This window comes from Pseudomonas azotoformans, assembly GCF_001579805.1.
Taxonomy (GTDB): Bacteria; Pseudomonadota; Gammaproteobacteria; order Pseudomonadales; family Pseudomonadaceae; genus Aquipseudomonas; species Aquipseudomonas azotoformans_A.
On sequence record NZ_CP014546.1, the window covers coordinates 3653547 to 3766557 of the forward strand.

Below are 113011 nucleotides of genomic sequence, written 5' to 3' on the forward strand. Positions count from 1 at the left end.
CATTCCAAATGCAGCTATCCATTTGAAGGGATTTTGCGGGGGTAGTGACTAAAGGAGTGTTCCCTTACTGTATTCAGTCAATGAATTGACTATGGTGCGGAGGTGGCATGCTAGACAGGTTAATGAGTCTTTTCTTCGGCATTTTATTGACGTTCCTTGTCTGAACACTCGGTCATCAGCTGTGTTTTTGAGTGTAGGAACAAATGTGAGATTTTTCCTGCTTAATGGAAAAACCTTTTTCGAAACGAGGTGGGAAAGGGGGACAGGCAGGGATTGGCAGGGCGCACTAAGTGCCCTGTCTGCGGGGCTTTCGTCTGCAGGGAAGTTGTCTGGAACAGTAACTATGAAATGATGCGGGTCACGGTAGAAGTTGCCCCGCGAGGCAGTGTCGGCAGTGTTGTAGTCGCGTGGCCATTCGCAGTTACCGCAGAGCATTGTATCCAGCACAATTTTTTGTCCGCTCCAGGGACACCGATTAATCTGCAGGCTTTTTCCGGTGGATGGCTTTGAGCATGATCGACCTTGCGACCCTGGCGGTATTTTCCGGTGCAGTGCTGTTGTTGTTGCTATCGCCGGGGCCGAACATGGCCTTTGTGATCAGCCATGGCGTGACCCACGGCTGGCGTGGTGGGATGGCGTCGGCCTTGGGCATCGGCGTCGCTGACCTGTTGCTGACGGCCTTGACGGCTACCGGGGTGACGGCGTTGGTTGCCAGTTGGCCGCCATCCTTTGACCTGATCCGGTATGCCGGGGTGGTCTACTTGCTGTGGTTGGTGTTCAAGACGTTGCAGAAAAATGCTGGAGGCGACGCTGTGCATGTCAGTCGTGTGCCCTTGGGGCGGGTGTTTCTGCAAGCCATGCTCAACAGTTTGCTCAATCCCAAGGCTTTGCTGTTTTTTCTGGTGTTCTTGCCGCAGTTTGTACGGCCGGAGGCGGGGTCTATTGCGGTGCAGTTGATGGTGCTGGGGGGCGTGCTGACCTTGATTGCAGCGGTGTTTCATGTGCTGCTGGGGGTGTTTGGTGGAGCGCTCAGCCGGTTTTTTGCCAGGCGCTCAAAGGGTGCCTGGTTGCAGAAGTGGGGGTTGGCGACGGTGCTGACGGTGCTGGCGGTGCGTTTGGCGGTGATGTCTCGGCCATCCTGAGTACATATCCGTTGTTTGGGTAACGGCGGGTATTGGTTCCGCCCTTACGGCGGGTCACTTTGGAAAAGCCGGAATGCCGGCTCAGCCCAAAGTAACCAAAGGGCTCTTGCCCCAACACTCGGTACCTCGCCTAGGCTCGGTATGCCCGTAATCCGACAGTGATTTGGGGGGCCGCCGCCACGCGCCATCCATGGCGCGGGGCGGCTAAACCGGCATCCCTGCCGGTTTACCCCCCAAATCCCTGCCGAATTCCGGCCAGCGTGTTTGACGGGGCGCCTAAGATCAAAATCAAAAGCACAGCGGCCTGACAGCCGGCTTGAGTGGTGTAGAGCAAACGCAAAGACAAACGCGGTCCTGTAGGAGCCGGCTTGCCGGCGATGGTCGTTAACGATGACGTGGGGTGTCTGGATGAACGCGGCGCTCTCACGTTTTTCGCCGGCAAGCCGGCTCCTACAAGGACCGCGTATCCACGATGCGAAGCGAGTCGCTCTTGATCTTGATCTGAGGCGCCCCGTCAAACACGCTGGCCGAACGCAGGCTTGAATCCGTGGGTAACCCGGCAGGACGCCGGGTTAGCCGCGCTGGGCCAGGGATGGCCCATCGCGGCGGCCCACGGATTCAAGCCGGAGTGAGGGCACACCGAGCCTAAGCGAGGTGCCGAGTGTTGGGGCAAGAGCCCTTTTGGTTACTTTTGGCTGGGCCGGCATTCCGGGCTCTTTTCCAAAAGTGACCCGCCGTAAGGGCGGAACCTATATCAGCCGTTACCCAAATAACGGATATGTCCCCCGCCCCGACCCAAACATCGCTTTTGCAGTATCCACAGGTGCTATGCCGAATCACCCCAACCGAGCCGCAGCCCGCGCAACGATCTCCCCACGCACCCTGCGCGATTCCGCCGTGCGCTTGTTGGCTTCCTCCAACACATGCTTGGGCGCCGTGTCCGGACGCCCGGAATCGAACGGCGGTGCCGGCGCATATTCAATCTGCAACTGCACCAGCTGCGCCGCCGCTTCGCTGTACAACTCGCCCGCCAACGTCAGGGCAAAGTCGATGCCAGCCGTAATGCCGCCACCGGTCAACAGGTTGCCGTCGCGCACCACGCGTTCTTGCACCGGGATCGCACCGAGCGGGGCGAGCAGGTCGTGATAGGCCCAGTGCGTCGTCGCCTTGCGCCCGCGCAACAAACCGGCGGCGCCGAGTACCAGCGAGCCGGTGCACACCGACGTCACATAGCGCGCGGTCTGGGCTTGTACCTTGAGGAAGTCCAACGTCAGCGGATCTTCCATCAGCGCCCCAACACCTGAGCCTCCGGGCACGCAAATCACATCCAGGCGCGGGCAATCGGCGTAGGTCATGGTCGGTGTGAACACCAGGCCGGTGCTGGAAGTGACCGGTTCCAGGTCTTTCCACACCAGGTGCAACTGCACATCCGGCAACGAACCCAACACGTCATAAGGACCGGTGAGGTCCAGTTGCTGGATGCCGGGGAACAACACAAAGCCAATCTGCAAGGTCATGAATAGCGCTCCGTCAAAGGGGTGGACGGCTTCACTCTAGAGGCCTAGGCTTTGGCGAATACGCCATTGAGCCCACGAATCACGCCAATCATGCCCAGAATCGTCCACGTACTCGCTTTCGATAACGCCCAGGTGCTCGATGTCACCGGGCCGTTGCAGGTGTTCGCCTCCACCAATGACCTGGCGCGTCAACGCGGCCTGCCGTTGCCCTACGCCGTGTCGGTGATCGCCGCGCAAGCGGAGCCGGTGATGACGTCGGCTGGCTTGGCACTGCTGGCCCAGCCGCTGCCCGCCCTCGATGCGCCGTGCGATACGTTGGTGATTGCCGGCGGCTGGGGCGTTTACGGCGCCGCCGAAGACCCGGCGCTGGTGGAGTGGGTGCGCGAGAAAGCCAGGCATACCCGGCGCATGACCTCGGTGTGTACCGGCGCGTTTTTGCTGGCCGCCAGCGGCATGCTCGATGGCTGTCGGGTGGCCACCCACTGGACGCGTTGTGAAGAACTGGCGCGCAAATTCCCGGCGTTGACGGTGGAGTCCAACCCGATCTTTATCCAGCAAGGCGCCGTCTGGACATCCGCCGGTGTCACTGCTGGCATCGACCTGTGCCTGGCGCTGGTGGAAGAAGACCTGGGCCGCGCCGTGGCCCTGGAAGTGGCGCGGCACCTGGTGGTGTTCCTCAAGCGTCCCGGCGGCCAGTCCCAATTCAGCGTGACCCTGTCCCTGCAAAAAGACGACAGCCGCTTCGCCGAACTCCACGCCTGGATCGCCGAACACCTCACCCTGGATTTGAGCATCTCGACTCTGGCCGCCCAAGCCGGCATGAGCGAACGCAGCTTTGTACGCCACTACCGCGCCGAAACCGGCCAGACCCCGGCACGCGCCGTCGAATTGATCCGCGTCGAAACCGCGCGCCGGCAGTTGGCTGACAGCGCAGTATCGATCAAACGCATCGCCGTGCAGTGTGGCTTTGGCAGCGAAGAGACCCTGCGTCGCAGCTTCCTGCGCGCCTTGTCGATCACACCCCAGGCTTACCGTGAACGCTTTTCGCCAAGCAGCTCCAGCAGCGCATCAAGCGTGGCTTGCGGTGCTTCCTGAGGAATGTTGTGGCCCACGCCGGGAAGTACCTGGCGTCGGTAAAACCCGCTGAAATGCTCGACATCATCATCCACTTCAGGCGGCGGGCCCACGCCATCATCGGCACCGCACAGCGAAATGCTCGGTACCGAAATCGGCGGCTGCAACGCCAGCGCCTGCTCGATGGCTTCCAGCGCCGGGTCACCGGGGGCATACATGAAACGGTGGCGATAGGAGTGAATCACCACCTCGACAAAATCCGGGTTATCGAACGACGGCGCCGTCTGGTCATACAGGCTCGGCCCCTCGGCCCAGGAGGGCGACCAAAGCGCCCACAGCAACTTGCACAGTTCGCCACGGTTGGCGGTCAACCCGTCTACGCCGCGTTGGGTATGGAAGTAGAACTGGTACCACAAGCGATGCTCCGTCACAGGCCCCCGTGGTTTGAGGGATTTGGCAATGTCCTGGATATTGTAGCCATCCCCGGTCACCAACCCGCGCACCCGCTCGGGCCACAATGCCGCAACGATACACGCGGCTCGCCCACCCCAGTCGTAGCCGGCGAGGGTGGCCTGCGGGATCGCCAATGCATCCATGAAATCCAGCAGATCCTTGCCCAACGCCGCCTGCTGCCCGGAACGCATCACCTGCTCGTTAATAAACCGCGTCGGGCCGTAACCGCGCAGGTACGGCACCAGTACCCGGTAGCCACGCTCGGCCAGTACCGGCGCCATCGCGTCATAGCCGCGCGGGTCATAGGGGAAACCATGCAGCAGGATCACCGGCTCACCGTCGAGAGGGCCGTGGGCTTCGTAAGCAATATCGAGCATGGGCGTACGCACGTAGAGCAGCGGAGCGGTAATGGTCATGGTCATGGTGAGCGTTCATCGGCTGGCCAGAGAGACTGGAACTCTAGCCGAAAGCCGTGACGGGTAGGGGTGGGATTTGCGGCAGTGGGCTTACTTGTCTAGACCGAGCTGGCGCAACCCGATGCAATTGCCCCACGGATCGCGCACCTGGCAAATCCGATCCCCTCCTTCAATCGCCATTGGTCCGCGATACAGGATTGCCCCCAGTTTCTCCAGCCGTTGCACTGTTTGTGGCAAGTCTTCTACCCGCCAATACACAACCGACCCGGCGGCTCCGCAGGCGACCTTGCTATCGGCGTTGACGATTTCGATAGCCACGCCCTCTACATCCAGATGGCCAAAATCATCCGGCTGGTGGTAGATGCGTGTCGCCAGTGGAAAGGCCACGCAGTACCACTGTGTGGCTACGCGCCAGTCCGGGACATGTATGAGCACGGAGACAATAGGTTTCAACCGAACAACACCTGCTGCCAATGGGTTTCGCTGATGATTGCGATGGGCACACCGCTGTTTCGCAATTCCACGGCTTTTTTGATTTTGGTCCCGTAGGAGCTGTGCAGCCATTGCTCATTACCGATGCTGCCCACCACCAGAAAGTGCACCTTTTTGCTGACCGAATTACCGATCAGGCCGCCGCGTTCGGTGACGAGCGATTCGCAGTCTTTCCGAGGCCCGTAAGCCATGACCCCTGTAAACAGAAACACCCTATCGAGCCAGTCGAGTTCGGGAACCGGATCATTCAGCGGTAGGCTGCTGGCGTTTGCAGTGCGTTGAGGCGCCCCCACGGGAAGCCCTGCAAACTGATGCAGTATTTCCAACAATTCGACTGACTCATCTTCATCCAACACTCCATCGCTCAACATGTCAGCGAGGCGTTGGTACAGAATATTCACCACGGGATCTTCCAGATGTACCAGGTGGGTTTCTATCCAGCTCTTGAGAAACTCGGCCTCCAACTGATTGATTTTTCCATCGGCGGTCAAACCGGCGGTAATACCAATCAGTGCATCGACAGAGCGTCGATCAATACGTGCCTGATGGAAGAACACGCTTTTTTCGAATTCCTGATGAAGATCGACCATGCGTCCTTGCTCCTTAATTCTTCAGTTTCTATCGTCTGATTGATGTACTTGGCTTTGTCGGGAGTGAATGTGAGGTTCAACAGCATGGCGGATGCGTGAGGTCATATTCTTTCCTTGAATACCGAATGGAATGTGCGCTTCAGATACCGCTATATACCTTGCTTTTTCATGTCCGACCATTCCCGCGCCAGCAGCCCCAGCACCTCAAGGTCATGCCGCTCGCCGTTCCAGAATCCGGCTTCTCGCAGTTTTCCTTCGACTTTGAAGCCCAGACGCTCCAGCAACGCGCGGGACGCGTGGTTGTGTGGATGAACCAGCGCTTCGACACGGTGCAAGTGCATCTGCATGAAACCCCATTCCAGTGTTCCACGCAGGGCTTCGCTCATCAGGCCTTGCCCTCGGAAGTCGGGTGCAAGCTCGCAGGCCAGCGCGCAACTGTTCCATCCACGGTTCCACTTGAATAAGCCACAACTGCCGATCAGTCTGCCCTCGAACTCCAGCCCCCAGCGAGTGCCCGGGTTAGGCTGGGTACGCCATTGAGTAAAGGTCTCGATCAGGGCTTGTGCCTGGCTGATTTCGGTCATCGGGTCAGCGCCGAACCAGCGCATGCTGTCGGTATCGCGGTAGATGGCGAACAGCGCCTGGGCATCTTGAGCCACTAATTCCCGCAACTGCAGGCGTGGCGTGCGCAGGGTAGGGAAGGGGGTCATAAGGTGGCAGCGACCTGGTCCCGATCAATCACTTGCCCAAAATGATGCCGCCACAGATCCACCCCCAACTGCCCCGACCGATCCAGCGACGAACCCACCGTCAGATCGCTGATCAAGGTCGGCTGCAATCCTGCGTCAAACAGCGCAAACCCGGCCGCCAGCACGCAGGTGTCGGTCTGGATACCACACACCAGCACGCGTTGCGGCGCGAGGCTTTTGAGGTAGGCGACGGTCTCGGGTGTTGGCGCATAGCCGTGTTTGATAAAGATGCGGTCGGCGGCCACCAGGCTCTGGTCGTTCGGCGCCGGTTGCCAGCCGAGTTGCCGGGCGAAGGGCGTGACGCTCTCGTCGTGGCGCTCCACGGTGGCGACTGACGGCATGCGCCCCAGCAGGGCATTGATGCCGTCCACCAGCCACGCGGGCGGGTTGAAGGAGGGTTGCACATCGATGATCAGCAGTACCTGGCGCATGGCGTTCCTGTCCGTGGTCGAGGGGCTGCCCATTGTGCACAGGCCACTTCAGGGTTGCCAGGTGGTTTTCTCCCCGCTGAGCTTGCGGTCCAGGAACGTCGCCGCGCTGATCAACGCCAGGTGACTCAAGGCCTGGGGCGTGTTACCCAGGTGACGGGCCTGATTGTCGAATTCTTCGGCGTACAAACCCAGGGGGTTGGCATAGCGCAGCAGTTGCTCGAATTCCAGGTGGGCCTTTTCCACTTGTCCGGCGCGGGCCAGGCATTCGACATACCAGAACGAGCAGGCCGCAAATGCGCCTTCGATGCCTTGCAGGCCGTCGATCTGGCTGTCGTCGTTGCGGTAGCGGTAGACCATGCCGTCGCGCACCAGGCTTTTCTGGATGGCTTCCAGGGTCGAGAGCCAGCGCGGGTCGGTGGCCGCGACAAACCTCACCAACGGCATCAATAGCATCGAACCGTCGAGCGCGGTGGTGCCGGTATGCTGCACGAAATGCCCGCGCTCTTCGTTCCAGAAGTTGCTCCAGATGTCGGCGTAGATCGCTTGGCGGGTCTGGTCCCAGCGTGCGAACGGCGCCGGCAGCGAACGTTTGGAAGCCAAACGGATGGCGCGATCCAGCGCTACCCAACACATCAGTCGTGAGTGCAGGAAGTGATGCTGCTCGCCGCGCATTTCCCAGATGCCCACGTCTTTGGTGTTCCAGATTTCACAGACTTGATCAGCCACCTCCACGGTGTGTTTCCAGCCTTCATGGGAGATGGCCTCGCCGTATTTGTTGACCAGGTACACCGCGTCCATCAGCTCGCCATAGATGTCCAGCTGGATCTGGTCGAAGGCTTCGTTGCCGATGCGTACCGGCTTGGCGCCGCCATGGCCGCTGAAGTGTTCCAACTCGGCTTCCGGCAGTTCCTGACGCCCGTCGATGCCATAAAGAATATTGATCTTGGTCGGCTGGCCACAGCAGTCACTTACGCGGCCTTTGAGCCAGCGCATATAGGCGTTGGCTTCCTCGACAAACCCCAGGCGCATGAAGGCATAGACGGTGAAGGATGCGTCGCGGATCCAGGTGTAGCGGTAGTCCCAGTTGCGTTCACCGCCGGGGGTTTCCGGCAGGCCGAAGGTGGCGGCGGCGATGATCGCGCCGTGTTTGCGCGACGTCAGAAGCTTAAGCGCCAGGGCCGAGCGGTTGACCATTTCGCGCCAGCGCCCACGGTAGTTCGATTGCGCGATCCAGCCGCGCCAGAACTTCAAGGTGTGGGCCAACGCCAGGTCCGTGCAGCTGCTGTCCACCCGTTCATCCTCCTGGCCGCCGAGGACGAATTCGGCACCTTCTTCCTGCTCCAGGGTAAAGCTGGTCACGGCGGCACCGTCTTTGATCTGCAGTGGATGGCTACTGGACAAACGCAGGCCGGGCTGACCGTCGGCGCTGAAGCACACTGTGCCGTTGTCACGGGTGGTCTGGGTGGGCGTGCGCGCATAGTCATGGCGCACCGCGCAGCGCAGATGGATATCGGCCTTGCCGCTGACCACCCGCACCCGGCGGATCAACAGCGGCAAGTCGTCGATCTCTTCGCTGATGGCCAACAGGTCGGTGATCTCTACCACGGCCTCGTCGCTGAGCCAGCGGGTTTGCAGCACGTTGGTGTCGGGCAGGTAGATCTGTTCGCGGCGCGCGTTGGGCAGGTCCGGGGTAAGTTGGAAAATGCCGGCGTCGGGGCTGTCCAGCAGCGAGCAGAAGATCGAGGGGCTGTCGAATTCCGGCCAGCAGAAGAAGTCGATACTGCCTTTGTCGTTCACCAATGCGGCACTGCGCATATCGCCAATGATGCCGTGGGCATCGATGGCGCTTTGTGGTTCGTTCAAATCAACCATTGCCACGGAACTCCGGATACAGGCTCATGCCGCCGTCAATAAAGAGTGTGCTGCCGACCACATAATCGGATGCATCGCTGGCCAGCCACACCACCGCGTTGGCGACGTCTTCCACGTCGCCGATCCGCCCGTAGGGAATCAACTTGAGCAGCTCTTGTGCTGCCGCGCCTTCGGTGGCGGCTCGGTTGATCGCGGTGCGAATCGCCCCCGGCGCAATGCCGTTGATGCGGATGCGTTGCTCACTGACTTCCTGGGCGAGGGTGCGCATCAACATCTCCACGCCACCCTTGGACGCTGCGTAGTTCACGTGCCCGGCCCAGGGGATCAGTTGGTGCACCGAACTCATGTGGATGATTTTGCCCGCCGCCCGCGACACGCCTTCGCGCACGCCCTGGTGGTTGAAGATGCGCACCGCCGCACGGGCACACAGGAATTGGCCGGTGAGGTTGACGCCGATCACCGCATTCCAGTCATCCAGGCTCATGTCCACCAGGTTGGCGTCCTTCTGCATGCCGGAATTGGCCACCAGGATGTCCAAGTGGCCGAAGGCATCGAGGGCCTGGGCAAAAAGCCGTTCTACCTCTTCTTCTTTAGCCACGTTGGCGCCGATGGCAATCGCCCGACCACCCTCGGCGTTGATCTGTTCTGCCAGTGCCTCGGCCGGCGCGGCCTGGCTGTTGTAATTCAGCACCACCGCCGCTCCGGCTTGCGCCAGAGCCTTGGCCGCGCCGGCACCGATTCCGGAACTGGCACCGGTCACCAGCGCCACTTGTTGCTCCAACGAGATACGCATTGCTCACCGACCTTAAATTCGCGAGTTCAAGTAGCTGACTGATCGCGCGCAAGGGAAGTTCACCCGTGTGAAATTAGCGACTACAACCATGGTGAAAAATGGAATAACAGAACTATAAAAAATAACCATAAGATACTAAAAAACCGCTCAAAAGCGTTTGACAGGCTTTTTCGCCGCGTGTCTTATAGGCACACATCAACCCGCTCCGTTGGTAGTTCGGAAGTCATCGCGGGGCCACCTATAAGAGATTTCTATGTGCCTTTCGGCCGATATAGGGGAACTACCAGTTCAGGTAAAAGCAGCGGCCTTAGTTGGCGTGCCTAAGTTAGTTATCTTCGATTGCGACGGTGTTCTGGTCCAAAGTGAAGAAATAACCCTGTCTGTATTGATCTCCATGCTTAATGCCCTGGCTCAGGGCGACACGCTGCTTGATGTCACACGTTTTATCGAACACTTTCGTGGGCGCAAGATTGCTGAGTGTTTGCGCGAAGCTGAGGAATTATTAAATGTCAGTGTGGACGACGCGTTTGAACAGCGTTTTCGTGAGCGGGCGCTGCATGCACTGACACTCAGTTTAAAAGCCACGGATGGAATGCTGGAAGTCCTGGAAAGTTTGGACGTGCCTTACTGCGTTGCCTCGAGTGCGCCGCGTAACAAGATCGAGCATTGCTTGCGCCTGGCGGGACTGTTTTCTTATTTCGAAGGGCGAATATTCAGTTGTTATGAATTGGGTAGTTGGAAACCTGATCCCTTGGTGTTCCTGACGGCCTGCCGGACTTACAGCATTGATGTGAGTGATGCGCTGGTGGTGGAAGACAGTGTGACGGGTATCCAGGCTGCGGTAGCGGCCAATATAAAAGTGTTGGGCTTTGGTCCTGCGCATCGGCACTCGCAGTTGGCCGCGGCAGGGGCATTGCCGATTGCCGACATACGCGAAGTATTGACCATTTTTAATTGACTCAGGGAGGAGGCGTCGTGAACACACTTGGTTACCTGGAACGGCTCAAACGCAACGATCAATCTTCGCAAGTGTGGTGGGATTCATCGCCTGCCGTATACCTGCCGTATAAACAACACCTGCTGGAAAAGTACCCGGCGGCCGCGACCTATATACAAGCGTTGATGCCGGATGAGTTCTCCCAGCCCTGGGGCTTGTGCAGTGCGACCACCAACCCTCGGTTGGTGACGGCCGTCATCCTCGAAAAGCGCGAGTATTGGTCTTCACGTTTCAACCTGGCCAAGCTGTCGCCTAATGAGTTGCGCAAGCAGCTGTACAACGAAGTCATCGTCGAAGGGGCTGCCACGCTCAAGTCGCGGTGGGTTCAATCGGCACAGGCCGAAGGTTGGATTTCCGCCCAGGTTGACCCGGTGGACGTGCGTTGCACCGAGCGTATGACCACCCGGGGGTTGGAACTGCAGCGCCTGGCGCCGAACGTGATGGTCAAGGTGCCGGGCAGCCTGGAAGGGATGGCCACCGTCGAGCAACTGGTGGCTCAGGGCGCCTCGATCAATATCACTTTTTGCTTCACGGTTGCCCAGTTCCAGGCCGGTATCCAGGCCATCGAGCGTGGCAGGGAGACGGCGCGCAGCAACGGTATCGACACCAGCCGCTGCAAGTACGTGATCACTTTCATGATTGGGCGTTTCGCCTGCCAGCCCGAGTTCACCCTGCAGGCTGCCGAGCGTGGCCTTGTCTTGAGCGCCGATGATCTGCGTTGGGCCGAGTTGATGATCTACGAACAGATCCAGGCGCTGGTGGCAGCCTCGAAGGTGCCGGTCAAGACCCTGCTTTCCAGCATAAAGATCGATGTGGACGAACGTGGCAACAAGCATTGCTGGCACTTGGAAAAGACCGGGCAAACCGCGACCTGCTACACACTGACGCCGGACGTAGTGGAATTCCTGATTGAGCGCGAAAGCCACGGCAAACCGGTCGTACCCGCGCAGGAACCCCAGAAACCCCCGGCCTCGACCTTCGCGAAGCTGATCCGTATCCCGTATTTCTACGAAGCCTACTTTGTCGATAGCATCGAACCGTACGACTTCGGCAACCACGAAGCCTTTATCAACGCCTGCAATGAAGCCAACAGCGCGCACCGGCGTCTGGCGGATTACTGCGTTCGGCTCTGCCCCGTGACGACACCGTTCAAGCGCGCATTCAACGCATTGCTCGCCGCTGAATTTGGGGTGATCGCATGAACCGGATGATCGGGTTGTGGGCCCACCCACGTTCGCGCTCCACGGTGCTCGAACGCGTGTTTATCGAGCGGGGCGATTTCGAGGTCTTCCATGAGCCTTTTGCGCACATGGCCTTTTCCGAGGACTCGGCGATTCCTTCGGATGAGTGGGATCACAGTTTGCCCACGACTTACCCAGGTATAAAAGAGCATCTACTGAGTGCCCGTGAGCGTGCAAACGTCTTCCATAAAGACATGTGTTATCACTGTTTGGACGATTTGAAAGTTGATGTTGGCTTTCTCGCGCAGCAGGACAATATCTTTCTGATTCGTGAACCTGCCAGCAGTATTATTTCCCATCATCGGGTGCATCCCGACATGCCCTTGCAGGCCATTGGGCATAAAGCACTGTATGACATATTTTGTGTGGTCACCAAACTGACCGGCAAAGTGCCCTATGTGATCAATGCGGATGATCTGGCCGCAGAGCCAGAACGAGTGATCCGTAAACTCTGTGATCATTTGAATATAGAGTTTCTGCCACACGCCATGACATGGAAGCGTGAGTGTCCTCAACAATGGAAAACGTGGCGTAGTTGGCATGCCGACGCGGAAAACAGTGAGCGGATTGTTTCTCCAAGTAATCCGAACGTTGATATCACGCTATTTGATCAATATCCGAATTTAAAGGCGATGTACGAATATCACCGTACGTATTACGCGCGCATGAATGAATTTTGCCAATAGGGATTGTTGTATGAAAAAGTTGATTGTGACCGGAGCGGCCAACGGAATTGGCCGGGCTACTGTGGAACTGGCGATTCAACAGGGTTATTTCGTTATCGGTGCGGACAAGGATGCCGAGGGTTTGAAAGTGCTGCAAGGTGTCTATGGCGCTGACGTGTTTGAAGCGCATATCGCTGACTTTTCGGAAATGGCAGTTATCAAGGGTTTTATTCCAAAACTGTATGAGCGGCATGCAAGTATTTACGGCCTGGTCAATAACGCCGGGATTTATCACGGCAAAAGTGTCTACGCCTACTCCGATGAGCAGATCGACGAGATCCTCACCGTCAACCTCAAGGCGCTGGTCTACCTCTCCAAAGACTTTGCCGAACGGGAAATGAAGCACGAAGCCCCGCGCAGCATCGTCAACATCGCTTCGGTGGCTGGAGAAGTGGGCAGCTGCGACGCACTCTACGGCGCCACCAAGGCCGCGGTGATCGGCCTGACCAAGGCCAACGCCTGGAACTTCGCGCCGTTCGTGCGGGTGAACGTGGTGTCCCCGGCGCTGATCCATGACACCGCGATCTACGGCACCATCCCCGAATACCGACGCGCCGAGTACGCCCGCCAGGAAGTCCTCAAGGACCCGATCCTGCCCAGTGGGGTGGCTGAGGTCATCCTTCTGCTGGCCGGAGATGCCATGCGTCACATCACGGGCAGGGTGATTCCGGTCGACAACGGAGCCTACCCACGATGAACCTTCCGGTGCGCAAGAAAAAGCTGCTGCTGGTAGGCGCCGGCAACCTATGCCTGCAGATCCTGAAGATTCTGGGGCCGAAAAACGCGTTCGACTTTGTGGTGTTGGGGCGCAATGAAGAAGCCACGATCCGCTTGTGCAACCTGGTGACGTTGTCGTGTGCGCAGTTGGGCCAGTTTATCGACATCAAGCCCGTGGTTGCCGACCTGACGGATATCGGCAGGGTCACGCAGCTGCTACGTGAAGAAGCCCCGGATATGCTGGTGAACTGCGCGTCGCTGCAGTCCTGGCGGGTGATCACCGGACTGCCCAAGCTGTCGTTCGAGAAGCTCGACCAGGCCCAGTTCGGCCCCTGGCTGCCCATGCACCTGACGTTGATGCATTGCCTGATGCGGGCGGTGAAAGCCTCCGGCATCACCACTAAAACCGTGAATGCGGCGTTCCCGGATGCGGTCAACCCGATCTTGGCGCGCATCGGCCTGGCGCCGGATATTGGCGTGGGTAATGTGGCCAACCTGATTCCAGCGGTGCGTTTCTCCATCGCACGGTTGCTCGAATGTGCGCCTGCGGATGTGCAAGTGCAGCTGTATGCCCAGCATTACTTCAGCCACTACGTGCCGCGCGGTGGGTTACCTGCGCGGGCCAGCTACCGTCTGTTGTATGAAGTGCGTGACCGGCCAGAGGTGGTGCGTCTGCCAGCCGAGGCGATTTTCTCGACGGTGAAATCCGAGTTCCGTCGCCTGGGCGGAGTGGACGGGCAGTTCCTCACCGCATGCTCTGCCGTCACGGTCATCGAAGGGCTGTTCTCGCCCGTGCCGGTTCTGGTCCATGCGCCGGGGCCTCTCGGGCTTCCGGGTGGGTATCCGGTGTGGCTGCACGATGGGCAGATCCAGGTGCAGTTCTCCGACGCCTGCCCACAGGACGAGGCGGTGCGCATCAACAGCATCTGCCAGAGCCAGGATGGCATCGACGAAATCCATTGTGATGGTTCGGTGACTTACAACCCGCAGTGCATGGCTGTCATGCAATCGATGCTGGGGTATTCCAAGAACACCATGTCCATCGAGCAGTCCGCCGAGTTTGCCCGCGAGCTGGCGAGCAAGTACCTGTCCTTCAAGAATTCAACCTGGTAGGTGTGTGATGAATCAGATATCGGGGCGCAAGCACAACGACGTCGCCAGTTATGCCAAGCAGTACTCGGAGGATTTCGTCGAGCGCTGGGATGAATTGATCGATTGGGAAAAACGCAAAGCGGGGGAGGACGGGTTCTTCGAAAACCTGCTGCGCAGCCACGGCGTGCGGTCGGTGATCGACGTGTCGACGGGCAGCGGCTTCCATGCCGTCCAGCTCAAGCAGGCGGGCTTTGAGGTGGTGGCCACGGACGGCAGCAGCACCATGCTGACCAAGGCGCGGGCGAACTTTCGCAAGCATGGCTTGGACATTCAGTCCCACTATCGCGACTGGCACTCACTTGATCCCCAAGAGCTTGGCCAGTTCGATGCGGTGGTGTGCCTGGGCAGTTCGTTGTGCCATGTCTTCGCTGCCCACGATCGGTTGCGGGTACTGGCGAAGTTCAGGGCTTTGCTCAAGCCGGGCGGCTTGCTGATCGTGGACCAACGCAATTTTTTCGCCATTCGTGCCGGCAACTACAAGGCCAGCGGCAATTACTATTACTGCGGTACGAATGCTTCGGTCAGCTTGGGAGAGGTCGATGAGCACCTGTGTGAGTTCATCTATTCCTTTGATGACGCGGAACAATACCGGCTGCAGGTGTATCCCCTGTTGCCGGGCGAGTTGAAGGGGGAAGTGCTCAAGTCCGGGTTTACCGACCATGAGAGTTACGGCGACTTCGAACGTGACTACGACATGATGGATTGCGACTTCGTCATCCACACCGCGCGCGCCGAATAAGGAGGGTTTGATGAGTACACTCGTACAGAGCAATGCCCGGCCACTGGACAGCGTCGTGCTGGCGGTGGTTCTCACGGGGTTCGTGGCCAGCACCTATGGCTTTGGCGTCTACCTGTTCGCCAACCTGGTGGTCGACATGCGCCGCGACATCGGTTTTGACTACACCACGGTGGGCTTGATCACTGGCGGCGCGCAGATTGGCTTCCTGCTGTTTTCATCGGTGACCAGTTATATCAGCCGGTTTTTCGAAGGGTGGAAGATCAGCCTGGTGTCGACGGTGATGACGTCCCTGGCGCTGCTGGGGTTGAGTGTCAGCAACAGCATCTGGTTGTCGGGGGCGCTGTTGATCCTGCTCGGCGGCTGTTCCGCTTCGGTGTACATCCCGTTGGCAGAGATCGTCACCAAGGGCTTCAGCCCAGGCAATCGCTCGCGGGTCATGGGGCTGATTTCCAGCGGTACCAGCTACGGCGTATTCATCAACGGTTTGCTGGTGTCGTTCCTGACACTCAATGGTGGCTGGCGCTCGATCTGGCTCACTGCGGGGCTGATATCGGTGGCCCTGTGCGTGGTGGCCTGGTTTCTGTTGCGTAACTTCGCTGCGAGCCAAGACACCGGGTTTTCCGGGGAACGCGCCACCGCGTTTGACAGCCACCAGCCCTGGCTCAGCCGCTCGTTGTACCTGACCTGGGCCATCGCCTTTCTCAATGGCATGGCGTTGCTGCCGTTCCAGACGTACCTGGCGCCGTTCCTGCGCGATGAATTGGGTGTGTCGGTACAGGACGCCGGGTTTATCTGGACCACCATCGGCGCGGTAGGCATGGCGTCGGGCTTCCTGGTGGGGTGGATTGCCGACAAGGTCGGGGTGCGCGCGTCGCTGGCGATGTGTTTCCTGAGTGCGGGGCTGGCTGCCACCCTGGTATTCAGTTTCAACAGCCTGCCCTTGTTCTACCTGGCGGCGTTTCTGTTTGCGTTGGCGTTTTATCCCATCTTCGGACTGGTGCCCAGTTACATCGGGCAGATCGTCCCGGTCAGTCGGCTGACCCAGGCCTTTGGCATTGCCAACGTGTTGATCGGCCTGGGAGGCGTGTGCGGCAATTTCCTGGGCGGATTTTCCAAGGACCTGACCGGGTCGTTCTCGACCGTCTACTGGGTGGTGGCGCTGTTGTTGTTCGTGCAATGCGTGATGGTGTTCCTGTTGGGCAAACAGCCTGTTTCGGTCAAGGAGGGTGAACAGTCATGAGTTATTTTCCAGACACGCCGCACCGGAACCTGCACGCGTTTGCGTTCAGTCACCGCTCTGGCATGAAACATAACCCCGTGGTCATCTGGATGACCGGCCTCTCCGCGTCCGGCAAGTCGACCATTGCCGATGCGTTGGATAGTGCGCTGCAGGAACAAGGGCGGATCACCGCCATTATCGACGGCGACTCGGTGCGTGGCGGGCTGTGCCGAGACCTGGGTTTTACCGACAGCGACCGTGACGAGAATATCCGCCGGGTCGCCGAAGTGGCGCGGTTGATGCTGGAGGCGGGGCTGATCGTGATCGTGGCGTTGATTTCTCCCTCGTCGGCCAGCCGGCACTACGCGCGCTCGATCATCGGCAATGAGTTTTTTGTCGAAGTGCATGTGGACGCGCTGTTGGAAATCGCCGAACAACGTGACCCCAAGGGCCTGTATAAAAAAGCCCGCGCCGGGTTGATCAAGCACTTTACCGGTATCGACTCCCACTACGATGTCCCGGTGTTTCCGGAGGTGCACCTGGATACCCAGACGCTTTCAGTGGAACAGTCGGTCGCGACGATTCTTGATTGGATCGCGCACAACGACGAGTGCACCTAGCCGTCTGTCTTTGCGCGGGGATGACAATGTCTGCAACTTGAGAAAACAGGGTAATCTGCGCCATCGCAGGGAGAACGCGTTTTTTCAGGAGCAGGCATGACACATTTTACGGGCACTGCAAAATCGATCCGTCTGATTGGTGGGGCCCGGGTATTGGACTTTATCAATACCACCAACGGCCGTCGCCCGGGCACTTCGCTCAAGGTCGTAGAGGAGCGGCTCACCAGCTTTCAGTTCTTCTTCGAATGGGCATTGCATGCGTCGTTGATCTCGGCCCGAGAGTTTGACGACTACAAACCGATGGTGTTTGCCTCCTCCATGGCTTACCAGCCGGACCTGGACGCGATCATTGCGTTCAGGGAATGCCTGTACGCGGTGTTCTATCCGTTGTCGTTACAGGGTGCCGCGCCCGATGAGGCTTTGCAGCAAATCAACCAGGTGTTCCAGCAAGGCGTTGCCTGGCGGGTGCTGCGTTCCGTGGAGGGCAAACCTGCCTGGGCGTGGAAGCCCTGCACCACGGCGCAGGAGCTGACGGCTATGGTGCTCGGGCGCTTGGCCATCGAGGCCACGCAGTTACTGGTGTCCGGTGATCTGCACGCATTGCGCATTTGCGGCGCCGCTGACTGCGATTGGGTGTTCTTCGACATCTCCAAGAACAAGCAGCGCAAATGGTGCCAGATGAGCGTGTGTGGTAGCCGCGAAAAACTCAGCCGTCTCAAGCAGGTGGGCAGCACGCATTAGTTTCCAGGTGCGCGACGGGTAGCAATTGCTCCACTTAATAGGAAGCATTACTATTCACGCCCCGCCTCCCCAGTGCACCCGCGATGATCCCTCAGCCGCCCCGCAGAACAGGCTTTTTCGAACATTACGAAGAGTTGATCGGAACCTGGACGCGTCGCCTGAGAAACCGTCAGCAGGCCGAAGACCTGGCGCATGACACCTTTGTGCGGGTGCTGGAGTCGAAATCCGATCAGGTGGAGCAACCGCGCGCCTACCTGCATCAGACCGCGCGCAATATCGCAGTGGATGCCTATCGACGCGAAGACCGGCGTGAAGCCATCACGCTGGAAGCCTTTGATCAGCGCTCGCCCCACAGCGGCGACCCGGAGCATTTCATGCACGCGATCCAGTTGGCGGACTCCATCGAGCGGGCCTTGGCCGAGCTGCCGCTCAACTGTCGCAAGATTTTTATCTGGCAGAAAATCGAGGGGCTCACCCAGCAGGAAATCGCCGAACGCCTGGGGCTGTCTAAAAACATGGTGGAAAAGTATATGATCCGCACCCTGCGGCATCTGCGCGACCGCCTGGACGCGATGGCGCCATGAATGCCCGCTTTGAAACAGGATCTTCCATGATGGATAACCGTGCCCGAGACGAAGCCGCGCAATGGTTTGTGCGCCTGCAAGACGCCGAGTTGAGCGCTGCCGAGCGCCAGCGCTTTGATGCGTGGCGCAACGAGCATCCCGATCATCAATACGAATTTGATGTGCTACAAGGCCTGTGGAGTGCCACCGACTTGCTGCCCAAGGCCCGCTTGCAGGCGTTATGCGAGGCCCCGGTGGAACGGCCCAAGCGCCGCGGCGTGTTGCGTTACGCGGTGGCCGCCAGTGTGGTCGCCGTCGCGTTGGGCTTGGGCCTGTTCAGCGGGCTCGATCATCCAAAACCCTACAGTGCCGAGTTCAGCACGCGCTTGGGTGAACATCGCCAGGTGGCCTTGCCCGACGGTTCGGTGATGGACCTCAACAGCCGCAGCGTGGTTGCGGTGCATTATGAAAAGGGCCGGCGCGGCGTGGAACTCAAGCAGGGCGAGGCAATGTTCAGCGTCGAGCATGACACCAGCCGGCCGTTCGTTGTGGCCGCCGGGGCAGGGCAGGTGACGGTGACCGGCACGCGCTTTGATGTGCGTCGTGATGACGACCAGACTCGCGTGATGGTCGAGGCCGGCACTGTGAAAGTGCAAGGTCATTCACCGGACAAGGTGGTCACGTTGACGGCAGGCCTGGGGACCCACGTCGACAACAAAGGATCGGTGGCAGCGGCCTACGCTGTGAACACTGAAGAATTGACCGCCTGGCGCACGGGCAAGCTGGTCTTCAACAACGCTTCGCTGGGCGAAGTGGCGCGGGAGGTTTCGCGCTATCGCGAGCAACCGCTGCGGGTCAGTACGCCCGCGGTGGGCAACCTGCGCCTGACCAGCGTGTTCAAGGCCAATGACACCGACGCCTTGCTCAAGGCCTTGCCGCATATCCTGCCGGTGGCCTTGCGCACCTTGCCGGACGGCAGCCAGGAAATAATTTCACGCTGACATTCAGGTTTTTTTCGAGTTCTTCGTCTTCTCCTGCAACTGCAACTGGTTTGCATTAACAGCCGCATACTCTTGCGATCACAGGACTAGGTTCGACGTGAAAAAACTTGCCGTTAACAACAATAAAATCTCCCGCTGGGCGCCGCTGGCCCTGGCGCTTGCGGTCAGTGCCGCGCTGCCTACGGCCTACGCCGCCGACGCCATTCACATCCAGGCCCAGCCCTTGGGCGCGGCGCTGAGCCAATTGGGCCAGCAGACTTCCCTGCAAGTGTTCTTCAGCCCCGAGTTGGTCGCGGGCAAGCGGGCACCGGCGGTAGACGGCAACCTTTCCCCCGAACAAGCCCTGCGCCAATTGCTGCAAGGCAGCGGCCTGGACTACCAGATCGACGCCGGTTCCGTGACCCTGCGCCCGTTGAACAGCGGCACCGGTGAAGCCGGCTCGCCCCTGGAACTGGGCGCCACCGATATCAAGGTGGTCGGCGACTGGCTTGGCGATGCCAACGCTGAAGTGGTGCAGAACCATCCCGGCGCACGCACGGTGATCCGTCGCGAAGCCATGGTGGAGCAAGGCGCAATGAACGTCGGCGACGTACTGCGTCGCGTGCCTGGCGTGCAGGTGCAGGAATCCAACGGCACTGGCGGCAGTGATATTTCCCTCAACGTCGGCGTACGTGGCCTGACGTCGCGCCTGTCGCCACGTTCTACCGTGCTGATCGACGGCGTGCCGGCTGCGTTTGCGCCTTATGGCCAGCCGCAACTGTCGATGGCGCCGATTTCCGCCGGCAACCTGGAGAGTATCGACGTGGTGCGCGGTGCCGGTTCCGTGCGTTATGGGCCACAAAACGTCGGCGGCGTGATCAACTTCGTGACCCGTGCCATCCCCGAGAAATTCTCCGGGGAAGTCGGCACCACCCTGCAAACCTCCGCCCACGGCGGCTGGAAGCACGTGGACAACGCCTTTATCGGCGGCACCGCCGACAATGGCATCGGCGCCGCTTTGCTGTACTCCGGGGTCAATGGCAACGGTTACCGCAACAGCAACAATTCCAACGACATCGACGACGTGATCTTCAAGACCCATTGGGCGCCGACCGATCAAGACGACTTCTCGCTGAACTTCCACTACTACGACGCCAGCGCCGACATGCCCGGCGGCCTGACCCAGAAGCAGTTCGATGCCAACCCGTACCAATCGGTGCGTGACTGGGACAATTTCAGCGGACGCCGCAAGGACGTGTCCTTCAAGTACATCCGCCAGATCGACGACCGCACCCAGGCCGAAGTGCTGACTTACTATTCCGACAGCTTCCGCGGCAGCAACATCGCCAACCGCGACCTCAAGACGATCGGCTCCTATCCGCGTACCTACTACACCTTTGGCATCGAGCCACGGGTGTCCCATGTGTTCGACGTAGGCCCGAGCACCCAGGAAGTCAGCCTGGGCTATCGCTACCTCAAGGAAGGCATGCATGAGCAGGCCACCAGCCTGAACCTGGTCAACAATGTGCCGACGCCGGGTGGGCAGAGCGACGGTCACGTCTACCAGGACCGCACCGGGGGCACCGAGGCCAACGCGTTCTATATCGATAACAAGGTCGATATCGGCAAGTGGACCATCACGCCGGGCATCCGCTTCGAAGACATCCGTACTGAATGGCACGATCGCCCGGTGGTTGCCTTGAACGGCACGCGTACCCAGGAAAAACGCCGCGAAGTCCACAACAACGAACCACTGCCGGCCCTGAGCGTGATGTACCACGTCTCCGACGCCTGGAAACTGTTCGCCAACTACGAGACGTCGTTTGGCAGCCTGCAATATTTCCAACTGGGCCAGGGCGGCACCGGCGACCAGACCGCGAATGGTCTGAACCCCGAAAAGGCCAAGACCTACGAGGTGGGTACGCGCTACAACGACAATGTGTGGGGCGGCGAGCTGACGTTCTTCTACATCGACTTCTCGGATGAGCTGCAATACGTCAGCAACGATGTGGGCTGGACCAACCTCGGTGCGACCAAGCACACCGGCATCGAAGCGTCCGCCCACTATGACCTGTCGAACCTGGACCCGCGCCTGGACGGCCTGACCGCCAATGCCGGCTTCACCTACACCAAGGCCACCTCGGAAGGCGACGTACCGTTCAAGGGCCGTGACCTGCCGCTGTACTCCCGTGAAGTGGCCACCTTGGGCCTGCGCTATGACGTCAACCGTTGGACCCACAACCTGGATGTGTACGCTCAGTCGGGCCAGCGTGCGCCAGGCACGACCAGCACCTACGTCACCCAGGGCACGGCTGACGGTCAGTACGGTGATATCCCCGGTTATGTCTCGGTCAACGTGCGTAGTGGTTATGACTTTGGCGAACAGTTGTCCAACCTGAAGTTGGGCGTGGGCGTGAAAAACGTGTTCGACCAGCAGCACTACACCCGTTCCAGCGACAACAATGCCGGGCTGTACCTGGGCGAGCCTCGTACGTTCTTCGTACAGGCCAGTGTCGGGTTCTGATTGAAATATTGCCGCTCTTCCTGCTTAGGGAGAGCGGCACTGCCTGCCGATAGAGTGGCTTGTCTCTCACTCGATCAGATGTTCTTCCTACTTCGATTCTGGATACTTTCAGCGGTCTCAGGAACCGGTTCCCACCGTTCGGCCACACAGGATATGCCTGCCTTCGCTGGTTTCCTTGACGACTCAAGGCCAGGCACCTGAATAGACCGAACTGGAGAACTGGAATGTCGGTATCAGCATACAATCAGAGCGTTGCTCCTTCCCTCGATAACGCCTCCCTTGGAGATGCAAAACCCGCTGCCGAGCGGTCTGTCACCGGGTCAAATGTCCAGGTCACGGTAGGCGTCAATTTCACTGCGCAGTCCAATCAAGCCGGACCGATATTCGGTGGCCCGCCGCCGCGGCCGTTGCCCGGAAACCTGCGTCCGAATCCTGGCCCGCCGCCGCGTCCGACGCCGACGTTGCCGGACTCTTATTACTCGAAACAGAGCAACGAACAACTGGCGCAGGGCATCTTGAATAATTATGACGCGTTCAAGGGGCGCTGGCCCTCGCGTTACGTCACGCAACAGAGCCTGCAGCAAACAGCTAATCAACCATTGACCGACAACCCTTACAAGGACCCGAATATTCGATTGGCGAACGAAGTGCTGAAGCGTCCAGGGTTGCTGCAATCCCTTGATCGCAATGGCAGTACCGGTGCAGTGGATGGCCGTCTGACCAAGGGCGATATCACCAGCTTCGTTCGTTCGGACAATCCGCTGAAACTGAGTGACGACAAGCAAATCGTCCAAGACGTGCTGAATAATTTCAATGCGTTGAAGGGGGGATACTTCAGCAGCACGATAAAACTCAGGGATCTTAATGCGCGTGCGATTCAACCGTTGACCGGCAATCCGTACAACGACCATCTCACCCAGCTTTCGCGGGAGGTCATGACGCGTTCCGATCTGAGGTCAGCGATGGACAACATTTACAGCTGGCAACGCGATGGCAAGATTTCTCGCCAGGAGTTGTACACATTGCTTGGTTAGGGCCTGGGCCCCCTGCTGCGCATGACGCGGCAGGGGAGGCAAACATTTGGCGCAGCCAGTTACACCCTAAGCATGCGGAACTGTTTGCGAAGATCTACCACAAAGACAATATCCACCGGCCATTGAATGCCGATGGGGGCCTTCATCTACCGGATTAGGTCTGGACCATGAACTCGACATCATTTGATTCCCGTCACTCTCCGTATACCGCATCAACCGTGACTGCACTATCGCATGAGGCGCAAAACTCAAGAAAACCTCAAGAGCTGAACCTCACATCCTCACCCAGGTTCAGCTTCAAGGCGCCCACCGCCGAGGATTTTGACAAAGGTTCTCGTTTGTTTACGGAGCAGTCGGCGCCCAACCCTGTGTTTTCAATGTTAGCGAACCTTTGGAGTAAGGTGTCCCGGCGCTAGTTTTCACCGTGTCACACAGCAGGATTTTCCAGAGCATGGATGCACGGCAGGGCAGATGGTTACAAGCGCTTAAGATTCCGAGGGGTATATCCAGTGTTTTGGACGACCTTCTTCGGAACCGTTGTTTTCTCAGGACCACTCAATCGCTGCTTGTGCCATCTTGATTTCGAGGCCCTTTCGAGGATCAGGCAATCAAGGCCCAGGCTACGAAATCTAGATAGGGTGGAGGTGAGTCATGATTGGTAGTGTCAATAATCTGAGCTATACGCAAGCAGCTGGGTCCAACACACCTGAGCCAACGGGGAGTGGTCAGTCTCGCTTTGAGGTCGATGCCCGTGCACTGGGTAGGCCGCTGCCGGCCACGCAGCCAATCAACCCCCGTTTCGCGAACGGCGCCGACCGGCACTTCGACGGCCAGAACCTGTATGGAGGCATGACGAAAGTTGGCAACCCCTTCGTCAGCTCGGACGACCATCTGCTGGCGACCGACTTGAAAAACAACCTGTCATTGCTGGACGCTTTCAAGAAGGATGGCCGACTGACCCAAGGTTCATTGCAGGAAATCGCCAAAGAAGAACCCAGCAGTAGCAAAGTATCTGAGCGCACCATCATGTTGGTGCGAGAGATACTCAACCGTCCTCGATTGAACGATGCGATCACCGCGAGGGGTGGTGAAATCACGCATGACAGCTTGACTAAGGCTGGCGACTCGCAGATTGGCAATACCAACCCCAATACGCAGAGCGCGGACCCGTTCCATGCGAAAACCGATGCTCAGGTTGTCCAGGCGTTCAAGGGCATGTTTGATGACTGGCGGGACAAATCGGAAGACCGCACGTTCTTTTTCGGTACACAAAGACATCGGTACGTGAATAAAGACACGATTATTGAAATCGCCAAGGACCCCAATCAAATAGGCAACAACGGTGAACCTCTGCGGGATGTGCGCACCGGGTTTCCTTTGAAAAAGTACAGCGAGCAACAGGTGTACCTGGCCAAGAACCTGATGGAGAGGCCGGGTTTGATGGCCTCTCTGGACAGTTACAAAGCCAATGGTTACAGCCCTTTCGGAAGCCTGAATGACGATGGCTGGCTGAAGAACTACAGCATTGATCGCTGGCTTGAAAACGACAAAGAAGAGAAGGGGAAGTAGTCTACGCAAGCCCGCATGAGCCGCTTGAAGGACACAATCTGCTCATGCCGCTTGGTGTTCATACGCGCAGTATCTTTCCGCTGATTGCCACCGCCGCCAGCAGCACACCGATCAACAGGAACGCGGTCGCCAGGCTGCTGCCATGGGCGATGAACCCGATCACGGCCGGTCCAGCCAATATCCCCGCATAGCCCAGGGTGGTGATGGCCGGCACGGCGATATGTTCTGGCATGACCTTCTGCTTGCCGACAGCGGTATAGAGCACCGGCACGATGTTGGAGCAACCGGCGCCTATCAATGCATAACCCAGCAGGGCCATTTCCCAGGCCGGTGACAAGGTGGCGAGGAATGTGCCGGCGGCCGCCAGCGCGCCGCCGGCCACAATCACCCGGGTAGCGCCCAGCCGACGCACGATGGCATCTCCGGTCAATCGACCCGCAGTCATGGTCAAGGCAAAGGCCGCGTAACCCAGTCCCGCATAGGCTTCGTCCAAGCCGCGTTCGGCACTGAGGAACACCGCGCTCCAGTCGAGTACCGCACCTTCGGCCAGGAACACGATAAAACACAGGCAACCGATGAACAGCACCACGCCGTGGGGCACGGCAAACGCCGGGCCCGAACTCTCGCTGCCGTAGGGCAGCAGGTGCGGCGCGGCCTTGAGCAGTGCCGCCAGCGTGATGACGATCACCACCAGGGTCGCTTGCAGTGGCGAAAGTCCTAGTCCCAGTAACGCTGAAACGCCCGCTGCACCGACAATCCCACCCAGGCTGAACAGCCCGTGAAAGCCTGACATCATGGTCTTGCCGCTGGCCCGCTCGACGATCACCGCCTGTAGGTTGACTGTGGAATCTACCGTTCCCAGGCCGGCGCCAAACAGAAACAACCCTGCCATCAATAACGGAATAGAACTGACCGTCGCCAGCATCGGCAATGCCAGGCAGATCATGATCGTCCCGGCGCTGAGCACGCGTCGGCAGCCAAAACGTGAGGCCAACGCACCGGCGGCAGGCATGGCGATGATCGAACCGACGCCCAGGCACAACAGCAGCAGGCCAAGAGTGCCTTCGCTCAAATCGGCACGGGCCTTGGCATAGGGCACCAGCGGCGCCCAGGCTGCGATGCCGAAGCCGGCAATGAAGAAAGCGATACGGGTCGACATTTGCTCCAGCCGCCCGGGAACCACGGGCGCTGAGGTGGGGATGGCAGTCATGAAAAATCCTTGGTTTTGCGTTCTACGAACGATGTCCGGCGTGACATCCTTGCACATCAGGCCATGGGGCGCGAGCCGCGTTCCCTTGAGATGGCGATGGTCATGAATTTTATTTTTACACATCTGGAACGTCACGACGGTTCGTCGCCACACAAGCAGTATCGAGTGCGTAGGAGACGGTCTGGAAGGTGCGTAATCCCTGTGGGGGCTTTTGAACCCCTGGGTTCTTGCGGTGGATTACCACCTTCCAGGCCGCCTCCCGCTGTAGGTCGCTTCTGTAATACGCTGTTGTCTCAATATTCAGGCAACGACAAGGACCCACCGATGAAGAACTTCAGGCGCACAGCGGCATGACCCTTTTCTACGACGCCCGCGGCAACATCTACGGTGTGGTCAGCCCGACCTCATTGAGAAACATGGGCATTGATGTGCCCGAGAACGCTGCACAGGCCGCGTACACTCGCAACGACTGGACCTCGTCGGCCATCGCGTCCGAATGCGAGTGGGGCTCAATGCCAAGTCCGGCCGGTGCCAAGGCCCATCGCTGTGATGGCTTGCTGGTCGGGCCGTTCCAGGCCGAGCCGCCATTTGACCTGCTGATCGTCAACACCGACGGTTCCCTGGCCGAGCGTAGTGGCAACGGCCTGACGATTTTCGCCCAGGCACTCACCGACCAGGCCCTGATGAGTGGGGCCTGTGAGTTGCGGGTGCACCACGACAAATCGGACGCGGTCTCACCTGTGTCGACTTGGGTTGAACCGGCAGTCCGTGAACAGGTTTCAGGGTTCTGGCTTGAGTTGGGAGCACCCGCTTTCGGGGCTGCGGCAGTGGGGGCGCAGGCGGATGTGAATGACACTGAACGGGGCCATGTGAGCGAGTTGGCGGCGATCAACCCTCAGTGGGCAACCAGCCAATTCGTGCGGGTGGGCAACCCCCATTGTGTGACGCTGGTCGAGCGGGTATCTGCATTGCCGGATAACGCACAGATGCAGCAGCCAGCCCTGTTCGAGCCCTTGAAGAACATTGCGTTTGCGCCCCCGGCGGGTGGTGGTCGGCCTTGTGCGGCAGGCGTCAACTTGCAATGGGCGGCACGCCAGCCCGGCAATCGAGTCATCGCGCGGGTCTTCGAGCGAGGAGAGGGACCCACCGCGTCTTCCGGAACCAGCGCCAGTGCGGTGGCTTGTGCGGCGTGGCGGGCGGGCTGGGTCGAGAGTGGCGAGGTAGCAGTGGTGATGCCTGGTGGCATTGCGCCGGTTCGCTTGCACACTGAGGGCGAGACGGTACTGAACGTCAGTCTGTTCGGGGCCGCAGAGCCGCAACCGTGAAGTTGTTTAACGGCTGATGCTGTGATTCGGTGTCGGCTGTTTCTTTATCGGTTAGTCATGTTGATGAATTGCGGTGTAGGGCGTTTCTTGTTCATAAACAGTGTTACATGGGTTTGTTTTATTATCTTGTAAAAGACACTTCTAACTTCGTCGTACGAAACTTCTGTTTTATTTTGGAATGGCCGATTTTTGCCCGGAATGGCTAAGCTTTGAGATATTCAAGCGTTTGCTCTTGCTGACTGATTCGATGTCCAGCAAGGGGAAGTATCTCAGGGTTTTCATTCATTAACGGCGGGTGCCCACGGATGGTTAACGCGTTTGTTTCGTCACGTTTCAATTTGGTTCTTCCACATATAAACACTGCCTTGCAAGTCCTGGCATTCAAAGGTAATGAAGTCCTCGATCAACCCTTTTTCATCCATATACAGGTGGTCAGCGAAAACCCTTCCCTTGATCTGGAGGCGCTACTCCACCAGCCCGCCTACCTGGATCTTGGTGAAGCGAACGAAGGCTTGCATGGGCAGGTTTACGCTATCGGGCGGGACGACCCAGGTCGGCGCATCACGCGTTATCACCTGACCCTGGCGCCCCGGCTGGCCTGTCTTGCACATCGGCATGACCAGAGGATTTTCCAGCAACGCAGTGTGCCGCAGATCATTGCGCAGGTCCTTGAGCAGCATGGCATCCTGGCGGATGCCTACGTGTTTGAACTTGGCCCGGTGGTTTATCCGGCGCGTACGTTCTGCGTGCAGTACGCAGAAAGCGACCTGCACTTCATCCAGCGGCTCTGTGAAGAGGAGGGCATTCACTACCATTTTCGTCACAGCCTAGACAATCATCTGCTGGTATTTGGTGATGACCAGACGGTGTTTGGGCGTTTACCCGGGCAACGCTATAGCGCTCCCGGCGGACCCCAAGTCGAGACAAGGGTTATCCAGCGATTCAACGTGCGCTTGGCCACCCGCAGCCAAAAGACGGTGCGCCGTGATTACGACTTCGAACATCCTTCCTTGCACCTGCACGACAGCGCGGGTGTCGCGTCGACACTCCCGCTTGAGGACTATCAGTACCCGGCAGGATTCACCGGTCATGCCCGTGGCAAGCAATTGGCGCGGCGGGGCCTGGAGCGTCACCAGCGCGACCGGCATCGGGCATTGGGCAAGAGTGATCAGCCAGTGCTGCGCAGTGGGCACTTCCTTGAGATACGAGATCATCCCGATCCAACCTGCAACGACCTGTGGCTGATCACGTCGGTGCGTCATGAGGGTTATCAACCCCAGGTGCTGGAGGAAGCAACACCGGCAACCGACGCGTTCCACGGATATCGCAATCGCTTTACCGCAACACCTTGGCAGGCCGTGCATCGGCCGTCTCTCAGGCATCCCAAGCCGACCATCAATGGCAGCCAGACTGCAACCGTGACCGGTCCGGCCGGTGAGGACGTGCATTGCGACGCTTATGGCCGGGTGAAGGTGCGCTTTCACTGGGACCGCCGGGACAAGGCGGATGATAAAAGCAGTTGCTGGGTGCGGGTGGCGTCCGGGTGGGCCGGTGACGGGTTTGGCGCAACGATGATCCCGCGTGTGGGCATGGAGGTGTTGGTGACCTTCCTGGACGGGGATCCCGACCGCCCGTTGATCAACGGCTGCCTGCCGAATGCGTTGCACCGGCCGTCCTATCCCTTGCCGCAATACAATACCCGTAGCGTTTTGCGCAGCCGCAGTTCCCTTGGGGGGGAAGGCGCCAACGAGGTGTACCTGGAAGACCGCCGTGGCGAGGAGCTTGTCTACCTGCGTGCACAGCGAGACCTGGAGCAAAGGGTCGGCCATGACAGTCGGCTGGAGGTTGTGGGGGAGCGGCGAGAAGTCATCCATGGCTTGAGCACGGCTCACTTGGAAAGCGAAGAGCATCGCCACGTCACCGGCGACCGCAAAGTGGTGCTCAAGGCCAACGACTACCTTGATGTACAAGGCGATAGTCGGACCCAGGTGGCGCAGACCCTGGTCATCGAGGCTGGGCAGCAACTTCACCTCAAGTCCGGTGCCAGCCTGGTGATCGATGCCGGTGCGCAACTGAGCCTCAAGGCAGGTGGAGAGCATCTGGTCATCCAGGCCGGTGGCATTTTCAGCAGTCGTCCAATAGCCCTTGGCGGTTTACCGTCTGCGACCCCGTTGGCGAGCGCCTTGAGAATGGCCGGTGCGCCAGAGGTCTCCAAGGTACAAGGCTCGACCATGAACCTGGCCCGACAACTGGGGGCGGACTACTGCCCAGTGTGCGAACGCTGCCGTGAAGGCCTCTGTGATCTGCCGGGGAGGGCTGCCTGATGCAGGACATGCCAGGCCAATGGATGGCCCAACAACAGCAGGCAGGGCGGCACCTGTGTTTGATCCTCGACGGGCAGAGCGCTGCGCGCGAACCGCTGCTGGCGGTGCGCAGCTTGTCGGACTACCGCAGCTTCTATGGTGAGACTGTGCTGGCGGAACTCATGATGGAAGGTCCCGTCATCCTACTGCTGAAGCAGATGAGCGAGCCTGCATTACGCGACCTCTTGCAACAGCCCGAGGGTCACTGGGGTTGGCTGGGCAGCTTGCCAGGCGAGGACCTGACAAGCGTGACCCGGCACTGGCGCGACCGTTTGCTGACGGGGCCGGAGGGCGAGCAATCACTGTACCGCTTTCACGACAACCGTACCCTGGCGCGTGCGCTGGACTATCTATGTCCTGAGCACTGGCCGGTATTCCTCGGCCCCTTGATCAGCCTGTGTTACTGGTACGAAGACCGCTGGCGAATGGCTGATAACCCTGCTCCCGGCGAGTATCCGCTGCCTGATCCGGTCCCTTGGCTGAACACACCCAACCCAAACGCCGAAGCGATCCTGCACGCCAATATCCTGCGTTATCTGTTGGCCGAACACAGCGAAGACCTGGTCGCATTGGTGGAATTCCAGGACCCGAAAATCTGGCTGAGCCAGGTGCTGGAGCAGGCACGTGCCTGGCAATGGCGGGGGCCGGAGCGATTGGAGTTTCTGGTGGTACGACGGTTGGAGGAGGCCACCCGAAGCAGTGTCATTCGGTGGCAACCGTTGGTTGGGGAAGCACCGGCGGATCACTTTGAGCGGGTGGTGGAGCAGTGGCGAACAATGGAAGGAAAGGATGAATAAAGGAAGCCTAGTTGTATGGGGTGTGGTGGGGATGCTGGGGCTGACAGGGTGTGCGGGCAAGCCGGTTGATAGCTTTACGCTGGAGGTGGATCTGCCGGCGGAGTTTGAGCTCAAAACTGCCGCAAATTATTTGCCCGCTACGGGTGAAATCTGCACTTTGCCGCGACGCCGAGGAAAGAGGCCTGAGCGAAAAGTCTTTTTTACCGACTACCAACCTCTGGCAAGTCGGGTGAGTTATGAGTTGCCGCTGAGTGAAAAAATCGAGGGCTGCCCTTCGGTACTGCGAAGTCTGGAGTTTGAGTTTTATGCGAAGTGGGGAAAGCGTGATACGGACGTAGGTGGAGATCGTGCAGGTATCGCCATTCGAGATCGCGGAGATGATCAATCTGGAATGCCTGAGTCGGGTGTCCAGGAATTGGTTGGGCAATGTCATTGGCGGTTCAGGACGGTGGGGCCGTTTCATGCGATCAGGAAACTCCTGCAATGTCGCTCGATGAGTGCAATGGGAGAGTTGCAGAAGTCCGTGGCAGGGGGGGCCGCTCAGCGTGATCAGTTAGCGGGGAAAACGCTCAGGTTGGTGTTGACAGTCACTGATCGGGAAGAACCGGCTGTTGGTGATAACTGGGTAGTCGTTCCAGGCGGCTGGAAGCGTTGTAGAGGTAAAAGCTTTGAGGACCCTTATGCGTTTTGTAACGGCAACACCTCCGACTTTAAACCTATAAAAATGCCGGATGGTCGCGTTTGTGATGTCTATCCATCGTGTAAATGACAAGGAGCAAGGCCATGAAGCTGGATGCAAGGAAGCAGTCTTTTTTCAGTGATAGCAAGCCGGCCTGTGCATTGCGCGGGCATTGGGTGAGCTTTTGCCTCGTCGATGAAGTGGGCGTGGGAACGGCATACGGTGGCCTGCCTTATACGGTCTACGATAGTGCAGGGCAGCAATACAAGGGCAGGCTCAATGGAGACGGGTTTGCCAAGCTGCAGGATATATATTGTGGGCCCGTGGTACTTGTTTTTGATGACCTGTATTCCGGCGCAGAGCAGCCATATCAATGGCTGATGGAGCGCTCCACCTACAAGCTCCCTATTACCGAGCTTCAGGCTCGGGCTGAGCAGACGCGGTTTGCCGCCTCTGATGGGCGGCGCCTCGAAAGTAATCCTGCTCAGCAAAAGGCCAACCGGTTCTATCAGGTCGAAGTGCGTGATTTAGTCCGCCATGTCGCCCACTTGCCACCGATTGCGCCTCGGAGTCATCAACCCCAGCGGCATGCATTAAAAATGATGGGCGACTTGGGGTTTGGACCGCCCGAATCAAACTTGGCAGGAATCGTGTTGTTTCCCAACAACCACGCTGCTTTGGAGGTCCGGCCACTGCGAGCCTTCCGTCCGATGCTTTCAATCGAAGACGGTTTCTGCGCTTTGAACCTTTATCAGTTGGCATTGATGGCCACCTTGAGTTATTGCAACTTCGGCCAAGAGCCACCTAAAAAACCCCAGGACCAAGTTCGTTTCCCCCTTGATCCCAGCGTCGGTCATCTATTTGCCGAACAGCTTTCGGGTTTCCACGAGGCTTGGCGTTTTGATGCAGAACAAGTGCAGCGTTTTTACCCCCTTTACGAAGAGGTCCCTTACTCCCAGCGATTTGAGATCCTGCCCTTCGATCCAGAGCTGTATCCACAAAACCAACCCGAGCTGGGGGAGAAACAGGAACATCCGGCGAACCTGCATTTTTTCGATGATGACAAATTTGATACGGATACCCAGGCGTTTATCACCCATCACGATGACGTAATCCTGATCGCGGTGCGTGGCACCGCCAGCGCCGCAGATGGGATGCGCGATGCAAACGCCCATCAGGTAGCTTTTGTGGAAGGTGTCGGCAAGGCACATGAAGGTTTCTACCAAGCGTACCGCGCAATGCGCAATTTCGTGCTGAGCTACCTCGACCAATTCCACACAGGCCAACGAATTATCATCTGCGGCCACAGCCTGGGCGGCGCAATCGCCTTGCTCCTGGCGGAAGGGTTACGCCGAGCACCTGAGGGCAACTACAACATCCTCCTCTACACCTACGGCGCCCCCCGTGCCGCCGACTCCGAATTTACCGAGGGCGCCTCAACCCTGGTCCACCATCGCATCGTCAATCACAACGACCCCGTCCCCAGCGTGCCGGCCCCGTGGATGAACACCACCGCCAAACTCTGGATCCCAGGCGCCATCACCCTGTTCAGCGCCCCCGCGCCGGGCGGCCTGTTGTTCGCCGCCGGTTTGGTTCGCCTTGGTGGAAACCCTTACCAACACCACGGCGAACAACACCACTTCATGCCGATTATGCTGCCAGACGGCATACAGTCTTCGGTGTTGTGGAAGCCCGGTTGTGAGTCCATCCAGGAGGCGGGTTGCAACCGAGCCTTGCAACTCCATGGCGATATGCCCGAGCGGGATAACCTGCTGAAACAGCTGTTCCAGGCCAACCAGCACTTCATGACTGCCAGCTACATCCCGGCGGCCTGGGCGACGCTCCGTCGCTGGCAACAAACCCAGGAAAGCAACGGCCCGCTGGTCACGCCAAGAGAGTTCGAGTTGCTCGACCTGGCACTTGAAACCATGCGCGAGCAACTGCGCAACAAGCGTCGGGAGCTGGCCCGTCTCAGGCCCGCCAACGATCGGGGCTATGAACATCATGATGCCTTGAACAGCGAGATCGACCGCTTGCACACCAGCCGTGAGCGCCTTGCGACCCTACGTTGGCGACGCCTGGAAGCCCGTGATGTCTACGGCAGCCAGGCCCATAGCGCCCACTTGCAACCCAGCCTCAAGCGCTGGTTCAGCCACCGTGAAAACCGTGAACTGTCGCAAGTCGCCCGCATTCCTCCCGCGTTGCATCACGAATGGGGGAGGGCGCAAACGCTGGATATCGACTCGATCGTCTGAGCCTGGCGTTTACACAAACTCCACCTGCGCCGGCTGACGCTTCATCAACACCTTGCCGTTGCGGATCGAGTACAGCGGCAAGCCCTGGCTGCGAATGACCTCATAGTCGCTGTCCGCCGAGAGTATCAACAGGTTGGCTGGCCGCCCGGGCTCCAGGCCGTAACGCTCACCCAGGGCCATGGCCTTGGCGCTGTTGTCGGTCACCAGGTCCAAGGCGCTTTGCAGGTTGCGGTAGCCGAGCATGTGGCAGATGTGCAAACCGGCTTCCAATACCCGCAGGATGTTGCCGTTGCCCAGGGGATACCAGGGATCGACGATGGAGTCCTGGCCGAAACACACGTTCATGCCGGCTTCCAATAGTTCATTGACCCGGGTGACACCACGGCGTTTCGGGAAGCTGTCGAAGCGGCCTTGCAGGTGAATGCTCTCGGTGGGGCAAGAGACGAAGCTGATCCCCGAGTGCCCCAGCAGACGGAAGAGTTTGGCGCAGTAGGCGTTGTCGTAGGAGCCCATGGCGGTGGTGTGGCTGGCGGTGACGCGGGCCCCCATGTCGCGGCTGCGGGCTTCTTCGGCCAGCACTTCGAGAAAGCGCGAGTGCGGGTCGTCGGTTTCGTCGCAATGCACGTCCACCAGGCAGCCGGTACGTTCGGCCAGGTCCATCAGGAACTTCACCGAACTCACGCCCTGGTCGCGGGTGTATTCAAAGTGGGGGATGCCACCGATCACGTCGGCGCCCAGGCGGATGGCTTCTTCCATCAGTTCGCGGCCGTTGCGATAGGACTCGATGCCTTCCTGGGGGAATGCGACGATCTGCAGGTCGATCAGGTGCGTGCTTTCTTCACGCACTTGCAGCATGGCCTTGAGCGCGGTGAGGTCCGGGTCGGTGACGTCAACGTGGGTGCGCACATGCTGGATCCCGTGGGCGGCGAGGGCCTGGATCGTCTTCTTGGCGCGGGTCTTGGTGTCTTCCTGGGTGATGGTGGCTTTGCGTTCGCCCCAGCACTCGATGCCTTCGAACAGGGTGCCGCTCATGTTCCAGCGCGGTTCGCCAGCGGTCAGGGTGGCGTCGAGATGGATATGCGGTTCGACAAAGGGTGGAGTCACCAGGTTACCGGCGGCGTCCAGGTCGTCGGCCGCCGCAATCGGTGACCCCGATTGCAACGTGATACTGGCGATCCGGCCATGTTCCAGGTGCAGATCATGCAGGCCTTCACGGTTGCGCAGGCGGGCGTTGATGATGTGCATGGGCAAGTTCCTCTTGGCTAAAAACAATCAGGCGGACAGTCGCCAGATCATCAGCGCTATACCGATGTCCAGGCGATCATAAGCATTATCCAGCGTCAGCCCGCACAGGGCTTCGATGCGCTGGACGCGGTGTGTCAGGGTGTTGCGGTGCACGGCCAGCCGCTGGGCGGCGGCCACAAGGTTACCATTCTCATGGAACCAGGCTTCCAGGGTGGGCATCAGGCTGGGGCCGTGGTGCAGGTCGTGGCGCAGCAATGGACCCAGGCGTTCATTCAGGAATTGGTCGAGCAGGGCGCGATCACGCACGCCGCTGAGCAATTTGAGTACGCCCAGTTCGTCGTACACGCATAACCCGGCGCGTTCGCTGAAGCGTCGTGCAGCCGCCAGCGCCTGGCGGGCCTCATCCTGCCCCTGGGCCAGGCGTGCCGGTGGGTGAGCGGCGGCGCTCAGGCCGATAAACAATTTGAGCGGTGCCAGGCGCAGGTTCAATGGGTTGAGCCAGTTGGCCAATTGCTGGCGGTTAGCCAACGCTGCGACAGCATCCGGAGCCGGGAGCAGCATCGTCCATTGCCCGGCTCGCCCCAGTACCGGTAAACCTATCGAGAGTTGACGCAAGCGGCGGCTGATGCCGTCATGTTGGCGGGCCAGTTGCGCCTCCACAGAGGCTGCATCACCCTGGGCAAACAGCAACTCACTGCCTTCCAGTTGCAGTTGAACCACCTGCAAATGCTCAGCTAACGGCATGCCCAACTGCGTGGCCCGGTGCAACAAAAGATCCAGGGATTGGTAATCGCCGGTCAGCAAGCGCTCCAGCACATCGTGCCGCGAGCGTCCCAACTGCTCGGACTGGATCAGCGCCGAGCCAATGGCTTGGGTCACCAGCACCATTTTCAACGAATAGGGCTGTTCGATCAGCGGCATGCCGGCAGCTTCGGCGGCGTCGAGCAAACGCTGCGGAATCGCCTGGATATAAGCGGGCCCCGTCAGAATCACCAGTCCGGCCACCTGACGTTCGCAGGCTTCCTCCAGCAGTTGCAGCAGGTTGGTTTCGTCGCGTGGGTGATTGATCCCGGTGACGAACACCAACTCACCTCCCAACACCCACTCGGCGATCCCGCTGTTTTCCGCCACATAGGGCCAACGCACGCGATTATCCAGGCCAGCGGCGCCGGCACGCAGGTGCATGGACTCCAGGCCCGGCAAGGCCAGCACATCGGCGAGGGTCAGGCTCATGCCTGGGCGTCAGCCAAGGGCGCACGCACGCGCAGTACGGCGGTGAGCACGATGTAGGTCAACGACGCGGCCACGATACCCACCAACGGTGCGACCCAAGGTGAGTTGAACGCCAGCACCGTGCCCACCCCATAGGCCACCAACCCTGGCCAGTTGAATGCCGGCAGTCGCGCATCCGCCAGGCGTGGGTAGTGGCCGCGATAGCGATAGAAGAAGTCCGCCATGATCACCCCGCCAATCGGCGGAATCACCGTGCCCAGTAGAATCAAGTACGGCACCAGCATGTCGTACATGCCAAGCAACGCCAGCAGCGTGCCGATCACCGCGCCGGCCAGGGTCACGGTCTTGCGGCGTTTGGTGCGCAGCAGGTTGCAGCCGGCCACCGCGAAGTTGTAGATGGTGTTGTCCTGGGTGCTCCAGATGTTGAGCAGCAACATGGCCATCGCCGCCATGGCGAAGCCTTGCAGCAGCAATACTTCGACCACATCCGGTTGCTGATAGACGATGGCACCGTAGGCGCCGATCAGCACCATCAAACCGTTGCCGATAAAGAAACCGATCAGGCTGGCCAGCACGGCCACCTTGGCGGAACGCGAAAAACGCGTCCAGTTGGTGGCCTGGGTCGCGCCGCTGACAAAGGTGCCGAACACCAGGGTGATCGCCGTGGACAAGTCCAGTTCGCCAGTCGGCACCACCGCCAGCAACCCATCCAGCCCGCCGACTTTGACCGTGGCCACCCACATCGACAGAAACAGCAGGATACCCATCGCCGGCACCGCGATGTAGGACAGGATCTCCAGCCCGCGATAGCCAATGTAGGCCGTGGCGCAGAACACCAGGCCGAACAGCACCATCAACGCAAGGACGCTGCCCTGGCCCAGCTCGAAATACTTGCCCAGCACCACGGCGGCCGTGGCGGTGCCCCAGGCGTACCAGCCGATCTGGGTGAAACCGAGGATCAAGTCACTGAGCTTGCTGCCCACTTCGCCAAAGCAGAAGCGCCCCATCAACACCGAATTCAGCCCGCTCTTGAAGGCAATGTAACCCAGGCCTGCGGCGTAGATACCCAGCAGCAGGTTACCCAAGGCTACGACGCCAAGCATGTCGGTGAAGCTGAACGCCACACCCAGTTTGCCGCCAGCAAACATGGTCGCGGTAAAAAAGGTAAAGCCCAGCAGCACCATGGCGGTAGACGCCAGGCCTTTGCGCGCATGCATCGGGACTTCGCTGAGGGGGTAATCGTTGCCCGGTTCTTGCTGCGTCATGTGCTTGCTCCCTGAGTGAGTGACGCAGGCCTATTGCACCGCGCGTGCCAAACCGGCGGCAGTGATGTGCGCACGGCGGGCGCTGTGCACCGTGCACAGTATTTATAGCCAAACAGGGGAGAAACGCTGGAGGGAATGTTCGCCGTGCCCAATCGGGCACGAAAGCGGTGCAGCAGTGATACAAATTGGATCAGTCGAACAGCGTCTGGGTGGTCTCGCCACGATGGAAGGCGAATGCGGCTTCCAGGTCACTTTCAATGGTGCGCCCGCGGGACAGCGGCGGCAGCTCGTCCAGGCGGAAAAAGCCCACCTCGGTGGTCTCGAACCCCGCCATCGGCGCCGACTGGTCTACCGGTTCACAGAGGAAGTACAGTTTGTAGAAGTCGCGCACATCCGGTCGATACAAGCCCTTGGCCTTGTGCGTCAAGCTGTACAGGGCCCGCGCGGTCACCGTCAGTCCGGCTTCTTCGCGAATCTCCTTGACGATGTTTTCCGCCGCCGACAAGCCGATATCAGCGTAACCACCCGGCAACGCCCAGCAACCATCAGTCAACTCCCGCACTAGCAGAATCCGATCGCCTTGAATGACCGCACCGCGCACATCGATCATCGGCGTCGAGTAGCGTTTGGCGAAGTCCGTAACCAACCCAGTGATGCGCTCCAAGGGCACATTGCCCAACTGCGCGAGCATGCTGTGGGCAATCTCGGCAATCTCTTCCAGGCGCTCGCGCTCGAAATCATCGGTGCAAAAGTGCAGCCCCGTGGACGCCAACGCCTGCAAGCGTTTGGCCTGGGCCAGCCAAGTGTTCTCCATGGGTTACTCCGCGAGTTGTTTGGTCATGTACACCCGGCGCAGGCCGTGTTCTTCGGCCCGGTGGGTCTCGACATAGCCTCGACGGGTGTACAGCGTGATGTTCTCGGTCATGGCTTCGTTGGTGTACAGCCGAATGGCCATGAAGCCGGCATCGAGCGCCTGGTGCTCGGCAAAGTCCATCAGCAATCGCCCAAAGCCCAGCCCTTGGGCATCCGGGGCAATCGCCAGGTTATCCAGCAACAGCGCGTTGCCATCATCCAGCAGGATAATAAAACCCTGAACTCTCCCGGCATTTTCCAGCACATGTACGCCACCGGCCTGCACCCACTGGCGGTAATCCTCCAGCATCGGGCCGGGCTTGCGGCCGATCCGTTCGATGTACGGCGAGTAGGCGGCCTGGGCGATAGCCTCAATGGCAGCAACATCAGCAGCAGTGGCGGGGCGCATCATTGCAGCGGGCTCCTTGCGGGCAGGAAGTCACGACTGTAAGGGAGGCAGGTACAAAAAAACCACCGCGCAGGGTGGTTTTTTCACATCGCAGGTTTATTCGCCGCGATAGATGCAACCGCTGGTGCAGGTTTCGTGGATACGAATTGCACTGAGCTCAGGCAGCAGGGGCTTCAACTCGTTCCAGATCCACTTGGCCAGCACTTCGCTGGTGGGGTTTTCCAGGCCTGGGATGTCATTGAGGTAGTTGTGGTCGAGGCGTTCATAGAGCGGCTTGAAAATCGCCTTGATCTCCGAGAAGTCGCGAATCCAGCCGGTATGGGGATCCAGGTCGCCGCTCAGGTGGATCGCCACCTTGAACGAATGCCCATGCAGGCGCCCGCATTTGTGGCCTTCCGGTACGTGGGGCAGGCGGTGGGCGGACTCGAAGGTAAATTCTTTGAAGATTTCCACAGTGTTTTCAGCTCGGTCAGGTATCTGGCAGGCGGCGAGTTTAACAGCTTGAGCCCTTGCCGCGCATACCGTCCCTCTGTAGGTACCGGCTGGCTGGCGAAATATAGATTGCATGTGGTGAGGGAGCTTGCTCCCGCTGGCGGTCTGACAGGCGAACTGGATGTTGGAGGTGGGCGGGGTACATATCCGTTATTTGGATGACGCCTGATATTGGTTCCGCCCTTACGGCGGGTCACTTTCGAAAAGCGCGAAAGTAACCAAAGCGCTCTTGCCCCAACACTCGGCACCTCGCCTAGGCTCGGTGTGCCCGAACGAAGGCTTGAATCCGTGGGCCGCCGCGATGGGCCATCCTTGGCCCAGCGCGGCTAACCCGGCGTCCTGCCGGGTTACCCACGGATTCAAGCCTGCGTTCGGCCAGCGTGTTTGACGGGGCGCCTGAGATCAAAAGCAAGATCAAGATCACGATCAAGAGCGGCTCGCTTCGCATCGTGGTTAGTGGGGGGACGGCGGCTACAGGGGCTGTAGGCGCTCGCCCAATTGGCCGTTATCCGCCAGTTGCAGAAACTCATCGCCTAGCCGCTGGCTCTCGCTCATCGCGGTCTGCCAGTACTTGTTACGGCTTGGGTCGTCGCCCATGAAGCGCTTGAAGTCGCTGCGGTCCGGCAGTTTGCCGTGGGGCAGGCGGGCGAGGTAGTCCTTGGAAGGCGCCAGCAGCAATACATCCTGCAAACCCTGCGGGTTGCTGCGTCGCCACGGCAGGCCCTTGTCGAACCAGCCGGGGATGACCCGATCGGTGAAGTGCGGGTACAGCACGATGTCGTCGCCGTGGTAAGGCAGGTCGAGGTGATAGTCCAACAGGCCGCCGTCGCGGTAGGTGCCGGCGCCTGCACCCGGCAGGTCGCGCACGCCTTGCATCACCATGGGAATCGAGCCCGAGGCCAGCAGGGCCTGGCGCAGGTTGCCCAGTTCCAGGGCCAGGAAGCGCGAGGGGAAATCCTTTAAGGGATGCACCGGTGGCGCCTGGCGTGGGTCGTGGATGATCAGCCGTTCAAAGTGCCGCGACAGCCGCGCGCGGCCGCGCAGGTTGTCGGCGATCACCGACGACAGGCCGAGTCCCAGGCGCCCACGGTGGTCATCAGCGAGCAGGCCGTGGCTCTTGACCACCATGATGTTCAGGCGATAGTTCGGGTTGTCCAGCACCCGCGCATCGCGACCGGCCAGCAGGTCGTCGAGCATGCGCTGGCAGCTCTGGCTGACCTCGGCCATGGTCACGCCCTTGGCAAAGCTTTGTTCGTTGTACAGGCGGCCGAGGTCCAGCAGGCCTTGCACCGGGTCGGGCAGGCACGCACTGGCAAACCGCCAGGAGCCGATGGACGCGCCGACCAATGCCCGTTCCCGTGGCGCGCGGGGTAGCCAATCACCGAACAGCGCCAGGTCCAGGCCCTGGATGCCCAATGCCTTGGGGCCGCCGGCCGCGCCGGGCAGGATGCCGACGTCGGCCGGCGTGAGGCCTTGCTCGCGAATGCGGGTAAAGGCGCGTTTGCCGGCCTTGAGGGTCAGGGCGGGAAACTTGATGTGGATGGCTGTCATTCCGGTCTCTCATGCAACGAGCGGGGCAGTATAGGAAATCTCTCACGGCGATGGGTGAAGAGGCTTGTGGGAAATTGCCATGGTGGCAATTCAGTTTCAGTTAAGTTGCAGACGGTACGGTGGCGGACGTAGGAAAAATCTTGAAACGGAGACTCTCCATGAAGCGCCTCACAGTGCTGGTCGCCGCCGGTATCATCGTCCTCACGGCGACCCAGGCCCGAGCCGTGGACCCCGACAAGCCACTGAAAGTGCCTGCCACTGTTACTATTGTCGCCTTTGATCAACTGGAAGCCACGGCCCTGGCCCTGCATCCTGGCTCGACGCTGCTGGATACCGACCTGGACGAAGAGTACGGCAAGTACCTGTACCAAGTTGAACTGGAAGACACCAACGGCATCGAGTGGGAGATTGAATTGGACGCGCTCACTGGGCAGGTTCTCAAGAATCATCAGGAAACGTAATGAAGGTAAATTTAAACACCGGCAGTCGAGTGGCGTTGGTGCTCCTGGTTTTTTGCTCAAGCCTGGCGGCCCGCGATCTTGATCAGGATGAGGCCTTGGCACTGCGCCAGCAGGGGATCATCTTGCCGTTGGAGCAGTTGCTGGAGCAGGCCATGGGGCGTCATCCCGGTTCGCGTCTGCTGGAAGCCGAGCTTGAAAAAAAGCATGGCAAATATGCTTATGAAGTGGAACTGGTCACCGCCGACGGCGTGGTGCGCGAGATCAAGCTGGACGCATCCACGGGTGTGCTGATCAAAGACGAGGAAGACTGATGCGCCTGCTCTTGGTGGAAGACAACGTTCCCCTGGCCGATGAACTGCTGGCCGGGCTGCAACGCCAGGGTTATGCCGTCGATTGGCTCGCCGATGGTCGCGACGCCGCGTACCAGGGGCGCAGCGAACCCTATGACCTGATCATTCTTGATCTGGGCCTGCCGGGTTTGCCTGGGCTTGAGGTACTGGCGCATTGGCGTGCCGCCGCCCTGGCCATCCCGGTGCTGATCCTCACGGCCCGCGATTCCTGGGCCGAGCGCATCGAAGGGCTCAAGGCGGGCGCCGATGATTACCTGAGCAAACCCTTTCACCCCGAGGAACTGCACCTGCGCATCCAGGCGCTGTTGCGCCGCTCCCACGGTCATGCGAATCAACCGACCCTGCAGGCCGCCGGCCTGCACCTGGATGAAGGCCGCCAGTGCGTGCTGCGCGAGGGCGCGGAGATCCAACTGACCGCCGCCGAATTCCGTCTGTTGCGCTACTTCATGTTGCACCCCGAACAGATCCTGTCGAAAAGCCACCTGGCCGAGCATCTGTATGACGGCGAAACCGAGCGCGACTCCAATGTGCTGGAAGTCCACGTCAACCACCTGCGTCGCAAGCTGGGCCGCAGTGTGATCGAGACCCGGCGCGGCCAGGGTTACCGGTTCGGCGCCAGCGGCGCATGAGGTCGATCCAACGGCGCTTGAGCCTGGGCCTGGTCAGCGTGATGGTGGTCGTCGGCGTAGCGCTGGCGCAAACCAGCCTGTGGTTATTCGAAACGGGGTTGCAGCGCTATCTGGAAGCCGGCTTGCGCAACGACAGCGAGAGCTTGTTGGTGGCGTTGGTACGTGGCCCTGAAGGTTTGCAACTGCATGAGAAACGCCTGTCGCCGGCCTATCAACGGCCGTTTTCGGGGCACTATTTCCGCATTGATTTCGCCGATAAGCACTGGCGCTCCCGCTCGTTGTGGGACCAGGACCTGCCGCATCTTCCCGAGGCGGGACTCAAGGGCAACCTGCAACTGGGGCCGGAAGGCCAGCAACTGTTGGTGTTGCGCGAGGACTACAAACGCTTCGGCCAGTCGATTTCCATCAGCGTGGCCCAGGACTACACGCCAGTGCGGGAAAGCTTCCGCTTGATGCGCCAGATCGGCCTGGTGCTGGGGCTGGCGGCGCTGCTGCTGGTGCTGATCCTGCAACGGATCACTGTGCGCCGCGCCTTGCGCCCGCTGGAAACCGCGCGTAACCAGATCGCCCAACTGCAACAGGGCCAGCGTTCACAACTCGACACCCAGGTGCCGCAGGAGCTGGAGCCGCTGGTGGCGCAGATCAACCATCTGCTGGCTCACACCGAAGACAGCCTCAAGCGTTCACGCAATGCCCTGGGCAACCTCGGCCATGCCCTCAAGACCCCGCTGGCGGTGCTGTTGAGCGCTGCGTCGAGCGACGCGCTGAAGGATCATCCTGAGCTGGGTAAGCTGTTGCGCGATCACCTGGAGCAGGTGCAGCACCGCCTTAACCGCGAGCTCAATCGTGCTCGCCTGGCGGGCGAAACCCTGCCGGGCGCGCTGTTTGATTGCGAAAAAGAACTGCCCGGCTTGCTCGCTATCCTCAACATGATCCACGGTGAACACCTGGACCTGAGCTCCCATGCCGCGCCCGGCTTGCAGCTGCCCTGGGACCGAGAAGACCTCTTGGAGTTGCTCGGCAATCTATTGGATAACGCCTGCAAATGGGCGGATGCCGAGGTGCGCTTGACCGTTACCGAGGCCGAGCACAGCTACTTGTTGGCGGTAGAAGATGACGGCCCCGGCATTCCTGAAACCCAGCGTGACCAGGTCTTCAGCCGTGGCACGCGCCTGGATGAACAGATCCATGGTCATGGCCTGGGGCTGGGGATCGTGCGGGATATCGTCGAGGTGTGGGGCGGGGTGCTGCAGTTGCAGGAAAGCGACTTGGGCGGGCTGAAAGTGCTGATCGAATTGCCGAAGCGCCAGGGATAAGCCTGTCGCTTCGGCAAGGGGCTGATCACACCCTGAACTGATCCATCAACCCCTGCTGCTGATTCGCCAGGCTGTTCAACGCCTGGCTCACCCGTGCCGATTCATTCGCCTGCTCCGACAGCGACTCGGTCACATCGCGAATGGTTGCCACGTTGCTGTTGATCTCCTCGGCCACGGCGCTTTGCTCTTCGGCGGCGCTGGCGATCTGCAGGTTCATGTCGCTGATCACCGTCACGGCATCGCCAATCTGGCGCAGGGCCGTCACGGCTTGCCCCACCTGCTCGACGCTGCCCTGGGCCTGGCGATAGCTGTTGCCCATGGAGCCGACCACCTCTTCGGTGCCGCTTTGCAGGTGTTCGATGACCAGGCGGGTTTCTTCCACCGATTCCTGGGTGCGCTGCGCCAGGTTGCGTACTTCGTCGGCCACCACCGCAAAGCCACGGCCGGCCTCACCCGCGCGGGCGGCTTCGATGGCAGCATTGAGGGCCAGCAGGTTGGTCTGTTCGGCAATGCCGCGAATCACTTCAAGCACCGAACCGATTTTTTCGCTGTTGGCGGCCAGGCCTTCGACCTGGGTCATGGCCGTGCTCATGTCGGCCGCCAACTCGCCGATATTGCGCGTGGTGCGGTCGATCACCTTCAGGCCATCACGGGTGGCCTGGTCGGCGTCGCGGGCGGCTTGTGCGGCCTGGGCAGCGCTGCGCGCCACGTCCTGGGCAGTGGCGCTCATTTCATGGGACGCGGTGGCTACCTGGTCGACCTGGCGATACTGCTGTTCCATGCCGGCGCTGGTTTCAGTGGCAATCGCAGCGGATTGATCGGCTGTGCCACGGGCGTCCTGCACCGAGCGTTTCACCTCGGCAATGATCGGTTGCAGCTTGTCGAGGAAGCGGTTGAACCAGCCGGCCAGTTGGCCCAGCTCGTCCTGTTTGTCGTAGGCCAGGCGCCGGGTCAGGTCGCCTTCGCCGCTGGCGATGTCTTCGAGCATGCGGGCCACGCCGAGGATCGGGCGGGTCACGCTGCGGGCCATCAACCACACCAGGATCAAGCCGACCACCGCAGCCAGCAGGCCAAGGCCCAGTTCCAGCAAGGTGCCGCGGGTGTTATCGGCGTCCATCTGTGCTTTCAATGCTTCAGCTGGGCCGACCAGGACTTTCTCCGGCACATCCAGCAACACGCCCCAGGACTTGCCGTCCGGGATTGGCGCGAACGGTGCCAGTACCTTCAGTTGGTGGTCGGTGCGCAGGCTACGGATTTGCGTACTGCTGGCCAGGGCGCTGATCAATTGCGCACCGTTGGCGGTATCGACCTGGTCCAGGCGCTGGCTGAGCTTGCTCGCGTCCGGGCTGTAGCCGGCGAGCAAACCGGTGGGGCTGAGGATGCTGACTTGGGTCTGGCCGTCGTACAGCTTCTGGCTGGCCTGTTGGCTCACGGCCTGCAGGCTGTTGAGGTTGATGTCCACCGACAGCGAGGCGATGACTTTGCCGTTGACCATCAACGGGAACACGATGCTGGTCATCAGCACGTTTTGCCCGTTGATCCTGTAGAAATACGGTTCGATCACGCACGGCTTGAGTGTGGTGCGGGGGCAGGTGAACCAGGCGTTGGCCTTTTCACCGCTGGGGCCGACGCGGGTGTCGGACATGTCGCTTTCCGGCAACGCCATCGACTCCAGCTTGCCGGGTGTCGGCTGCGACCAGTACAGGGCGAAGCGACCTTTGTCGTTACTGCCCAGCTCGGCCTGGCCGGCGAACAGCTCATCCTTGCCGTCCAGGGCATTGGCTTCGAACACCAGGGACAGGCCGAGCAAATCCGGGTTGGCCTGCAACGCGGCCTTGACCTGGCGGGTCAGGTCTTCGCGGGTGTCGAAGGCATCGAGGAAGCGCTTCTCGGCCTGCTCACGCAAGAACAGCACCTGGCGGGAAAAACCGTGACCGTATTGGTAGGCGTCCATGAACTGGCGGCGAATGCCCAATGCCTGCACTTCGCCTTGGGCCTCGATGCGCGCCTGGGCGGCTTCATCCAGCATCTGCATGCTGGACGCCTTGACCTGCTGCGAACTCTGCTCCATGCGATACAACGACAGACCCACCAGCAGGGTCACGATTCCCAGCAGGCAGAGGCCAGCGAGCAGGGTGATTTTCCATTGAATGGAGAGCTGTCTGAGGGACATCGAGGAGCATCCTTAAACCTGAAAACACAGAGAGTCAGGCTATCGGCCACTTTTTCCGAATCTTTATTATTTAAACGTTCAATTGAAATCTGAAAGCGGCGCCGTTTTTTGACATGCGACGCCACCTGCTGCAAAGTGCGCGCCCTCTAATAAGACCTCCTTCAAGCCTGCACGCTGGCTGCCACCCCATGGCCGCCTGGGCGCGGGCATGCCTGTTTTTTTGTTTTTCTGCTTGAGGTAACCATGATTAACGCAGTCATTGCCGCGGTCGGCACCATGCTGGTGCTCAGTTTGTCCCGCGTGCATGTGGTCATCGCCATCATCGTCGGCGCCCTGGTGGGTGGCTTGACCGGTGGCCTGGGCATCGACGCCACGCTCAAAGCCTTCAACGGCGGCTTGGGCGGTGGTGCAACCGTTGCATTGTCCTACGCCTTGCTCGGCGCTTTCGCCGTGGCGATTGCCAAATCCGGCCTGGCCCACGCCTTGGCTGACAAGGCGCTGTTGCTGGTGGACCGTCAGGAGGCCAGCGGCGGCAATCACGTCAAATGGCTGCTGATCGGCTTGCTGTGGGTGGTGGCGATTGCCTCGCAGAATATTCTGCCGATCCACATCGCGTTCATTCCGTTGCTGGTGCCGCCGCTGCTGTACGTGCTGACCAAGCTGCAACTGGACCGCCGCCTGATCGCCTGCGTGATGACCTTCGGCCTGATCACGCCCTACATGTTCCTACCGGTAGGCTTTGGCAATATCTTCCTCAACCAGATCCTGCTGGCCAACGTGGCCAAGAGCGGGGTGGACATCAGCCAGGTCAACGTCACTCACGCCATGAGCCTGCCGGCGCTGGGCATGGTGGTGGGTCTGCTGGTGGCGGTGTTTATCAGCTACCGCAAGAAGCGCGTGTACGACCTGGAAAAAATCGAGCGCGTCGAGCAAGTGGCGGTGCAATACAACCCGCTGACCCTGCTGGTGGCCGGCCTGGCGATTGCCTCGGCGTTCATCATCCAGCTGTGGCTGGACTCGATGATCATCGGCGCCCTGGCCGGCTTCCTGATCTTCTCGGTGTCGGGCATCGTGCGCTGGCGCGATACCGACGACCTGTTCACCGAAGGCATGAAGATGATGGCTATGATCGGCTTCATCATGATCGCCTCGTCAGGCTTTGCCGAAGTACTCAAGGCCACGGGCGACGTGCGCTCGCTAGTGGAAACCTCGGCGGCGTTCATCGGCCATAACCGTGGGGTCGGCGCGTTGCTGATGTTGCTGGTGGGCCTGCTGGTGACCATGGGCATCGGCTCGTCGTTCTCCACGGTGCCGATCCTGGCCGCGATCTTTGTACCGCTGTGCGTGCAGCTGGGCTTCAGCCCGGTGGCCATCGTGTGCATTGTCGGCACGGCCGGTGCCCTGGGTGATGCTGGTTCGCCTGCTTCGGACTCCACCCTCGGCCCGACCTCCGGCCTGAATGTCGACGGTCAGCATCACCATATCTGGGACACGGTGGTACCGACGTTCCTGCACTACAACATCCCGTTGCTGGCGTTTGGCTGGCTGGCGGCGATGACCCTCTGATCTACAGGTTCAGCGTAACCGGCCGATAACCTCTCCAGTCGCCACTAATAAGAGAGAGAAAAGCCATGCGTCTGAGCCTCAAGGCCAAAGTCCTGTCCCTCGCCGTAGTGCCGGTGTTGCTGTTTGCCGTGGTCATCAGCCTGACCACCGTGTGGATCCTGCAGGGGCAGGCGCGCAATGAGGTGGATGAAACCCGCCAGCGCCTGCTCAACGACGCCAAGGCCACGCTGCAAAGTTATGTCGAAGTGGCCATGACCACCGTCAAGCCGCTCTACGACGCGGCGGCCCCCGGTGATACCGCCGCCCGCGCCCAAGTGGTCAAGCTCCTGTCGAACACCAGCTACGGCAAGGACGGTTACTTCTTCGGCTACGACTCCGAGACCATCCGCCTGTTCAAGGGCAACAGCCCCGACGGCGTGGGCAAGAGCTTCAAGGACAACCGCGACCCCAATGGTGTGTACGTCAATCGCGACCTGGTCAAGGTCGGCAAGGACGGCACCCACTACCTGCAATACAGCTCGACCCAGCCGGGCCAGACCGAACTGGTGCCCAAGCTCGGCTACACCGAATACCTGCCGAAATGGGACATGGTCATCGGTACGTCGGTGAACCTGGACGGCATTGAAGCCCAGGTGGCGGTGGTCGAAGCCAAGGTGCAGAAACGCATGGAAGGCGTGCTGCTGAGTATCCTGGGCGTGGCGGTGGTGGTGCTGTTGGTGATCGCGGCCGTGGGCATGCTGCTGGCCAATACCATCCTGCGTCCGCTGCACCTGATGAAAGCCAACCTCGACGACATCGCCGCCGGCGAAGGTGACTTGACCCGCCGCCTGGCCATCACCAGTCAGGACGAGCTGGGCGACCTGGCGGGCGCGTTCAACCGGTTTGTCGACAAGATCCACGGCCTGGTGCGCCAGATTACCGAGATGACCAGCCAGCTCACCGGCCTGGTCAGCCAGGTCTCCGATCAGGCCCAGCGCTCCGAACAAGCCATGGAACGCCAGCGCCACGAGACCGATCAGGTCGCCACCGCGATCAATGAGATGTCATCGGCTGCGCAAGAAGTGGCGCGCAGTGCCCAGGGTGCCTCGGTCGCGGCCCAGCAGACCGACGCCGAAGGCCAGGCCGCCAAGCGTGTGGTAGATGGCAGCATTGCGCAGATCCATGCGCTGGTGAACGACATCCGTAACAGCGGTGTGTCCCTCGACAGCCTGCAGCAGGACGTGTCCTCCATCGTCAGTGTGCTCAGCGTGATCCGCTCCATCGCCGAACAGACCAACTTGCTGGCGCTCAACGCCGCCATCGAAGCGGCGCGAGCAGGGGAGGCCGGGCGTGGTTTTGCGGTCGTCGCCGATGAAGTGCGCGCCCTGGCCAGTCGCACCCAGACCAGCACCCAGGAAATCCAGGGCATGATCGACCGCCTGCAAAAAGGCACCGAGGCTGCGGTGGAGGCCATGCGCCGTTCCAGCGATGCCGGCGACGGCACCTCGGCCCAGGCCAACGAAGCCGGGGCGTCCCTGGACACCATGGCCCAGTTGATCGGCACCATCAATTCGATGAACGCCCAGATCGCCAGCGCCGCCGAGGAGCAGACCGCCGTGGCCGAAGAGATCAACCGCAGCGTGCATCAGATTGCCGTGGCGGTGGACAGCGTGGCCGATGAGACCCAACTGGGCGCCCAGACCTCTCGCAGCCTGGCGGATCTGGGCCAGCGCCTGGGGCAGTTGGTCGGCCAGTTCCGGATCTGATCTTTCATAGGTAAAGCGTATGTTTGCCTAACGTTAATACGAATATACCGATCACCACCCCTCAGTGAGACTTGAGCCCCAACCACAACAGGGGCTCATTTCATGTCACTTGTCGACCCGCTTCAGCGCCTGGCTGAACTCGATACCAACACGGTTTCCGACGCACTGGATTTCCTGCAACTGACGGGCGCGGTGGTCGGCATCCGGCCATTGTGGGACTGTCCCAAAGTGGTCGGCCGGGCCAGCACGGTCAAACTGGCCCCCAAGACCGATGACGCGCCCACGACGCATCTGATTTCCCCGGTGATCGACGCGATTACCACCGATGACCGCGTGCTGGTGATTGCAGGGGGCATCGATGGCATTTCCTGCTGGGGCGACATCATCGCCAACGCCGCCGTCGCCAAACATATCCGGGGTTCGGTGATCGACGGTTTCAGCCGTGACATCGACGGCAGCGCGTCCATTGGTTATCCGGTGTACGGCCGTGGCGTGACCATGATCAGCGCGCGTAACCGAGTGGTGCAGGTGGACGCCGGCGTCACCCTTAACGTAGGCGGTGTCGACGTCGCGCAAGATGACTTCGTGATCGCTGACCGCTGCGGCACGGTGTTCATCCCGGCTGCGGTGATCGAGGAAGTGCTCGACCTGGGCGAGCGCATCGCTGCCCGTGAAGCCGGCATGGTCGACGCCGTGCGCAGCGGCCGCGCGGTCGCCGATGTGATGCACGACAGCCAATTCGAAGCCATCCACGTGGAGTCTGCCCGATGAACGATCAACAGTTGGTCGCCCTGTTCGAAGGGCTGGACACCCCTGGCGTCTCGGATGCCATGGACAAGCTGGGCATCCCCGGCCAATGCCTGGGCATCGCGCCGCTGGATAACTACTGTGGCACCGTCGTGGGCCCGGCATTTACCGTGCAATACGTGCCGGCCAACACGCCGCCGGGCTCGGTGGGCGATTTTATCGAAGATGTGCTGCCAGGGGACGTGGTGGTCATCGCCAACGCCGGGCGCACCGATTGCACGGTGTGGGGCGACATCATGACCCAGTACGCCGGCACGCGCGGGATAGCCGCCACGGTGATCGACGGCGTGTGCCGCGACGTCAGCAAAGCCCTGGGCGATGGCTACCCGTTGTTCACCCGTGGCCGCTACATGCGCACCGGCAAGGACCGCGTCGAAGTGCTGTCGGTGAACCAGCCGGTGGCAATCAGCGAAACCCGCGTGTGCGCCCGGGACATCGTAGTGGCCGACGCCAATGGCGTACTGGTGGTGCCCCGCGCCCGTGCCGCTGAGGTGGCGCAGGTGGCACGGCAGATCGAAGCGGTGGAATCGCAGATCCGCGCGCAGATCGAGGCGGGCAAGACGCTGAAGCAGGCCCGTGAATCCCTGGGTTATCACACCTTGCAGAGGAAGGGCTCATGAATACCCTGAACAAGCGCCTGGCCCAGGCGCAACCGTCCGCCACCTACCGCATCATCGACCGCGTCGCCGCGCGCCGGGCCGAAGGCGCAACCGTCATTTCGTTGTGCGCTGGCGAGCCGGATTTCGATACGCCGGAGCATGTCCGCCAGGCCGGCATCGAGGCGATCCGCAATGGCCATACGCGCTACACCCAGGTCGCTGGCGTGCGCGCCCTGCGCGAAGCGGTGGCGGAGAAATTCCGTCGCGAAAACGGCCTGGACGTGACCTGGCAAGACACCCTCGTCAGCAACGGCGGCAAGCATGTGATCTACAACGCACTCGCCGCCACCCTCAACGAAGGCGACGAAGTGATCGTGCCCGCGCCGTACTGGGTCAGTTATCCGGAAATGGTCGAGCTGTGTGGCGGCACGTCGAAGATTGTGCCGTGCAACGCCGAGGACGGCTTCAAACTGACCCCGGCCGCCCTCGACCAGGCGATCAACCCCAGCACCCGCTGGCTGATCCTCAATTCACCGTCCAACCCGACGGGCGCTGTCTACAATCGCCCGCAATTGCAGGCGCTGGCCGACGTGTTGCTCAAGCATCCCCATGTGCTGGTGCTGGCGGATGACATCTACGAGCATCTGCTGTTCGACGGCCAGGCGTTCCACACCTTGGCCCAGGTCGAGCCGCGCCTGGCGCCTCGGGTGCTGACCATGAACGGCGTCTCCAAGGCCTATGCCATGACCGGCTGGCGCATCGGCTTCGCCACCGGCCCGCGCTGGCTGCTGGAGGCCATGGAAAAACTCCAAGGCCAGCAGACCTCGGGGGCCAGCGCGATTTCCCAGCACGCTGCCATTGCTGCCTTGAACGGGCCACAGGACTTTATCCGCCAGTCACGGGCGGTCTTCGAGAGGCGCCGCGACCTGGTCGTGTCCTTGCTCAACGCCATACCTGGCTTGGCATGCATCAGCCCGAGCGGCGCGTTTTACGCCTTTGCCTCTTGCGCTGGCCTACTGGGGCGCACCTCGGCCGCCGGCAGGTTGCTTGAGACGGACGAGGACGTCGCCCACGCCTTGCTCGACGAAGCCAATGTGGCCGTGGTGCACGGCAGCGCCTTCGGCCTGGCGCCGTACCTGCGCATCGCCTATGCCCTGGATGACGACTCGTTGCGCCAGGCCTGCGCGGCGATCCACCGGTTCTGCGCGGCGACGCGTTAGAGGTCGCGCATCAGCAAGCCAAAGCGCAGGTCCATCTGCGCCGGGAGCGGCACATACACGGTGTGCCCATCCCCCGGCGCGACGTCGATGGCGTCGCCTTTGGCGTTGTGCAAAGTGGCCAGGTCGAAGTGGAAGTTGCCGGCAGGGGTCATCAATTCCAGGTGATTGCCTACGGCAAAACGGTTTTTCACCTTGACCTCGGCCAGCTCGCCCCGGCGTTCGCCGGTCAGCTCGCCGACGAACTGCTGGCGCTCTGACACGGAGCTGCCGTTCTGGTAGTTCTGGTATTCATCGTGCACATGACGGCGCAGAAAACCTTCGGTGTAGCCGCGCTGGGCCAGGGATTCAAGGTCGGTCATCAGGGTGCGGTCGAAGGCGCGACCGGCCACCGCATCATCGATGGCCTGGCGATACACCTGGGTGGTGCGCGCGCAGTAGAAGTGCGACTTGGTGCGGCCTTCGATCTTCAGTGAGTGCACACCCATCCGGGTCAGGCGCTCCACGTGCTGCACGGCGCGCAGGTCCTTGGCGTTCATGATGTAGGTGCCATGCTCGTCTTCGAAGGCGGGCATCTGTTCATCGGGGCGGTTGGCTTCCTGAAGCAAGAACACCTGATCGGTGGGCGCGCCAATGCCCAGGGTAGGCTGGCAGTGCTGGACGATTTCCCCCGTGGCGTTTTCCACCGCCGGGGTGGCCTGGTACTTCCAGCGACAGGCATTGGTGCAGGTGCCCTGGTTGGCGTCGCGCTTGTTCATGTAGCCCGAGAGCAGGCAACGCCCGGAATAGGCCATGCACAACGCACCGTGCACAAACACTTCCAGCTCCATGGCCGGCACCTGCTGGCGGATCTCGTCGATCTCTTCCAGCGACAACTCCCGCGACAGGATCACCCGACAGATCCCTTGCTGTTGCCAGAACTCCACGCTGGCCCAGTTCACCGTGTTGGCTTGCACCGACAGATGGATCGGCATCTGGGGGAAATGCCGGCGCACCAGCATGATCAGCCCAGGGTCGGACATGATCAGCGCGTCCGGGCCCATGGCGATCACCGGCGCCAGGTCCTTGAGGAAGGTCTTCAGCTTGGCGTTGTGCGGCGCGATGTTCACCACCACATAAAAGCGCTTGCCCAGGGCGTGGGCTTCCTGGATGCCAAGGGCCAGGTTGGCGTGATCGAACTCGTTATTGCGCACCCGCAGGCTGTAGCGCGGCTGGCCGGCGTAGACCGCATCGGCGCCGTAGACAAAGGCGTAGCGCATGTTTTTCAGGGTGCCGGCGGGGGCGAGCAGTTCGGGGGCGAGGATCGGAGGCATGGGCACGGGTCGCAAAAGGTCGCGAAGGTAGCCGAGCGGCGAGGGCGGTTTATTGATCCAGGTCGTCCTTTGGGCTTTTTGTATCGCTGTGTATCGGCGGGGGCTGTGGATACGTATCGATTTATCCGCGCGGTTTTCCGACACAGGCGCGATACCTCAGGGGCTTTTAATTGATTCCAACGAGGCACACCGCCTCCCACCCTGAGAACCTGGAGCCAACCACCATGAACACCAAAGCCATCTACGCCGCCTGCCTGTTTGCCGCCCTGAACATCTGCACCTTGTCGGCCCGCGCCGAAGCCGCCGTTACCGCGCAGACCTACCACTACGGCACTCACCTGGACATCAAGCAAGTGGTATCGATGAGCCAGGACTCCAAGCCCACCTGCGGCGTGGTGAATGCGCGCATGACCTACCTGGACTCCCACGACAAGACCCAGGTACTGGATTACCTCAAGTTCGGCGACGGTTGCGTCGGCGATAACTGAGTCCTTCCAGCCATAAGGTGAACGTCATGCTACTGATCGCATTCCTGGGCGGCATCCTGACCGTCCTCAGCCCTTGTATCCTGCCGGTGGTGCCGTTTCTGTTCGCCTGCGTCGACCGCTCCCGCCGGTCGATCCTGCTGACGCTCGGCGGCATGGTCCTGACCTTCGCGCTGGTGTCCAGCCTTGCGGTGGTCAGCACGGAATGGGTGATACAGGCCAATAACACCGGCCGCCATGTAGCGCTGATCGTGATGGGGCTGTTTGCGCTGTCGCTGATCTCGGCGCGGGTCGGTGGCTGGCTGGCACGCCCCTTTGTGTTGTTGGGCAACCGTATCGATCCTGACAGCCGCACGCTGTCCGGCCCGCTGAAGTCGGTGATGATCGGCGTCGCCACAGGCCTGCTGTGGGCGCCGTGCGCCGGGCCGATCCTGGGAGTGATCCTGACCAGCGCAATGCTGCAAGGCGCCAATGCGCAGACCAGCCTGTTGCTGGTGGCCTACGGCCTGGGTAGCGCCTTGTCCCTTGGCGCGCTGATTTTTGCCGGGCGTGGCCTGGTCAATCGACTCAAGGCCTCCATTCCGGTGACCGGCTGGCTGCGCCGTGGGGCCGGCGTGGCGGTACTGGCGGCGGCGGTGGTGATTTCCACTGGCGCCGACAAAACCCTGCTGGCCGGTACTTCGTCCGAAGGCGTCAGCAGCCTGGAGCAAGGCGTGCTGGAAACCGTCCCCAAAGTGCTGGATTACGTGGTGAGCAAGGTCAAGGCCCGACCCGGCCCAGGACAATGCCCAAGGCGCCATGCCGTCGCTGGCCGGCGCGGTCGAGTGGCTCAACTCACCGGAACTCACCCGCGAGTCCTTGAAAGGCAAAGTGGTGCTGGTGGATTTCTGGACCTATGACTGCATCAACTGCCAGCACACGCTGCCGTATGTGAAGCAATGGGCGAAGAAATACGAGAAGGACGGCTTGGTGGTGATCGGCGTGCACACCCCGGAATACGGTTACGAGCGCATCATCGGCAACGTCAAGGACCAGGTGCGCAAGCTGGGCATCACCTATCCGGTGGCCATCGACAACAACTATGCGATCTGGCGCAACTTCGACAACCAGTACTGGCCCGCCCATTACCTGGTCGACGCCAAGGGGCAGGTGCGTTACACCCATTTTGGCGAAGGTCGTTATGACGCCCAGGAGCAGATGATCCAGACACTGTTGAAGGAGGCGAAGGGTATTCAGTGAGGCGGTCTATGCTTGTTCGATAACCGAGGGCACTCCCAGGTTTCGCTGCGGACTAAGCAACAGGGCCTACATGGGCCCGTTGCTTTTCTGACATGGACCGGACATGAATCAAACCAACCTGCAATTCAAGACCTTGCTGTTATTGCTCGGCCTGGTGACCATCGCGTTTATCTGGATACTGCTACCGTTCTACGGCGCGGTGTTCTGGGCGGTGATCCTCGGCATCATCTTTGCCCCGATGCAGCGCCGCTTGCAGCAGCGCTTTGGCTGGAACCGCAACCTCACTTCCCTGGCCACCTTGAGTGCTTGCCTGATCATCGCGATCCTGCCGGTGATCATTACCAGTGCCTTGTTGGTGCAGGAAGGCGCGACGCTCTACAAGAACATCGAAAGCGGCAAGCTGGACGTGGCGGGGTATATCGAGCAGTTCAAGAATGTGTTGCCGCCGTACTTCCAGCACCTGCTGGACCGTTTCGGCATGGGCAACCTGGAAGGCTTGCGCGAGAAGATCGTCAAGAGCGCGATGCAGGGCAGCCAGTTCTTCGCCACCCAGGCGTTCAGCTTCGGCCAGGGCACGTTTGATTTCCTGGTGAGCTTTTTCATCATGCTGTACCTGCTGTATTTCCTGCTGCGCGACGGCCCGGAGCTGGTGCGCAAGGTGCGCACGGCGGTGCCGTTGGCCGAGCCGCAGAAGCGCCGGTTACAACTCAAGTTCAATCGTGTGGTGCGGGCCACGGTCAAGGGCAATGTGCTGGTGGCCGTGACACAGGGTGCGCTCGGCGGGCTTATCTTCTGGTTCCTGGATATTCCCAGTGCATTGCTCTGGGCGGTACTGATGGCGTTTCTGTCGCTGTTGCCGGCGGTGGGCGCGGGGATTGTGTGGGGGCCGGTGGCCGCCTACTTCCTGTTGAGCGGCGCCATCTGGCAAGGCGTGGTGCTGGCGTTGTTTGGCGTGTTTGTGATCGGCCTGGTGGACAACGTGCTGCGTCCGATCCTGGTGGGCAAGGACACCAAGATGCCGGATTACCTGATCCTGATCTCGACCCTGGGCGGTTTGTCGGTGTTTGGCTTGAACGGCTTTGTGATCGGGCCTTTGGTGGCGGCGTTGTTTATGTCCAGCTGGGCGTTGTTCGTGGAGAGCAAGCCGCGAGTCAAGTTGCCATTACCCTGAGCCTCAGGCGTGGAGCCTGAAGTTCGAGGCGTGTTGCAGTTGTTTTTCGGCGTCGGACAGGGATGTCAGCGGGCCGCTGATGGTTTCGCCATCGCGTACCAAGTACCAGCAGGCAAGCAGACCCAGCTTGCGCAGAGGGGCGGGAACGGCGCTGCCGATGACGGACATGATTTGAACAGTGTGCATAAGGACCTCCAATCGCTATGGTGGTCACTTTACGGGGCGGGGTGATGCAGGAAAAATCACCTGTCTCGATAGTCGTCATCGACGCGAGGCGTCAGTCCACCACTTGATCGAGCATGTGCACCACTTCCTGCTCACTGAGCAGACCCTTGCGCACCAGGTTTTCCGCCAGCAGCGCGAGAAACTTGGCGCTGCGGTGGCCTTCCAGGTGCTTGAGCTCGGTGAGGGCGCTATAGACCTTGCTGGACGTACAAAGGCCAGCGGTGCGGTGCGGGTTTTGCGTGGGCATGGTCAGTCGTCCTTGTTGTTATTGGGTGGACAGGATCGATAGTGGAAGTATGTCGTGACACAAACATGACAGCGCAAGGCCTGTTCGGGCAAGTAGACATTGGTGTCGATGATGCGCGATTGGGCGCCGGGTATTGTCCCCAGAACGACCTCGACCCCCTGAATCCGGACTTTGCAGGCAAAAAAAGGCCCCGCAACGCTGCGAGGCCTGTTTTGTCAGACGATCCGATTACCAGCCGCGACCGTAGTAGCCGTGGGGAGGGCCGTAGTAACCGCGTGGTGGACCGTAATAGCCACGCGGTGGGCCGTAATACACCGGCGCCGGGCGGTAATACACCTGCTGCTGCACATACACCGGTGGTGGCGGTGCGTAGTAGACCGGCGGCGCGGCATACACCGGCTGCGGTTGCACATACACCGGCTGCTGCACGTAGACCTCACGTGGCTGGCTGGCAACCACGGAGCCCACGACGGCGGCGCCGACTAAAGCACCCAATACGGCCGGGCCACCCCAACCACCACCGTGGGCGGAGGCTTGGCCTGCCATCGCGAGTGCGCCAACCAGCAAGGCGATCTTGGGGATTGTACGAATCATGGTCATTCCTCGGTTAGCCCCAGCGCTTGTGGTCTGCAATCAATAGACTCAAGTAATGTCGCGGGGATACTTTTAAGACAACGTATTTCTGAAAAACAGCACAGCCGCTAGGTAAAGGTTGTGTAAGGTCTGTACCCAATTGCTTACTCAAAGGAGTTACCCATGCAGATGCACCCCAACAAGGACACCCAACTGTGCATGTCTCTGTCGGCGCGCCCCGGGAATTTCGGCCTGCGGTTTCATAACCACCTGTACGAGCAGTTGGGTCTGAACTTCTACTATAAGGCCTTCAGCAGCCAGGATTTGCCCGGCGCGATCGGTGGTATCCGCGCGCTGGGCGTCCGTGGTTGCGGGGTGTCCATGCCGTTCAAAGAGGCTGCCATTGCCTTGGTGGACGAACTCGACGATTCGGTTCAAGCCATCGACTCGCTGAACACCATCGTCAACACTGACGGGCACCTCAAGGCTTACAACACCGATTACATCGCCATCGAGCAACTGCTGAAAAAGCACGCGGTGCCGCAGGACTCGACCTTCGCCCTGCGCGGCAGCGGCGGCATGGCCAAAGCCGTGGCCAGTGCCTTGCGCGATGGCGGCTACGCCAATGGCGTGATCGTGGCGCGCAATGAAACCGCAGGCCGGGCATTGGCGCAAAACCTGGAGTATGAGTGGCTGGCCGAACTGGGTGACCTGCGCCCGCAAATGCTGATCAACGTCACCCCCATCGGCATGACCGGCGGCGCTGAAGCGGACGCACTGGCGTTTGATGCAGAGGCGGTGGACTCTGCCGAGACTGTATTCGATGTGGTAGCGATACCCGCCGAAACACCGCTGATCGTGCGTGGCCGTGCCAAGGGCAAACGGGTGATTACTGGACTGGAAGTGATCGCCATCCAGGCCCTGGAGCAGTTCGTGCTCTACACCGGAGTGCGTCCTACCCCGGAGCAGTTTGAGAAAGCCGTGGCCTTTGCCCGTGCCTGACGCTTCATCCCATCGCATCCCCGACCCAGTACCCAAGTAGCATAGGTCTCCCCCCTGGCCCTTCGTAAACTGGTGCTTCAGAGGGGGAGCCAACGATGCACAACAGTGAAGGCGTAGTCAGTGCCATGTCCCAGGCCACGGATGCCGGGCAGGCCGCCGAAGAGCTGGCCCGGCAGCTGTTGCATCCGTACCTGGGTTTCGTGCTGTTTTTTTGCTCGGCCTCCTATGACTTGCAGGCCTTGGGCCAGGCGCTGCAACAATGCTTCGGCAGCGTGCGCGTGGTGGGCTGCACCAGCGCCGGCGAGATCACCGCCCACGGTTATGGGCGCAATTGCATCACGGCCGTGGGCTTCAACCACGCGCACTTTTCAATCGCCACCGAACTCATCGACCAGGTGGAGCACTTCAGCCTGATCAACGCCCAGGAGATGGTCGAGCGCCTGGTCGGCGGCTGTCGCAGCAATACGTTGGCGCCGATCAAGGGCAATACCTTTGCACTGACCTTGCTCGATGGCCTGTCCAGCCGTGAAGAAATGGTGCTGGCCGCCCTCAGTGCCGCCCTGGGCGATATCCCGCACTTCGGCGGCTCGGCCGGTGACGACAACTTCCTCACCCAAACCCACGTGTACTTCAACGGTGATTTCCACAGCGGCGCGGCGGTGGTGGTGCTGGTCAATACCTGGCTGGATTTCGAGGTGTTCACCACGCACCACATCCTGCCGCGCACGGAAAAACTGGTGGTGACCGGCGCCGACAGCCCGTCACGTCGCGTCTTCGAACTCAACGCCGAGCCCGCCGCCGAAGAGTACGCACGGCATATCGGCGTGGCCGTGGCCGACCTCGATCACCGCGTCTTCGCCGCCCACCCGCTGGCGGTGCGCATTCACGACCAGTACTACGTGCGCTCGATCCAGCAGGTGCACGCCGACCTCAGCCTGAGTTTCTACTGCGCGGTGGAAAACGGCATCGTGCTCACCGTCATGCAGCCTGGCCCGATCCTGCCCAACCTGAAAGGCCTGTTCGACGGCCTGCAAGCGCGCCTTGGCGACCTGTTGCTGACCATCGGCTGCGATTGCTTCCTGCGCCGCCTGGAGCTGGAAGACACCGGCCAGCTGGAACCGATCGGTGCTTATTTGCGCGACCAACGGGTGATGGGCTTCAACACCTACGGAGAACAGTTCAATGGCATGCACATCAACCAGACCTTCACCGGGGTCGCCATTGCCCGAGGCCGGCGCTGACCTGTCCGCTCAAGTGACCCGGCTGCAACAGGACAACCACAAGCTGATGCGGATCAACGCGGCGCTGATCGAGCGCATCGAGTCCGGCATGACCCAGGGCAATAACCCGTACACCATCTTCCAGCATTCAGTGGTGCTGGCCGAGCAAGTGCGCGAACGCACCGACGCGCTGAACCAGGCGATGGCCGAACTCAAGGCCAGCAACCACCTGCTGATCAACGCCCGGCTGCGCGCTGAGGCCTTGTGCCGGCAGCAGGTGGCGGCGCAAAGGGAGGCCGAGCAGGCCAACCTGTCGAAGACGAAATTCCTGGCCGCCGTCAGCCATGACCTGCTGCAACCGCTGAATGCGGCCCGGCTGTTCACCAGTGCCTTGCTGGAGCGCCCGAGCGAAACCCTGGTGCGTAACGTGAGTAACTCCCTGGAAGACGTGGAAAATCTGTTGGGCACCCTGGTGGATATTTCCAAGCTGGACGCTGGGGTGATCAAGGCGGATATCGCGCCGTTCGCCCTGAGTGAACTGCTCGACAACCTGGCCGCCGAATACACCGAACTGGCCCGCAGCGAGGGGCTTGAACTGCACTTCATCGGCTGCTCGGCGCTGGTGCACAGCGACATCCAGCTGCTGGCGCGGATCCTGCGCAACCTGCTGAGCAACGCGCTTCGCTATACCTACAAAGGCCGTGTGGTGCTGGGCTGTCGGCGTCAGCAGCAGCGCGTGCTGATTCAGGTGTGGGACAGCGGCATGGGCATTGCCGAAGACCGGCTGGAGGAAATTTTCCAGGAGTTCAAGCGCGGCGATGTGCAGCGTCCGGATCAGGATCGCGGGCTGGGGTTGGGCCTGGCTATCGTGGAAAAGATTGCCGGCATCCTCGGCCACCGGATCAGCGTCAAGTCCTGGCCGGGTCAGGGTTCGATGTTTTCGGTAGAAGTGCCGTTGAGCGCGACCGCGCCCAAGGCATTGCCGACGCCGTGCATGAGCGAGCCGATGCTCGAACGCCTGCAAGGCGCGCGGGTGTGGGTGCTGGATAACGACGCGGCAATCTGCGCCGGCATGCGCACCTTGCTCGAAGGCTGGGGCTGCCGTGTGATCACCGCGCTCTCGGAACAGGACCTGGCGCGCCAGGTAGACAACTACCATGCCGAGGTGGACCTGCTGATTGCCGATTACCACCTCGACGACAACCAGAACGGCGTGGATGCCGTGGCGCGGATCAACGCCCACCGCGGCCGTGCGATTCCGGCGATGATGATCACGGCGAACTACAGCAACGAGTTAAAGCAGCAAATTCGTGAGTTGGGGCATACGTTGATGCATAAGCCGGTAAGGCCAATGAAGTTGAAAACCGCGATGAGTCACCTGCTCAGCCGACCCTGAGGGTTCAGCGACGCAGGTACGAGCCGAAATCGATGTCTCCCGCACTCAAGATCGCCTGTACCCGATTATGCACATTCAACTTGCGCAGAATCGCTGACACATGGGCCTTCACCGTGGTCTCGGCAATCTCCAGGGTATAGGCGATCTGCTTGTTTGACTCGCCCTTGGTCATGCGTTCCAGCACCAGCAACTGTTTGCGCGTGAGGGCCTGCAGCAGCTCCGGGGCAAACCCCGGGCTGTCGTGCATGCGCCGTTGCCCGGGGTTTTTCTGGGTGCGGATGATGTCCGGCGGCAGGTACACGTTACCGTTGAGAATCTGCTGGATGGCTTCGGTCATTTGCAGGCGCGGTGATGACTTGGTGATGAAACCCACGGCGCCGTAGGTGATGGCTTGCAGCACGATCTGCTTGTCCTGCTCGGCCGAGACGATCACCACCGGGATGGTCGGCGACTCGTTGCGCAGGTTGATCAGGCCGTTGAGGCCGTGCATGCCGGGCATGTTCAGGTCCAGCAGGATCAGGTCGAGGTCGTCGTGTTCCTGGGTCAGGGCGAGGGCGCTGTCCAGGTCGGCGGTTTCCATTACGTCGCTGCCGGGGAAGCCGTCGCTGATGACGTTATGAATCGCCTCGCGAAACAGCGGGTGATCGTCGGCAATCAAAATTTTGTACATGGCCGTTCACCTTCTTGTTGTGGTTTTTTATTCAAAGGGTTCGGGTGTCGCAGCCATCACTGGCAGTTTTGCCGCTTCCCATGCATCCAAGCCATCGCGGTACCAATACACAGAGGTATAGCCCAGGCTGGCGGCTCGTTTTACCGCGTTCCAACTCAGCCAGCAATCGGAGCGGCAGTAGAACACGAGCGGGCGTGCCAGCTGGCCGTCGGTGAACTTGTACAGGTGGCGCACGAAGTAGCCCTGCCATTCCGGGGTGAGGTCGCCGTCGCCGGTATTGGCCAGCCAGTGGCTGCCGGGCAGGTTGGCGTGGGGCTGGTCTTCGATGAAGCGGCCTTGCAGCCATTGGCGGCGGTACACATCGATGAGTACCGGTGCGGGCGTCTGGTTGAGCAGGGTCTGCAGGGCTGGGGTGTCGACGATGGTTACGCCGGGCAGATTATCGGGCGTAGGGCTTCGATACAGGCTGGTGCGGTAGCCCTCGGCGGAAAACAATGGGGTGTCGGCCTGTACGTGGCTGATGAACAGGCACAACAGTGCCGCAAGGGGCAGTCGAGCGGGCAGCATGGCGGGTCCAATCCTTATCGTTATGCGCCCATTACACGCGACTCCCGCTGCCTTGGGAATGCGACGATAGACAGCAAAACCAGTACCAAAGTAGTAGGTCGCCGCAGGCCTTCGGGTTCTAGCATGCACAGCAAGCACTGCCATTGGAGGCCGCTATGAACATCCTGTTGGTCGACGATCACGCCGTGGTCCGCCTGGGCTATGCCGGGCTGTTGCGCAGCGGCTTGCCGGGTGTAGACGTGCGCGAAGCGGCCAGCGGCGAAGAGGCCCTGGCGCGGGTGCATGAGGCGGTGCCTAACCTGGTGATCATCGGCTTTGGGCTGCCCGGTATCAGTGGCCTGGAAACCACCCGCCGCCTGCGTCAGCGCCTGCCGCAATTACGCGTGCTGTTTTTCAGCCAGCATGCCGAACTGCCCCTGGTGCGCCAGGCTCTGGAGGCGGGCGCGTCGGGTTATCTCACCAAGCGCGCTTCGCCTGCGGTGATGCTTGAAGCGGTAGAGCGCATCCTCGATGGCCACACCTATATCGAACAGGACCTGGCTACCCACCTGGCGTACCACCCCACCGATCGCCGCCTGCACAGCATGACCCAACGCGAGCTGGAGATTTTCCTGATGCTCGCCAAGGGCACCCCGGCCCGTTCGATTGCGGTCCAGCTGAGTATCAGCAACAAGACCGTGTCCAACCACCTGACCTTGCTCAAGAGCAAGTTGCAGGTGAGTTCCCATGCCGAACTGGTGCACCTGGGCATCGACATGGGCGTGGTGCGGGTGGCGGGTTAGCGGTCCCAGGTGGTGGGGCAGTCTTTGCAGCCCTCCATATTCGCGTCCTGAAAGTTGGCATAGTGCTGGCGGCTGCCGCTGAGGGTGGCTTTTTCCAGGTTGCTTTCACCGAACTTGGCTTCTTGCAGGTTGGCGTCGCTGAGGTCCGCGCCTTGCAGGTCAGCCTTGCTCAGCCAGGTCATTTCCAGGTCGGCCGCGCGCAGGTTGGCCTTGTGCATTTTGGCCCCCGACAACCGCGCAAATTGCAGGTAGGCGGCGCTCAGGTTGGCGTTTTCAAATTGCGCGCCCTGGGCAAACATCCCCCAGCCTTGCACGGCCATCAATGTGGCGTCGGTGAAGTCGGCCAGGCGCAGGTTGGCTTGTTGCAGGCTGGCGCGGGTCAGGTTGGCGCCTTGCAACTGGGCTTTTTCCAGGTTGGCAAGGTCCAGGTTGGCGTGGCGCAAGTCGGCATCGCGCAGATCGGCACCGGCCAGGTTCATGCCGCTCAGGTTCTGGTTGCGCAGGTTGGCGCCCTTGAGATTGGCGCCGGGGCATTGGCTGTGCTCGGCAAGCGTGCAACCGTTGATGACCAGGGGGGCGTCGTCGCCGTCGTCGGCGTGGGCGAAGGGTAGGGACAGTAGAAGTAACAACGGCAGATATCTCATCAAAAAACCTCGAAGGTGGCGGGGTACCTGTGGCGAGGGAGCTTGCTCCCGCTCGGCTGCGCAGCAGTCGTAAACCTGGCTGCGCAGTGCCACAGGAGGAATGCCGGGGCCGCTTCGCAGCCCAGCGGGAGCAAGCTCCCTCGCCACAAAAGGCGGCCCCCGCATATTCCATGGGTTATTTTTGGGCAGTTTTCTGATCCCAACTCGGAATCTTGAACACCCAGAACGACCCACCCTGTGCCACCGGCTTGGTCAGCTCGGCCATGTCGCCACCCCACAGCGGCACTGCGCCGCCATAGCCGACGGTGACGCCGATGTACTGCTCGCCATCCTGTTCCCAGGTGATCGGCGGCGAGACGATGCCGCTGCCGGTCTGGAACTTCCACAGTTCCTTGCCGGTTTTTGCGTCAAAGGCCTTGAAGAAACCGTCGCCGGTGCCGGTGAACACCAGGTTACCCTTGGTTGCCAGCACGCCAGCCCACAGTGGCAGGTGCTCCTTGTGCTCCCACACCACCTTGCCGGTGGTCGGGTTCATCGCCCGCAAGGTGCCGACGTGATCGTCATACATGCGCTTGATGCGGAAACCCATGCCCAGGTACGCCGAGCCCTTCTTGTAGTTGACCTCTTCGGTCCAGTATTCCTCTTTCCACTGGTTGCCCGGAATGTAGAACAGACCGGTGTCCTGGCTGTAGGCCATGGGGTTCCAGTTCTTGCCACCCAGGAACGGCGGCGAGACTTCCACCGGCTTGCCCTTGGTTTCACCCGGCAGCGGCTTGGCCGGACGCTGGCCTTCGTTTTCCACAGGGCGGCCGGTCTTCAGGTCAATGTGGCTGGCCCAGGTGATGTTGTCGACGAAGGGGAAGGCGTTTTGCAGCTTGCCGTTGTTGCGGTCGACCACATAGAAGAAGCCGTTGCGGTCGGCGTGGCCGGTGGCCTTGATGACCTTGCCGTCCTTGTCCTTGTAGTCGAACAGCACCAGTTCGTTGTTGCCGGAGAAGTCCCAGGCATCGTTCGGGGTGTGTTGGTAGAACCATTTCACTTCGCCGGTACTGGGGTCGACGCCGACCTGGCCCGAGGTGTAGAGGCTGTCGAAGTCGTGGGGGTTGCCGTCCTTTGACGTGCGCGCCCAGGTATTCCACGGGCCGGGGTTGCCGGCGCCGACGATGATGGTGTTGGTCTCGGCATCGAAGCTCGCGCTCTGCCAAGGGGCGCCACCGCCGTGGCTCCAGGCTTCGACCTTGCCGGTTTCGGTGGTCGGGTCATCTGGCCACGACGGCGCCTTCACATCGCCGGTCGGGGTGCTGTCCTTGCCGTTCAAGCGGCCCATGTGGCCTTCCACGAACGGACGCATCCAGACTTCTTCACCGGTGTCGGGGTCGCGCGCATATAGCTGGCCGACCACGCCGAATTCATCGCCGGAGCTGCCGTGGATCAGCAGCACCTTGCCGCTGACCTTGTCTTTGATCAGCACCGGGGCGCCGGTCATGGTGTAGCCGGCGGCGTGGTCGCCGAATTTCTTGTTCCACACCACTTTGCCGGTGTTTTTGTCGAGGGCGATCAGGCGCGCGTCGAGGGTGCCGAAGTAGATCTTGTCGCCGAAGATCGCGGCGCCGCGGTTGACCACGTCACAGCACGGGCGAATGTTGTCGGGCAGGCGGTGGTTGTAGGTCCACAGGCGTTTGCCGGTCTTCGCATCGAGGGCGAACACACGGGAGTAGGAACCGGTGACGTAGACCACACCGTCGCTGACGATGGCCTGGGATTCCTGGCCGCGTTGTTTCTCGTCGCCGAACGAATAGGACCAGGCTGGCGTGAGCTTGAACACGTTCTTGTCGTTGACCTGCGCTAGAGGGCTCCAGCGCTGGGCGTTGGTGCCCATGCCGTATTGCAGCACGTCCTTGGTGGTCAGGTGATCGTTGGCGATGTCTTCCCAAGTGACATTACGGGTTTGCTTGGCGACGGCAGGTTCGGCGGCTGCAAAGCTCGCAGCACTGAGGCACAGGCTGCCCACCAGCACAAAAGCTTGCACGGCAAGGCTTAGCGGTGAGCGGGCGGGTAGCGATCTTATTGTCATGGTTGCAGTTCCCAGTGGAGGTTTTGGCCTGCACAGGTTGCTGCCTGGCTGGGTTGGCGAATACGGAAAAAGTCCCGGTGTTGCCGGGACAATTTCCCGAACCGCCTCTGATTTAGGAGTGCCCCACAAGGCCTGCTACCAACGGATGAGAACCCGCCCACCAAAGCAGCATACGGGCGCTGCCGGGGGCTTCCTAAGATGGTCGCCATAGCCTCTGCCAAGAGGTTTTGCGTGCACTCCTGAGGGAAAAATAATGACAACAAAACGCAACGCCTTGATCACCGCCTGCCTGCTCGCCGGTGCAATCAATACCGGTTCGGTCTGGGCCCATGGCAACGTGACGCCCACCGCCGTGGAAACCAAAGGCCTCACCCCGATCAAGGATGCCGGCGTGCCGCTGGACGCCGATGGCTGGGCCGCCACCAACCCCTATCGCACCACCGCCGAGCATGACAAGGCCGTCGAAGTCGGCGCCTCGGCGTACAACCAGAACTGCGCGGCGTGCCATGGCCTGGAAGCCAAGTCCGGTGGCATCGCCCCCGACCTGCGCATGCTCGATGCCGGTGACGCCGGCGATGAGTGGTTCGTGGAAAGGGTGCGCCACGGCGCCGTGCGCGATGGCCGGGTGTACATGCCGAAAATGGCCGATTACCTGAGCCAGGAAGCCCTGTGGGCGGTGCGTACCTACCTCGACAGCGTGCACGTCGAGGAGTAAGCCGTGGGCCTGCGCGGGTGGTGGGTATGCTGTTTGCCGATGTTGGCCTGGGGCGCGCCTGTCGACCCGGTGCCCTCGGTGATGTGGGCCTACTATCACCAGCGTTTTCTCGACAACGCGCCGTTCGTGTTCGACGAGCGGGTGAAGGTCCTGGCGCCGCCGTTCGCCGAGGACGCACGCCAGGTGCCGTTGGAACTCGACGCCCGTGCGTTCAAGGGTGACGTGGTCAAGATCCTCGCCTGGGCCGAGCTGAATCCGCTGCCGCAGATCGTCGATTTCCAGCCCATGGAAGGCGTGCTGCCGTGGCTGTCGATCCGGATTCGCATCGAACAGGCCACGCCGTTACGCGCGGCGGTGCTGACCCGTGATGGCTTGTGGCATGTTGGCTCGACCCTGATTGATGCCAGCGGCGGCGGTTGCACGGCGCCCAGCGTGGTGCGCACCCAATCCGGTTGGGAAGACCACTTCGGCGAGGTGCTCGGCGGGCGTTACCCGCGCGCCGAATTCAGCCGCGTGAAGCTGCAAGTCGCCCATCCGATGGATAACGGCATGGTCAGCGGCATTCCCGAATTCTTCATCAACCAGGCCGAACTGCACGGTGCGAATAACCAACTGTTGGCGCGGCTGGCGCTGTTCCCTGCGGTCAGCGAAAACCCCAACCTGGCCTTCGACATCGAAGGCTCCGGGCCCACACGCCTGACCCTGCGCGACACCAGCGGCAGCCAGTTCGAGGCGGCCATCCCATGACCCAGCGCTGGATTCTGCTGTGGCTGCTGCTGTTCAGCCTGCCGGTGCTGGCCGAGTTGGACTACGGCCTCAAGCCGCGTTTGATTGCCGACAACACCTGGCTTTTGGAAGGCAGCACCGACAACTTTGCCAAGGACAACGGCGGCAATATCGTCAACGTCGGGTTCATCGTCACCGAACCTGGCGTGGTGGTGATCGACACCGGGCCGTCCAAACGCTACGGCGAAGCCCTGCGCCAGGCCATCGCCCGTGTCACCGAAAAACCGGTGATCCAGGTGCTGCTGACTCACCATCACCCCGACCACGCCTTGGGCAACCAAGCCTTCAAGGACGTGCCGATCGGCGCCCTGGCCGGCACCACCGAGCTATTGCATGAGCAAGGCGACAGCCTGGCCGAGAACCTGTACCGCATGGTCGGTGACTGGATGCGCGGCACCGAAGTGGTGTTGCCCAACCAGACCCTGCAGCCCGGCGTAAAAAGCTTCGGCAGCCACGACCTGCAACTGCTGCAGCTGCGCGGCCATACCGGTGACGACCTGGCGATCTTCGACCAGAAGACTGGCGTGCTGTTTGCCGGTGACCTGGTGTTCTACCAGCGTGCGCTCACCACGCCTCATTCACCGGGGCTGTCGATCTGGTTGGCGGATCTTGCCACCCTGCAAGGCTTGCCCTGGACCCTGATTGTGCCCGGCCACGGCCCTGTCGCGAGCGACGCCAAACCCTTGGAGCAGATGCGCGACTACCTCGCCTGGCTCGACCAGTTGCTGCGTGACGGTGCGGCCCAGGGCAGCGACATGCCCGAGCTGATCCGCAGCCCGATCCCCGAGCGATTCGCCGCGATCAGCCTCAGCCGCTATGAACTGATCCGCAGCGTGACCCACCTGTACCCCCACTACGAACGCACCCAGATGCAGCCCATCCACACCCAACAATAAGCAGAGGCCTCACCATGATCTACGCCCAACCTGGCACCCCCGGCGCCATCGTCAGCTTCAAGCCGCGCTACGGCAATTACATCGGCGGTGAGTTTGTCGCGCCGATCAAGGGTGAGTACTTCACCAATACTTCGCCGGTGACGGGTGAAGTGATTGCCGAGTTCCCGCGCTCCAGCGCCGCCGATGTCGACAAGGCCCTCGACGCCGCCCACGCCGCCGCCGATGCCTGGGGCAAGACCTCGGCCCAGGACCGTGCCCTGGTGCTGCTGAAAATCGCCGACCGCATCGAGCAACACCTCGAAGTGCTGGCCGTGGCCGAGACCTGGGACAATGGCAAGGCCGTGCGCGAAACCCTCAACGCCGACGTGCCCCTGGCCGCCGACCATTTCCGCTACTTCGCCGGGTGCATCCGCGCCCAGGAAGGCGGCGCCGCTGAGATCAATGAACACACCGCGGCTTATCACTTCCATGAACCCTTGGGCGTGGTCGGGCAGATCATCCCGTGGAATTTTCCGTTGCTGATGGCCGCCTGGAAACTCGCCCCCGCCTTGGCGGCCGGTAATTGCATCGTGCTTAAACCGGCCGAGCAGACGCCGTTGTCGATCATGGTCTTCGCCGAGCTGATCGGCGACCTGCTGCCGCCTGGCGTGCTCAACATCGTGCAGGGCTTTGGCCGCGAAGCCGGGGAGGCGCTGGCCACCAGCAAGCGCATCGCCAAGATCGCCTTCACCGGCTCCACCCCGGTGGGTGCGCACATCATGCATGCGGCCGCCGAGAACATCATTCCGTCCACCGTGGAGTTGGGCGGCAAGTCGCCGAATATCTTCTTCGAAGACATCATGCAGGCCGAGCCGCAATTCATCGAAAAAGCCGCCGAAGGCCTGGTGCTGGCGTTCTTCAACCAGGGCGAAGTGTGCACCTGCCCGTCGCGGGCGCTGGTGCAGGAGTCGATCTACGAGGCGTTCATGGCGGAGGTGATGAAGAAGATCGTCAAGATCAAGCGCGGCAACCCGCTCGACACCGAGACCATGGTCGGTGCCCAGGCGTCCGAGCAGCAATACGACAAGATCCTCTCCTACCTGAAGATCGCCCAGGAGGAGGGCGCGGTGCTGTTGACCGGCGGCGCGGCCGAGCGCTTGGAGGGCGACCTGTCCAGCGGTTATTACATCCAGCCGACCCTGCTCAAAGGCCACAACAAGATGCGCGTGTTCCAGGAGGAAATCTTCGGGCCGGTGGTGGGCGTGACCACCTTCAAGGACGAAGCTGAAGCCTTGGCGATTGCCAACGACAGCGAGTTCGGCCTCGGCGCCGGCCTGTGGACCCGTGACATCAACCGTGCGTACCGCATGGGCCGGGCCATCAAGGCCGGGCGTGTGTGGACCAACTGTTATCACCTGTACCCGGCGCATGCGGCATTTGGTGGGTACAAGAAATCCGGGGTAGGGCGTGAGAACCACAAGATGATGCTCGACCATTACCAACAGACCAAGAACCTGCTGGTGAGCTACGACATCAATCCCTTGGGCTTCTTCTAAGCCATGGGGGGGCGACGAATGCACCAATGGGTTCGTTCGAAAGTAGCATTCGCCCCCTCAACTCCCCATGCATTAATGACCCCACCGGAACCCTCCGGCACACCAAGAGGACTGCCCCCATGTGGACCAAACCTGCGTTTACCGACCTGCGTATCGGCTTTGAAGTCACGATGTACTTCGCTAGCCGCTGATCGCGGGAGCGGCTGGAAGGATGCCTCTTTGGTCTGATTGCATTCGCAGCCGGATCGGTTAGTGTGGAGCGCATTCTTCCAAAATAATAAAAACAGGCTTTCCAATGAGCCAGACCCTGAGCCAACTGCGTAAATTCGTCTCGCCTGAAATCATCTTTGGTGCCGGCTGCCGGCACAACGTCGGCAACTACGCCAAGACCTTCGGTGCGCGCAAGGTGCTGGTGGTCAGCGACCCCGGCGTGATCGCCGCCGGTTGGGTGGCCGATGTGGAAGCCAGCCTGCAAGCCCTCGGCATCGACTACTGCCTGTACAGCGCCGTTTCACCCAACCCCCGCGTCGAAGAAGTGATGACCGGCGCCGAGGTGTACCGCGAAAACCATTGCGACGTGATCGTCGCCATCGGCGGCGGCAGCCCCATGGACTGCGGCAAGGCCATCGGCATTGTGGTGGCCCACGGGCGCAGCATTCTTGAGTTCGAGGGCGTCGACACCCTTCGCGTGCCCAGCCCGCCGCTGATCCTGATTCCCACCACTGCCGGCACCTCGGCGGATGTCTCGCAGTTCGTGATCATTTCCAACCAGCAGGAACGCATGAAGTTCTCCATCGTCAGCAAGGCGGTGGTGCCGGACGTGTCGCTGATCGACCCGGAAACCACCGCCAGCATGGACCCGTTCCTGTCTGCCTGCACTGGCATCGACGCGCTGGTGCATGCCATCGAGGCGTTCGTCTCCACCGGCCATGGACCACTCACCGACCCCCATGCGCTGGAAGCGATGCGCCTGATCAATGGCAACCTGGTGCAGATGATCGCCAACCCCACGGACATTGCCCTGCGCGAAAAAATCATGCTCGGCAGCATGCAGGCGGGGCTGGCATTTTCCAATGCGATCCTCGGCGCGGTGCACGCCATGTCCCACAGCCTCGGTGGTTTTCTCGATCTGCCCCACGGCCTGTGCAACGCGGTGCTGGTCGAGCATGTGGTGGCGTTCAACTACAGCTCGGCGCCGGAGCGCTTCAAGGTGATTGCCGAAACCTTTGGCATCGACTGTCGCGGCCTCAATCACCGGCAGATCTGCGGACGGCTGGTGGAGCACCTGATCGCGCTGAAGCACGCCATCGGCTTCCACGAAACCCTCGGTCTGCATGGGGTGCGCGTGGCGGATATTCCGTTCCTGTCCCAGCATGCGATGGGCGACCCGTGCATCCTCACCAACCCGAGGGAGTCGAGCCAGCGTGATGTCGAGGTCGTCTATGGCGAAGCTCTCTGACGACCAGCAGCGCGCGCTCGCGGGGCTGCTGGGGCTCAGCGACCAGTCGGCCCGCAAGAGCCATTACCCGGAGCTCACCGCGCGGTTGGATGAACTGGAGGCCGAGCGCAAGCGTTACATCCGCCTCAACGATGAACTGGAACAACGCGTGGCTGCGCGCACCGATGAGCTGCTGGAGGCCAACCACAACCTGCAACAGCAGATCGCCCAGCGCGAACAGATCGAACAGGACCTGCGCGATGCCCGCGACGCCGCCCAGGCCGCCAACCGCAGCAAGGACAAATACCTCGCCGCCGCCAGCCATGACCTGCTGCAACCACTGAATGCCGCACGGCTGTTGATCGCCACGTTGCGTGAACGGCAGTTGCCCAGTGTCGAACAGGTGCTTGTGGAGCGCACGCACCAGGCGCTGGAAGGCGCCGAGGATTTGCTCACCGACTTGCTGGATATCTCGCGGCTCGACCAGGCGGCGGTCAAACCGGATGTGGCGCTGTATCGCCTCGACGAACTGTTCGCGCCGCTCGTCTCGGAATTCCAATCAGTGGCCCAGGCGACCGGGCTGAACCTGCGGGTGCACACCGGGCGTTATGCGATCAGCACCGACCTGCGGCTGCTGACGCGGATCCTGCGCAATTTCCTCAGCAATGCCTGCCGTTATACCGACGATGGCTGCATCCTGTTGGGCGCACGCCGGCGTGGCCATTGCTTGCGCCTGGAGGTGTGGGACACCGGGCGCGGGATTGCGGCGGACCGGCTGCAGGCGATCTTCCTGGAGTTCAACCAACTCGATGTCGGCCGCGCCTCCGACCGCAAAGGCGTGGGGCTAGGGTTGGCGATTGTCGAGCGGATCGCCGACATCCTGGGGTATCCCATCGCCGTGCGTTCCTGGCCGGGGCGGGGCTCGATGTTCAGCATCGAAGTGCCGTTGAGTGATGAGATGCCGTTGCCGATCAGCCAATTGCCGGTGCAACCGACCACCGGCAATCCGCTGCCGGGGCGGCGTTTGCTGGTGATCGACAACGAAGTGAGCATCCTCGAAAGCATGCGCGCGCTGCTCGGGCAATGGGGCTGTGAAGTGGTCACCGCCACCGATCAGGCCGGCGCGCTGTTGGCCTTGCAGGGCAGGGCGCCGGAGCTGATTTTGGCGGATTACCACCTGGACCATGGCGTGGTGGGTTGTGCGGTGGTCAAGCAGCTGCGCGAGCATTTTGCCTGCAAGATCCCGGCGGTCATTATCACGGCCGATCGCACTGACCAATGCCGCCGTGCGTTGCGCCGCCTGGACGCACCGTTGCTGAACAAACCTGTCAAACCCGGCAAGTTGCGGGCGGTGTTGAGTCAGTTATTGGCCTAGGTCAACAGGTCCCAGATGGTTTTGCCCCATGCTCAAGGCATGATCTAGAGCCTTGGAGCACACGATGAGCGCGGCATCCTATAAATTACCCCTGGGCCTGGTGGTCGCCGTGCTGGTGATGGCCGGCGTGCTGCTGTTGCCGCTGCCCGCCGACTTGCCGGTGGCCGGGCATCGCATGCTGGCGATCCTCGCGTTTGCCGTGGTGGTGTGGATCACCGAAGCGGTGTCCTATGAAGCCAGCGTGATCATGATCACCTCGCTCATGGCCTTTCTGCTCGGCACGGCGCCGTCGCTGCAAGACTCCACTCATTTGATTGGCACCAGCCCGGCCATCAGCATGGCGCTGACCGGCTTCTCCAACCCGGCGCTGGCGCTGGTGGCGGGCGCATTGTTTATCGCCGCCGCCATGACCCACACCGGCCTGGACCGGCGTATCGCCTTGGTCACCCTGAGTCGCGTCGGCACCAGCACCCGACGCATCCTGCTGGGGGCGATTGCGGTGACCATTCTGCTCAGCCTGGTGGTGCCCAGCGCCACGGCGCGCAGTGCTTGCGTGGTGCCGATCATGATGGGCGTGATCGCTGCGTTCGGCGTGGACAAGCGCTCGAACATTGCCGCCGGCATCATGATCGTGGTGGCCCAGGGCACCAGCATCTGGAACGTTGGCATCCAGACCGCCGCCGCGCAGAACCTGCTGACCGTTGGCTTTATGGACAAGATGCTTGGTCAGCGCGTGTCGTGGATCGACTGGCTGATCGCGGGGGCGCCGTGGGCGTTGATCATGTCGGCGGTGTTGCTGTTCCTGGTGCTTAAATTGCTGCCGCCGGAGACCGACAGCATTCCCGGTGGCAAGGAGGCGGTGGCGCAATCGCTGGTAGATATCGGGCCGATGACCGGGCCGCAGAAGCGCCTGTTGACGGTGTCGGTGATGTTGCTGCTGGCCTGGGCCACGGAAGGGCGTTTGCACAGTTTTGACACCACCTCGACCACGTACGCGGGGTTGGTGTTGCTGTTGCTGCCGGGTATCGGCGTGATGACCTGGAAAGATGTGCAGTCGCGGATCCCGTGGGGCACGGTGATTGTGTTCGGGGTGGGCATCAGCCTGGGCACGGCGCTGTTGACCACCCAGGCGGGGCAGTGGTTGGGGGCTGCGGTGGTGGCGCACACGGGGTTGGATCAGGTGGGGCCGCTGGGGGTGTTTGCGATTCTGGGGGCGTTTTTGATTGTGATTCATTTGGGGTTTGCCAGTGCCACGGCGTTGACCTCGGCGCTGCTGCCGATTTTGATTGCGGTGTTGCAGACGTTGCCGGGGGAGTTCAGTCGGCTGGGGATGACGATGCTATTGGGGTTTGTGATGAGTTATGGGTTTATTCTGCCGATCAATGCGCCGCAGAATATGGTGTGTCTGGGGACGGGGACGTTTACGGCGCGGCAGTTTGCCAAGGTTGGGGTTTTGGTGACGCTGGTTGGTTATTTGTTGATGTTGGTGTTTGCGGTGACTTACTGGAGTTGGTTGGGGTGGGTTTGATGGGGTTGGGTTGAGTTGGGTGTATATCCGTTATTTGGGTGACGGCTACTTATGGTTCCGCTCTTACAGCGGCTCACTTTGGAAAAGCCCCAAAGTAAGCAAAGGGCTCTTGCCCCAACACTCGGCACCTCGCCTCGGCTCGGTGTGCCCTCACTCCGGCTTGAATCCGTGGGCCGCCGCGATGGGCCATCCTTGGCCCAGCGCGGCTAACCCGGCGTCCTGCCGGGTTACCCACGGATTCAAGCCTGCGTTCGGCCAGCGTGTTTGACGGGGCGCCTCAGATCAAAAGCAAAAGCGCGGCGGCCTAGTAGCCGACCGGTCTCTGGAAGCCGGTCTCGGTCCAAATGTGGGAGCGGGCTTGCTCGCGAAGGCGGGGTGTCAGCTATTACATCTTTGACTGATCCACCGCTTTCGCGAGCAAGCCCGCTCCCACAATTTAGATCTCAGGTAGACATCAATCTGCTCTGGCTCTGGCTCTGTTTTTGATTTTGATCTTAGGCGCCCCGTCAAACACGCTGGCCGGAATTCGGCAGGGATTTGGGGGGTAAACCGGCAGGGATGCCGGTTTAGCCGCCCCGCGCCATGGATGGCGCGTGGCGGCGGCCCCCCAAATCACTGTCGGATTACGGGCATACCGAGCCTAGGCGAGGTACCGAGTGTTGGGGCAAGAGCGTTTTGCTTACTTTTGCGCTCTTCAAAAGTGAGCCGCTGTAAGAGCGGAACCAATTTCAGCCGTTACCGCAGCAACGGATATGTACACCACAAACCCAACCCCCCACATGACAAGATGAACTCCCCTCAGGTTTACTACTCTCTGAGTATGCTTTCACCGGCTCCCCCGGGTCGGCTCATCTAGGTCACGGAATGAACAAATACACCCCCCACACCTGGGAACCCCACGAGCGCCCAAGCCTCCCAGGTTCACCGTCTACCCCGCTGCACCCCACGCACAAGCGTTGGCTGTTCGCAATGGTCGGCGTGCTGGTGGCAATCACCGGGGGCCTGGGTAATGCGTTGGTCATCGCCAACCTGCAATACCTGCAAGGCGCCCTCGGCGCGACCACCGCCGAAATGGCCTGGCTGCCCGCCGCCTATGTCATGACCAACGTCTGCATGAACCTGCTGCTGGTGAAGTTCCGCCAACAGTTCGGCCTGCGCGCCTTCACCGAAGTGTTCCTGGTGCTGTACGCGCTGGTCACCTTCGGCCACTTGTTCGTCAACGACCTCAGCTCAGCCATCGCCGTGCGCGCAGCCCATGGCATGGTCGGCGCGGCGCTGAGTTCGCTGGGCTTGTACTACATGATCCAGGCGTTCCCGGCCAAGTGGCGCTTGAAGGCGCTGGTACTGGGCTTGGGCACCGCGCAACTGGCTTTACCCTTGGCACGCCTGTTTTCCGAAGACTTGCTGCAAATCGCCGAGTGGCGCGGCCTGTACCTGTTCGAGCTGGGCATGGCGTTGATCTGCCTGGGTTGCGTGTTCCTGCTCAAACTTCCGCCTGGCGACCGCTTCAAAACCTTTGAAAAACTCGACTTCCTCACCTTCGCCATCCTCGCCACCGGCGTGGCCTTGCTCTGCGCGGTGTTGTCCCTGGGCCGCATCGACTGGTGGCTGGAAGCGCCCTGGATCGGCATCGCCTCGGCCTGTTCCCTGGTGCTGATCATGGCCGGCCTGGCCATCGAGCATAACCGTGCGAACCCGATGTTGATGACCCGATGGCTGGGCAGTGGCGTGATGATCCGCCTGGCGTTGGCGGTGATCCTGATTCGCATGGTGCTGTCGGAGCAGTCCACCGGCGCGGTGGGGTTCATGCAGATGTTGAACATGAGCTACCAGCAGATGCACACCCTGTACGTGGTGATGCTCGCCGGGGCGATTGCCGGGCTGGTGGTCAGTGCGTTGACCATCAACCCGGCGCACCTGTTGATGCCGTTGGTGATTTCCCTGGCGCTGATGGCCACCGGCTCGGTGATGGACAGTTTTTCCAGCAACCTCACCCGCCCACAGAACCTGTACATCAGCCAGTTCCTGCTAGGCTTCGGCGGCACGTTCTTCCTCGGCCCAACCATGGTGTTGGGCACCAAGAACGTGCTGGCCAACCCTCGTAACCTGGTGAGTTTTTCGGTGATGTTCGGGATTTGCCAGAACCTCGGCGGCCTGATTGGCGCGGCGTTGCTGGGCACGTTCCAGATCGTGCGCGAGAAATACCACTCCAGCATGATCGTCGAACACCTGACCCTGCTCGACCCGCGTGTGGCCGCGCGGGTGCAGAGCGGCGGCTCGGCCTACGGCGGCATTGTCGCCGACCCCGAGCTGCGCAACCTGATGGGCATTCGCAGCCTGGCCACGGCGGCGACCCGTGAGGCGAACGTGATGGCCTACAACGATGTCTTCATGTTGATCGCGATCATCGCGATACTCACCATGATCTGGATCTTTATCCGCAGTCTGTGGCTGATGAGCACCACCCGAGCAGCAGCCACTCCCGTTCAACCCAGCGGCGCACCTTCATGACCGAACCTTCAACCACCACCACTACCGCCATCGCGTCCACCCCGGAAGGCAGCACGCCACCCGGCGCGGTGCCCACCGAGCTGCGCCCGTTGCGGGTGCGGATCATCTCGTCCCTGGGCTTTGCCGCGATTGCTATCGTCGGCGTGCTGATTGTGCTGTACGCCTGGCAATTGCCGCCGTTCAGCAGCGCGGTGGAAACCACCGAAAATGCGCTGGTGCGCGGGCAGGTCACGATCATCGGGCCGCAGCTCAGCGGCTATGTGTTCGAAGTGCCGGTGCAGGACTTCCAGCACGTGAAGGCCGGCGACCTGCTGGTGCGCCTCGACGACCGCATCTACAAGCAGCGCCTGGACCAGGCATTGGCGCAACTGGCGGTGCAGAAGGCGTCGTTGGCGAATGTGGTGCAACAGCGCAACAGCGCCGAAGCCACCATCAAGCTGCGCCAGGGCCGCCTTGGTGGACAGCCAGGCGCAGGCACGCAAGAGCACCGCCGATTTGCGCCGCAATGAAGAGTTGATCAGCGACGGCTCGGTGTCCAAGCGCGAGCTGGACGTGACCCGCGCGGCCAACGCGCAGACTGTTGCCGCGGTGGCGCAAGCCCAGGCCAGCCTGGAAATCGCCCGCCAAGACCAGCAGACGGTGATCGTCAACCGTGGCTCCCTGGAAGCGGCCGTGGCCAGTGCCGAGGCGGCGGTGGAGTTGGCGCGTATCGACCTGTCCAACACCCGCATCACGGCGCCACGCGATGGTCAGCTCGGGCAGATCGGCGTGCGGCTCGGGGCCTACGTCAACTCCGGCGCGCAGTTGATGGCGCTGGTGCCGCCGCAGTTGTGGGTGATCGCCAACATGAAGGAAACCCAGATGGACAACGTGCAGGTCGGCCAGCCGGTGACCTTCACGGTGGATGCACTGAACCACCGCAAATTCCATGGCACGGTGCAGCATATTTCCCCGGCCACCGGCTCGGAGTTCAGCCTGTTGCAGGCGGACAATGCCACCGGCAACTTCGTCAAGATCGCCCAGCGCGTGCCGGTGCGGATCATGGTGGACCCGGACCAGGCTGAGAGCGAGCGGTTGCGGCCTGGGTTGTCGGTGGTGGTCAGTATTGATACGGCGGGGCGATTAAAGAACAGCCCGCCCTGAGAGGGGCTGATAGTTGAGGGTAAAGGCCAGCTCTACTGACTGGCCTTGGTCCAACAGCTTCAGCCCAGGCCGCCCTGGCAGATGATGAGCATTCACCGGATGACTCACCGGCTCGATGCAAAAGAACCCCAGCCCCGACGGGCAGTACAGCAGGAAGTAATCACTCCCCGTGGCCTGGCATTCCAGCGTGTAGCCCAGCTCTGGCTGCTCGATCAGGCAATGGCCGTCCCAGTCGCAAAAACCGTTGTCGACCAGGCCTTCAGGCAGGCTTTTCAACGGCTGGAAATCCCAAGCGGTGGGCACCGGCGCCAGCTCCGTTGGCAGCTTGGAGGCGTCGCTCATCCATACCTGCGACGCCTTGGCCTGCAACCGTGTACCCGCTGTGCGCGGCAGATAGGGATGCAATCCCAGCCCGTGCCACGCGGGTCTGGCCGCCAGGTGGGTCACCCGCAACGTGATGCTCAGCTCACCGTTTTCCAGGCGAAACCGCTGCTCGGCGCGATAGGCGAAGGGTGTGTCGCACGCCATTTCAAGGACCACTTCATCCGTCGCTTGGCTGACCACCTGCCACGCCTGTTGCCAGGCCGAGCCGTGAATCGGCAGCGGGTCGGTCAAGCTATTGGGCGCCAGCGCCAGCCAACCGTCGGGGTTGTCGAAACCCCCTTCGGCAATCCGGTTGGACCAGGGCGCCAAGGGATAGCAGCCCAGCTTGCCTGGCAACCCGGTGCTGATCGCGTGGGCATCGCTGGGCCGCAACAACGGCTGGCCGGTTGCGCGCACCGTCCAGTTGACAATGCTGCCTCCCGTGGCTGGCGCGAGGGTGAGTTGGGTCAGGTTGTCTTGCAGTTCAATCAGCATCAGAGCACCACGCTTGGCAGCCACAACGACAGCGCCGGAATGTAGGTCACGGCCATCAGTACCAGGAACAGCACGCCATAGAACGGCAGCAGCGCCTTTACGGTTTTCTCGATGCTGACCTTGCCCACCGCCGCCCCCACGAACAGCACCGCACCCACGGGCGGCGTGATCAGGCCGATCCCGAGGTTGACCAGCATGATCATGCCGAAGTGCACCGGGTCGACGCCGATACCCAGTACCACCGGCAGCAGGATCGGCGTGAGGATCAAGATCAGCGGCGCCATGTCCATCACCGTGCCGAGCAACAGCAGCATGGCGTTGATGCACATCAGGATCACATAGCGGTTGTCCGACAGGGTCAGGAACATCGTGGTGATCTTCGCCGGGATCTGCATCAGGGTCATGATGTAGCCGAAGCTGGCGGCGAAGGCGATCAGGATCATCACGATGGAAATGGTGCGCACCGTGCGATGCATCAGCTTGGGCAGCTCGCTCCATTTGTAGTCGCGGTAGATGAACATGGTCACGAAGAACGCCCACAACACGGCAATCGCGGCGGATTCGGTGGCGGTAAAAATCCCCGAGAGGATGCCGCCCAGGATGATCACCATGGCCATCAGGCCCCAGAGCGCATCGGCGCAGATTTTCAGCGCCTGCTTGAGTGGGATGACTTCACCCTTGGGGTAATTGCGCTTTTTCGCGAAGATCAGGCACAACACCATCAGGCACGCGCTCATCAACAAGCCCGGTACCACGCCGGCCATGAACAGCGAGGCAATCGACACCGTACCACCGGCCGCCAGGGAGTAGAGCACCGAGTTATGGCTGGGCGGGGTCAGCAGTGCCTGCACCGAACCACTGACGGTCACCGCCGTGGCGAACTCACGCGGGTAGCCACGGCGTTCCATTTCCGGGATGAGCACCGAGCCGACCGAGGCCGTGTCCGCCACCGACGAACCGGAGATTGCGCCGAAAAACGTCGAGGCCATGATATTCACCAACGACAGGCCGCCGCGCACGAAACCCACCAGCACCCCGGCAAACGCCACCAGCCGCCGTGACATGCCGCCTTCGGCCATGATCGCTCCGGCCAGCACAAAGAACGGAATAGCCATCAGCGAAAACTTGTTCACCCCACCGGCCACCTGGATCATCAGGGCCTGGAACGGGATGTCGATCCACCACGCGCCGATCAGTGCCGACAACCCCAGGGCGTACGCCACAGGCATGCCGATCAGGATCAAGGCGATAAAGCTGCCCAACAGAATCAATGCGTCCATATCAGGCAGCCCCTTCGCTTTCTTCAACCAGGTCGAAGCGCACGACCCGACGGTTGCTCTGGTCACCGAGCAAGAGTTTTTCCAGCACAAAAATCAGGGTCAGCAGCCCGCCAATCGGGATCGGCATATAAGTGATACCGACGCGCAGGGTGGGGATGGCACTCATGAACTGGTTCCAGGTGGACAGGCACAGCTTGGTGCCCCAGATCGTCATGAACAGGCAGATGGTGCCCATCAGCAACTGCGAGACGACACCGATGATCTGGCGTTGGCGGGGCGGCAGGCGGTCGGTGACCATGGCCACCGACATATGCGCGCCAGCGCGGTAACTGGCGGCCGCGCCGATAAAGGTGAACACCAGCATCAGCAGAATGGCGGTGGGCTCCGGCCAACTCGAACCGGTGCCGAGGACATAGCGGGCGAAGATGCCCCAGGGGATGATCAGCGCGACCCCCAGTACCGAGAGGCCGGCGACCCAGATGCAGGTCATGTAGATACGGTCGTTGATGCGCAGCATTAAATTCTTCATGGCGTTCACCGTAACCGGGCGCGTCGATGCCGACCGCGCCGGGCCTTGCTAGGGAAGGAGGGCGTTACTGAACGGCGTCGATACGCTGGATGATGTCGGCGTAGGCCGCACCGTACTTGGCGCGAACCGGCGCGGTGGCGTCATAGAAGGGTTTTTTGTCGACAGTGATGAACTCGACACCGGCGGCCTTGAGCTTGGTTTCACTGCTGGCGGACTTGGCGTCCCACAACACGCGCTCGTCAGCCTGGGCGGCCTTGGCGGCTTTTTTCACCATGTCTTGTTGCGCGGGGGTGAGTTTGTTCCAGGTGATTTTCGACATCACGATGGGCTCGGGCAAAATCAGGTGTTCGGTGAGGGTGTAGTACTTGGCGTTCTGGAAATGGTTGTGTTCCAACAGGGTCGGCGGGTTGTTTTCCGCGCCGTCGATGACGCCGGTCTGCAGGGCACTGAAGATCTCGCCGGTGTCCATGGCGATGCCGTTGGCCCCCATTTCATTGAAGGCTTCGATGAACAAGGGGTTGCCTTGTACGCGGATTTTCATGCCCTTGAGGTCTTCGATCTTGCGCACCGGCTTCTTGGTGTAGAGGTTGCGCGTGCCGCCATCCATCCAGGCCAGGGCGACCAGGCCGAATTCGGAATTGGTGATCTTGGCGAGGATCTCGTCGCCGATCTCGCCGTCAATGACTTTGCGCATATGCGCCTGGTCGCGGAACACGAACGGCAGGTTGAACACGTTCACGTCCGGCACCACCGGGCCGACGATCCCCAGGCTGACACGGGTCATCTGGATGGCACCGACTTGCGCCTGTTCGACCACTTCTTTCTCTGAGCCGAGGACACCGCCGGGGAAGTACTTGAAGGTCAGCTCGCCGTTGCTTTCTTTGGTCAGGGCCTTGCCCATGTTCTCTTCGGCCACAACGGTGGGGTAGCCGGCGGGGTGGATGTCGGCGAATTTGATTTCCAGCGCGTGGGCGGCGCTGCTGAGGGTGACGAATGCAGCGGCGAGCAAGGTGCGTTTGAAGTCCATGGGGTTTCATTCCTGTCTTGTTATTGTTGTATTCAAGGCACAGCGATGCAGCTAGAGGGTAAAGGTGGGCTCCGGCAATCCGACAACGCCGGGGTTGAGGGCGAACACGCCGCCGGACAGTGACTGTTGACTCTGGTCATCGCGGATTGAGGTGACGAACAGGGTGTCCAGGCGACTGCCGCCAAAGGCGCACATGGTGGGTTTTTTCACCGGTACCGTGAGGGAACGGTCGAGGCGACCGTCCGGGGTGAAGCGATGGATCAACCCGGCGTCGTTGGCACAGATCCAGTAGCAGCCATCGGCATCCACGGCGGCGCCGTCGGGGCGGCCGAGGTGCTTGTGCATGTCCACGAACACGCGGCGGTTGGACGGCGTGCCGGTGTCGATGTCGTAGTCGAAGGCCCAGATTTGCTGCACCAGCGGATGGGAATCGGAGGCATACATCGTGCGGCCATCGGGGCTGAACGCCAGGCCGTTCAAGGTGATGAAACCGTCCAGCTGAGCATGGGGCGGCGCACCGGATGCGTAGCGATACAGGGTGCCTTCTGCCGCGTTCAAGCCCATGTCCAGCACCATGCTGCCGGCCCAGAAACGGCCCTGGCGATCACAGCGGCCGTCGTTCAAGCGCATGTCCTGGCGGGGGTGCTCAACAGCCGCCAGCGGCGTGGTGTCCAGGCTGCCGTCGTTGTGCGGGGTAAGCTGGAAGAACCCGGTTTCCATGCCGGCGACCCAGTTGCCCGCCTCGGTGCGGGCGATGCAGGCAAGCATCTGCGGAGCGGTCCACGCAGCCACGTGGCCGCTGGCGGCGCTCCAGCGTTGCAGGCCGCCCTTGGGGATATCCACCCAGTACAAGGCGTTTTCCTCGGGCACCCACACCGGGCATTCGCCTACGGCATTGCGGGCATCGACGATCAATTCAGCGGTCATGGTCAGTCCCCGAAAGGGCCGGCAGCGCAGAATGCCCCGCCCTGATAGACCTTGGCCGGGTCATCGGCGGCCACGGGTGGCTGGGTTTCGACCTGGGCGCGGAACACTTCGGAGTTGTCCTTGGGCGCAAAGCCCAGGTGGGCGGCGTAGCGGTTGTCCCACCAGGTGTCGAGGTTATCCGACATGCCATAGACCACGGTGTGGCCGACGTTGGGGGTGTACAGCGCGCGCTCGAGCAACTGAGTCAGGTCGTCGAAGCTCAGCCAGGTGTGCATCATGCGGCGGTTCTGCGGTTCCGGGAACGACGAGCCGATACGGATGCTGACGGTCTCGATGCCGTAGCGATCAAAGTAGAAACTGGCCATGTCTTCGCCGTAGGATTTGGACAGTCCGTAGTAGCTGTCCGGGCGGCGAGGGGAGTGGGCGTCGAGGGTTTCACCTTGCTTGTAGAAGCCGATCACGTGGTTGGAACTGGCGAAAATCACGCGCTTCACACCGTGGCGGCGCGCGGCTTCATAGATATGGAAAATGCCGCTGATGTTTGCGCCGAGCACTTCTTCGAACGAGCGCTCCACCGAGACGCCGCCGAAGTGCAGAATGGCGTCGACGCCTTCTACCAAGTGGTGCACGGCCTGTTTGTCGGCGAGGTCGCAGGGTTGCACTTCTTCGCACGGGTCGGCGGCCGGGGCCATATTGGCGATGTCCGACAGCCGCAGTACCTGGGCATAAGGGCGCAGGCGTTCGCGCAAGACTTTACCCAGGCCGCCAGCCGCGCCAGTGAGCAGCAGGCGATTGAATGGAACGGGCGTGGTTGTGGTGGTGGTCATGAGGGTTCCATTGTTGTTGTAGGTTGTCGTATGACTTTGCCGAAGTATCGTTAGGGATTCCCTAGGTTGTCAACGTTCTTGCTGACGCCAAAATACAATTGTGGGAGCTGGTTACAACAGTGAGATTGGGTAACTGATGAATAAGCGATTTTCATCAAACTCGTTGTTGCTGAAATCCCGACGCATGGTCGAATTGCGCCAGCGCACATTCAGATCCTTCAGCGCACCGCTCTGCACCGTGTAAGCCAGCTCCGACTCGCGGCCCCATTCCTTGCCATCGGTGATCGCCCCGGTGTGCACGTTACTGCCGCTGATATAGCGGTTCATCATGGTCAGCCCTGGAATGCCGAGCACCACAAAGTTGAAGTCATGGCGCACCTGCCAGGACTTTTCCTTGGCGTTATCGTAGCTGGCGTTGTAGCTGTCGTTGGCCAGGGTGCCGCCGCTGGTGCCGTTGACGCGCATCCACACGCTGTCGCCGGTGAGTTTCTGCAAACCCACATAGAAGGTGTTGCCGTTGTATTTGGCCGAGAGCAGGGCGAAGGCGGTCTTGTTGTCGAGGTCGCCGGCCAGGGCGCTGCCGTCTTCCTTACCGGTGAAGAAGCCGAGGTTGGCGCCCAGGGTCCAGTCGCCCACGGGCTGGCTGTGGGTCAGGTTGAAATATTGTTGCTGGTAGATGTCGGTGAGTTCGGCGTACCACACGCCGACTTGGGTACGTTTGTCGTTGAAGCTGTATTCGCCGCCGCCGAAGTTGAAGCGGTCGGAGGTGAAGGCGGCTTTGCCGTTCATGAACATGTCTTCCATGCTCGCGTCATTACGCGGGCTGTTACCGCGAAACTGCCCGCCGTAGAGCGTCAGGCCGGCGATTTCATTGGACGTGACCTGGCCGCCACGGAACGTCTGGGGCAGCGAGCGGCCGTCGTCGGAGCGCAGGATCGGCAGCACCGGCATCCATTCACCGACCTTCAATTCAGTCTTGGATAATTTGGTTTTCAGTGCCACGCCCAGGCGTCCGAAGTTGTCGGCGGGGCGGCCGTCGCTGTGGATCGGCAGCAACTGAGTACCGCCGGTGCCTTTGCCGCCATCCAACTTTTGCGAATACAGGCCCAGCACATCAATGCCGAAACCCACCGTGCCGGTGGTGTAGCCGGACTTGGCGTCGAGAATGAAGTTCTGCGTCCACTCTTCGGCCTTGCCCTGGGGGTTGGTCGGGTTGGTGAAGTTGCGGTTGAAATAGGCGTTGCGCAGGTTGAGCGTGGCCTTGGCATCGTCGATGAAGCCTTCGGCCGAAGCGGCGAGTGGCAGGGTGAAGGCCAGGCTGCCGAGACCGATAAAACCCAGACGAACGGAGGAATTGCGGGCGAGTGAACTCACAGTGAAGCTCCCTTTCTTTTGTTGTTTTTATTATTTGTTATACGTTGTCGTACAACATTGAGTGGGATATTTGCGAGGTTTTCAAGAGCTGTCAAGCAGAAGTTATACGATGACTTGCTCGGGCGGAGGCGGGAAGTTACTCAGGCCGCCATCACCATGGGAGGCAAGGTGCCAAGAAGGGAAACGGCGGCCACCGCTGCAACACCCAGCAGCCACTCCAGCATCACACTGGATTTCAAACTGCCCAGGCGTTGTTCGCAGTGCTCGATGCGCAGGCGGTTCAGCAGCGCCAACGCCAGCATGCCCAGCACCAGAAATACTTTAACCAACAGAATCAGCGCGAACCCGTTGAACAGCGGCGTGGGCCATAGTTGCCCGGTCAGTACACGCACATTGATCAAACCAGTCACCAGCAAACCGGCGACCAGGCCATACCCCACACCGCTGAACCGCCGCAGGATCGGCTCCAGCGCCAGGGCTGGCGATTGCCTGAGGATCAACACCAGCAACAGCAAGCCGCCGAGCCAGGCACCGACGCACACCAGGTGCACCACTTGATTGAGGATCAGCAATTGGCCGCTGAGCCCATTGAGCATGGCGCCATGCCCGACCGGCGCCAAGGTTGCCAGCAGCAGCGCGATGACCGGCAAGCGTAATGCCCGCCAGGGTTTGGCCAGCACGATTACCAGCAAGAGGTTCAGCAACAGGTGCCACACCCACACCTGGCCAAAGAAGGTCTTGCCCAACACCAACTGCACGGTGGCCGGTTGCAGCGCCGCGTCCCAACTGCCCGCCATGCTGGCGGTAATCAGCAGCAGCCAGGCCACGCCAGAGAACAAGCCCAGCCAGGCCAGCCCACGGGTGATGCGCTCAAGTTGCCGGTCCAGCGCCGGTTGCGCTTGCGCGCCCAACAGCCAGGGCCTGAATGCACAGGCCCCGAACATCAGCAGCACGACGATGAAATGCAGGAAGCGGCACAGCACCAGCAGCGTTGCCATGGGTTATTGGCCGACCTTGAAGCTGTATTCACCGTTGCTCTTATGAGTGTCGACCGAGACCGCGTTCCACACCACTTTGTAGTTGCCGGCGGCCAAGGGGGCGGCCGGGGTGACGACCAGGACTTTCTTGTCGGCATCCGGTGTTTCCAGGCCCTTGATCGCCACTTCGGTGCCGTCCTTGCTCAAGGACACCTTGGTGAAGGTGGCCTCGACGCCTTCGCTGAAGGTCAGGCGCAGGTCCTTGGGCGCGGCGACGCTGCTGTCGGCTGCCGGTTCAGCGCTCTTGAGGTGCGCGTGGGCAAATGCAGCGGAGGCGCCCAGCAGGGAGGCGAGCAGGGCGATGGTGGTGAGGCTTTTCTTGATCAACATTGTTCAATACCTTCGAGGTCAGGGAGTCGGTAGAGCCATGTGCAGCAAGGGAAAGGGCTTGCCTTCGCCATCCAGCGGCGAGCGCGCGACCTGGATAAAACCATAATGCAGGTAGAAACCCACGGCCTGGGGGTTTTGTTCGTTCACGTCCACCGTGAGGGTGTCGTGACGGGCGCGGGCGTGGTCCAGCAACTGGCGGCCAATGCTTTGGCCGCGGCGGTCGGGCTCGATGAACAGCATTTCCACGTTGTGCCCGCCGGTGCCGATAAAACCGGCGATGCCGTTCTGGTCTTCATACACCCACACCTCCAGCGCGGGCATGGGCAGGTAGGCATCGCGCACCAGGGGCAGCAGGCGTTGAATGTCATCCTCGGGGAGGAAATCATGGGTGGCCCGCACCGAACGCTCCCAGAGTGCGCCCAGCACGGGGTCGTCGGTGGCCACGCGAGGTCGAATAGTCATTGCAATGATCCTTCATGGGGACCGCGATCCTAACCAATCCCATTTCCAGGGGAAAGGTTCGCGTCAGAAGTTTCATTATGGCCTGTCGCCGCGATCTAGAGCCGATGGTAGTCTTTAAGCCAAGTTGTTGTCAGGGAGCCCTTATGGGCAATCACAAGATCGGAATTCGTCGGGTCAACGTCGAAAAAATCCTGCTGGCGGCGGAGAAAATCTTCGCCGAGAAAGGCTATGGCAGTACCGCCATGGCGGATATCGCCGAAGAAGTGCAACTGCCGCGCTCCAACCTGCATTACTACTTCACCACCAAGAGCGAGCTGTACAGCGCCGTGCTGTTCGACCTGCTGGAAGTGTGGAAGCAGGACGCCTTGAGTTTCGAGACCTTCGATGACCCACGGGTGGTGCTCAGCAGTTACATCCGCGCCAAGATGCAACGCTCGCGTACCCGGCCCTATGGTTCGAAAGTCTGGGCCAATGAAATCATCCATGGCGCGCCGACCCTCGGTGAAGCATTGGATGAAAGCCTGTACGACTGGGCCAAGATGAAGGAAGCGAAAATTCGCCAGTGGGTGGAAGACAAGCGCATCCTGCCGGTGGAGCCGTCGAGCCTGCTGTACATGATCTGGGCCTCGACCCAGCACTATGCCGACTTTGATCATCAGGTGAAGATCCTGAATGAGCACCAGCCGTTGTCGGATATGCAGTTCGAGAAGGCGATTCAGACGGTGACAAGCGTGATTTTGCGGGGGATTGGGTTGGAGCCTTGAGCCTTATGGTGACGCTGGTTGTTGTTGTGGTGAGCGGGGCAAGCAAGCCCGCTCACCACAGGTTTGACTACACCGCCTCCCGGTAGGGATTCCTCGGATCCTGCGTCCAATTCAAGAACGGCTTGCCGGTATCCATCGGCACCATTTCGATACAGTCCGCCACCGGGCAGGTGATCTGGCACAGGTTGCAGCCGACGCACTCGTCATCGATCACCTCGTATTTATGCGTGCCATCCGGCTGTTTCAAACTGGCGATGGCCTGGTGCGAAGTGTCCTCACAGGCAATATGGCAACGCCCGCAGCCAATGCAGGCCTCCTGATCGATCTTCGCAATCACCTGATAGTTGATGTCCAGGTACTTCCAGTCCGTGGTGTTGCCCACTGCATGCCCGGAAAAGTCCTGCAGGCTGTTGTAGCCCTGACTGTCCATCCACCGCGACAGCCCGTCCTTCATCTCTTCCACAATCCGAAACCCATGCAGCATCGCCGCCGTGCACACCTGCACTGCGCCGCAGCCCAGGGCGACAAACTCCGCCGCGTCACGCCAGTTGCCGATGCCGCCAATGCCGCAGATCGGCAAGCCTTGGGTCTGCGGGTCGCGGGCGATTTCGGCGACCATGTTCAGCGCAATCGGCTTGACCGCCGAGCCGCAATAACCGCCATGAGTGCTTTGCGTGCCCACCACCGGCAACGCGACCATGCGTTCCAGGTCCACGCTGGTGATGGAGTTGATAGTGTTGATCAACGACACCGCGTCCGCCCCCCCACGATACGCCGCCCGCGCCGCCACGCGGATGTCGGTGATATTCGGCGTGAGCTTGACGATCACCGGCAGTGAGCAATACGTCTTGCACCAGCGAGTCACCTGTTCCACATATTCCGGCACCTGGCCCACCGCCGCGCCCATGCCGCGTTCGGGCATGCCGTGGGGGCAACCGAAGTTCAGTTCGATACCGTCGCAGCCGGTGGCTTCCACCAGCGGCAGGATATTTTTCCAGGACTCCTCGACGCACGGCACCATCAGCGACACGATCAGCGCGCGGTCGGGCCAGTCCTTTTTCACCTGGGTGATTTCCCGCAGGTTGATCTCCAGCGAGCGGTCGGTGATCAGCTCGATATTGTTGATGCCCAGCACTTCACGGTTGGCGCCGTAATGCGCCGAGTAGCGTGACGACACGTTGACCGCTGCCGGATCCTCGCCCAGGGTTTTCCACACCACGCCGCCCCAGCCGGCTTCGAAGGCGCGCACCACGTTGTAGGCCTTGTCGGTGGGCGGCGCGGAGGCCAGCCAGAACGGGTTGGGGGCTTTGATGCCGGCAAATACAATCGAGAGATCGGCCATTACGCAGCCTCCACATTCAGCATGAGTTGGGCGTGCATGGCCTCGGCGGCCAGCTTGCCGTGTTGCACCGCCTGCACGGTGAGGTCTTGGCCGAGGCTGACGCAATCGCCACCCGCGTACACACCGGGAATGCTGGTGCGCAGCTGTTCATCGACGAATATCCGCTCACCGACACGCTGCAGTTGCTGGGCCAGCGGATCGTGCAGTGCCGTGTTATCGAAGCCCTGGCCGATGGCCTTGAAGATCGCATCGGCCGCCAGTTCGAAGGTTTCGCCGGTCGGGTGCAAACGGCCGTTTTCCATGCGTGTGCGCAAGAAGCGCATGCCACGCACATGGCCCTGATCGTCCAGCAGCACTGCTTCCGGCTGGGCCCAGGTCAGCAGGCGCACCTGGTTGGCCTTGGCGATATCCTGTTCGTGATGAGTGGCGCCCATGTCTGCCAAGCCACGGCGGTACACGAGGTTGACATCGCGGGCACCGAGACGGGCCATCTGCACGGCCATGTCGATGGCGGTGTTGCCGGCGCCGAGCACGATGCAGCGATCGGCCAGGGGCAGTTGGGTCAGGTCGTCGGCCTGGCGCAGTTCGCGGATGTAATCGGTGGCGGCAAGCAGGCCGGGGGCGTCCTCAAAGGGCAGGCCGAGCTGTTTGCTGGCGGCCAGGCCGAGGCCGAGGAACACTGAGTCGAATTGCTGGTGCAGTTCACTCAGCGTGAGGTTGTCTCCCAGACGCTGTCCGTGGCGAATCTCGATGCCACCAATCTGCAGGAGGAAATCCAACTCCTTCTGCGCGAAGTCATCCACCAGCTTGTACTTGGCGATCCCGTATTCATTCAGGCCACCGGCTTTTTCACGGGCTTCGAAGATCACCACGTCATGGCCGTGCAAGGCGCTGCGGTGGGCACAGGCCAGCCCCGCAGGCCCGGCGCCGACCACGGCGATGCGCTTGCCGGTAGCGGCGGCGCGGTGGAAGGGGTGTTCGCTGAAGTGCGCATTGTCGACGGCATAACGTTGCAACAGGCCGATCAGCACTGGGGCGCATTCTTCAGCGTTGTTACGCACGCACGCTTGCTGGCACAGAATTTCGGTGGGGCAGACCCGGGCGCAACTGCCGCCAAGGATGTTGGCCGAGAGGATTTTTTGCGCGGCGCCTTGCACGTTTTCGGTGTGGATGTTGCGGATGAACGACGGGATGTCGATCTCGCTGGGGCATGCATTCACGCACGGCGCGTCGTAGCAATACAGGCAGCGCGAGGCTTCCAGTTGGGCCTGCCGGGCGTTGAGCGGTGGCGCCAGGTCGGTGAAATGGCTGGCGAGCGTCGGTCCATCCTCAGCGGGATGGGGGAGGTGGGTCAGGGTCTGGATCACGGTGTTGGCCTCACGGTTATTGAGGTGCTGCCTCTGATGGGCATTGGTTTTTGTGTTGCCTGTACTGGCCTCATTGCAGGCAAGCCAGCTCCCACATGGGATCGGGTTCACATCGTTCAAATGTGGGAGCCGGCGGTGCGACGATTCGACTTGCCCGCGATAGGCCGAAGGCCGCTTTTAGCGTTTCACAGCAATAGGCCTGGAACGCTCCGCCCGCTTGCTCAACTGCTCAAACACCGGCGGATACGTCGGCCGCTCCACATACCGCCCGGCACCGCGCTCGGCACGCAGGTCGCCATCGGCCCAGACCAGCTTGCCCTGGCTGATGGTGTGGCTCGGCACGCCGCGCACGGTCTTGCCTTCGAAGATGTTGAAATCGACTTTCTGATGGTGAGTCTTGGCGGAAATGGTCCGCGTACCCTCGGGGTCCCACAGCACCAGATCGGCATCGGCGCCCACGCGGATCGCGCCTTTGCGCGGGTAGAGGTTGAAGATCTTTGCGGTGTTGGTGGAGGTCAGCGCGACAAACTCCTGCATCGACAGGCGCCCGGTGTTGACCCCTTCATCCCACAGCAGCGCCATGCGGTCTTCGATGCCGGCGGTGCCGTTGGGGATCTTGCTGAAGTCGTCACGGCCGGCGGCTTTCTGCTCGGCGCAGAAGCAGCAGTGATCGGTGGCGGTGGTGTGCAGGTTGCCGGATTGCAGGCCATGCCACAGTGCTTCCTGATGCCCGCGTGGACGGAACGGCGGGCTCATCACGTAACCGGCGGCGGTTTGCCAGTCCGGATGCTGGTAGACGCTGTCGTCCAGCAACAGGTGGCCGGCCAGGACTTCGCCGTAGACCGGCTGGCCTTTGCTGCGGGCGTAGGTGATTTCATCCAACGCTTCCTGGGTGGACACATGCACCAGGTAGAGCGGCGTGCCGATGGTCTCGGCGATGCGAATGGCGCGGCTGGCCGCTTCGCCTTCGACTTGCGAAGGGCGCGACAGCGGATGCGCTTCGGGCCCGGTGATGCCTTGGGCCATCAGCTTGCGTTGCAGGTGGTACACCAACTCGCCGTTTTCCGCGTGCACGGTGGGCACCGCGCCCAGTTCCAGGCAGCGTTCGAAACTGGCGACGAGGGTGTCGTCCGCCGCCATGATCGCGTTCTTGTAGGCCATGAAATGCTTGAAGCTGTTGATGCCGTGGTGGCTGACCAGCTCGGCCATTTCCTCACGCACCTGTTCGCTCCACCAGGTGATCGCCACGTGGAAGCCGTAGTCCGAGGCGGATTTTTCCGCCCAGCCACGCCACTGGTGAAACGCTTCCAACAGGGATTGCTGCGGGTTGGGAATCACAAAGTCGATGATCGACGTGGTGCCGCCTGCCAGGCCTGCCGCCGTGCCACTGAAAAAGTCTTCACTGGCCACCGTGCCCATGAAGGGCAGTTGCATATGGGTATGGGGGTCGATGCCGCCGGGCATCAGGTATTGGCCGCTGCCATCGAGTATTTCAGTGCCGGCGGGAATATCCAGATTCGTACCAATAGCCCGGATTAGACCGCCTGCGCATAACACATCGGCGCGGTAACTTTCATCATGGGTAATAACGGTGGCGCCACGGATCAACAGCGACATGTCGAGTTCCTCACAGGCTTGACCGGCTTGTGCCAGTTCTAAGTGTTGTAATGCTGCTTACCGAGGGTCAGTTAGTTCCTGTCATCGGTGACAGGAATAGAAACTAGCCCGAGTTTTTAGATTGGGCAAGAAGATTTTTCATAAGCTTATATCTTGATTAACTATATGATTTATAAGTATAAAAATAGAAAATCACCAAAATGTAGCGTGCTCTCACCATTTTGACGCACTTGACAGGTTCTTAAATTGAGCAACATTTCTTATTGCAAATCAGATGCTTGAGACTTGCCTCTTGACGGGGCAGGGAAATAAAAATAATTGTGTTGCACCAGATTGAGTCCTGACAGTTCGGGCAACTTCCACGTTATCTAGCCTGAGTAACGTGGCAAGTACCGAAGGCTCACTCGGAAAGCTGATAAACATCAGCGAGTTATATAAGCGGTGCGGGTGCGGTAACGGTTGTCGGCACGGATATTGAGTGCAGTGGCGGCTGGCCGGGCCCGTGATGTCATGTTGTTTACGAGGTACTCCGGCCACCGGCACACACCGTGCAGGTGAGCAAAAATAATTCGAAAAAACCGTGGAGCGGCCATGCAACAGAACAGATCGCAAGTCATTGAGCGCAACGGCCTGTACGAACTCGACGCCGGCCCCGACGTCCTCGACAGTCCGCGCTACAACCACGACATGGCACCGACCAAGGTGCACGAACGCACCTGGAACAAGTGGCACATCACCGCGCTGTGGGTCGGCATGTCCATCTGCGTGCCCACCTACACCTTGGGCGGGGTGCTCACCGCGTATTTCGGCTTGTCGGTGGGCGAGGCGCTGATGGCGATCTTGCTGGCCAACATCGTGGTGTTGATCCCGCTGACCCTCAACGCCTTCCCTGGCACCAAGTACGGCATACCGTTTCCGGTGCTGCTGCGCTCGTCGTTCGGCATCCTGGGTTCCAACGTGCCATGCCTGATCCGCGCGCTGGTGGCCTGTGGTTGGTTTGGTATCCAGACAATGTTCGGCGGGCTGGCGATCCACCTGTTCCTCGGCTCGATTTTCGAGGGTTGGAAGTCCCTTGGCGGCACCGGTGAAGTGATCGGCTTCATGATTTTCTGGTGCCTGAACCTGTGGGTGGTGCTGCGTGGCGCCGAGTCGATCAAGCGGCTGGAGACCCTGTCGGCGCCGTTGCTGGTGGCGGTGGGCATTGGCCTGCTGGTGTGGGCGATGCCCAATGTATCCATCAGTGAGTTGATGGCGATTCCGCCGAAACGCCCGGAAGGCGCGAGCCTCACCGGTTACTTCATGGCCGGCCTCACCGCGATGGTGGGTTTCTGGGCGACCCTATCGCTGAATATCCCGGACTTCAGCCGTTACGCCAACAGCCAGAAGGACCAGATCCTTGGGCAGATCTTCGGCCTGCCGCTGACCATGTTCCTGTTCGCCGCCCTCGGCGTGATCATGACCGCCGCCTCGGTGAAACTGGTGGGCGTCAGCGTTTCCGACCCGGTGACCCTGATCGGGCATATCCAGAGCCCGGTGTGGGTGGCCATTGCGATGGCGCTGATCATCATCGCCACCTTGTCCACCAACACGGCGGCGAACATTGTGTCGCCCACCAATGACTTCCAGAACATCGCGCCCAAGCTGATCAACCGCACCACGGCCGTGATCCTGACCGGCCTGGTGGGGCTGGCGCTGATGGGTCATGAGTTGCTGAAAAAGCTCGGCCTGATCGTATCCGACGTGAGCCTGGAAACCGTGTATTCCAACTGGTTGCTGGGCTATTCAAGCCTGCTGGGGCCCATTGCCGGGATCATGGTGGTGGACTACTTCATCACCCGCAAACAACAACTCGACCTGGCCGGCCTGTACCGCGACGACGTGTACCCGGCATGGAACTGGAGCGGTTTCATCGCGTTCGGTGTGCCGGTGGTGCTGACCCTGCTGTCCCTGGGCAGCGATGCGTTCAGCTGGTTCTACAGCTACGGCTGGTTTACCGGCTCGGCGTTGGGCGGCCTGTTGTACTACGGCCTGAATGCCAAGCGCGGGGCCAGCCCGGTTGCCGTCAATCCATAAGAAAAAACCAGCCTGAGGAGATCACTCATGAACGCTGCCCTCGACGTCCTGCAAATCAACCGCGACCGCCTGTGGCAGTCGCTGATGGACCTGGCCAAGCTCGGCGCCACGCCCAAGGGCGGTGTGTGTCGCCTGGCCCTCACCGACCTGGATCGCAAGGCCCGCGACCTGTTCGTGCAGTGGTGCGAAGAGGCCGGCTGCACGGTGACCGTGGATGGCATCGGCAACATCTTCGCCCGTCGTCCGGGGCGTAATCCGAACCTGCCACCGGTGATGACCGGCAGCCACATCGACACCCAGCCCACCGGCGGCAAGTTCGACGGTTGCTTCGGCGTGCTGGCGGGTGTGGAAGTACTGCGCACCCTCAACGACCTGAATGTAGAAACCGAGGCGCCGTTGGAAGTGGTGGTGTGGACCAACGAAGAGGGCTCGCGTTTTCCGCCGTGCATGATGGGCTCGGGCGTGTTCGCCGAGAAGTTCACCCTGGCCGATACGTTGGCCAAGGTCGATGCGGACGGCGTCAGCGTGGGCGATGCGCTGAACGCGATTGGCTACGCGGGTGCGCGGCCGGTCAGCGGGCATAAGGTGGGTGCTTATTTCGAGGCGCACATCGAACAGGGGCCGATTCTTGAAGACGAGAAAAAAACCATCGGCGTGGTGCTGGGCGCCCTCGGACAGAAGTGGTTCGACCTGAAACTGCGCGGCGTCGAGGCCCATGCAGGGCCGACGCCGATGCACCTGCGCAAGGATGCCCTGGTGGGCGCCGCGGCGGTGGTGGCGGCGGTGAATGCGGCGGCGCTTGGGCATCAACCCCATGCCTGCGGCACCGTCGGTTGCCTGCAGGCTTACCCCGGCTCGCGCAACGTGATTCCGGGTGAAGTGCGCATGACCCTGGACTTCCGTCATCTGGAGCCGGCGCGCCTGGACTCGATGATTGCCCAGGTGCGCAAGGTGATTGAAGACACCTGTGCCAAGCATGGCTTGAGCTTCGAGATGGAACCCACGGCCGATTTTCCGCCGCTGTATTTCGACAAGGGCTGTGTGGACGCAGTGCGGGAGGCCGCCAATAGCCTGGGCTTGTCGAACATGGACATCGTCAGTGGGGCAGGGCATGACGCGATCTTCGTGGCCGAACTGGGCCCGGCGGGCATGATTTTTGTGCCCTGCGAGGGCGGCATCAGCCACAACGAAATCGAAAACGCCGCCCCGGATGACCTGGCGGCGGGGTGTGCGGTGTTGCTAAAGGCGATGGTCGCCGCTTCGGCAGCCATCGCCAGCGGCAAGCTGGCGGCCTGAGTGGCGCTTGCTAGGCCAGTTCGGTGGCGGTGTTTTTCACCACCGCCAACTCCGGATGCGCCACCAACTTATCGATGTGCAACTCATCATTGTTCAACCAGGTCTCCGTCAGCACCCGGTAATGCTCCATGTCCCGGCAGCGCATGCGCAAGCTGTAGTCAAACGGGCCGCTGATCAACTGGCATTCGAACACCTGCGGGCAAGCCTTGACGCAGGCTTCGAAGGCTTTTTGCGCCGAGCGCCCGCTCTGGTTGGACAAGGCCACCAGCACCAGCAACGACAGGCCTGGCGAGACCATCTGCACATCAATGATCGCCCCATACCCACGGATCACCCCGCGCCGCTCCAGCTTGCGCACCCGTTCCAGGCAGGGCCTGGGCGTGAGGTGCACCAGCGACGAGAGCTTTTCGTAGGTGATACGCCCTTGATGGCGCAGCACTTCGATGATGGCTTCATCGATGCGGTCCAGCGCGGGGGAGGAATGGGGTCCGTTGGCCTTGGTATCCATGGGTTTCACTTCAAACGGTTGGAAAGAAATTGCTGCAAGCGTTCGCTGTTGGGGTGGTCGAGGATCCTGGCGTCGCCGTGTTCCTCAACCCGGCCCTGGTGCAAGAACAGCACTTGGCTGGACACCTGGCGGGCAAAGCCCATTTCGTGGGTGACCATCAGCATGGTACGACCTTCCTCGGCCAACGTCTGTATGACTTTGAGGACTTCTCCTACAAGTTCTGGGTCGAGTGCGGAAGTCGGCTCATCGAACAGGATAATCTCCGGCTCCATCGCCAAGGCCCGCGCAATCGCCACGCGCTGTTGTTGGCCGCCGGAGAGAAACGCCGGGTACTGATCCGCCACGCGGCCCGGCAGGCCGACCTTGTCCAAGTACAGGCGCGCGCGTTTCTCCGCCTCGGCGGCGCTCACGCCCAGCACCCGGCGCGGAGCCATGGTGATGTTTTCCAGCACGGTCATGTGGCTCCACAGGTTGAAGTGCTGGAACACCATGGCCAGGCGTGTGCGCAGGTTCTGCAATTGAGCTTGATGCGGCGCACGGGTGCCGGCACGGCCCTGGCGCATTTCGATACTGATGCCGTCCAGGGTGATCACCCCGGCATCCGGCTGTTCGAGGAAATTGATGCAGCGCAGCATCGTGCTTTTGCCCGAGCCGCTGGCGCCGATCAGGCTGATCACATCACCCTGGCGCGCATTCAGGGAAACCCCCTTGAGCACTTCGTGTTCGCCGTAGCGTTTGTGGATGCCTTCGACTTGCAGCTTGATGGCTGCAGTGGCGGGTTTGGCAACGGGTTCGTCAATGGGATAAGCGGCCAGGGCCTGCGCGGACTGATTCATGGGTTAGCCTCGGGTAGGAACAAGAAAACGCATCCAGCGACGTTCGGCCAGTCGGAACAGGCCCACCAGTGCAAAGGACAGCAGCATGTAGAGCAGGGCCGCGATGCCGAAGGCCTGGAACGTCAGGAAGGTTTCGGCATTGGCGTCGCGGGCTACCTTGAGGATGTCGGCCACGGTGGCGGTAAACGCCAGGGAGGTGGCGTGCAGCATCAGGATCATTTCGTTGCTGTAGGCCGGCAATGCGCGGCGCAGCGCGGCGGGCACCACCACGAACAGGTTCAAGCGCCAGCCATGCAGGCCATAGGCGCGGGCCGCTTCGAGTTCGCCATGGGGAATATTGCGAATCGCCCCGGCGAAGATTTCCACGGTGTAGGCGCAGGTGTTGAGCACAAACGCCAGCAGCGTGCAGTTCAGCGCATTGCGGAAAAACTGGTTGAGCAGGGCGTTGTCCTGCACCACTTCCAGGCTGTACAGCCCGGTGTAGCAAATCAGCAGCTGGATATACAGCGGTGTGCCGCGAAACAGGTAGGTGTAGAACTCCACCGGCCAGCGCAGCCAGACGTGCTCGGAAACCCGCGCAAGCGCCAACGGGATCGACAGGATGAAGCCGAACACCACCGAGACGATGAACAGCCACAGGGTCATGGCCACGCCGGACAACCCCGCGCCATCGCTGAACAGATAGGCCAGGCCGTATTGCTGGAACAGTTCGATCATTGCGCCATCCCCTTGATGCCGAGGTTGTAGCGCCGTTCGAGGCGTTTGAAGATGCGGTTGGAGAGGGTGGTGATCACCAAGTACACCAGGCCGGCGAGGATCAGGAAGTACAACGGCTCGTTGGTGGTTTTGCCGGCATTTTGTGCGGCCTTGACCAGGTCCGACAGGCCGATGATCGACACCAGCGCCGTGGACTTGAGCAGCACCAGCCAGTTATTGCCCAGGCCCGGCAGCGCGAAGCGCATCAGTTGTGGGAACAGCACCAGGTGAAAGCGCTGCCAGCGGCTCAGGCCGTAGGCGGTCGCCGCTTCCAGTTGGCCGGCCGGCACGCTGAGGATCGCGCCCCGGAAGTTCTCGGTGAAATACGCTCCGTAGATAAACCCAAGGGTGACCACCCCGGCGGTGAACGGGTCGATTTCAAAGTAGTCCCAGCCGAACATTTCGCTCAGGTCGTTGAGCCACAGTTGCAGGCTGTAGAAGATCAGCAGGATCAGCACCAGGTCCGGCACGCTGCGGATCAAGGTGGTGTAGAGCGTGGCCGGTACGCGCAGCCATTTGGCGCGGGAGAGCTTGGCGCCGGCGGCGATCAGGCCCAGGGCGAGGCTCAGGGCCAGGGCGAGGAATGACAGTTTGAGAGTCATCCAGGCGCCTTGGGCCAGCATGGGGCCGTAGCCTTGCAGGTTGAGGAGTTCGTTCATGGGGTAGATCTCGAAGGAGCGCACAGGTTGATTGTGGGAGCTGGCTTGCCTGCGATAGGGAACATCAGTCACAGCTGTGCAAGCTGACCCACCGCGATCGCAGGCAAGCCAACTCCCACACAAGGACGAGGCTGCTATTCGTGGTAGATGTCCTGATCGCCGAAGTATTTCTTCTGGATCTCGGCATAAGTCCCATCCGCCTGCACAGCAGCGATGCCCTTGTTGATCAGCTCGCGCAATGCCTGATCGTTCTTGCGCAAGCCCATGGCGATGTCCAGGGGCAAGGTCGGGTCCTTGAAGGCCGGGCCGGTCTTGAAGTCGGCGCCTTCGGGTTTGGACAGGAAGTTGAGCTGGGCTTCGAGTTTGTCGGTCAGGGTCGCGTCGAGGCGGCCGTTCTGCAGGTCGGCGTAGTTCTGGTCCTGGGACTGGTACGCCTTGATCTGCGCGCCGAGCTTGGCCAGGTGCGCACGGGCATAGGCCTCTTGCAGCGAGCCCTGCAATACGCCGACTTGCTTGCCCTTCAGCGATTCCGGGGTGTCGCCGAAGTCGGCGCTTTTGCGCGTAATCACCGAGGTCGGGCTGAGGAACAGGCGGTCACTGAAGTCGATGATCTTTTCGCGGGCCGGGGTCACGGCCATGGAGGACATGATCGCGTCGAACTTGCGTGCGCGCAGGGCCGGGATCATGCCGTCGAATTCGTTGTGCACCCAGGTGCATTTCACTTCCAGCTTGGCGCAGATCGCGTTGCCCAGTTCGATATCGAAGCCTTGCAGGCTGCCGTCGGCGGCGACGGATTCGAAGGGGGGATATTCGGGGAATACGCCGAAGCGGATTTCTTTCCAGTCCTGGGCGTGGGCGGCGGTGGCGCAGAGTGGCAACAGCAATGCGGCGAAGAGTGATCGCAGTGGAGTCATGTGGAGTCCCTATATTTTGTAATTGATGTCAGGGCAGTAATCGAGTTGAAACAAATCGTTCTTATTGGTGGGAGAGAATGCTCCAAGGTGGTGCGTTTTTTGTGTCGTTTACCCCTCACATAAAGCGCGAATTGCGCTGTTAAAACCGACAATGCAGCGGAATCGGCTGAGTCACCCGCTGAATCGGCTTTTCACTGCGGTGAATCTGGCCCGCCCTCAGCTCAAAGCGGCAGGCCAGAGCGTTCTCAGGCGCGCTTTTTCTGCTGTAGCCGAGGCTGCTGGGCCAGGCGAGCGAACAGGTCTTTCGGGTCGGCCAGGTCCGGCACCAACTCAAGATCGCTGCCTACATCCAGGGCCTTGGCCACGTCCAGCACATAACGCAGGGCCGAGTAGTCTTCGATGGCAAAACCCACCGAGTCGAACAGAGTGACCTGGCGCGCATTTTCGCGGCCGGGCTGTTGGCCGTTGATCACTTGCCACAGTTCGGTGACGGGCGAGTCTTCCGGCATGTGCTGGATTTCACCTTCGATGCGGCTTTGCGGCTCGTACTCGACGATCACCCGCGCGCGCTCGACGATACGTCGGTCCAGCTCGGTCTTGCCGGGGCAGTCGCCGCCGACGGCGTTGAGGTGCATGCCGGGCTCGATCATCTCGTCCGTCAGGATGGTGGCGTAGGCCTTATCGGCGGTGACGGTGGTGACGATGTCCGCGCCTTTCACCGCTTCGGCGACGCTGCCGGCCAGGATCACCTTGATCGCCGGGAACGCCTTGAGGTTGGCCGCCAGCTTGGCGGTGGCCTTGGCGTCGATATCGAACAGGCGGATCTCATTGATGCCGAGCATGGCGTGGAAGGCCAGGGCCTGGAACTCGCTCTGGGAGCCGTTGCCGATCAGCGCCATGCTGCGACTGTTGTCGCGGGCCAGGTAGCGGGCGACCAACGCCGAGGTGGCGGCGGTGCGAATCGCGGTGGTCAGGGTCATTTCCGCCAACAGCACCGGCAGACCGGTGTCCACATCGCCCAGAGCGCCGAAGGCCATCACGGTGAGCATGCCGGCCAGGGTGTTTTTCGGGTGGCCGTTGACGTATTTGAACGCGTACAGCGACGCGTCGGACACCGGCATCAGCTCGATCACGCCGTCCGGCGAGTGGTTGGCCAGGCGCGCGCATTTTTCGAAATCCTGCCAGCGCAGGTAGTCGGCACGGATGTACTCGGCCATCTCAGTGATGCAGGTTTGCAGGCCTTTTTGCGAGACCAAGTAGCAGAGGTCGTTGACGTCGATATAGCGGGTCATGGCAAGACTCCTTGAGTTATTGGACGGTGGCGCGGGCGGGCAGGTGCACTTCCGCCAGCATGCAGCGGGCACTGCCGCCGCCGATGCGTTCGATGTTGTCGATGTTCACCACCACCGGGCGCGTATGGCGTTCCACATGCACGCGCTGCGCGGGTTGCAGGGCGCCCCAGGCGCTGGCCGACATCACCAGCAGTGGTTGGCCGTCGCGGTCATGCACTTCGAGCATGTTGCCGGCGAAGGCCTCCAACTGGTCGAAGTCGAGGGCGAGGATGTCTTTGCCGGTGTCGCGCAGGGAGCGTTCCAGGGCCTGGCGTTCGCTGGCGTCCGGCAGGGCTTGCAGGCACACCACCGAGAGGTCGCGGCCAACGCTCATCATCACGTTGCTGTGGTAGATCGGCGCGTGATGGCGGTCGACGGCGTGGAACACGCAGAGTTGGTAGTCGAGTCGCTCGGCGAACTGGCGCAGGGCGTCGTGGTGGGTGCGCCCGGAATGGCAGGCGTAGCTGATGCGATGCTGGCGGTCGAGCACCATGCTGCCGGTGCCTTCGAGGAAGATGTTCTGTTGTTCGAGGTGGCTGAGGTCGATGGTGTCCTTGACTGTAAATCGTTGTTCCAACACGTGCAGCACGCCTTTGTTGCGCTCCAGTCGTCGGTTCTGGCCTTCCATCGGGTAAAGCACCAGGCTGCCGTCGGCGTGGCTGCTCCACCAGTTATTGGGGAAGATCGAATCGGGCGTGTGGGGCGCCGGCGTGTCTTGCACCACCAGTACTTCGACGCCGTGTTGGCGCAGGGTGTCGACATAGCCGTCGAATTCTTCCAGCGCTTTCTGCTGTGCGCTGAGCGGGTCGAGGGGCTGGCGTTGGAAGCGGTTGTTGATTGCGGTATCCGGGTTGAAGGCAAAGCGCGCCGGGCGAATCATCAAGACGGTATTGGTGGTTTGCATGGGTGCACGAATCCATGGGGTTGAGCTGTGGGGCTATTTTGTGCGGTATGGCGGATGAATCCCGGCTGAAACCTAAGGGCGGCTCAGCCGGGAAAGCTGAAGAGTGGGGTAGGGCAGCCGAATCGGCTGTTCGGGCGGGCGCAGGTCAAAATTGGTATCGTGCGGGTTGTTAAAACGCCGTCAGCCAGGAGGAATCATGTCTACCGCCGTTCGTCTCGCCCAGGCAGCCGATGCTGAAGGGATCAGCCAGGTCATCCTGGCGGCCTTGCACAGCAGCAATGCGCGGGATTACCCGGCGGATGTAATTGCGCGGGTGGCGAGTAACTTCACGCCGGATGCCGTGTTGGCCTTGCTCAAGCGCCGCCTGGTGCTGGTGGCCATTCAAGATCAAGTGATCGTCGCCACCGCCGCCCTCGACGCCAACGTGGTGCGCTCGGTGTTCGTCAACCCGGCGCTGCAAGGGCAAGGCATTGGCCGGCTGCTAATGATCGAGATCGAGTTGCGCGCCCGTGAGGCTGGGGTGACGGTATTGAGCGTGCCGTCCTCACTGACGGCCGAGCCGTTCTACACCAAGCTGGGGTTTAACACCGTGCGTGATGTTTACCACGGCAATGAACGTACGTTGGTGATGGAAAAGGCGCTGCTGTCCCGGCACCCCATCGGGCCTTACCGCGACCGTCAGCATCGGACGCAAGTGGTTGGGTTATGGCAGCAGGCCTTTGGTTATGACACTGCCCATAACGTACCCACCCTGGCGATCGATAAGAAACTGGCCGTCAACGATGGGTTGTTCTTCGTGGCCACGGATAAAAAGACGGTGATCGGAACGATTCTGGCCGGCTACGACGGCCACCGTGGCTGGCTGTATTCGGTGGCGGTGCACGCCGACTATCGGCGCCATGGCTTGGGGTCTTCACTGGTGCGTCATGCGGAACAGGCATTGACCGCCTTGGGTTGTATGAAGATCAACCTGCAGATCACTGGCGGCAATGATGCGGTGGTAGGGTTCTACGAGGCGTTGGGGTATGGGGTGGAGCCGAGGATCAGCATGGGCAAGAAGATCACGGTGAATATCCCGGAACAATAAAAAACCCGCCATCTGGCGGGTTTTTCCGGGTTGCTTAGACCTTGACGATCCAGCCTTGCGGCGCTTCAACGTCACCGGTCTGCACACCGGTCAGCTCTTTGTAGAGCTTCTGGGTGATCGGGCCGACTTCGGTCTCGCTGTGGAATACGTGCAGCTTGCCGTTGTACTGGATGCCGCCGATCGGCGAGATCACCGCAGCCGTACCGCAGGCGCCGGCTTCCTTGAACTGGTCCAGTTTGTCGATGAACACTTCGCCCTCGACCACGTCCAGGCCCAGGCGGGTCTTGGCCAGTTCGATCAGCGACAGGCGGGTGATGCCTGGCAGCACCGAAGGCGACTTCGGCGTGATGAACTGGTTGTCGTGGGTGATCCCGAAGAAGTTCGCCGAGCCGACTTCTTCGATTTTCGAATGGGTCATCGGGTCCAGGTAGATCGCGTCGGCAAAACCGGCTTTCTTCGCTTCGGAACCGGGCATCAGGCTGGCGGCGTAGTTGCCACCGACCTTGGCGGCACCGGTGCCTTGTGGCGCGGCGCGGTCGAAGGTGGAGATCTGGAAGTTGTGCGGCACCAGGCCGCCTTTGAAGTAGGCGCCGACCGGGATGCAGAACACGGAGAAGATGAACTCCGGCGCGGTACGCACGCCGATGTTGTCACCGGTGCCGATCACGAACGGGCGCAGGTACAGCGCGCCGCCGCTGCCGTACGGCGGGATGAAATGTTCGTTGGCCTTGACCACTTGTTTGCAGGCATCGATGAACACGTCGGTCGGCACATGCGGCATCAGCAGGCGCGCGCAGCTGCGTTGCATGCGGGCGGCGTTCTGGCCCGGGCGGAACAGGTTGATCGAACCGTCCTTGCAGCGGTAGGCCTTGAGGCCTTCAAAGCATTGCTGGCCGTAGTGCAGGGCGGTGGAGCCCTCGCTGATGTGCAGCACGTTGTCGTCGGTCAGGGTGCCTTCTTGCCATTCGCCGTTTTTCCAGACCTGGAGAAACCGCTTGTCGGTCTTGATGTAGTCAAAACCCAGCTTGTCCCAATTGATGCTTTCGTTACCCATGACACCCTCTATCGTTGGTCAAGTCGGTTTTTTTCTGGATGGGCGCAACAATACTTCATTAGCCGGTGCCTTAGCACCCCCTTCAAAGGTGCAACGCATGCCCCAGCGCCCGCAGCGCGGCTTCCTGCACCGCTTCACCAAGGGTCGGATGAGCGTGGATGGTGCCCGCCACGTCTTCCAGGCGCGACCCCATTTCCAGGCTCAGGCCAAAGGCGGTGGACAGTTCCGAGACACCCACCCCCACGGCCTGCCAGCCGACGATCAGGTGGTTGTCACGTCGCGCCACCACCCGTACGAAGCCGGTTTTCGACTCCAGGGTCATTGCCCGGCCATTGGCCGCGAACGGGAAGCTTGAGACGATGCAGTCCAATCCGGCGGCCTTGGCTTCGTCCGGGGTCTTGCCGACCACCACCAGTTCCGGGTCGGTGAAGCACACCGCCGGGATCGCGGCAGGGTTGAATTCGCGGGACTTGCCGCTGATCAGCTCGGCGACCATTTCGCCCTGGGCCATGGCGCGGTGCGCGAGCATTGGCTCGCCACTCAGGTCGCCGATGGCATACACGTTGCGCATGCTGGTCTGGCAGCGGCTGTCGATTTTGATCGCCGAGCCGTTCATCTCCAGGTTCAGCGCTTCAAGGTTCCAACCCTGGGTGTTGGGTTTGCGACCGACGGCGACCAGCACCTGGTCGGTTGCCAACGACAGGGTGTCGCCATTCGGGTCGCGTACTTGCAGGCTGTCATCGGCAAAACCGGTGACGCTGTGCTTGAGGTACAGCTTCACGCCCAGTTGCTTGAGGGATTCGTTCACCGGCTGCGTCAGCTCCGCGTCATAGGCCGGCAGGATCCGATCCTGCGCCTCGACCACACTGACCTCGGCGCCGAGCTTACGGTAGGCGATGCCCAGTTCCAGGCCGATATAACCGCCGCCTACCACGATCAGGCGCTTGGGCACGCTTTTCGGTGCAAGGGCTTCGGTGGAGGAGATGATCGGCCCGCCAATCGGCAGCATCGGCAGGTTGACGCTTTTCGAACCGGTGGCCAGCAGCAAGTGCTCGCACCGGATGCGCTGGTCGCCGACGTCAACGGTTTTGCCGTCCACCACCTTGGCCCAACCGTGGATCACTTGCACCTTGTGCTTCTTCAGCAAGGCGGCGACGCCCGTGGTCAGGCGATCCACGATGCCATCTTTCCATTCCACGCTTTTGCGGATATCCAGGGTCGGCACATCCACTTCAATGCCCAGTTGCGAACCCTGGCTGTGGTGGATGGTTTGCTGGAACTGCTCGGCCACATGGATCAACGCCTTGGACGGGATGCAGCCGATATTCAGGCAGGTGCCGCCGAGCGCCTGGCCTTCCACCAGAATGGTCGGGATGCCCAACTGGCCGGCACGGATCGCCGCCACATAACCGCCAGGGCCGCCGCCGATAATCAGCAGCGTGGTATTCAATGTCTGCGTCATGCCTTACTCCAGGAACAGGCTGGCGGGTTGTTCGAGCAGGCCGCGAATGGCCTGGATGAATTGCGCCGCGTCCATGCCATCGACCACGCGGTGATCGAAGGAGCTGGAGAGGTTCATCATCTTGCGCACCACGATCTGGCCCTTGATCACCATCGGCCGTTCAACGATACGGTTGACGCCAACGATGGCCACTTCCGGCAGGTTCAGCACCGGCGTGCTGACGATGCCACCCAAGGCACCCAGGCTGGTCAGGGTGATCGTCGAGCCCGACAGCTCGTCGCGGCTGGCCTTGCCATTGCGTGCAGCCGTGGCCAAGCGCGCGATTTCTTCAGCGTTGCCCCACAGGCTGCGGGCTTCGGCGTGACGCACCACCGGCACCATCAGGCCAACATCGCTCTGGGTGGCGACGCCCACATGCACCGCGCCGAGGCGGGTGATGACCTGGGCTTCGTCGTCGTAGCGCGCGTTGATCTGCGGGAAGTCACGCAGTGCCACCACCATGGCGCGCACGATGAACGGCAGCAGGGTCAGCTTGCCGCGCGTAGCGCCGTGTTTCTCGTTGAGGTGCACGCGCAGCTCGTCGAGGGCGGTGACGTCGATCTCTTCCACATAGCTGAAATGCGCGGCGCGCCGGGTGGCGTCCTGCATGCGCTGGGCGATCTTGCGGCGCATGCCGATCACCGGGATCTGTTCTTCGGTGTGGCGTTCGGCGTAGGGGTTGGCGGCTGTAGAGTTTTTCGCCGGACCCTGGAGCAAGTAAGCCTCCAGATCTTCGTGCAGAATCCGGCCCGCCGGGCCAGAGCCCTGCACCAGACGCAGTTGGATCCCGGCGTCCAATGCATGCTTGCGCACAGCAGGGGAGGCCAATGGGCGTTCGTCGGCTTCACGTGCCACAGGCGCCTGGGCTGCGATAACCGGTGCCGGTTTGCTTTCAAACGCCGCCGGCGCAGGCTTGGCCTCAACCACAGGCGCGGCCTTCGGCGCTTCCTTCACGGCGGGCGCTTCCTTGGCGTTGCCGGCGCCTTCCACTTCAATGCTGATCAGAATACTGCCCACGGCCATGACTTCGCCCGGCTCACCGCCGAGGGAAATCACCTTGCCGTGCACCGGCGAAGGAATATCCACCATCGCCTTGTCGGTCATCACATCCGCCAGCACCTGGTCTTCCACGACCATGTCGCCGACCTTCACATGCCACACCGACAGTTCAACTTCCGCGATGCCTTCGCCAATGTCCGGCATCTTGATTACGTGCGTGCCCATTCAGACCTCCATGACCCGTTTCAACGCCGCGCCCACTCGGGACGGCCCTGGGAAATACGCCCACTCTTGCGCGTGCGGGTAGGGGGTGTCCCAACCGGTGACGCGTTCGATCGGCGCTTCCAGGTGGTGGAAGCAATGTTCTTGCACCAGCGACACCAACTCGGCACCAAAACCGCAGGTGCGGGTGGCTTCATGCACCACCACGCAACGGCCAGTCTTCTTCACGGATTTGACGATGGTTTCCAGGTCCAGCGGCCACAGGCTGCGCAGGTCGATGACCTCGGCGTCGATGCCGGTTTCTTCGGCGGCGACTTGCGACACATACACGGTGGTGCCGTAGGTCAGCACGGTGACCGCCGAACCCGGACGCACGATGGCGGCCACGTCCAGCGGCACGGTGTAATAACCGTCCGGTACTTGGGCTTGCGGGTGTTTCGACCACGGGGTCACCGGGCGGTCGTGATGGCCATCGAATGGGCCGTTGTACAGGCGTTTGGGTTCGAGGAAGATCACCGGGTCATCGTTTTCGATGGAGGCGATCAGCAGCCCTTTCGCGTCATAGGGGTTCGACGGCATGACCGTACGCAGGCCGCAGACCTGGGTGAACACCGCTTCGATACTCTGGCTGTGGGTCTGCCCGCCGTAGATGCCGCCGCCGCACGGCATGCGCATGGTCAGTGGCGCGGTGAACTGGCCGGCCCGAGCGGTAACGCAGGCGCGCCGCTTCGGAAATGATCTGGTCGGTGGCGGGGTAGACGTAGTCGGCGAACTGGATCTCGGCCACCGGACGCAGGCCGTAGGCGCCCATGCCCACGGCCACGCCGATAATGCCGCTCTCGGAGATCGGCGCGTCGAACACGCGCGAGCTGCCGTACTTGGTCTGCAAGCCTTCGGTGCAACGGAACACGCCGCCGAAATAACCGACGTCCTGGCCAAACACCACCACGTTGTCGTCACGTTCGAGCATCACATCCATGGCCGAGCGCAGGGCCTGGATCATGGTCATGGTGGTGGTGGTCATGGCGGTTTCCACTTCAATGCTGTTGTTGTGATCGTTCATGTCAGACCCCCAACTCTTGACGCTGGCGCTTCAAATGCTCCGGCATCTCTTTGTAGACGTCTTCGAACATGGTCGCGGCGCTTGGAATCTGGCCACCGGCCAGGGTGCCGTACTGTTCGGCTTCTTTCTGGGCCTTGACCACTTCTGCTTCAAGTTCTGCGCTGACCGCCGCGTGTTCCTCTTCGGACCACTGGCCAATCTTGATCAGGTGCTGCTTGAGGCGGGCAATCGGGTCGCCCAGGGGGAAGTGGCTCCAGTCGTCGGCGGGACGGTATTTGGACGGATCATCCGAAGTGGAATGCGGGCCGGCGCGGTAAGTGACCCATTCGATCAGCGTCGGGCCCAGGTTGCGGCGCGCACGCTCGGCGGCCCAGGCGGAGGCGGCGTACACCGCGATAAAGTCGTTGCCGTCCACGCGCAGGGAGGCGATGCCGCAACCGACGCCGCGTCCGGCGAAGGTGGTGGCTTCACCGCCGGCAATCGCCTGGAAGGTGGAGATGGCCCACTGGTTGTTGACCACGTTGAGGATCACTGGCGCCCGGTACACGTGGGCGAAGGTGAGGGCGGTGTGGAAGTCGGATTCGGCGGTGGCGCCGTCGCCGATCCAGGCCGAGGCAATCTTGGTATCGCCCTTGATCGCGGAGGCCATGCCCCAGCCCACGCCCTGTACGAATTGGGTGGCGAGGTTGCCGGAAATGGTAAAGAAACCGGCGTCTTTCACCGAGTACATGATCGGCAACTGGCGGCCCTTGAGCGGATCACGCTCGTTGGACAGCAGTTGGCAGATCAGGTCCACCAGCGGCACTTCGCGGGCCATCAGGATGCTTTGCTGGCGGTAGGTGGGGAAGCACATGTCGTCGATGTTCAAGGCCAGGGCCTGGGCGCTGCCGATGGCTTCTTCGCCAAGGCTTTGCATGTAGAACGACATTTTTTTCTGACGCTGGGCGACCACCATGCGGTTGTCGAAAATGCGCGTCTTGAGCATGGCGCGCATGCCTTTGCGCAGGATCTCGACCGGGACGCCTTCGGCCCACGGGCCGAGGGCCTGGCCCTGGTCGTCGAGCACGCGGATCAGGCCCTTGGCCAGGTCGGCGGTGTCGGCGGGTTCTACGTCGATGGCGGGTTTGCGCACTAGACCTGCGTCAGTCAGGCGCAGGTAGGTGAAGTCGGTTTTGCAGCCTGGGCGGCCCGAGGGTTCAGGGACGTGCAGGCGCAGCGGTTCATACTGCTGGGTCATGGCTTTCTACGCTCTATCTTGTGAATTTCTTGTAGTGGGCGCGCTAGCTGACAGTCAGCCTCCGGATAGGAGAAATCTTGTCCTACAACAATCATAGGCGGGGCGTAGAAGAATATTTATCTGTGTTTCATTGCGCTCAGGATCATTTGCGGATAAAAAAACTGCATAAACATAATAAACAGGTGATTTTGTCTCATGCGCAAACTGGACCGTACCGATATCGGCATTCTCAACGCCCTGCAGGAGAACGCCCGCATCACCAACGCCGACCTGGCCCGCTCGGTGAACCTATCGCCCACGCCGTGTTTCAACCGGGTGAAAGCGATGGAAGAGCTGGGCTTGATCCGTGACCAGGTCACGCTGCTCGACGCTGATTTGCTGGGGCTGCACGTCAACGTGTTCATCCACGTGAGCCTGGAAAAGCAGAATGAACTGGCATTGCAGCAGTTCGAAGGCGCGATCTCCGACCGGCCTGAGGTGATGGAGTGTTACCTGATGGCCGGCGACCCGGACTACCTGATCCGGGTGCTGGTGCCGACGATCCAGTCGCTGGAGCGTTTCATGATGGACTTTTTGACCAAGGTGCCGGGGGTGGCGAACATCCGGTCGAGCTTCGCCCTCAAGCAAGTGCGCTATAAAACCGCATTGCCGCTACCGGCCAACGGCATCAACCTGGGTTAGAGGCGGTTGACCGGAATCTTCAGGTACACCACCCCGTTGTCCTCCGCCGGCGGCATATTCCCCGCCCGCACATTCACCTGGATCGCTGGCAGCAACAGCGTCGGCATCCCCAGCCCTGCGTCGCGCGTGGTGCGCATCTCGACAAACGTGGCTTCATCCACGCCGTCATGCACATGGATATTTCCGGCGCGCTGCTCGGCCACCGTGGTCCGGCATTTTGCCTCACGGCCTTCGGGCGGGTAGTCGTGGCAGACGTACAGTTCGGTTTCCAACGCAAAGGCCAGCAACTTGCGCATCGACGCATACAACTGCCGCGCATCGCCGCCGGGGAAATCACAGCGCGCCGTGCCGACATCCGGCATGAACAGCGTGTCGCCCACCAGGATCAACCGGTCGTCGATCAGGTAGGCCATGTCCGCCGGGGTATGCCCAGGCACATGCAGGGCCTGGGCCTTGATCGTGCCGATGTGAAACACCTCATCCGGCGCAAACAGATGATCGAACTGCGAGCCATCCACGCGAAATTCCGGCTCCAGGTTGAACAGGTTCTTGAACACGCCCTGTACTTTGCTGATGGACTGCCCGATGGCGATCTTGCCGCCCAAGGTGCGGCGCAGGTAAGGCGCGGCGGACAAGTGATCAGCGTGGGCGTGGGTTTCCAGCAACCATTGCACCTGCAAGCTGTGCTCGCGCACGAAGGCGATGACCTTGTCGGCCTGCCGCGTGTCGGTGCGCCCCGAGGCCGGGTCGTAGTTGAGCACTGAATCGACGATGGCGCAGGGGCCGCCATCGGCTTCATAAACGACGTAGGTGTAGGTCGACGATGCCTCGTCCAGAAAGGCTTGGATCAGCGCTGGCATGGCGGTTGTCCCGGATGAAGAAAAAAGTAGTTACAATCAGTTTACGTTTTCACATAATGTTTTGAGCTTAAGTGACAAAAAGGACCCGAGGCAAATGGAATCTACTCTGAGTGAGGGCGAAGTCGCCCAGTTGCGCGCATCGGCGTCCAAGGCTTGTTCCTTGCTCAAGGCCCTGGCCAATGAGGACCGTTTGTTGATCCTGTGCCAGTTGACCCAGGGCGAGCGCAATGTCGGCGAGCTGGAAGCCCTGACCGGCGTGCGCCAGCCCACGCTGTCACAACAGTTGGGCATTTTGCGCGACGAAGGGTTGGTCGCCACCCGTCGGGAAGGTAAATACATCTTCTACGGGCTGGCCAGCCACGAAGTGATTCAAGTAATGAAGACCCTGTCCGGGCTGTACTGCGGCGCGGTCATAAAAAGCTGGGCGTGACGCCATCCGGCAGCGACCCTTGTGTGCATGTATGACAAAGGCGATAGACCATGACCGACCAACACTGGGGCCCAACCATCAGTGGCGACATCGTAGTCATCGGCGGCGGCTCGGCGGGCATTGGCCTGCTGGCCAGCCTGCTCAAGCGCGACCCGCACCTGAACATCATCCTGATCGAACCGAGCGACCACCACTGCTACCAGCCCGCCTGGACCTTGGTGGGCGGCGGCGCCTATGACCTGAAAAAGACCCGCCGCCCGCTGGCGGATGTATTGCCCAATGGCGTCACCTGGGTGCAGGCCGCCGTCACCGAAGTACTGCCCGACGAGCAGACCCTGATCCTCGACAGCGGCCAGCGTGTCAGTTGGCAAAACCTGATTGTCTGCCCCGGCCTGCGCCTGGCGTGGGAGAAGGTCGAAGGCCTGCAAGACACCCTCGGCAAGCATGGCGTCACGTCCAACTACAGCTACCAGCACGCCGCCTACACCTGGCAGTTGGTGCAGCAACTCAAGGGCGGCAAGGCGATCTTTACCCAGCCGGCCATGCCGATCAAATGCGCGGGCGCGCCGCAAAAGGCCCTGTATTTGTCCTGCGATCACTGGCTCAAGCAAGGCGTGCTGAAAAACATCGACGTCGAATTCAACCTGGCCGGTGCCGCGCTGTTCGGCGTGGCGACCTTCGTGCCGCCGTTGATGAAATACGTGGAGAAGTACAACGCTCGCCTGGCGTTCAACGCCAATCTGGTGAAAGTCGATGGTCCGGCACGCAAGGCCTGGTTCGAAGTGAAGGACGCCGAAGGCACTGCGCGTGTTGAAGAAAAATCCTTCGACCTGTTGCACGTTGTCCCACCGCAAGTCTCCCCGGATTTCATCCGCCAAAGCCCGCTGGCCGACGCCGCCGGCTGGTGCGAAGTGAACCCCCACAGCCTGCAACACCTGCGTTACCCGCACATCTTCGGCCTGGGCGATGTATGCGGCACCACCAACGCCAAGACTGCCGCGGCGGTGCGCAAGCAGATCGTGGTGGTCGCCGAAAACCTGCTGGCCCTGCGCAAACAGGCGCCGCTGCCGCTCAAGTACGATGGCTACGGTTCCTGCCCGCTGACGGTGGAGAAGGGCAAGGTGGTGCTGGCCGAGTTCGGCTACGGCGGCAAGTTGCTGCCGACCTTTCCCCTGGACCCGACCCAGGCGCGGCGTTCTATGTGGTTCCTCAAGGCCACCTTGCTGCCGTGGTTCTACTGGAACGGCATGCTCAAGGGCCGCGAGTGGCTGACCCGCCTGAGCAAGGTGGACTGAATGCTGCTGGCCAGTGTGTTGGGATTATTGATGGGCCTGGTCATGGGCCTGACCGGCGCGGGCGGCGGCATCCTCGGGGTGCCGGCGCTGGTGTTGGGGTTGGGCCTGAGCATGACCCAGGCCGCGCCGGTGTCGCTGCTCGCCGTCGGCGCGGCAGCAGCCGTGGGAGCGATCGACGGTTTGCGTCATGGCCTGGTGCGTTACCGCGCTGCGCTGCTGATCGCTTTGCTCGGCGCGCTTTTTTCGCCAGTGGGGGTGTTTCTCGCCCACCAACTGCCGGAAGCGTTGCTGATGGGACTGTTCAGTGGCTTGATGGTGTTGGTGGCCTGGCGCATGTTGCAGCGTGAAAAGCGCGAGGCCGGGCCGAGTGACCATGGCACGGCGTCCTGGGGCCAGAAGAACTGCATGCTCAATCAGCAGACCGGGCGCTTCGCCTGGACCGCCAAATGCAGCGCGACCCTAGCCGCCCTCGGTGCGGTGACCGGTGCAGTGTCCGGCCTGCTGGGCGTTGGCGGTGGCTTTCTGATCGTGCCGGCGTTCAAGCAACTCACCGATGTGCAGATGCGCGGCATCGTCGCCACGTCCTTGATGGTAATCAGCCTGCTCTCGCTGGTCGGCGTGGCCGGTGCATTCCATGCCGGTGTGCGCATCGAGTCGGTGGGCTGGGTGTTTATCGGCGCAAGCATCGTCGGCATGCTCGCCGGCCGACGCCTGTGCTCGGTGATTCCCGCCCGTATCTTGCAAGTGGGGTTTGCCAGCCTGTGTGTACTGGTGGCCATTGGAATGCTAGTTAACGCCTTGCGCTGAAACGGTGGCGAGGGCGCTTGCTGCGCAGCACCTCAGCCCTGTTCCAACTGGGCCAGGCGCTCTTCGAGCGCTGCAATGCGCGCTTCCAGTTCTTCGATCCGGTCCGTCGAAACGCCCGCCCCGCGTTCCACTGGGCTACCCCGTGCCGCGAGGATCGTCTCGATGTCCGCCGGATCGCCCAGCGCATGGGTGTAGCGGTCTTCGCGCTGCCCGGCCTGGCGCGGCACCAGCAACGCCAGCCCGCGGGCAATCAAGCGCTCCAGTTGATGCACCACCTGCTCGGCGTCTTCGAAGTCATGCATGCGTCCGCTGCGGGTCAACAGTTCATTGACCGTCTGCGGCCCACGCAGGAACAACAGCCCGGTGAGGATCACCTGGGCCGGCACCAGCTCCAGCGCCTTGTCTACGCGATGTTCCCAGCGATCGGCACGGCTGCCCATCACCAGGCGGGTAAAGCCCTGGCCTTCCAGCGCACGCAGGCTCTGACCGACCTGGCCCTGGCTGAGGTTCATCACCGGCTCGCGGCTGGTCTTCTGGTTGCAGGCCAGGACCAGGGCATTGAGGGTCAGGGGATAGGTTTCGGGGTTGGTCGCCTGTTTCTCGATCAGGCAGCCCAGGATGCGGATTTCCGTGCTGTTCAGGCGCGGCTCAGGGGTCTCGGTGTCGTGCTCGGCGGTCATCGCGCTTTCCCTATGCAGTGAAGTGCCTAGCGTAAGCCGGAAAAAATAAAAGACAAGCGGCGGGCATGGCTATAATCGCCGCTGGTTCAAACCGTGACATTACCTAGAGACTGCCATGACTATTTCCCTGTACGCCGCCTCCATCCCCGTCTTCAAGCAAATGCTCACCGCCCTGAGCGGTGTGCTGGCCAAGGCCGAAGCCCACGCTACCGCCAAGAACATCGAGCCGAACGCCTTGCTGCAAGCACGCCTGTTCCCGGACATGTTCCAACTGGTGCGCCAGGTGCAGATCGCTGTCGACTTCGCCAAGGGCGTTTCCGCACGCCTGGCCGAGATCGAAGTGCCGAAATATGAAGATACCGAAGTCACCTTTGCCGACCTGCAAGCGCTGATCGCCAAGGTGTTGGCCTTTGTTGACACCATCAAGCCCGAGCAGGTCGACGGCAAGGAAGGCATCGAGATCGTCACTCGCCCAGGCACGCCGAAAGAGAAGCGCTTCAGCGGCCAGTCCTACCTGCTGACCTACGGCCTGCCGCAGTTCTTCTTCCACGTCACCACCGCTTACGCGCTGCTGCGCCACAACGGCGTGGAAGTGGGCAAGCGTGATTACATGGGCGCTTTCTAAGCCTCCAGTCATAAAAAAGCCCGGGGTCGTTCTTCAGTGAACGACTCCGGGCTTTTTTGTGGCGGGCGGTTAAGCCGGCTGCTCTTCCTTGCCCAGGCAAGCGGCAGCGGTGAACAGCACATCGGTGGACGAATTCAGCGCGGTTTCCGCCGAATCCTGCAGCACGCCAATGATGAAACCCACGGCGACGACTTGCATGGCGATCTCGCTGGGAATGCCAAACAGGCTGCACGCCAATGGGATCAATAGCAGCGAACCGCCCGCCACGCCGGAAGCACCGCAGGCGCAGACGGCCGCGACCACGCTGAGCAGCACGGCGGTGGGCAGGTCGACGGCGATACCCAAGGTGTGTACGGCGGCCAGGGTCAACACGGTAATGGTGATCGCGGCGCCGGCCATATTGATGGTGGCACCGAGCGGGATCGACACCGAGTAGGTGTCCTCATGCAGGCCCAGGCGTTTGCTCAAGGCCAGGTTGACCGGGATGTTCGCCGCCGAACTGCGGGTGAAGAACGCGGTGATCCCACTTTCGCGCAGGCACATCAGCACCAACGGGTAAGGATTGCGGCGCAGTTTCCAGAACACGATGGCCGGGTTGACTACCAGCGCCACGAACAGCATGCAGCCGATTAGCACCACCAGCAGGTGGGCGTAGCCGAGCAGGGCGCCGAAGCCGGAAGTGGCCAGGGTCGAAGCCACCAGGCCGAAAATGCCCAGCGGCGCAAAGCGAATCACCACACGCACGATCAGGGTGACGCCGTTGGACAGGTCGTCGAGCACGGTGCGCGTGGTCTCGCCGGCATGGCGAATGGCTACGCCCATGCCGATGGCCCAGGCCAGGATGCCGATGAAGTTGGCATTCATCAGTGCGCTGACCGGGTTATCCACCACACTCAACAGCAGGCTTTGCAGCACTTCACCAATGCCGCCGGGCGCGGTCACCGTTGCGTCATGGGTTGCCAGCACCAGTGAGGAGGGGAACCACATGCTCGCAATCACCGCGACCACGGCGGCGGCAAAGGTGCCCA

At 61.2% G+C, this 113011-nt stretch carries 105 protein-coding genes and 5 pseudogenes (1 of these 110 running past the window's edge); 56 read left to right on the forward strand and 54 right to left on the reverse strand.

Translation table 11 applies throughout. The features are described 5' to 3' along the window. Window positions 1-512: 512 nt before the first annotated feature. Entirely contained in the window at window positions 513-1142 is a 630-nt protein-coding gene (locus tag AYR47_RS17095) for a LysE family translocator (protein ID WP_061436027.1), read from the forward strand. Between the two features lie 836 nt (window positions 1143-1978). Here the strand turns inward: AYR47_RS17095 and inhA are convergent. Continuing rightward, window positions 1979-2659: an isonitrile hydratase gene (inhA, locus tag AYR47_RS17100; RefSeq protein ID WP_061436029.1), complete on the reverse strand. Its 681-nt coding sequence runs from the start codon at window positions 2657-2659 to the stop codon at window positions 1979-1981. A gap of 90 nt (window positions 2660-2749) precedes the next feature. On the opposite strand from inhA, the gene AYR47_RS17105 reads away from it, so the two are divergent. Then, complete coding sequence (locus AYR47_RS17105) at window positions 2750-3754, forward strand: GlxA family transcriptional regulator (RefSeq protein WP_061436030.1); 1005 nt, start codon at window positions 2750-2752, stop codon at window positions 3752-3754. Here the strand turns inward: AYR47_RS17105 and AYR47_RS17110 are convergent. The 7 genes from AYR47_RS17110 to AYR47_RS17140 all read right to left on the reverse strand — a co-directional run bounded on the left by AYR47_RS17110 (window position 3688) and on the right by AYR47_RS17140 (window position 9529). Beyond that, complete coding sequence (locus AYR47_RS17110; protein WP_061449435.1) at window positions 3688-4602, reverse strand: alpha/beta fold hydrolase; 915 nt, start codon at window positions 4600-4602, stop codon at window positions 3688-3690. The two genes, AYR47_RS17105 and AYR47_RS17110, sit on opposite strands and share 67 nt — an antisense overlap. A gap of 90 nt (window positions 4603-4692) precedes the next feature. Then, window positions 4693-4989 (reverse strand): VOC family protein, encoded by a 297-nt coding sequence (locus tag AYR47_RS17115; protein ID WP_237142475.1) that lies wholly within the window; start codon window positions 4987-4989, stop codon window positions 4693-4695. A 62-nt stretch (window positions 4990-5051) separates the two neighbouring features. Further along, complete coding sequence (locus AYR47_RS17120) at window positions 5052-5684, reverse strand: BRCT domain-containing protein (RefSeq protein WP_061436034.1); 633 nt, start codon at window positions 5682-5684, stop codon at window positions 5052-5054. A gap of 149 nt (window positions 5685-5833) precedes the next feature. After that, window positions 5834-6394: a GNAT family N-acetyltransferase gene (locus AYR47_RS17125; protein ID WP_061436036.1), complete on the reverse strand. Its 561-nt coding sequence runs from the start codon at window positions 6392-6394 to the stop codon at window positions 5834-5836. Further along, a complete protein-coding gene (locus AYR47_RS17130) occupies window positions 6391-6864 on the reverse strand; it encodes an isochorismatase family protein (RefSeq protein WP_061436038.1) in 474 nt (157 codons plus the stop codon). Before AYR47_RS17130 ends, AYR47_RS17125 begins: the two co-directional genes overlap by 4 nt. A gap of 48 nt (window positions 6865-6912) precedes the next feature. Next, on the reverse strand, window positions 6913-8736 hold the full coding sequence (locus tag AYR47_RS17135; RefSeq protein WP_061436040.1) for a glycoside hydrolase family 15 protein: 1824 nt from the start codon (window positions 8734-8736) through the stop codon (window positions 6913-6915). Next, window positions 8729-9529 carry a glucose 1-dehydrogenase gene (locus AYR47_RS17140; protein WP_061436042.1) on the reverse strand — a complete coding sequence of 267 codons (801 nt, stop codon included), beginning with the start codon at window positions 9527-9529 and terminating at the stop codon, window positions 8729-8731. Before AYR47_RS17140 ends, AYR47_RS17135 begins: the two co-directional genes overlap by 8 nt. 253 nt (window positions 9530-9782) lie before the next feature. On the opposite strand from AYR47_RS17140, the gene AYR47_RS17145 reads away from it, so the two are divergent. From AYR47_RS17145 to AYR47_RS17210, 14 genes are all read left to right on the forward strand, one after another. Next, the gene (locus tag AYR47_RS17145; RefSeq protein WP_033899703.1) at window positions 9783-10487 is read left to right on the forward strand and encodes an HAD family hydrolase; all 705 of its coding nucleotides are present in this window, start codon (window positions 9783-9785) and stop codon (window positions 10485-10487) included. 17 nt (window positions 10488-10504) lie between these two features. After that, entirely contained in the window at window positions 10505-11728 is a 1224-nt protein-coding gene (locus AYR47_RS17150) for a transaldolase family protein (RefSeq protein ID WP_061436044.1), read from the forward strand. After that, complete coding sequence (locus tag AYR47_RS17155; RefSeq protein WP_061436045.1) at window positions 11725-12453, forward strand: sulfotransferase family protein; 729 nt, start codon at window positions 11725-11727, stop codon at window positions 12451-12453. Before AYR47_RS17150 ends, AYR47_RS17155 begins: the two co-directional genes overlap by 4 nt. 10 nt (window positions 12454-12463) lie before the next feature. Beyond that, window positions 12464-13189, forward strand: a complete 726-nt coding sequence (locus tag AYR47_RS17160) for an SDR family oxidoreductase (protein ID WP_061436047.1) — start codon at window positions 12464-12466, stop codon at window positions 13187-13189. Continuing rightward, window positions 13186-14322: a hypothetical protein gene (locus AYR47_RS17165; protein WP_033899709.1), complete on the forward strand. Its 1137-nt coding sequence runs from the start codon at window positions 13186-13188 to the stop codon at window positions 14320-14322. The genes AYR47_RS17160 and AYR47_RS17165 overlap by 4 nt, the downstream gene beginning before the upstream one ends. A gap of 7 nt (window positions 14323-14329) precedes the next feature. Further along, on the forward strand, window positions 14330-15100 hold the full coding sequence (locus AYR47_RS17170) for a class I SAM-dependent methyltransferase (RefSeq protein ID WP_033899711.1): 771 nt from the start codon (window positions 14330-14332) through the stop codon (window positions 15098-15100). 10 nt (window positions 15101-15110) lie between these two features. Beyond that, window positions 15111-16340, forward strand: coding sequence for an MFS transporter (locus AYR47_RS17175; protein ID WP_033899713.1), 1230 nt, complete (start codon window positions 15111-15113; stop codon window positions 16338-16340). After that, a complete protein-coding gene (gene cysC, locus AYR47_RS17180; protein ID WP_061436051.1) occupies window positions 16337-16939 on the forward strand; it encodes an adenylyl-sulfate kinase in 603 nt (200 codons plus the stop codon). Before AYR47_RS17175 ends, cysC begins: the two co-directional genes overlap by 4 nt. A 96-nt stretch (window positions 16940-17035) precedes the next feature. Continuing rightward, window positions 17036-17680 carry a CGNR zinc finger domain-containing protein gene (locus tag AYR47_RS17185; RefSeq protein WP_033899715.1) on the forward strand — a complete coding sequence of 215 codons (645 nt, stop codon included), beginning with the start codon at window positions 17036-17038 and terminating at the stop codon, window positions 17678-17680. Between the two features lie 83 nt (window positions 17681-17763). After that, window positions 17764-18264: a sigma-70 family RNA polymerase sigma factor gene (locus AYR47_RS17190; protein WP_033899716.1), complete on the forward strand. Its 501-nt coding sequence runs from the start codon at window positions 17764-17766 to the stop codon at window positions 18262-18264. A 26-nt stretch (window positions 18265-18290) separates the two neighbouring features. Beyond that, complete coding sequence (locus tag AYR47_RS17195) at window positions 18291-19244, forward strand: FecR family protein (protein ID WP_061436053.1); 954 nt, start codon at window positions 18291-18293, stop codon at window positions 19242-19244. A 97-nt stretch (window positions 19245-19341) separates the two neighbouring features. Next, window positions 19342-21747, forward strand: coding sequence for a TonB-dependent siderophore receptor (locus tag AYR47_RS17200; protein ID WP_061436055.1), 2406 nt, complete (start codon window positions 19342-19344; stop codon window positions 21745-21747). Between the two features lie 224 nt (window positions 21748-21971). Continuing rightward, window positions 21972-22781, forward strand: a complete 810-nt coding sequence (locus tag AYR47_RS17205) for a hypothetical protein (protein WP_237142476.1) — start codon at window positions 21972-21974, stop codon at window positions 22779-22781. A 651-nt stretch (window positions 22782-23432) separates the two neighbouring features. Next, window positions 23433-24350: a hypothetical protein gene (locus AYR47_RS17210; protein ID WP_237142477.1), complete on the forward strand. Its 918-nt coding sequence runs from the start codon at window positions 23433-23435 to the stop codon at window positions 24348-24350. 58 nt (window positions 24351-24408) lie between these two features. Here the strand turns inward: AYR47_RS17210 and AYR47_RS17215 are convergent, their stop codons facing one another. After that, window positions 24409-25560 carry an MFS transporter gene (locus AYR47_RS17215; protein ID WP_061436057.1) on the reverse strand — a complete coding sequence of 384 codons (1152 nt, stop codon included), beginning with the start codon at window positions 25558-25560 and terminating at the stop codon, window positions 24409-24411. Between the two features lie 350 nt (window positions 25561-25910). On the opposite strand from AYR47_RS17215, the gene AYR47_RS17220 reads away from it, so the two are divergent. From AYR47_RS17220 to AYR47_RS17240, 5 genes are all read left to right on the forward strand, one after another. Beyond that, window positions 25911-26885, forward strand: coding sequence for a DeoR family transcriptional regulator (locus AYR47_RS17220; RefSeq protein ID WP_033899720.1), 975 nt, complete (start codon window positions 25911-25913; stop codon window positions 26883-26885). Window positions 26886-27190: 305 nt separating this feature from the next. Continuing rightward, complete coding sequence (gene tssI, locus AYR47_RS17225) at window positions 27191-29209, forward strand: type VI secretion system tip protein TssI/VgrG (RefSeq protein ID WP_033899721.1); 2019 nt, start codon at window positions 27191-27193, stop codon at window positions 29207-29209. Next, window positions 29209-30045, forward strand: coding sequence for a DUF4123 domain-containing protein (locus tag AYR47_RS17230; protein ID WP_061436059.1), 837 nt, complete (start codon window positions 29209-29211; stop codon window positions 30043-30045). Before tssI ends, AYR47_RS17230 begins: the two co-directional genes overlap by 1 nt. After that, window positions 30038-30814, forward strand: coding sequence for a hypothetical protein (locus tag AYR47_RS17235; protein WP_061436061.1), 777 nt, complete (start codon window positions 30038-30040; stop codon window positions 30812-30814). Before AYR47_RS17230 ends, AYR47_RS17235 begins: the two co-directional genes overlap by 8 nt. A 14-nt stretch (window positions 30815-30828) precedes the next feature. Next, a complete protein-coding gene (locus AYR47_RS17240) occupies window positions 30829-32979 on the forward strand; it encodes a lipase family protein (RefSeq protein ID WP_061436062.1) in 2151 nt (716 codons plus the stop codon). Window positions 32980-32988: 9 nt separating this feature from the next. Here AYR47_RS17240 and codA read toward each other — a convergent pair whose 3' ends face one another. The 7 genes from codA to AYR47_RS17275 form a co-directional block, all read right to left on the reverse strand. Continuing rightward, window positions 32989-34224, reverse strand: coding sequence for a cytosine deaminase (gene codA / locus AYR47_RS17245; RefSeq protein WP_033899727.1), 1236 nt, complete (start codon window positions 34222-34224; stop codon window positions 32989-32991). Between the two features lie 27 nt (window positions 34225-34251). Beyond that, a complete protein-coding gene (locus AYR47_RS17250) occupies window positions 34252-35457 on the reverse strand; it encodes a PucR family transcriptional regulator (protein WP_061436064.1) in 1206 nt (401 codons plus the stop codon). After that, a complete protein-coding gene (codB, locus tag AYR47_RS17255) occupies window positions 35454-36722 on the reverse strand; it encodes a cytosine permease (RefSeq protein WP_033899730.1) in 1269 nt (422 codons plus the stop codon). Before codB ends, AYR47_RS17250 begins: the two co-directional genes overlap by 4 nt. 190 nt (window positions 36723-36912) lie before the next feature. Next, on the reverse strand, window positions 36913-37536 hold the full coding sequence (locus tag AYR47_RS17260) for an NUDIX hydrolase (RefSeq protein ID WP_033899731.1): 624 nt from the start codon (window positions 37534-37536) through the stop codon (window positions 36913-36915). Between the two features lie 3 nt (window positions 37537-37539). Beyond that, complete coding sequence (locus AYR47_RS17265) at window positions 37540-37986, reverse strand: GNAT family N-acetyltransferase (RefSeq protein WP_033899733.1); 447 nt, start codon at window positions 37984-37986, stop codon at window positions 37540-37542. Between the two features lie 93 nt (window positions 37987-38079). Continuing rightward, a complete protein-coding gene (queD, locus tag AYR47_RS17270; RefSeq protein WP_003190259.1) occupies window positions 38080-38436 on the reverse strand; it encodes a 6-carboxytetrahydropterin synthase QueD in 357 nt (118 codons plus the stop codon). 510 nt (window positions 38437-38946) lie between these two features. Next, a complete protein-coding gene (locus AYR47_RS17275; protein ID WP_033899736.1) occupies window positions 38947-40026 on the reverse strand; it encodes a patatin-like phospholipase family protein in 1080 nt (359 codons plus the stop codon). A gap of 158 nt (window positions 40027-40184) precedes the next feature. Between AYR47_RS17275 and AYR47_RS17280 the strand changes: the two genes are divergently transcribed. Genes AYR47_RS17280 through AYR47_RS17295 form a run of 4 tightly spaced genes read left to right on the forward strand, consistent with a single transcriptional unit; the run spans window position 40185 to window position 42782 of the window. Further along, window positions 40185-40487: a PepSY domain-containing protein gene (locus tag AYR47_RS17280; protein WP_033899739.1), complete on the forward strand. Its 303-nt coding sequence runs from the start codon at window positions 40185-40187 to the stop codon at window positions 40485-40487. Beyond that, on the forward strand, window positions 40487-40798 hold the full coding sequence (locus AYR47_RS17285; RefSeq protein WP_033899740.1) for a PepSY domain-containing protein: 312 nt from the start codon (window positions 40487-40489) through the stop codon (window positions 40796-40798). Before AYR47_RS17280 ends, AYR47_RS17285 begins: the two co-directional genes overlap by 1 nt. Further along, window positions 40798-41466: a response regulator transcription factor gene (locus AYR47_RS17290; RefSeq protein ID WP_061436066.1), complete on the forward strand. Its 669-nt coding sequence runs from the start codon at window positions 40798-40800 to the stop codon at window positions 41464-41466. The genes AYR47_RS17285 and AYR47_RS17290 overlap by 1 nt, the downstream gene beginning before the upstream one ends. Then, window positions 41463-42782, forward strand: a complete 1320-nt coding sequence (locus AYR47_RS17295; RefSeq protein WP_033899744.1) for a sensor histidine kinase — start codon at window positions 41463-41465, stop codon at window positions 42780-42782. The genes AYR47_RS17290 and AYR47_RS17295 overlap by 4 nt, the downstream gene beginning before the upstream one ends. Window positions 42783-42807: 25 nt before the next feature. On the opposite strand, the gene AYR47_RS33425 is transcribed toward AYR47_RS17295, so the two are convergent. Beyond that, window positions 42808-43563, reverse strand: a complete 756-nt coding sequence (locus AYR47_RS33425; protein WP_420492067.1) for a methyl-accepting chemotaxis protein — start codon at window positions 43561-43563, stop codon at window positions 42808-42810. Window positions 43564-43713: 150 nt separating this feature from the next. Then, window positions 43714-44955, reverse strand: a pseudogene (locus AYR47_RS33430) (PDC sensor domain-containing protein); the annotation flags it as partial. A 246-nt stretch (window positions 44956-45201) separates the two neighbouring features. Between AYR47_RS33430 and AYR47_RS17305 the strand changes: the two are divergent. From AYR47_RS17305 to AYR47_RS17325, 5 genes are all read left to right on the forward strand, one after another. After that, entirely contained in the window at window positions 45202-46521 is a 1320-nt protein-coding gene (locus AYR47_RS17305; RefSeq protein ID WP_162240118.1) for a Na+/H+ antiporter family protein, read from the forward strand. A 65-nt stretch (window positions 46522-46586) separates the two neighbouring features. Continuing rightward, window positions 46587-48266: a methyl-accepting chemotaxis protein gene (locus AYR47_RS17310; protein WP_033899750.1), complete on the forward strand. Its 1680-nt coding sequence runs from the start codon at window positions 46587-46589 to the stop codon at window positions 48264-48266. A gap of 102 nt (window positions 48267-48368) precedes the next feature. Next, window positions 48369-49037: an RraA family protein gene (locus AYR47_RS17315; RefSeq protein ID WP_061436069.1), complete on the forward strand. Its 669-nt coding sequence runs from the start codon at window positions 48369-48371 to the stop codon at window positions 49035-49037. Further along, window positions 49034-49693, forward strand: a complete 660-nt coding sequence (locus AYR47_RS17320; RefSeq protein ID WP_061436070.1) for an RraA family protein — start codon at window positions 49034-49036, stop codon at window positions 49691-49693. Before AYR47_RS17315 ends, AYR47_RS17320 begins: the two co-directional genes overlap by 4 nt. Beyond that, window positions 49690-50892, forward strand: a complete 1203-nt coding sequence (locus tag AYR47_RS17325) for a pyridoxal phosphate-dependent aminotransferase (RefSeq protein ID WP_061436071.1) — start codon at window positions 49690-49692, stop codon at window positions 50890-50892. Before AYR47_RS17320 ends, AYR47_RS17325 begins: the two co-directional genes overlap by 4 nt. Here AYR47_RS17325 and trhP read toward each other — a convergent pair. Then, window positions 50889-52202 carry a prephenate-dependent tRNA uridine(34) hydroxylase TrhP gene (gene trhP / locus AYR47_RS17330; protein WP_061436072.1) on the reverse strand — a complete coding sequence of 438 codons (1314 nt, stop codon included), beginning with the start codon at window positions 52200-52202 and terminating at the stop codon, window positions 50889-50891. The two genes, AYR47_RS17325 and trhP, sit on opposite strands and share 4 nt — an antisense overlap. A gap of 224 nt (window positions 52203-52426) precedes the next feature. Between trhP and AYR47_RS17335 the strand changes: the two genes are divergently transcribed. The 3 genes and pseudogenes from AYR47_RS17335 (at window position 52427) to AYR47_RS17345 (ending at window position 55097) form a co-directional block, all read left to right on the forward strand. Continuing rightward, window positions 52427-52690, forward strand: coding sequence for a DUF2790 domain-containing protein (locus tag AYR47_RS17335; RefSeq protein ID WP_033899760.1), 264 nt, complete (start codon window positions 52427-52429; stop codon window positions 52688-52690). A 26-nt stretch (window positions 52691-52716) separates the two neighbouring features. After that, window positions 52717-53926: pseudogene (locus AYR47_RS17340) on the forward strand (cytochrome c biogenesis protein DipZ). A gap of 103 nt (window positions 53927-54029) precedes the next feature. Further along, on the forward strand, window positions 54030-55097 hold the full coding sequence (locus AYR47_RS17345) for an AI-2E family transporter (protein ID WP_010211353.1): 1068 nt from the start codon (window positions 54030-54032) through the stop codon (window positions 55095-55097). Window positions 55098-55100: 3 nt separating this feature from the next. Here the strand turns inward: AYR47_RS17345 and AYR47_RS17350 are convergent, their stop codons facing one another. The 3 genes from AYR47_RS17350 to AYR47_RS17360 all read right to left on the reverse strand — a co-directional run bounded on the left by AYR47_RS17350 (window position 55101) and on the right by AYR47_RS17360 (window position 56169). Next, complete coding sequence (locus AYR47_RS17350; RefSeq protein ID WP_033899763.1) at window positions 55101-55283, reverse strand: hypothetical protein; 183 nt, start codon at window positions 55281-55283, stop codon at window positions 55101-55103. Window positions 55284-55374: 91 nt separating this feature from the next. Continuing rightward, a complete protein-coding gene (locus AYR47_RS17355; protein WP_033899765.1) occupies window positions 55375-55569 on the reverse strand; it encodes a hypothetical protein in 195 nt (64 codons plus the stop codon). 228 nt (window positions 55570-55797) lie between these two features. Beyond that, window positions 55798-56169 (reverse strand): hypothetical protein, encoded by a 372-nt coding sequence (locus AYR47_RS17360; RefSeq protein ID WP_061436074.1) that lies wholly within the window; start codon window positions 56167-56169, stop codon window positions 55798-55800. Between the two features lie 156 nt (window positions 56170-56325). Here AYR47_RS17360 and AYR47_RS17365 point away from each other — a divergent pair, with 156 nt between their 5' ends. From AYR47_RS17365 to AYR47_RS17375, 3 genes and pseudogenes are all read left to right on the forward strand, one after another. Beyond that, the gene (locus tag AYR47_RS17365) at window positions 56326-57144 is read left to right on the forward strand and encodes a shikimate 5-dehydrogenase (RefSeq protein WP_061436076.1); all 819 of its coding nucleotides are present in this window, start codon (window positions 56326-56328) and stop codon (window positions 57142-57144) included. Window positions 57145-57239: 95 nt separating this feature from the next. Beyond that, window positions 57240-58385, forward strand: coding sequence for a nitric oxide-sensing protein NosP (gene nosP / locus AYR47_RS17370; protein ID WP_061436078.1), 1146 nt, complete (start codon window positions 57240-57242; stop codon window positions 58383-58385). Between the two features lie 262 nt (window positions 58386-58647). Continuing rightward, window positions 58648-59760, forward strand: a pseudogene (locus tag AYR47_RS17375) (ATP-binding response regulator); the annotation flags it as partial. Between the two features lie 4 nt (window positions 59761-59764). Here the strand turns inward: AYR47_RS17375 and AYR47_RS17380 are convergent. Next, window positions 59765-60430: a response regulator transcription factor gene (locus tag AYR47_RS17380; protein ID WP_033899773.1), complete on the reverse strand. Its 666-nt coding sequence runs from the start codon at window positions 60428-60430 to the stop codon at window positions 59765-59767. A gap of 27 nt (window positions 60431-60457) precedes the next feature. Further along, window positions 60458-60997, reverse strand: a complete 540-nt coding sequence (locus AYR47_RS17385; RefSeq protein WP_061436081.1) for a PQQ-dependent catabolism-associated CXXCW motif protein — start codon at window positions 60995-60997, stop codon at window positions 60458-60460. Window positions 60998-61152: 155 nt separating this feature from the next. On the opposite strand from AYR47_RS17385, the gene AYR47_RS17390 reads away from it, so the two are divergent. Continuing rightward, entirely contained in the window at window positions 61153-61779 is a 627-nt protein-coding gene (locus AYR47_RS17390; protein ID WP_033899777.1) for a response regulator, read from the forward strand. On the opposite strand, the gene AYR47_RS17395 is transcribed toward AYR47_RS17390, so the two are convergent. Next, a complete protein-coding gene (locus tag AYR47_RS17395) occupies window positions 61776-62423 on the reverse strand; it encodes a pentapeptide repeat-containing protein (RefSeq protein ID WP_033899779.1) in 648 nt (215 codons plus the stop codon). The genes AYR47_RS17390 and AYR47_RS17395 overlap by 4 nt on opposite strands. 175 nt (window positions 62424-62598) lie before the next feature. Further along, window positions 62599-64497 carry a quinoprotein ethanol dehydrogenase gene (gene exaA, locus AYR47_RS17400; RefSeq protein ID WP_080642433.1) on the reverse strand — a complete coding sequence of 633 codons (1899 nt, stop codon included), beginning with the start codon at window positions 64495-64497 and terminating at the stop codon, window positions 62599-62601. A gap of 253 nt (window positions 64498-64750) precedes the next feature. Between exaA and pedF the strand changes: the two genes are divergently transcribed. The 10 genes and pseudogenes from pedF to AYR47_RS17445 all read left to right on the forward strand — a co-directional run bounded on the left by pedF (window position 64751) and on the right by AYR47_RS17445 (window position 76424). Then, complete coding sequence (pedF, locus tag AYR47_RS17405) at window positions 64751-65212, forward strand: cytochrome c-550 PedF (protein ID WP_038849856.1); 462 nt, start codon at window positions 64751-64753, stop codon at window positions 65210-65212. A 39-nt stretch (window positions 65213-65251) separates the two neighbouring features. Next, window positions 65252-65959: a quinoprotein dehydrogenase-associated SoxYZ-like carrier gene (locus tag AYR47_RS17410; RefSeq protein ID WP_061449438.1), complete on the forward strand. Its 708-nt coding sequence runs from the start codon at window positions 65252-65254 to the stop codon at window positions 65957-65959. Beyond that, window positions 65956-66894 carry a quinoprotein relay system zinc metallohydrolase 1 gene (locus AYR47_RS17415; protein ID WP_061436082.1) on the forward strand — a complete coding sequence of 313 codons (939 nt, stop codon included), beginning with the start codon at window positions 65956-65958 and terminating at the stop codon, window positions 66892-66894. The genes AYR47_RS17410 and AYR47_RS17415 overlap by 4 nt, the downstream gene beginning before the upstream one ends. A 14-nt stretch (window positions 66895-66908) precedes the next feature. Further along, complete coding sequence (gene exaC, locus AYR47_RS17420; RefSeq protein WP_033899788.1) at window positions 66909-68429, forward strand: acetaldehyde dehydrogenase ExaC; 1521 nt, start codon at window positions 66909-66911, stop codon at window positions 68427-68429. 119 nt (window positions 68430-68548) lie between these two features. Then, window positions 68549-68620 (forward strand): pyrroloquinoline quinone precursor peptide PqqA, encoded by a 72-nt coding sequence (pqqA, locus tag AYR47_RS32150; protein WP_010209364.1) that lies wholly within the window; start codon window positions 68549-68551, stop codon window positions 68618-68620. 104 nt (window positions 68621-68724) lie between these two features. Then, window positions 68725-69888 carry an alcohol dehydrogenase-like regulatory protein ErcA gene (ercA, locus tag AYR47_RS17425; protein WP_033899789.1) on the forward strand — a complete coding sequence of 388 codons (1164 nt, stop codon included), beginning with the start codon at window positions 68725-68727 and terminating at the stop codon, window positions 69886-69888. Further along, window positions 69872-71242: an ATP-binding response regulator gene (locus tag AYR47_RS17430; RefSeq protein WP_033899790.1), complete on the forward strand. Its 1371-nt coding sequence runs from the start codon at window positions 69872-69874 to the stop codon at window positions 71240-71242. The genes ercA and AYR47_RS17430 overlap by 17 nt, the downstream gene beginning before the upstream one ends. Before the next feature lie 64 nt (window positions 71243-71306). Next, complete coding sequence (locus tag AYR47_RS17435) at window positions 71307-72770, forward strand: DASS family sodium-coupled anion symporter (protein ID WP_061436083.1); 1464 nt, start codon at window positions 71307-71309, stop codon at window positions 72768-72770. Window positions 72771-73634: 864 nt separating this feature from the next. Beyond that, on the forward strand, window positions 73635-75281 hold the full coding sequence (locus AYR47_RS17440; RefSeq protein WP_033902003.1) for an MFS transporter: 1647 nt from the start codon (window positions 73635-73637) through the stop codon (window positions 75279-75281). After that, a pseudogene (locus tag AYR47_RS17445) lies at window positions 75278-76424 on the forward strand (HlyD family secretion protein). Before AYR47_RS17440 ends, AYR47_RS17445 begins: the two are co-directional and overlap by 4 nt. On the opposite strand, the gene AYR47_RS17450 reads toward AYR47_RS17445, so the two are convergent. The 10 genes from AYR47_RS17450 to AYR47_RS17495 form a co-directional block, all read right to left on the reverse strand. Continuing rightward, complete coding sequence (locus AYR47_RS17450) at window positions 76404-77279, reverse strand: aldose 1-epimerase (RefSeq protein ID WP_061449439.1); 876 nt, start codon at window positions 77277-77279, stop codon at window positions 76404-76406. The pseudogene AYR47_RS17445 and the gene AYR47_RS17450 overlap by 21 nt on opposite strands. Window positions 77280-77281: 2 nt before the next feature. Beyond that, window positions 77282-78562: a TRAP transporter large permease gene (locus AYR47_RS17455; protein WP_033902005.1), complete on the reverse strand. Its 1281-nt coding sequence runs from the start codon at window positions 78560-78562 to the stop codon at window positions 77282-77284. Between the two features lies 1 nt (window position 78563). Further along, window positions 78564-79091 (reverse strand): TRAP transporter small permease, encoded by a 528-nt coding sequence (locus tag AYR47_RS17460; protein WP_033902006.1) that lies wholly within the window; start codon window positions 79089-79091, stop codon window positions 78564-78566. Between the two features lie 64 nt (window positions 79092-79155). After that, on the reverse strand, window positions 79156-80118 hold the full coding sequence (locus tag AYR47_RS17465; RefSeq protein WP_033902007.1) for a TRAP transporter substrate-binding protein: 963 nt from the start codon (window positions 80116-80118) through the stop codon (window positions 79156-79158). A gap of 51 nt (window positions 80119-80169) precedes the next feature. Further along, window positions 80170-81045: an SMP-30/gluconolactonase/LRE family protein gene (locus tag AYR47_RS17470; protein ID WP_033902008.1), complete on the reverse strand. Its 876-nt coding sequence runs from the start codon at window positions 81043-81045 to the stop codon at window positions 80170-80172. 2 nt (window positions 81046-81047) lie between these two features. Then, window positions 81048-81872, reverse strand: a complete 825-nt coding sequence (locus tag AYR47_RS17475) for an NAD-dependent epimerase/dehydratase family protein (RefSeq protein WP_033902009.1) — start codon at window positions 81870-81872, stop codon at window positions 81048-81050. A 111-nt stretch (window positions 81873-81983) separates the two neighbouring features. Beyond that, window positions 81984-83246 (reverse strand): OprD family porin, encoded by a 1263-nt coding sequence (locus tag AYR47_RS17480; protein ID WP_033902010.1) that lies wholly within the window; start codon window positions 83244-83246, stop codon window positions 81984-81986. Between the two features lie 140 nt (window positions 83247-83386). Then, on the reverse strand, window positions 83387-84244 hold the full coding sequence (gene copD, locus AYR47_RS17485; RefSeq protein WP_061436084.1) for a copper homeostasis membrane protein CopD: 858 nt from the start codon (window positions 84242-84244) through the stop codon (window positions 83387-83389). Between the two features lie 3 nt (window positions 84245-84247). Beyond that, the gene (gene copC, locus AYR47_RS17490) at window positions 84248-84613 is read right to left on the reverse strand and encodes a copper homeostasis periplasmic binding protein CopC (RefSeq protein ID WP_033902013.1); all 366 of its coding nucleotides are present in this window, start codon (window positions 84611-84613) and stop codon (window positions 84248-84250) included. A gap of 18 nt (window positions 84614-84631) precedes the next feature. Beyond that, a complete protein-coding gene (locus AYR47_RS17495; RefSeq protein ID WP_061436085.1) occupies window positions 84632-85075 on the reverse strand; it encodes a GNAT family N-acetyltransferase in 444 nt (147 codons plus the stop codon). Between the two features lie 143 nt (window positions 85076-85218). Here AYR47_RS17495 and AYR47_RS17500 point away from each other — a divergent pair, with 143 nt between their 5' ends. Continuing rightward, on the forward strand, window positions 85219-85839 hold the full coding sequence (locus tag AYR47_RS17500) for a TetR/AcrR family transcriptional regulator (protein ID WP_010209389.1): 621 nt from the start codon (window positions 85219-85221) through the stop codon (window positions 85837-85839). 67 nt (window positions 85840-85906) lie between these two features. On the opposite strand, the gene preA is transcribed toward AYR47_RS17500, so the two are convergent. The 3 genes from preA to hydA form a co-directional block, all read right to left on the reverse strand. Next, complete coding sequence (gene preA, locus AYR47_RS17505) at window positions 85907-87181, reverse strand: NAD-dependent dihydropyrimidine dehydrogenase subunit PreA (RefSeq protein ID WP_061436086.1); 1275 nt, start codon at window positions 87179-87181, stop codon at window positions 85907-85909. Further along, entirely contained in the window at window positions 87181-88548 is a 1368-nt protein-coding gene (locus AYR47_RS17510; protein ID WP_033902016.1) for an NAD(P)-dependent oxidoreductase, read from the reverse strand. The genes preA and AYR47_RS17510 overlap by 1 nt, the downstream gene beginning before the upstream one ends. Window positions 88549-88725: 177 nt before the next feature. After that, on the reverse strand, window positions 88726-90165 hold the full coding sequence (gene hydA / locus AYR47_RS17515) for a dihydropyrimidinase (RefSeq protein WP_061436088.1): 1440 nt from the start codon (window positions 90163-90165) through the stop codon (window positions 88726-88728). A gap of 591 nt (window positions 90166-90756) precedes the next feature. On the opposite strand from hydA, the gene AYR47_RS17520 reads away from it, so the two are divergent. Together AYR47_RS17520 and AYR47_RS17525 are read left to right on the forward strand one after the other, a co-directional pair. Continuing rightward, entirely contained in the window at window positions 90757-92238 is a 1482-nt protein-coding gene (locus AYR47_RS17520; protein ID WP_033902018.1) for an NCS1 family nucleobase:cation symporter-1, read from the forward strand. A 27-nt stretch (window positions 92239-92265) separates the two neighbouring features. Next, on the forward strand, window positions 92266-93534 hold the full coding sequence (locus AYR47_RS17525) for a Zn-dependent hydrolase (protein WP_033902019.1): 1269 nt from the start codon (window positions 92266-92268) through the stop codon (window positions 93532-93534). A gap of 10 nt (window positions 93535-93544) precedes the next feature. Here AYR47_RS17525 and AYR47_RS17530 read toward each other — a convergent pair whose 3' ends face one another. The 7 genes from AYR47_RS17530 to ctlX all read right to left on the reverse strand — a co-directional run bounded on the left by AYR47_RS17530 (window position 93545) and on the right by ctlX (window position 99442). Further along, complete coding sequence (locus AYR47_RS17530; RefSeq protein WP_016974875.1) at window positions 93545-94042, reverse strand: Lrp/AsnC family transcriptional regulator; 498 nt, start codon at window positions 94040-94042, stop codon at window positions 93545-93547. A 5-nt stretch (window positions 94043-94047) separates the two neighbouring features. Further along, the gene (locus tag AYR47_RS17535; protein ID WP_206542902.1) at window positions 94048-94878 is read right to left on the reverse strand and encodes an ABC transporter ATP-binding protein; all 831 of its coding nucleotides are present in this window, start codon (window positions 94876-94878) and stop codon (window positions 94048-94050) included. A gap of 3 nt (window positions 94879-94881) precedes the next feature. Further along, on the reverse strand, window positions 94882-95595 hold the full coding sequence (locus AYR47_RS17540; RefSeq protein WP_033902020.1) for an ABC transporter permease: 714 nt from the start codon (window positions 95593-95595) through the stop codon (window positions 94882-94884). Beyond that, window positions 95592-96293 carry an ABC transporter permease gene (locus AYR47_RS17545; protein WP_033902021.1) on the reverse strand — a complete coding sequence of 234 codons (702 nt, stop codon included), beginning with the start codon at window positions 96291-96293 and terminating at the stop codon, window positions 95592-95594. The genes AYR47_RS17540 and AYR47_RS17545 overlap by 4 nt, the downstream gene beginning before the upstream one ends. Window positions 96294-96427: 134 nt before the next feature. After that, window positions 96428-97207, reverse strand: a complete 780-nt coding sequence (locus AYR47_RS17550) for an ABC transporter substrate-binding protein (RefSeq protein ID WP_033902022.1) — start codon at window positions 97205-97207, stop codon at window positions 96428-96430. A 245-nt stretch (window positions 97208-97452) separates the two neighbouring features. Next, complete coding sequence (locus AYR47_RS17555) at window positions 97453-98499, reverse strand: ornithine cyclodeaminase (RefSeq protein ID WP_033902023.1); 1047 nt, start codon at window positions 98497-98499, stop codon at window positions 97453-97455. Window positions 98500-98515: 16 nt separating this feature from the next. Then, a complete protein-coding gene (ctlX, locus tag AYR47_RS17560; protein WP_033902024.1) occupies window positions 98516-99442 on the reverse strand; it encodes a citrulline utilization hydrolase CtlX in 927 nt (308 codons plus the stop codon). Window positions 99443-99638: 196 nt separating this feature from the next. On the opposite strand from ctlX, the gene AYR47_RS32160 reads away from it, so the two are divergent. Beyond that, window positions 99639-100529 (forward strand): GNAT family acetyltransferase, encoded by an 891-nt coding sequence (locus AYR47_RS32160; RefSeq protein WP_082461830.1) that lies wholly within the window; start codon window positions 99639-99641, stop codon window positions 100527-100529. 34 nt (window positions 100530-100563) lie between these two features. On the opposite strand, the gene AYR47_RS17575 is transcribed toward AYR47_RS32160, so the two are convergent. The 5 genes and pseudogenes from AYR47_RS17575 to AYR47_RS17595 all read right to left on the reverse strand — a co-directional run bounded on the left by AYR47_RS17575 (window position 100564) and on the right by AYR47_RS17595 (window position 106605). Further along, entirely contained in the window at window positions 100564-101583 is a 1020-nt protein-coding gene (locus AYR47_RS17575; protein ID WP_061436090.1) for a branched-chain amino acid aminotransferase, read from the reverse strand. A gap of 82 nt (window positions 101584-101665) precedes the next feature. Next, window positions 101666-103045 carry a dihydrolipoyl dehydrogenase gene (gene lpdA, locus AYR47_RS17580; protein ID WP_061436092.1) on the reverse strand — a complete coding sequence of 460 codons (1380 nt, stop codon included), beginning with the start codon at window positions 103043-103045 and terminating at the stop codon, window positions 101666-101668. Between the two features lie 3 nt (window positions 103046-103048). Continuing rightward, window positions 103049-104308, reverse strand: a complete 1260-nt coding sequence (locus AYR47_RS17585) for a dihydrolipoamide acetyltransferase family protein (RefSeq protein ID WP_033902027.1) — start codon at window positions 104306-104308, stop codon at window positions 103049-103051. Then, a pseudogene (locus AYR47_RS17590) lies at window positions 104309-105368 on the reverse strand (alpha-ketoacid dehydrogenase subunit beta). 1 nt (window position 105369) lies between these two features. After that, on the reverse strand, window positions 105370-106605 hold the full coding sequence (locus AYR47_RS17595) for a 3-methyl-2-oxobutanoate dehydrogenase (2-methylpropanoyl-transferring) subunit alpha (RefSeq protein ID WP_033902028.1): 1236 nt from the start codon (window positions 106603-106605) through the stop codon (window positions 105370-105372). Window positions 106606-106800: 195 nt separating this feature from the next. Here AYR47_RS17595 and bkdR point away from each other — a divergent pair, with 195 nt between their 5' ends. Further along, on the forward strand, window positions 106801-107286 hold the full coding sequence (gene bkdR, locus AYR47_RS17600; RefSeq protein ID WP_010209335.1) for a Bkd operon transcriptional regulator BkdR: 486 nt from the start codon (window positions 106801-106803) through the stop codon (window positions 107284-107286). Here bkdR and AYR47_RS17605 read toward each other — a convergent pair. Then, window positions 107283-108146 carry an MBL fold metallo-hydrolase gene (locus AYR47_RS17605; RefSeq protein ID WP_033902029.1) on the reverse strand — a complete coding sequence of 288 codons (864 nt, stop codon included), beginning with the start codon at window positions 108144-108146 and terminating at the stop codon, window positions 107283-107285. The two genes, bkdR and AYR47_RS17605, sit on opposite strands and share 4 nt — an antisense overlap. 94 nt (window positions 108147-108240) lie before the next feature. Between AYR47_RS17605 and AYR47_RS17610 the strand changes: the two genes are divergently transcribed. The 3 genes from AYR47_RS17610 to AYR47_RS17620 are packed head-to-tail and all read left to right on the forward strand — an operon-like array spanning window position 108241 to window position 110678. Continuing rightward, window positions 108241-108576 (forward strand): ArsR/SmtB family transcription factor, encoded by a 336-nt coding sequence (locus tag AYR47_RS17610; RefSeq protein WP_005789341.1) that lies wholly within the window; start codon window positions 108241-108243, stop codon window positions 108574-108576. A gap of 50 nt (window positions 108577-108626) precedes the next feature. After that, window positions 108627-109871: an FAD/NAD(P)-binding oxidoreductase gene (locus AYR47_RS17615; protein WP_061436094.1), complete on the forward strand. Its 1245-nt coding sequence runs from the start codon at window positions 108627-108629 to the stop codon at window positions 109869-109871. Continuing rightward, window positions 109872-110678, forward strand: coding sequence for a sulfite exporter TauE/SafE family protein (locus AYR47_RS17620; protein WP_033902031.1), 807 nt, complete (start codon window positions 109872-109874; stop codon window positions 110676-110678). Between the two features lie 32 nt (window positions 110679-110710). Here the strand turns inward: AYR47_RS17620 and AYR47_RS17625 are convergent, their stop codons facing one another. Next, window positions 110711-111358 (reverse strand): YceH family protein, encoded by a 648-nt coding sequence (locus AYR47_RS17625; RefSeq protein ID WP_061436096.1) that lies wholly within the window; start codon window positions 111356-111358, stop codon window positions 110711-110713. 115 nt (window positions 111359-111473) lie between these two features. Between AYR47_RS17625 and AYR47_RS17630 the strand changes: the two genes are divergently transcribed. Further along, window positions 111474-111983, forward strand: coding sequence for a DUF1993 domain-containing protein (locus AYR47_RS17630; protein WP_033902033.1), 510 nt, complete (start codon window positions 111474-111476; stop codon window positions 111981-111983). 69 nt (window positions 111984-112052) lie between these two features. Here AYR47_RS17630 and sstT read toward each other — a convergent pair whose 3' ends face one another. Continuing rightward, window positions 112053-113011, reverse strand: the 3' portion of a protein-coding gene (gene sstT / locus AYR47_RS17635; protein WP_033902034.1) for a serine/threonine transporter SstT. Its footprint extends 262 nt past the window's final position; only the last 959 of its 1221 coding nucleotides appear in the window; the start codon falls outside the window, past its right edge — the gene reads right to left on this strand; the stop codon is at window positions 112053-112055.

Excerpts from the sequence above, each read along its gene's own strand:
- AYR47_RS17095 (WP_061436027.1), top strand. The coding sequence starts at position 513 with ATGATCGACCTTGCGACCCTGGCGGTATTTTCCGGTGCAGTGCTGTTG.
- inhA (WP_061436029.1), bottom strand. The coding sequence starts at position 2,659 with ATGACCTTGCAGATTGGCTTTGTGTTGTTCCCCGGCATCCAGCAACTG.
- AYR47_RS17105 (WP_061436030.1), top strand. The coding sequence starts at position 2,750 with ATGCCCAGAATCGTCCACGTACTCGCTTTCGATAACGCCCAGGTGCTC.
- AYR47_RS17110 (WP_061449435.1), bottom strand. The coding sequence starts at position 4,602 with ATGACCATTACCGCTCCGCTGCTCTACGTGCGTACGCCCATGCTCGAT.
- AYR47_RS17120 (WP_061436034.1), bottom strand. The coding sequence starts at position 5,684 with ATGGTCGATCTTCATCAGGAATTCGAAAAAAGCGTGTTCTTCCATCAG.
- AYR47_RS17125 (WP_061436036.1), bottom strand. The coding sequence starts at position 6,394 with ATGACCCCCTTCCCTACCCTGCGCACGCCACGCCTGCAGTTGCGGGAA.
- AYR47_RS17130 (WP_061436038.1), bottom strand. The coding sequence starts at position 6,864 with ATGCGCCAGGTACTGCTGATCATCGATGTGCAACCCTCCTTCAACCCG.
- AYR47_RS17135 (WP_061436040.1), bottom strand. The coding sequence starts at position 8,736 with ATGGTTGATTTGAACGAACCACAAAGCGCCATCGATGCCCACGGCATC.
- AYR47_RS17140 (WP_061436042.1), bottom strand. The coding sequence starts at position 9,529 with ATGCGTATCTCGTTGGAGCAACAAGTGGCGCTGGTGACCGGTGCCAGT.
- AYR47_RS17145 (WP_033899703.1), top strand. The coding sequence starts at position 9,783 with ATGTGCCTTTCGGCCGATATAGGGGAACTACCAGTTCAGGTAAAAGCA.
- AYR47_RS17155 (WP_061436045.1), top strand. The coding sequence starts at position 11,725 with ATGAACCGGATGATCGGGTTGTGGGCCCACCCACGTTCGCGCTCCACG.
- AYR47_RS17160 (WP_061436047.1), top strand. The coding sequence starts at position 12,464 with ATGAAAAAGTTGATTGTGACCGGAGCGGCCAACGGAATTGGCCGGGCT.
- AYR47_RS17165 (WP_033899709.1), top strand. The coding sequence starts at position 13,186 with ATGAACCTTCCGGTGCGCAAGAAAAAGCTGCTGCTGGTAGGCGCCGGC.
- AYR47_RS17170 (WP_033899711.1), top strand. The coding sequence starts at position 14,330 with ATGAATCAGATATCGGGGCGCAAGCACAACGACGTCGCCAGTTATGCC.
- AYR47_RS17175 (WP_033899713.1), top strand. The coding sequence starts at position 15,111 with ATGAGTACACTCGTACAGAGCAATGCCCGGCCACTGGACAGCGTCGTG.
- cysC (WP_061436051.1), top strand. The coding sequence starts at position 16,337 with ATGAGTTATTTTCCAGACACGCCGCACCGGAACCTGCACGCGTTTGCG.
- AYR47_RS17185 (WP_033899715.1), top strand. The coding sequence starts at position 17,036 with ATGACACATTTTACGGGCACTGCAAAATCGATCCGTCTGATTGGTGGG.
- AYR47_RS17190 (WP_033899716.1), top strand. The coding sequence starts at position 17,764 with ATGATCCCTCAGCCGCCCCGCAGAACAGGCTTTTTCGAACATTACGAA.
- AYR47_RS17195 (WP_061436053.1), top strand. The coding sequence starts at position 18,291 with ATGATGGATAACCGTGCCCGAGACGAAGCCGCGCAATGGTTTGTGCGC.
- AYR47_RS17205 (WP_237142476.1), top strand. The coding sequence starts at position 21,972 with ATGTCGGTATCAGCATACAATCAGAGCGTTGCTCCTTCCCTCGATAAC.
- AYR47_RS17210 (WP_237142477.1), top strand. The coding sequence starts at position 23,433 with ATGATTGGTAGTGTCAATAATCTGAGCTATACGCAAGCAGCTGGGTCC.
- AYR47_RS17215 (WP_061436057.1), bottom strand. The coding sequence starts at position 25,560 with ATGACTGCCATCCCCACCTCAGCGCCCGTGGTTCCCGGGCGGCTGGAG.
- AYR47_RS17220 (WP_033899720.1), top strand. The coding sequence starts at position 25,911 with ATGACCCTTTTCTACGACGCCCGCGGCAACATCTACGGTGTGGTCAGC.
- tssI (WP_033899721.1), top strand. The coding sequence starts at position 27,191 with ATGGTTAACGCGTTTGTTTCGTCACGTTTCAATTTGGTTCTTCCACAT.
- AYR47_RS17230 (WP_061436059.1), top strand. The coding sequence starts at position 29,209 with ATGCAGGACATGCCAGGCCAATGGATGGCCCAACAACAGCAGGCAGGG.
- AYR47_RS17235 (WP_061436061.1), top strand. The coding sequence starts at position 30,038 with ATGAATAAAGGAAGCCTAGTTGTATGGGGTGTGGTGGGGATGCTGGGG.
- AYR47_RS17240 (WP_061436062.1), top strand. The coding sequence starts at position 30,829 with ATGAAGCTGGATGCAAGGAAGCAGTCTTTTTTCAGTGATAGCAAGCCG.
- codA (WP_033899727.1), bottom strand. The coding sequence starts at position 34,224 with ATGCACATCATCAACGCCCGCCTGCGCAACCGTGAAGGCCTGCATGAT.
- AYR47_RS17250 (WP_061436064.1), bottom strand. The coding sequence starts at position 35,457 with ATGAGCCTGACCCTCGCCGATGTGCTGGCCTTGCCGGGCCTGGAGTCC.
- codB (WP_033899730.1), bottom strand. The coding sequence starts at position 36,722 with ATGACGCAGCAAGAACCGGGCAACGATTACCCCCTCAGCGAAGTCCCG.
- AYR47_RS17260 (WP_033899731.1), bottom strand. The coding sequence starts at position 37,536 with ATGGAGAACACTTGGCTGGCCCAGGCCAAACGCTTGCAGGCGTTGGCG.
- AYR47_RS17265 (WP_033899733.1), bottom strand. The coding sequence starts at position 37,986 with ATGATGCGCCCCGCCACTGCTGCTGATGTTGCTGCCATTGAGGCTATC.
- AYR47_RS17275 (WP_033899736.1), bottom strand. The coding sequence starts at position 40,026 with ATGACAGCCATCCACATCAAGTTTCCCGCCCTGACCCTCAAGGCCGGC.
- AYR47_RS17280 (WP_033899739.1), top strand. The coding sequence starts at position 40,185 with ATGAAGCGCCTCACAGTGCTGGTCGCCGCCGGTATCATCGTCCTCACG.
- AYR47_RS17285 (WP_033899740.1), top strand. The coding sequence starts at position 40,487 with ATGAAGGTAAATTTAAACACCGGCAGTCGAGTGGCGTTGGTGCTCCTG.
- AYR47_RS17290 (WP_061436066.1), top strand. The coding sequence starts at position 40,798 with ATGCGCCTGCTCTTGGTGGAAGACAACGTTCCCCTGGCCGATGAACTG.
- AYR47_RS17295 (WP_033899744.1), top strand. The coding sequence starts at position 41,463 with ATGAGGTCGATCCAACGGCGCTTGAGCCTGGGCCTGGTCAGCGTGATG.
- AYR47_RS33425 (WP_420492067.1), bottom strand. The coding sequence starts at position 43,563 with ATGGAACAGCAGTATCGCCAGGTCGACCAGGTAGCCACCGCGTCCCAT.
- AYR47_RS17310 (WP_033899750.1), top strand. The coding sequence starts at position 46,587 with ATGCGTCTGAGCCTCAAGGCCAAAGTCCTGTCCCTCGCCGTAGTGCCG.
- AYR47_RS17315 (WP_061436069.1), top strand. The coding sequence starts at position 48,369 with ATGTCACTTGTCGACCCGCTTCAGCGCCTGGCTGAACTCGATACCAAC.
- AYR47_RS17320 (WP_061436070.1), top strand. The coding sequence starts at position 49,034 with ATGAACGATCAACAGTTGGTCGCCCTGTTCGAAGGGCTGGACACCCCT.
- AYR47_RS17325 (WP_061436071.1), top strand. The coding sequence starts at position 49,690 with ATGAATACCCTGAACAAGCGCCTGGCCCAGGCGCAACCGTCCGCCACC.
- trhP (WP_061436072.1), bottom strand. The coding sequence starts at position 52,202 with ATGCCTCCGATCCTCGCCCCCGAACTGCTCGCCCCCGCCGGCACCCTG.
- AYR47_RS17335 (WP_033899760.1), top strand. The coding sequence starts at position 52,427 with ATGAACACCAAAGCCATCTACGCCGCCTGCCTGTTTGCCGCCCTGAAC.
- AYR47_RS17345 (WP_010211353.1), top strand. The coding sequence starts at position 54,030 with ATGAATCAAACCAACCTGCAATTCAAGACCTTGCTGTTATTGCTCGGC.
- AYR47_RS17350 (WP_033899763.1), bottom strand. The coding sequence starts at position 55,283 with ATGCACACTGTTCAAATCATGTCCGTCATCGGCAGCGCCGTTCCCGCC.
- AYR47_RS17355 (WP_033899765.1), bottom strand. The coding sequence starts at position 55,569 with ATGCCCACGCAAAACCCGCACCGCACCGCTGGCCTTTGTACGTCCAGC.
- AYR47_RS17360 (WP_061436074.1), bottom strand. The coding sequence starts at position 56,169 with ATGACCATGATTCGTACAATCCCCAAGATCGCCTTGCTGGTTGGCGCA.
- AYR47_RS17365 (WP_061436076.1), top strand. The coding sequence starts at position 56,326 with ATGCAGATGCACCCCAACAAGGACACCCAACTGTGCATGTCTCTGTCG.
- nosP (WP_061436078.1), top strand. The coding sequence starts at position 57,240 with ATGCACAACAGTGAAGGCGTAGTCAGTGCCATGTCCCAGGCCACGGAT.
- AYR47_RS17380 (WP_033899773.1), bottom strand. The coding sequence starts at position 60,430 with ATGTACAAAATTTTGATTGCCGACGATCACCCGCTGTTTCGCGAGGCG.
- AYR47_RS17385 (WP_061436081.1), bottom strand. The coding sequence starts at position 60,997 with ATGCTGCCCGCTCGACTGCCCCTTGCGGCACTGTTGTGCCTGTTCATC.
- AYR47_RS17390 (WP_033899777.1), top strand. The coding sequence starts at position 61,153 with ATGAACATCCTGTTGGTCGACGATCACGCCGTGGTCCGCCTGGGCTAT.
- AYR47_RS17395 (WP_033899779.1), bottom strand. The coding sequence starts at position 62,423 with ATGAGATATCTGCCGTTGTTACTTCTACTGTCCCTACCCTTCGCCCAC.
- exaA (WP_080642433.1), bottom strand. The coding sequence starts at position 64,497 with ATGACAATAAGATCGCTACCCGCCCGCTCACCGCTAAGCCTTGCCGTG.
- pedF (WP_038849856.1), top strand. The coding sequence starts at position 64,751 with ATGACAACAAAACGCAACGCCTTGATCACCGCCTGCCTGCTCGCCGGT.
- AYR47_RS17410 (WP_061449438.1), top strand. The coding sequence starts at position 65,252 with ATGTTGGCCTGGGGCGCGCCTGTCGACCCGGTGCCCTCGGTGATGTGG.
- AYR47_RS17415 (WP_061436082.1), top strand. The coding sequence starts at position 65,956 with ATGACCCAGCGCTGGATTCTGCTGTGGCTGCTGCTGTTCAGCCTGCCG.
- exaC (WP_033899788.1), top strand. The coding sequence starts at position 66,909 with ATGATCTACGCCCAACCTGGCACCCCCGGCGCCATCGTCAGCTTCAAG.
- ercA (WP_033899789.1), top strand. The coding sequence starts at position 68,725 with ATGAGCCAGACCCTGAGCCAACTGCGTAAATTCGTCTCGCCTGAAATC.
- AYR47_RS17430 (WP_033899790.1), top strand. The coding sequence starts at position 69,872 with ATGGCGAAGCTCTCTGACGACCAGCAGCGCGCGCTCGCGGGGCTGCTG.
- AYR47_RS17435 (WP_061436083.1), top strand. The coding sequence starts at position 71,307 with ATGAGCGCGGCATCCTATAAATTACCCCTGGGCCTGGTGGTCGCCGTG.
- AYR47_RS17440 (WP_033902003.1), top strand. The coding sequence starts at position 73,635 with ATGAACAAATACACCCCCCACACCTGGGAACCCCACGAGCGCCCAAGC.
- AYR47_RS17455 (WP_033902005.1), bottom strand. The coding sequence starts at position 78,562 with ATGGACGCATTGATTCTGTTGGGCAGCTTTATCGCCTTGATCCTGATC.
- AYR47_RS17460 (WP_033902006.1), bottom strand. The coding sequence starts at position 79,091 with ATGAAGAATTTAATGCTGCGCATCAACGACCGTATCTACATGACCTGC.
- AYR47_RS17465 (WP_033902007.1), bottom strand. The coding sequence starts at position 80,118 with ATGGACTTCAAACGCACCTTGCTCGCCGCTGCATTCGTCACCCTCAGC.
- AYR47_RS17470 (WP_033902008.1), bottom strand. The coding sequence starts at position 81,045 with ATGACCGCTGAATTGATCGTCGATGCCCGCAATGCCGTAGGCGAATGC.
- AYR47_RS17475 (WP_033902009.1), bottom strand. The coding sequence starts at position 81,872 with ATGACCACCACCACAACCACGCCCGTTCCATTCAATCGCCTGCTGCTC.
- copD (WP_061436084.1), bottom strand. The coding sequence starts at position 84,244 with ATGGCAACGCTGCTGGTGCTGTGCCGCTTCCTGCATTTCATCGTCGTG.
- copC (WP_033902013.1), bottom strand. The coding sequence starts at position 84,613 with ATGTTGATCAAGAAAAGCCTCACCACCATCGCCCTGCTCGCCTCCCTG.
- AYR47_RS17495 (WP_061436085.1), bottom strand. The coding sequence starts at position 85,075 with ATGACTATTCGACCTCGCGTGGCCACCGACGACCCCGTGCTGGGCGCA.
- AYR47_RS17500 (WP_010209389.1), top strand. The coding sequence starts at position 85,219 with ATGGGCAATCACAAGATCGGAATTCGTCGGGTCAACGTCGAAAAAATC.
- preA (WP_061436086.1), bottom strand. The coding sequence starts at position 87,181 with ATGGCCGATCTCTCGATTGTATTTGCCGGCATCAAAGCCCCCAACCCG.
- hydA (WP_061436088.1), bottom strand. The coding sequence starts at position 90,165 with ATGTCGCTGTTGATCCGTGGCGCCACCGTTATTACCCATGATGAAAGT.
- AYR47_RS17520 (WP_033902018.1), top strand. The coding sequence starts at position 90,757 with ATGCAACAGAACAGATCGCAAGTCATTGAGCGCAACGGCCTGTACGAA.
- AYR47_RS17525 (WP_033902019.1), top strand. The coding sequence starts at position 92,266 with ATGAACGCTGCCCTCGACGTCCTGCAAATCAACCGCGACCGCCTGTGG.
- AYR47_RS17530 (WP_016974875.1), bottom strand. The coding sequence starts at position 94,042 with ATGGATACCAAGGCCAACGGACCCCATTCCTCCCCCGCGCTGGACCGC.
- AYR47_RS17535 (WP_206542902.1), bottom strand. The coding sequence starts at position 94,878 with ATGAATCAGTCCGCGCAGGCCCTGGCCGCTTATCCCATTGACGAACCC.
- AYR47_RS17540 (WP_033902020.1), bottom strand. The coding sequence starts at position 95,595 with ATGATCGAACTGTTCCAGCAATACGGCCTGGCCTATCTGTTCAGCGAT.
- AYR47_RS17545 (WP_033902021.1), bottom strand. The coding sequence starts at position 96,293 with ATGAACGAACTCCTCAACCTGCAAGGCTACGGCCCCATGCTGGCCCAA.
- AYR47_RS17550 (WP_033902022.1), bottom strand. The coding sequence starts at position 97,207 with ATGACTCCACTGCGATCACTCTTCGCCGCATTGCTGTTGCCACTCTGC.
- AYR47_RS17555 (WP_033902023.1), bottom strand. The coding sequence starts at position 98,499 with ATGACCCGCTATATCGACGTCAACGACCTCTGCTACTTGGTCTCGCAA.
- ctlX (WP_033902024.1), bottom strand. The coding sequence starts at position 99,442 with ATGCAAACCACCAATACCGTCTTGATGATTCGCCCGGCGCGCTTTGCC.
- AYR47_RS32160 (WP_082461830.1), top strand. The coding sequence starts at position 99,639 with ATGTCTACCGCCGTTCGTCTCGCCCAGGCAGCCGATGCTGAAGGGATC.
- AYR47_RS17575 (WP_061436090.1), bottom strand. The coding sequence starts at position 101,583 with ATGGGTAACGAAAGCATCAATTGGGACAAGCTGGGTTTTGACTACATC.
- lpdA (WP_061436092.1), bottom strand. The coding sequence starts at position 103,045 with ATGACGCAGACATTGAATACCACGCTGCTGATTATCGGCGGCGGCCCT.
- AYR47_RS17585 (WP_033902027.1), bottom strand. The coding sequence starts at position 104,308 with ATGGGCACGCACGTAATCAAGATGCCGGACATTGGCGAAGGCATCGCG.
- AYR47_RS17595 (WP_033902028.1), bottom strand. The coding sequence starts at position 106,605 with ATGACCCAGCAGTATGAACCGCTGCGCCTGCACGTCCCTGAACCCTCG.
- bkdR (WP_010209335.1), top strand. The coding sequence starts at position 106,801 with ATGCGCAAACTGGACCGTACCGATATCGGCATTCTCAACGCCCTGCAG.
- AYR47_RS17605 (WP_033902029.1), bottom strand. The coding sequence starts at position 108,146 with ATGCCAGCGCTGATCCAAGCCTTTCTGGACGAGGCATCGTCGACCTAC.
- AYR47_RS17610 (WP_005789341.1), top strand. The coding sequence starts at position 108,241 with ATGGAATCTACTCTGAGTGAGGGCGAAGTCGCCCAGTTGCGCGCATCG.
- AYR47_RS17615 (WP_061436094.1), top strand. The coding sequence starts at position 108,627 with ATGACCGACCAACACTGGGGCCCAACCATCAGTGGCGACATCGTAGTC.
- AYR47_RS17620 (WP_033902031.1), top strand. The coding sequence starts at position 109,872 with ATGCTGCTGGCCAGTGTGTTGGGATTATTGATGGGCCTGGTCATGGGC.
- AYR47_RS17625 (WP_061436096.1), bottom strand. The coding sequence starts at position 111,358 with ATGACCGCCGAGCACGACACCGAGACCCCTGAGCCGCGCCTGAACAGC.
- AYR47_RS17630 (WP_033902033.1), top strand. The coding sequence starts at position 111,474 with ATGACTATTTCCCTGTACGCCGCCTCCATCCCCGTCTTCAAGCAAATG.